116 protein-coding genes and 1 tRNA gene (1 of these 117 cut by a window edge) are annotated in these 109,060 nt (G+C 58.1%); 60 read left to right on the top strand and 57 right to left on the bottom strand.

The genetic code is table 11. The features are described 5' to 3' along the window. The 3 genes from betB to AC2FJF_RS16885 all read left to right on the top strand — a co-directional run. Positions 1 to 374 carry the 3' end of a betaine-aldehyde dehydrogenase gene (betB, locus tag AC2FJF_RS16895; protein WP_496726421.1) on the top strand. Its footprint begins 1,081 nt before the window's first position, so only the last 374 of its 1,455 coding nucleotides appear in the window; its start codon lies off the left edge, out of view; the stop codon is at positions 372 to 374. 129 nt (positions 375 to 503) lie between these two features. After that, positions 504 to 2,948, top strand: coding sequence for a GcvT family protein (locus tag AC2FJF_RS16890; RefSeq protein ID WP_496726420.1), 2,445 nt, complete (start codon positions 504 to 506; stop codon positions 2,946 to 2,948). Next, positions 2,945 to 4,288, top strand: coding sequence for an MmgE/PrpD family protein (locus AC2FJF_RS16885; protein ID WP_496726419.1), 1,344 nt, complete (start codon positions 2,945 to 2,947; stop codon positions 4,286 to 4,288). Before AC2FJF_RS16890 ends, AC2FJF_RS16885 begins: the two co-directional genes overlap by 4 nt. 87 nt (positions 4,289 to 4,375) lie before the next feature. Here AC2FJF_RS16885 and AC2FJF_RS16880 read toward each other — a convergent pair whose 3' ends face one another. Genes AC2FJF_RS16880 through AC2FJF_RS16860 form a run of 5 tightly spaced genes read right to left on the bottom strand, consistent with a single transcriptional unit; the run spans position 4,376 to position 8,967 of the window. Beyond that, positions 4,376 to 6,514 (bottom strand): hypothetical protein, encoded by a 2,139-nt coding sequence (locus AC2FJF_RS16880; protein ID WP_496726418.1) that lies wholly within the window; start codon positions 6,512 to 6,514, stop codon positions 4,376 to 4,378. Next, positions 6,511 to 7,380, bottom strand: a complete 870-nt coding sequence (gene motA / locus AC2FJF_RS16875; protein WP_496726417.1) for a flagellar motor stator protein MotA — start codon at positions 7,378 to 7,380, stop codon at positions 6,511 to 6,513. The genes AC2FJF_RS16880 and motA overlap by 4 nt, the downstream gene beginning before the upstream one ends. Before the next feature lie 46 nt (positions 7,381 to 7,426). Beyond that, on the bottom strand, positions 7,427 to 8,002 hold the full coding sequence (locus AC2FJF_RS16870; protein ID WP_496726415.1) for a MotE family protein: 576 nt from the start codon (positions 8,000 to 8,002) through the stop codon (positions 7,427 to 7,429). Continuing rightward, positions 7,999 to 8,460, bottom strand: a complete 462-nt coding sequence (locus AC2FJF_RS16865; RefSeq protein WP_496726414.1) for a hypothetical protein — start codon at positions 8,458 to 8,460, stop codon at positions 7,999 to 8,001. The genes AC2FJF_RS16870 and AC2FJF_RS16865 overlap by 4 nt, the downstream gene beginning before the upstream one ends. 9 nt (positions 8,461 to 8,469) lie before the next feature. Beyond that, a complete protein-coding gene (locus tag AC2FJF_RS16860) occupies positions 8,470 to 8,967 on the bottom strand; it encodes a flagellar basal body-associated FliL family protein (RefSeq protein ID WP_496726412.1) in 498 nt (165 codons plus the stop codon). A gap of 119 nt (positions 8,968 to 9,086) precedes the next feature. Here AC2FJF_RS16860 and fliF point away from each other — a divergent pair, with 119 nt between their 5' ends. From fliF to fliP, 4 genes are read left to right on the top strand one after another with little or no spacing between them, the layout of a single operon-like run. Continuing rightward, on the top strand, positions 9,087 to 10,676 hold the full coding sequence (gene fliF / locus AC2FJF_RS16855; protein ID WP_496726411.1) for a flagellar basal-body MS-ring/collar protein FliF: 1,590 nt from the start codon (positions 9,087 to 9,089) through the stop codon (positions 10,674 to 10,676). Next, complete coding sequence (locus AC2FJF_RS16850; protein ID WP_496726410.1) at positions 10,676 to 11,272, top strand: FliH/SctL family protein; 597 nt, start codon at positions 10,676 to 10,678, stop codon at positions 11,270 to 11,272. The genes fliF and AC2FJF_RS16850 overlap by 1 nt, the downstream gene beginning before the upstream one ends. Then, positions 11,265 to 11,552 (top strand): FliM/FliN family flagellar motor switch protein, encoded by a 288-nt coding sequence (locus AC2FJF_RS16845; RefSeq protein WP_282119613.1) that lies wholly within the window; start codon positions 11,265 to 11,267, stop codon positions 11,550 to 11,552. The genes AC2FJF_RS16850 and AC2FJF_RS16845 overlap by 8 nt, the downstream gene beginning before the upstream one ends. Next, on the top strand, positions 11,552 to 12,283 hold the full coding sequence (fliP, locus tag AC2FJF_RS16840; RefSeq protein WP_496726409.1) for a flagellar type III secretion system pore protein FliP: 732 nt from the start codon (positions 11,552 to 11,554) through the stop codon (positions 12,281 to 12,283). Before AC2FJF_RS16845 ends, fliP begins: the two co-directional genes overlap by 1 nt. A gap of 4 nt (positions 12,284 to 12,287) precedes the next feature. On the opposite strand, the gene AC2FJF_RS16835 is transcribed toward fliP, so the two are convergent. Both AC2FJF_RS16835 and AC2FJF_RS16830 read right to left on the bottom strand, forming a co-directional pair. Then, entirely contained in the window at positions 12,288 to 13,730 is a 1,443-nt protein-coding gene (locus AC2FJF_RS16835) for a sensor histidine kinase (RefSeq protein ID WP_496726408.1), read from the bottom strand. Further along, on the bottom strand, positions 13,727 to 14,458 hold the full coding sequence (locus tag AC2FJF_RS16830; RefSeq protein WP_058275016.1) for a response regulator transcription factor: 732 nt from the start codon (positions 14,456 to 14,458) through the stop codon (positions 13,727 to 13,729). The genes AC2FJF_RS16835 and AC2FJF_RS16830 overlap by 4 nt, the downstream gene beginning before the upstream one ends. Positions 14,459 to 14,675: 217 nt before the next feature. Between AC2FJF_RS16830 and AC2FJF_RS16825 the strand changes: the two genes are divergently transcribed. The 4 genes from AC2FJF_RS16825 to AC2FJF_RS16810 are packed head-to-tail and all read left to right on the top strand — an operon-like array spanning position 14,676 to position 18,842. Next, on the top strand, positions 14,676 to 15,920 hold the full coding sequence (locus AC2FJF_RS16825; RefSeq protein ID WP_496726407.1) for an ABC transporter substrate-binding protein: 1,245 nt from the start codon (positions 14,676 to 14,678) through the stop codon (positions 15,918 to 15,920). Positions 15,921 to 15,976: 56 nt separating this feature from the next. Further along, the gene (locus AC2FJF_RS16820; RefSeq protein WP_058275014.1) at positions 15,977 to 16,849 is read left to right on the top strand and encodes a carbohydrate ABC transporter permease; all 873 of its coding nucleotides are present in this window, start codon (positions 15,977 to 15,979) and stop codon (positions 16,847 to 16,849) included. Then, on the top strand, positions 16,842 to 17,741 hold the full coding sequence (locus AC2FJF_RS16815) for a carbohydrate ABC transporter permease (protein ID WP_496726406.1): 900 nt from the start codon (positions 16,842 to 16,844) through the stop codon (positions 17,739 to 17,741). Before AC2FJF_RS16820 ends, AC2FJF_RS16815 begins: the two co-directional genes overlap by 8 nt. A 3-nt stretch (positions 17,742 to 17,744) precedes the next feature. Then, positions 17,745 to 18,842 (top strand): ABC transporter ATP-binding protein, encoded by a 1,098-nt coding sequence (locus AC2FJF_RS16810; RefSeq protein WP_058275012.1) that lies wholly within the window; start codon positions 17,745 to 17,747, stop codon positions 18,840 to 18,842. Positions 18,843 to 18,913: 71 nt separating this feature from the next. On the opposite strand, the gene AC2FJF_RS16805 is transcribed toward AC2FJF_RS16810, so the two are convergent. Both AC2FJF_RS16805 and AC2FJF_RS16800 read right to left on the bottom strand, forming a co-directional pair. Then, positions 18,914 to 19,513, bottom strand: coding sequence for an MlaC/ttg2D family ABC transporter substrate-binding protein (locus tag AC2FJF_RS16805; RefSeq protein WP_496726405.1), 600 nt, complete (start codon positions 19,511 to 19,513; stop codon positions 18,914 to 18,916). Continuing rightward, complete coding sequence (locus tag AC2FJF_RS16800) at positions 19,503 to 20,330, bottom strand: MlaA family lipoprotein (RefSeq protein ID WP_282119606.1); 828 nt, start codon at positions 20,328 to 20,330, stop codon at positions 19,503 to 19,505. The genes AC2FJF_RS16805 and AC2FJF_RS16800 overlap by 11 nt, the downstream gene beginning before the upstream one ends. Before the next feature lie 291 nt (positions 20,331 to 20,621). Between AC2FJF_RS16800 and AC2FJF_RS16795 the strand changes: the two genes are divergently transcribed. From AC2FJF_RS16795 to AC2FJF_RS16780, 4 genes are read left to right on the top strand one after another with little or no spacing between them, the layout of a single operon-like run. After that, positions 20,622 to 21,077, top strand: coding sequence for a RidA family protein (locus tag AC2FJF_RS16795; protein ID WP_496721130.1), 456 nt, complete (start codon positions 20,622 to 20,624; stop codon positions 21,075 to 21,077). After that, complete coding sequence (locus AC2FJF_RS16790; RefSeq protein ID WP_496726404.1) at positions 21,074 to 21,841, top strand: glycerophosphodiester phosphodiesterase family protein; 768 nt, start codon at positions 21,074 to 21,076, stop codon at positions 21,839 to 21,841. The genes AC2FJF_RS16795 and AC2FJF_RS16790 overlap by 4 nt, the downstream gene beginning before the upstream one ends. Before the next feature lie 45 nt (positions 21,842 to 21,886). Next, the gene (locus AC2FJF_RS16785; RefSeq protein WP_496726403.1) at positions 21,887 to 23,074 is read left to right on the top strand and encodes a GNAT family N-acetyltransferase; all 1,188 of its coding nucleotides are present in this window, start codon (positions 21,887 to 21,889) and stop codon (positions 23,072 to 23,074) included. Continuing rightward, entirely contained in the window at positions 23,071 to 23,364 is a 294-nt protein-coding gene (locus AC2FJF_RS16780; protein WP_170411625.1) for a 4a-hydroxytetrahydrobiopterin dehydratase, read from the top strand. The genes AC2FJF_RS16785 and AC2FJF_RS16780 overlap by 4 nt, the downstream gene beginning before the upstream one ends. On the opposite strand, the gene AC2FJF_RS16775 is transcribed toward AC2FJF_RS16780, so the two are convergent. From AC2FJF_RS16775 to AC2FJF_RS16760, 4 genes are all read right to left on the bottom strand, one after another. Continuing rightward, positions 23,361 to 23,669: a hypothetical protein gene (locus AC2FJF_RS16775; protein ID WP_496726402.1), complete on the bottom strand. Its 309-nt coding sequence runs from the start codon at positions 23,667 to 23,669 to the stop codon at positions 23,361 to 23,363. The genes AC2FJF_RS16780 and AC2FJF_RS16775 overlap by 4 nt on opposite strands. 33 nt (positions 23,670 to 23,702) lie before the next feature. Next, positions 23,703 to 24,053 (bottom strand): EF-hand domain-containing protein, encoded by a 351-nt coding sequence (locus AC2FJF_RS16770; protein ID WP_496726401.1) that lies wholly within the window; start codon positions 24,051 to 24,053, stop codon positions 23,703 to 23,705. Positions 24,054 to 24,063: 10 nt separating this feature from the next. Continuing rightward, a complete protein-coding gene (locus AC2FJF_RS16765) occupies positions 24,064 to 24,309 on the bottom strand; it encodes a glycine zipper 2TM domain-containing protein (RefSeq protein WP_496726400.1) in 246 nt (81 codons plus the stop codon). Between the two features lie 104 nt (positions 24,310 to 24,413). Beyond that, entirely contained in the window at positions 24,414 to 24,899 is a 486-nt protein-coding gene (locus AC2FJF_RS16760; protein ID WP_496726399.1) for a peroxiredoxin, read from the bottom strand. A gap of 99 nt (positions 24,900 to 24,998) precedes the next feature. On the opposite strand from AC2FJF_RS16760, the gene AC2FJF_RS16755 reads away from it, so the two are divergent. From AC2FJF_RS16755 to AC2FJF_RS16740, 4 genes are read left to right on the top strand one after another with little or no spacing between them, the layout of a single operon-like run. Then, positions 24,999 to 26,210, top strand: a complete 1,212-nt coding sequence (locus AC2FJF_RS16755; RefSeq protein WP_496726398.1) for an NAD(P)/FAD-dependent oxidoreductase — start codon at positions 24,999 to 25,001, stop codon at positions 26,208 to 26,210. After that, positions 26,207 to 26,764, top strand: a complete 558-nt coding sequence (rsmD, locus tag AC2FJF_RS16750; RefSeq protein ID WP_496726397.1) for a 16S rRNA (guanine(966)-N(2))-methyltransferase RsmD — start codon at positions 26,207 to 26,209, stop codon at positions 26,762 to 26,764. The genes AC2FJF_RS16755 and rsmD overlap by 4 nt, the downstream gene beginning before the upstream one ends. A 1-nt stretch (position 26,765) precedes the next feature. Then, the gene (locus tag AC2FJF_RS16745) at positions 26,766 to 27,401 is read left to right on the top strand and encodes an HAD family hydrolase (RefSeq protein WP_496726396.1); all 636 of its coding nucleotides are present in this window, start codon (positions 26,766 to 26,768) and stop codon (positions 27,399 to 27,401) included. 23 nt (positions 27,402 to 27,424) lie between these two features. Continuing rightward, positions 27,425 to 27,604 carry a hypothetical protein gene (locus AC2FJF_RS16740; protein WP_496726395.1) on the top strand — a complete coding sequence of 60 codons (180 nt, stop codon included), beginning with the start codon at positions 27,425 to 27,427 and terminating at the stop codon, positions 27,602 to 27,604. On the opposite strand, the gene map is transcribed toward AC2FJF_RS16740, so the two are convergent. Continuing rightward, positions 27,592 to 28,404, bottom strand: a complete 813-nt coding sequence (gene map / locus AC2FJF_RS16735) for a type I methionyl aminopeptidase (RefSeq protein ID WP_496726394.1) — start codon at positions 28,402 to 28,404, stop codon at positions 27,592 to 27,594. The two genes, AC2FJF_RS16740 and map, sit on opposite strands and share 13 nt — an antisense overlap. 200 nt (positions 28,405 to 28,604) lie before the next feature. On the opposite strand from map, the gene AC2FJF_RS16730 reads away from it, so the two are divergent. Then, positions 28,605 to 29,420, top strand: a complete 816-nt coding sequence (locus AC2FJF_RS16730; RefSeq protein ID WP_496726393.1) for a class I SAM-dependent methyltransferase — start codon at positions 28,605 to 28,607, stop codon at positions 29,418 to 29,420. A 27-nt stretch (positions 29,421 to 29,447) separates the two neighbouring features. On the opposite strand, the gene sfsA is transcribed toward AC2FJF_RS16730, so the two are convergent. After that, complete coding sequence (sfsA, locus tag AC2FJF_RS16725; RefSeq protein WP_496726392.1) at positions 29,448 to 30,164, bottom strand: DNA/RNA nuclease SfsA; 717 nt, start codon at positions 30,162 to 30,164, stop codon at positions 29,448 to 29,450. Between the two features lie 39 nt (positions 30,165 to 30,203). After that, positions 30,204 to 30,959 carry an SDR family NAD(P)-dependent oxidoreductase gene (locus AC2FJF_RS16720; protein WP_496726391.1) on the bottom strand — a complete coding sequence of 252 codons (756 nt, stop codon included), beginning with the start codon at positions 30,957 to 30,959 and terminating at the stop codon, positions 30,204 to 30,206. Between the two features lie 99 nt (positions 30,960 to 31,058). Here AC2FJF_RS16720 and AC2FJF_RS16715 point away from each other — a divergent pair, with 99 nt between their 5' ends. The 5 genes from AC2FJF_RS16715 (at position 31,059) to AC2FJF_RS16695 (ending at position 34,608) form a co-directional block, all read left to right on the top strand. Next, positions 31,059 to 31,622, top strand: a complete 564-nt coding sequence (locus AC2FJF_RS16715; protein WP_496726390.1) for a TetR/AcrR family transcriptional regulator — start codon at positions 31,059 to 31,061, stop codon at positions 31,620 to 31,622. 70 nt (positions 31,623 to 31,692) lie between these two features. Beyond that, the gene (locus AC2FJF_RS16710; RefSeq protein WP_496726389.1) at positions 31,693 to 32,415 is read left to right on the top strand and encodes a competence/damage-inducible protein A; all 723 of its coding nucleotides are present in this window, start codon (positions 31,693 to 31,695) and stop codon (positions 32,413 to 32,415) included. Then, complete coding sequence (locus tag AC2FJF_RS16705) at positions 32,412 to 33,131, top strand: GNAT family N-acetyltransferase (RefSeq protein WP_496726388.1); 720 nt, start codon at positions 32,412 to 32,414, stop codon at positions 33,129 to 33,131. Before AC2FJF_RS16710 ends, AC2FJF_RS16705 begins: the two co-directional genes overlap by 4 nt. Positions 33,132 to 33,136: 5 nt before the next feature. Beyond that, entirely contained in the window at positions 33,137 to 33,709 is a 573-nt protein-coding gene (locus AC2FJF_RS16700; RefSeq protein WP_496726387.1) for a peroxidase-related enzyme, read from the top strand. Beyond that, positions 33,706 to 34,608: an OmpA family protein gene (locus AC2FJF_RS16695; RefSeq protein WP_496726386.1), complete on the top strand. Its 903-nt coding sequence runs from the start codon at positions 33,706 to 33,708 to the stop codon at positions 34,606 to 34,608. The genes AC2FJF_RS16700 and AC2FJF_RS16695 overlap by 4 nt, the downstream gene beginning before the upstream one ends. 84 nt (positions 34,609 to 34,692) lie before the next feature. Here the strand turns inward: AC2FJF_RS16695 and AC2FJF_RS16690 are convergent, their stop codons facing one another. Beyond that, positions 34,693 to 35,598: a LysR family transcriptional regulator gene (locus tag AC2FJF_RS16690; protein WP_496726385.1), complete on the bottom strand. Its 906-nt coding sequence runs from the start codon at positions 35,596 to 35,598 to the stop codon at positions 34,693 to 34,695. A gap of 228 nt (positions 35,599 to 35,826) precedes the next feature. Here AC2FJF_RS16690 and AC2FJF_RS16685 point away from each other — a divergent pair, with 228 nt between their 5' ends. Next, positions 35,827 to 36,267 carry a DUF4399 domain-containing protein gene (locus tag AC2FJF_RS16685; protein ID WP_496726384.1) on the top strand — a complete coding sequence of 147 codons (441 nt, stop codon included), beginning with the start codon at positions 35,827 to 35,829 and terminating at the stop codon, positions 36,265 to 36,267. 26 nt (positions 36,268 to 36,293) lie between these two features. Here AC2FJF_RS16685 and AC2FJF_RS16680 read toward each other — a convergent pair whose 3' ends face one another. From AC2FJF_RS16680 to AC2FJF_RS16670, 3 genes are all read right to left on the bottom strand, one after another. Continuing rightward, positions 36,294 to 36,671 (bottom strand): hypothetical protein, encoded by a 378-nt coding sequence (locus tag AC2FJF_RS16680; protein ID WP_496726383.1) that lies wholly within the window; start codon positions 36,669 to 36,671, stop codon positions 36,294 to 36,296. A gap of 2 nt (positions 36,672 to 36,673) precedes the next feature. Then, entirely contained in the window at positions 36,674 to 36,919 is a 246-nt protein-coding gene (locus tag AC2FJF_RS16675) for a hypothetical protein (RefSeq protein WP_496726382.1), read from the bottom strand. Between the two features lie 96 nt (positions 36,920 to 37,015). Then, entirely contained in the window at positions 37,016 to 39,043 is a 2,028-nt protein-coding gene (locus AC2FJF_RS16670; RefSeq protein ID WP_496726381.1) for a 2,4-dienoyl-CoA reductase FMN-binding domain-containing protein, read from the bottom strand. Between the two features lie 138 nt (positions 39,044 to 39,181). Here AC2FJF_RS16670 and AC2FJF_RS16665 point away from each other — a divergent pair, with 138 nt between their 5' ends. The 5 genes from AC2FJF_RS16665 (at position 39,182) to AC2FJF_RS16645 (ending at position 43,270) form a co-directional block, all read left to right on the top strand. Then, complete coding sequence (locus tag AC2FJF_RS16665) at positions 39,182 to 39,667, top strand: RNA pyrophosphohydrolase (RefSeq protein WP_496726380.1); 486 nt, start codon at positions 39,182 to 39,184, stop codon at positions 39,665 to 39,667. 6 nt (positions 39,668 to 39,673) lie between these two features. After that, positions 39,674 to 40,213: an RNA polymerase sigma factor SigZ gene (gene sigZ / locus AC2FJF_RS16660; RefSeq protein WP_496726379.1), complete on the top strand. Its 540-nt coding sequence runs from the start codon at positions 39,674 to 39,676 to the stop codon at positions 40,211 to 40,213. A 64-nt stretch (positions 40,214 to 40,277) separates the two neighbouring features. Beyond that, complete coding sequence (locus AC2FJF_RS16655) at positions 40,278 to 40,988, top strand: glutathione S-transferase family protein (RefSeq protein ID WP_496726378.1); 711 nt, start codon at positions 40,278 to 40,280, stop codon at positions 40,986 to 40,988. A 72-nt stretch (positions 40,989 to 41,060) separates the two neighbouring features. Next, positions 41,061 to 42,434, top strand: a complete 1,374-nt coding sequence (locus AC2FJF_RS16650) for a radical SAM protein (protein ID WP_496726377.1) — start codon at positions 41,061 to 41,063, stop codon at positions 42,432 to 42,434. Next, the gene (locus AC2FJF_RS16645) at positions 42,431 to 43,270 is read left to right on the top strand and encodes a DUF547 domain-containing protein (protein ID WP_496726376.1); all 840 of its coding nucleotides are present in this window, start codon (positions 42,431 to 42,433) and stop codon (positions 43,268 to 43,270) included. Before AC2FJF_RS16650 ends, AC2FJF_RS16645 begins: the two co-directional genes overlap by 4 nt. An 8-nt stretch (positions 43,271 to 43,278) precedes the next feature. Here the strand turns inward: AC2FJF_RS16645 and AC2FJF_RS16640 are convergent, their stop codons facing one another. Together AC2FJF_RS16640 and nth are read right to left on the bottom strand one after the other, a co-directional pair. Then, positions 43,279 to 44,268 carry an adenosine kinase gene (locus AC2FJF_RS16640; protein WP_496726375.1) on the bottom strand — a complete coding sequence of 330 codons (990 nt, stop codon included), beginning with the start codon at positions 44,266 to 44,268 and terminating at the stop codon, positions 43,279 to 43,281. After that, a complete protein-coding gene (gene nth, locus AC2FJF_RS16635) occupies positions 44,265 to 44,909 on the bottom strand; it encodes an endonuclease III (RefSeq protein WP_113790925.1) in 645 nt (214 codons plus the stop codon). Before nth ends, AC2FJF_RS16640 begins: the two co-directional genes overlap by 4 nt. 118 nt (positions 44,910 to 45,027) lie before the next feature. Between nth and AC2FJF_RS16630 the strand changes: the two genes are divergently transcribed. From AC2FJF_RS16630 to AC2FJF_RS16620, 3 genes are all read left to right on the top strand, one after another. Beyond that, positions 45,028 to 45,879 (top strand): methylated-DNA--[protein]-cysteine S-methyltransferase, encoded by an 852-nt coding sequence (locus tag AC2FJF_RS16630; protein ID WP_496726374.1) that lies wholly within the window; start codon positions 45,028 to 45,030, stop codon positions 45,877 to 45,879. A 51-nt stretch (positions 45,880 to 45,930) separates the two neighbouring features. Next, a complete protein-coding gene (locus AC2FJF_RS16625; protein WP_496726373.1) occupies positions 45,931 to 46,824 on the top strand; it encodes a cation diffusion facilitator family transporter in 894 nt (297 codons plus the stop codon). 178 nt (positions 46,825 to 47,002) lie between these two features. Continuing rightward, positions 47,003 to 47,437, top strand: a complete 435-nt coding sequence (locus tag AC2FJF_RS16620) for a glyoxalase superfamily protein (RefSeq protein ID WP_496726372.1) — start codon at positions 47,003 to 47,005, stop codon at positions 47,435 to 47,437. Between the two features lie 58 nt (positions 47,438 to 47,495). On the opposite strand, the gene AC2FJF_RS16615 is transcribed toward AC2FJF_RS16620, so the two are convergent. Further along, positions 47,496 to 48,935, bottom strand: a complete 1,440-nt coding sequence (locus AC2FJF_RS16615; RefSeq protein ID WP_496726371.1) for an aldehyde dehydrogenase family protein — start codon at positions 48,933 to 48,935, stop codon at positions 47,496 to 47,498. A gap of 206 nt (positions 48,936 to 49,141) precedes the next feature. Between AC2FJF_RS16615 and AC2FJF_RS16610 the strand changes: the two genes are divergently transcribed. Further along, positions 49,142 to 49,792, top strand: a complete 651-nt coding sequence (locus AC2FJF_RS16610; RefSeq protein WP_058274981.1) for a peroxiredoxin — start codon at positions 49,142 to 49,144, stop codon at positions 49,790 to 49,792. Positions 49,793 to 49,848: 56 nt separating this feature from the next. On the opposite strand, the gene AC2FJF_RS16605 is transcribed toward AC2FJF_RS16610, so the two are convergent. The 4 genes from AC2FJF_RS16605 to AC2FJF_RS16590 all read right to left on the bottom strand — a co-directional run bounded on the left by AC2FJF_RS16605 (position 49,849) and on the right by AC2FJF_RS16590 (position 52,299). Continuing rightward, complete coding sequence (locus AC2FJF_RS16605) at positions 49,849 to 50,571, bottom strand: glycosyltransferase family 25 protein (RefSeq protein ID WP_496726370.1); 723 nt, start codon at positions 50,569 to 50,571, stop codon at positions 49,849 to 49,851. 70 nt (positions 50,572 to 50,641) lie between these two features. Beyond that, positions 50,642 to 51,331 carry an outer membrane protein gene (locus tag AC2FJF_RS16600; RefSeq protein WP_496726369.1) on the bottom strand — a complete coding sequence of 230 codons (690 nt, stop codon included), beginning with the start codon at positions 51,329 to 51,331 and terminating at the stop codon, positions 50,642 to 50,644. Positions 51,332 to 51,481: 150 nt separating this feature from the next. Next, the gene (locus AC2FJF_RS16595; RefSeq protein WP_109313601.1) at positions 51,482 to 52,003 is read right to left on the bottom strand and encodes a helix-turn-helix transcriptional regulator; all 522 of its coding nucleotides are present in this window, start codon (positions 52,001 to 52,003) and stop codon (positions 51,482 to 51,484) included. 23 nt (positions 52,004 to 52,026) lie between these two features. Continuing rightward, complete coding sequence (locus tag AC2FJF_RS16590; RefSeq protein ID WP_496726368.1) at positions 52,027 to 52,299, bottom strand: PepSY domain-containing protein; 273 nt, start codon at positions 52,297 to 52,299, stop codon at positions 52,027 to 52,029. Positions 52,300 to 52,534: 235 nt separating this feature from the next. On the opposite strand from AC2FJF_RS16590, the gene AC2FJF_RS16585 reads away from it, so the two are divergent. Further along, positions 52,535 to 53,170: a DUF1326 domain-containing protein gene (locus AC2FJF_RS16585; RefSeq protein WP_496726367.1), complete on the top strand. Its 636-nt coding sequence runs from the start codon at positions 52,535 to 52,537 to the stop codon at positions 53,168 to 53,170. Positions 53,171 to 53,200: 30 nt separating this feature from the next. Here the strand turns inward: AC2FJF_RS16585 and AC2FJF_RS16580 are convergent, their stop codons facing one another. The 5 genes from AC2FJF_RS16580 to AC2FJF_RS16560 form a co-directional block, all read right to left on the bottom strand. After that, positions 53,201 to 53,686, bottom strand: coding sequence for a PACE efflux transporter (locus AC2FJF_RS16580; protein ID WP_496726366.1), 486 nt, complete (start codon positions 53,684 to 53,686; stop codon positions 53,201 to 53,203). Positions 53,687 to 53,944: 258 nt separating this feature from the next. Beyond that, the gene (pnp, locus tag AC2FJF_RS16575; protein WP_496726365.1) at positions 53,945 to 56,095 is read right to left on the bottom strand and encodes a polyribonucleotide nucleotidyltransferase; all 2,151 of its coding nucleotides are present in this window, start codon (positions 56,093 to 56,095) and stop codon (positions 53,945 to 53,947) included. Positions 56,096 to 56,326: 231 nt separating this feature from the next. Further along, entirely contained in the window at positions 56,327 to 56,695 is a 369-nt protein-coding gene (locus tag AC2FJF_RS16570; RefSeq protein ID WP_496726364.1) for a DUF1761 family protein, read from the bottom strand. Further along, entirely contained in the window at positions 56,692 to 57,114 is a 423-nt protein-coding gene (locus AC2FJF_RS16565) for an SRPBCC family protein (protein WP_496726363.1), read from the bottom strand. The genes AC2FJF_RS16570 and AC2FJF_RS16565 overlap by 4 nt, the downstream gene beginning before the upstream one ends. Beyond that, entirely contained in the window at positions 57,095 to 57,448 is a 354-nt protein-coding gene (locus AC2FJF_RS16560; RefSeq protein WP_496726362.1) for an ArsR/SmtB family transcription factor, read from the bottom strand. Before AC2FJF_RS16560 ends, AC2FJF_RS16565 begins: the two co-directional genes overlap by 20 nt. Before the next feature lie 292 nt (positions 57,449 to 57,740). Here AC2FJF_RS16560 and AC2FJF_RS16555 point away from each other — a divergent pair, with 292 nt between their 5' ends. Continuing rightward, a complete protein-coding gene (locus tag AC2FJF_RS16555) occupies positions 57,741 to 59,342 on the top strand; it encodes a BCCT family transporter (protein WP_058277077.1) in 1,602 nt (533 codons plus the stop codon). Positions 59,343 to 59,465: 123 nt separating this feature from the next. Here AC2FJF_RS16555 and AC2FJF_RS16550 read toward each other — a convergent pair whose 3' ends face one another. Genes AC2FJF_RS16550 through AC2FJF_RS16535 form a run of 4 tightly spaced genes read right to left on the bottom strand, consistent with a single transcriptional unit; the run spans position 59,466 to position 67,058 of the window. Further along, positions 59,466 to 60,791 carry an aspartate aminotransferase family protein gene (locus AC2FJF_RS16550; protein WP_496726361.1) on the bottom strand — a complete coding sequence of 442 codons (1,326 nt, stop codon included), beginning with the start codon at positions 60,789 to 60,791 and terminating at the stop codon, positions 59,466 to 59,468. Continuing rightward, positions 60,788 to 63,166 (bottom strand): GcvT family protein, encoded by a 2,379-nt coding sequence (locus AC2FJF_RS16545; RefSeq protein WP_496726360.1) that lies wholly within the window; start codon positions 63,164 to 63,166, stop codon positions 60,788 to 60,790. Before AC2FJF_RS16545 ends, AC2FJF_RS16550 begins: the two co-directional genes overlap by 4 nt. Next, positions 63,163 to 65,529 (bottom strand): GcvT family protein, encoded by a 2,367-nt coding sequence (locus AC2FJF_RS16540; protein ID WP_496726359.1) that lies wholly within the window; start codon positions 65,527 to 65,529, stop codon positions 63,163 to 63,165. Before AC2FJF_RS16540 ends, AC2FJF_RS16545 begins: the two co-directional genes overlap by 4 nt. Continuing rightward, complete coding sequence (locus AC2FJF_RS16535; protein ID WP_496726358.1) at positions 65,529 to 67,058, bottom strand: trimethylamine methyltransferase family protein; 1,530 nt, start codon at positions 67,056 to 67,058, stop codon at positions 65,529 to 65,531. Before AC2FJF_RS16535 ends, AC2FJF_RS16540 begins: the two co-directional genes overlap by 1 nt. Positions 67,059 to 67,138: 80 nt before the next feature. On the opposite strand from AC2FJF_RS16535, the gene AC2FJF_RS16530 reads away from it, so the two are divergent. Continuing rightward, entirely contained in the window at positions 67,139 to 68,107 is a 969-nt protein-coding gene (locus tag AC2FJF_RS16530; RefSeq protein ID WP_496726357.1) for a LysR family transcriptional regulator, read from the top strand. Positions 68,108 to 68,152: 45 nt separating this feature from the next. Here the strand turns inward: AC2FJF_RS16530 and AC2FJF_RS16525 are convergent, their stop codons facing one another. From AC2FJF_RS16525 to rbfA, 7 genes are all read right to left on the bottom strand, one after another. Beyond that, positions 68,153 to 68,743, bottom strand: a complete 591-nt coding sequence (locus tag AC2FJF_RS16525; protein WP_496726356.1) for a VOC family protein — start codon at positions 68,741 to 68,743, stop codon at positions 68,153 to 68,155. A 59-nt stretch (positions 68,744 to 68,802) separates the two neighbouring features. Next, on the bottom strand, positions 68,803 to 69,072 hold the full coding sequence (gene rpsO, locus AC2FJF_RS16520) for a 30S ribosomal protein S15 (protein ID WP_039543122.1): 270 nt from the start codon (positions 69,070 to 69,072) through the stop codon (positions 68,803 to 68,805). Between the two features lie 144 nt (positions 69,073 to 69,216). Then, positions 69,217 to 70,224, bottom strand: coding sequence for a calcium-binding protein (locus AC2FJF_RS16515; RefSeq protein WP_496726355.1), 1,008 nt, complete (start codon positions 70,222 to 70,224; stop codon positions 69,217 to 69,219). 95 nt (positions 70,225 to 70,319) lie between these two features. Beyond that, a complete protein-coding gene (locus AC2FJF_RS16510; protein WP_058277070.1) occupies positions 70,320 to 70,823 on the bottom strand; it encodes a DUF1643 domain-containing protein in 504 nt (167 codons plus the stop codon). Between the two features lie 21 nt (positions 70,824 to 70,844). After that, a complete protein-coding gene (truB, locus tag AC2FJF_RS16505; RefSeq protein WP_496726354.1) occupies positions 70,845 to 71,750 on the bottom strand; it encodes a tRNA pseudouridine(55) synthase TruB in 906 nt (301 codons plus the stop codon). Between the two features lie 60 nt (positions 71,751 to 71,810). Then, positions 71,811 to 72,548, bottom strand: a complete 738-nt coding sequence (locus AC2FJF_RS16500; RefSeq protein ID WP_496726353.1) for a phosphodiester glycosidase family protein — start codon at positions 72,546 to 72,548, stop codon at positions 71,811 to 71,813. Then, positions 72,545 to 72,940: a 30S ribosome-binding factor RbfA gene (gene rbfA, locus AC2FJF_RS16495; RefSeq protein ID WP_058274960.1), complete on the bottom strand. Its 396-nt coding sequence runs from the start codon at positions 72,938 to 72,940 to the stop codon at positions 72,545 to 72,547. Before rbfA ends, AC2FJF_RS16500 begins: the two co-directional genes overlap by 4 nt. Before the next feature lie 91 nt (positions 72,941 to 73,031). Between rbfA and dapB the strand changes: the two genes are divergently transcribed. Then, the gene (gene dapB, locus AC2FJF_RS16490) at positions 73,032 to 73,841 is read left to right on the top strand and encodes a 4-hydroxy-tetrahydrodipicolinate reductase (protein WP_496726352.1); all 810 of its coding nucleotides are present in this window, start codon (positions 73,032 to 73,034) and stop codon (positions 73,839 to 73,841) included. A gap of 6 nt (positions 73,842 to 73,847) precedes the next feature. On the opposite strand, the gene AC2FJF_RS16485 is transcribed toward dapB, so the two are convergent. From AC2FJF_RS16485 to tmpA, 4 genes are all read right to left on the bottom strand, one after another. Further along, on the bottom strand, positions 73,848 to 74,705 hold the full coding sequence (locus AC2FJF_RS16485) for a hypothetical protein (protein ID WP_496726351.1): 858 nt from the start codon (positions 74,703 to 74,705) through the stop codon (positions 73,848 to 73,850). A 107-nt stretch (positions 74,706 to 74,812) separates the two neighbouring features. Further along, positions 74,813 to 75,481, bottom strand: coding sequence for an ureidoglycolate lyase (locus AC2FJF_RS16480; protein ID WP_496726350.1), 669 nt, complete (start codon positions 75,479 to 75,481; stop codon positions 74,813 to 74,815). Next, positions 75,478 to 76,068, bottom strand: coding sequence for a (R)-1-hydroxy-2-trimethylaminoethylphosphonate oxygenase (gene tmpB / locus AC2FJF_RS16475; RefSeq protein WP_496726349.1), 591 nt, complete (start codon positions 76,066 to 76,068; stop codon positions 75,478 to 75,480). Before tmpB ends, AC2FJF_RS16480 begins: the two co-directional genes overlap by 4 nt. After that, a complete protein-coding gene (tmpA, locus tag AC2FJF_RS16470) occupies positions 76,065 to 77,201 on the bottom strand; it encodes a 2-trimethylaminoethylphosphonate dioxygenase (protein WP_496726348.1) in 1,137 nt (378 codons plus the stop codon). The genes tmpB and tmpA overlap by 4 nt, the downstream gene beginning before the upstream one ends. 99 nt (positions 77,202 to 77,300) lie before the next feature. Between tmpA and AC2FJF_RS16465 the strand changes: the two genes are divergently transcribed. Continuing rightward, the gene (locus AC2FJF_RS16465; RefSeq protein WP_496726346.1) at positions 77,301 to 78,155 is read left to right on the top strand and encodes a LysR family transcriptional regulator; all 855 of its coding nucleotides are present in this window, start codon (positions 77,301 to 77,303) and stop codon (positions 78,153 to 78,155) included. Between the two features lie 4 nt (positions 78,156 to 78,159). Here the strand turns inward: AC2FJF_RS16465 and AC2FJF_RS16460 are convergent, their stop codons facing one another. Further along, complete coding sequence (locus AC2FJF_RS16460) at positions 78,160 to 78,342, bottom strand: DUF1674 domain-containing protein (RefSeq protein ID WP_496726345.1); 183 nt, start codon at positions 78,340 to 78,342, stop codon at positions 78,160 to 78,162. A gap of 89 nt (positions 78,343 to 78,431) precedes the next feature. Here AC2FJF_RS16460 and AC2FJF_RS16455 point away from each other — a divergent pair, with 89 nt between their 5' ends. The 7 genes from AC2FJF_RS16455 to AC2FJF_RS16425 all read left to right on the top strand — a co-directional run bounded on the left by AC2FJF_RS16455 (position 78,432) and on the right by AC2FJF_RS16425 (position 86,892). Next, positions 78,432 to 79,688 carry an RsmB/NOP family class I SAM-dependent RNA methyltransferase gene (locus AC2FJF_RS16455; protein ID WP_496726344.1) on the top strand — a complete coding sequence of 419 codons (1,257 nt, stop codon included), beginning with the start codon at positions 78,432 to 78,434 and terminating at the stop codon, positions 79,686 to 79,688. Positions 79,689 to 79,778: 90 nt separating this feature from the next. Continuing rightward, a complete protein-coding gene (locus AC2FJF_RS16450) occupies positions 79,779 to 81,518 on the top strand; it encodes a heparinase II/III family protein (protein WP_496726343.1) in 1,740 nt (579 codons plus the stop codon). Positions 81,519 to 81,540: 22 nt separating this feature from the next. After that, positions 81,541 to 83,130, top strand: coding sequence for a bifunctional phosphoribosylaminoimidazolecarboxamide formyltransferase/IMP cyclohydrolase (gene purH, locus AC2FJF_RS16445; protein WP_496726342.1), 1,590 nt, complete (start codon positions 81,541 to 81,543; stop codon positions 83,128 to 83,130). Further along, positions 83,130 to 83,600: a signal peptidase II gene (gene lspA, locus AC2FJF_RS16440; RefSeq protein WP_496726341.1), complete on the top strand. Its 471-nt coding sequence runs from the start codon at positions 83,130 to 83,132 to the stop codon at positions 83,598 to 83,600. The genes purH and lspA overlap by 1 nt, the downstream gene beginning before the upstream one ends. 50 nt (positions 83,601 to 83,650) lie before the next feature. Continuing rightward, a complete protein-coding gene (locus AC2FJF_RS16435; protein WP_496705650.1) occupies positions 83,651 to 84,169 on the top strand; it encodes a DUF3035 domain-containing protein in 519 nt (172 codons plus the stop codon). Between the two features lie 81 nt (positions 84,170 to 84,250). Next, positions 84,251 to 85,591, top strand: a complete 1,341-nt coding sequence (locus tag AC2FJF_RS16430) for a M16 family metallopeptidase (protein WP_496726340.1) — start codon at positions 84,251 to 84,253, stop codon at positions 85,589 to 85,591. Continuing rightward, positions 85,588 to 86,892, top strand: coding sequence for a M16 family metallopeptidase (locus AC2FJF_RS16425; protein WP_496726339.1), 1,305 nt, complete (start codon positions 85,588 to 85,590; stop codon positions 86,890 to 86,892). Before AC2FJF_RS16430 ends, AC2FJF_RS16425 begins: the two co-directional genes overlap by 4 nt. Before the next feature lie 6 nt (positions 86,893 to 86,898). Here AC2FJF_RS16425 and AC2FJF_RS16420 read toward each other — a convergent pair whose 3' ends face one another. The 4 genes from AC2FJF_RS16420 to deoC form a co-directional block, all read right to left on the bottom strand. Continuing rightward, positions 86,899 to 87,630: a cyclic nucleotide-binding domain-containing protein gene (locus tag AC2FJF_RS16420; protein ID WP_496726338.1), complete on the bottom strand. Its 732-nt coding sequence runs from the start codon at positions 87,628 to 87,630 to the stop codon at positions 86,899 to 86,901. Positions 87,631 to 87,717: 87 nt separating this feature from the next. Further along, positions 87,718 to 88,533 (bottom strand): SDR family oxidoreductase, encoded by an 816-nt coding sequence (locus AC2FJF_RS16415; protein ID WP_496726337.1) that lies wholly within the window; start codon positions 88,531 to 88,533, stop codon positions 87,718 to 87,720. A gap of 24 nt (positions 88,534 to 88,557) precedes the next feature. Continuing rightward, entirely contained in the window at positions 88,558 to 90,891 is a 2,334-nt protein-coding gene (locus AC2FJF_RS16410; RefSeq protein WP_496726336.1) for an aldehyde dehydrogenase family protein, read from the bottom strand. Between the two features lie 11 nt (positions 90,892 to 90,902). Continuing rightward, positions 90,903 to 91,901, bottom strand: coding sequence for a deoxyribose-phosphate aldolase (gene deoC, locus AC2FJF_RS16405; protein WP_496726335.1), 999 nt, complete (start codon positions 91,899 to 91,901; stop codon positions 90,903 to 90,905). Positions 91,902 to 92,099: 198 nt separating this feature from the next. Between deoC and AC2FJF_RS16400 the strand changes: the two genes are divergently transcribed. The 6 genes from AC2FJF_RS16400 to AC2FJF_RS16375 all read left to right on the top strand — a co-directional run bounded on the left by AC2FJF_RS16400 (position 92,100) and on the right by AC2FJF_RS16375 (position 99,403). Further along, on the top strand, positions 92,100 to 93,053 hold the full coding sequence (locus AC2FJF_RS16400) for a metal ABC transporter solute-binding protein, Zn/Mn family (RefSeq protein WP_496726483.1): 954 nt from the start codon (positions 92,100 to 92,102) through the stop codon (positions 93,051 to 93,053). Positions 93,054 to 93,056: 3 nt separating this feature from the next. Next, positions 93,057 to 93,860 carry a metal ABC transporter ATP-binding protein gene (locus tag AC2FJF_RS16395; protein ID WP_496726334.1) on the top strand — a complete coding sequence of 268 codons (804 nt, stop codon included), beginning with the start codon at positions 93,057 to 93,059 and terminating at the stop codon, positions 93,858 to 93,860. 3 nt (positions 93,861 to 93,863) lie between these two features. Next, the gene (locus AC2FJF_RS16390) at positions 93,864 to 95,069 is read left to right on the top strand and encodes a metal ABC transporter permease (RefSeq protein ID WP_496726333.1); all 1,206 of its coding nucleotides are present in this window, start codon (positions 93,864 to 93,866) and stop codon (positions 95,067 to 95,069) included. Then, entirely contained in the window at positions 95,066 to 95,995 is a 930-nt protein-coding gene (locus AC2FJF_RS16385; protein WP_496726332.1) for a metal ABC transporter permease, read from the top strand. Before AC2FJF_RS16390 ends, AC2FJF_RS16385 begins: the two co-directional genes overlap by 4 nt. Positions 95,996 to 96,276: 281 nt before the next feature. After that, a complete protein-coding gene (gene mutL, locus AC2FJF_RS16380) occupies positions 96,277 to 98,121 on the top strand; it encodes a DNA mismatch repair endonuclease MutL (protein WP_496726331.1) in 1,845 nt (614 codons plus the stop codon). Between the two features lie 52 nt (positions 98,122 to 98,173). Then, positions 98,174 to 99,403, top strand: coding sequence for a DNA recombination protein RmuC (locus tag AC2FJF_RS16375; protein WP_282170229.1), 1,230 nt, complete (start codon positions 98,174 to 98,176; stop codon positions 99,401 to 99,403). 3 nt (positions 99,404 to 99,406) lie between these two features. Here the strand turns inward: AC2FJF_RS16375 and AC2FJF_RS16370 are convergent, their stop codons facing one another. From AC2FJF_RS16370 to AC2FJF_RS16360, 3 genes are read right to left on the bottom strand one after another with little or no spacing between them, the layout of a single operon-like run. Then, positions 99,407 to 99,811: a hypothetical protein gene (locus AC2FJF_RS16370; protein WP_496726330.1), complete on the bottom strand. Its 405-nt coding sequence runs from the start codon at positions 99,809 to 99,811 to the stop codon at positions 99,407 to 99,409. 58 nt (positions 99,812 to 99,869) lie between these two features. Continuing rightward, positions 99,870 to 100,520 (bottom strand): ChrR family anti-sigma-E factor, encoded by a 651-nt coding sequence (locus AC2FJF_RS16365; RefSeq protein ID WP_496726329.1) that lies wholly within the window; start codon positions 100,518 to 100,520, stop codon positions 99,870 to 99,872. A gap of 10 nt (positions 100,521 to 100,530) precedes the next feature. Then, positions 100,531 to 101,187, bottom strand: coding sequence for a sigma-70 family RNA polymerase sigma factor (locus tag AC2FJF_RS16360; protein WP_496726328.1), 657 nt, complete (start codon positions 101,185 to 101,187; stop codon positions 100,531 to 100,533). A gap of 147 nt (positions 101,188 to 101,334) precedes the next feature. Here AC2FJF_RS16360 and AC2FJF_RS16355 point away from each other — a divergent pair, with 147 nt between their 5' ends. From AC2FJF_RS16355 to AC2FJF_RS16340, 4 genes are all read left to right on the top strand, one after another. Then, entirely contained in the window at positions 101,335 to 102,108 is a 774-nt protein-coding gene (locus tag AC2FJF_RS16355) for a DUF1365 domain-containing protein (RefSeq protein WP_496726327.1), read from the top strand. A gap of 87 nt (positions 102,109 to 102,195) precedes the next feature. Beyond that, positions 102,196 to 102,513, top strand: a complete 318-nt coding sequence (locus AC2FJF_RS16350; RefSeq protein WP_108860111.1) for a DUF3775 domain-containing protein — start codon at positions 102,196 to 102,198, stop codon at positions 102,511 to 102,513. A gap of 134 nt (positions 102,514 to 102,647) precedes the next feature. Further along, positions 102,648 to 103,721, top strand: coding sequence for a hypothetical protein (locus tag AC2FJF_RS16345; protein ID WP_496726326.1), 1,074 nt, complete (start codon positions 102,648 to 102,650; stop codon positions 103,719 to 103,721). A gap of 171 nt (positions 103,722 to 103,892) precedes the next feature. Further along, positions 103,893 to 103,982 (top strand) — tRNA-Ser (locus AC2FJF_RS16340). Positions 103,983 to 104,083: 101 nt separating this feature from the next. On the opposite strand, the gene AC2FJF_RS16335 is transcribed toward AC2FJF_RS16340, so the two are convergent. Next, positions 104,084 to 105,184 carry a Hint domain-containing protein gene (locus AC2FJF_RS16335; RefSeq protein ID WP_496726325.1) on the bottom strand — a complete coding sequence of 367 codons (1,101 nt, stop codon included), beginning with the start codon at positions 105,182 to 105,184 and terminating at the stop codon, positions 104,084 to 104,086. A 286-nt stretch (positions 105,185 to 105,470) separates the two neighbouring features. Here AC2FJF_RS16335 and AC2FJF_RS16330 point away from each other — a divergent pair, with 286 nt between their 5' ends. The 3 genes from AC2FJF_RS16330 to AC2FJF_RS16320 all read left to right on the top strand — a co-directional run bounded on the left by AC2FJF_RS16330 (position 105,471) and on the right by AC2FJF_RS16320 (position 107,651). After that, positions 105,471 to 105,635, top strand: a complete 165-nt coding sequence (locus AC2FJF_RS16330) for a hypothetical protein (RefSeq protein WP_496726324.1) — start codon at positions 105,471 to 105,473, stop codon at positions 105,633 to 105,635. 27 nt (positions 105,636 to 105,662) lie between these two features. After that, on the top strand, positions 105,663 to 105,893 hold the full coding sequence (locus tag AC2FJF_RS16325) for a hypothetical protein (RefSeq protein WP_496726323.1): 231 nt from the start codon (positions 105,663 to 105,665) through the stop codon (positions 105,891 to 105,893). A gap of 120 nt (positions 105,894 to 106,013) precedes the next feature. Further along, on the top strand, positions 106,014 to 107,651 hold the full coding sequence (locus tag AC2FJF_RS16320) for an adenylate/guanylate cyclase domain-containing protein (protein ID WP_496726322.1): 1,638 nt from the start codon (positions 106,014 to 106,016) through the stop codon (positions 107,649 to 107,651). Positions 107,652 to 107,884: 233 nt separating this feature from the next. Here AC2FJF_RS16320 and AC2FJF_RS16315 read toward each other — a convergent pair whose 3' ends face one another. Beyond that, positions 107,885 to 108,880 (bottom strand): helix-turn-helix domain-containing protein, encoded by a 996-nt coding sequence (locus tag AC2FJF_RS16315; protein WP_496726321.1) that lies wholly within the window; start codon positions 108,878 to 108,880, stop codon positions 107,885 to 107,887. Positions 108,881 to 109,060: the final 180 nt, after the last annotated feature.

Raw genomic sequence — 109,060 nt, 5'->3', positions numbered from 1 at the left:
TCTACATGCAGCCCACCGTTTTTGCGGATGTAACCGACGATATGGCCATCGCGCGCGAGGAAATCTTTGGCCCGGTGATGTCCGTGCTGGACTTTGACACCGAAGAAGAGGTTATTGCCCGCGCCAACGACACCGAGTTTGGATTGGCCGCCGGTGTCTTCACCAACGACCTGACCCGCGCGCACCGCATTGTGGCCGGGTTCGAGGCGGGCACATGCTATATCAACACCTATAATCTGGCTCCGGTCGAGGCCCCATTTGGCGGATCTAAAATGTCAGGTGTCGGGCGCGAAAACTCGAAACTGGCGATCAATCACTTCAGTGAAATGAAGACGGTCTACGTTTCGATGAACGACGTCGAAGCGCCTTACTAATCAAAACCGGCCATTCAAGCTCTGTTCCCGACATTTCGCGTCGGGAACAGAGCATAAGCCACATAAGACATGTGGCTGACTTCCTCCAAAGGGTGCCGTTTTCGGCACCGTCGGCGGGAGGTCAATTTCATGAAAACGCACGCGCAGGCCGTAGTCATCGGCGGAGGATTGGCTGGCTGTTCAATCCTTTACCATTTGGCCAAACTCGGTTGGCGGGACGTTGTCCTGCTTGAGCGGGATGAACTGACCAGCGGATCAACCTGGCACGCGGCGGCCAACATTCACGGACTGCACGACAACAACAACATCACCCGCATCCAGCATTACACGATGAATCTGTATAAAGAGCTGGAGCAGGAAACCGGCCAGAGCTGCGGAGTGTTCCAGCCCGGTTCCCTCTATCTGGCCCAGACTGAAAACCGCGAACATCAGTTACGCCTGCAAGAAGCAAAAGCCCGGTTCTATGGCCTGAACTTCTACGAAGTCAGCCGCGAACAGGCGATGGAGCTTCACCCGCTGGCGCAGTTCGACGATATCCGCTGCATTATGTTTGAACCCGATGGTGGCAACGTGGATCCATCCGGTGTGCCGCACGCCTATGCCGCAGGTGCGCGGGCAATGGGTGCAACGATTGAGCGGTTTTGCCCCGTGTTAGGCACTGATCAGCAGCCAGATGGGTCATGGATTGTGCGCACGGAAAAGGGGGATATCCATACGCAATGGGTTGTGAATGCCGCAGGTCTTTGGGGCCGCGAAGTAGCGGCATTGGCGGGTTTGAACCTGCCGCTGCAACCGACCGAACACCAATATTTCGTAACCGATTCCATTGATGAGGTTGCCAAACTGGGTCGCCGTTTACCGTCGATCGCCGATCGGGACGGTGAGTACTACTTCCGACAGGAAGGCAACGGGCTGCTGATCGGGGCCTATGAAAAGGACATGAAGTTCTGGGCCGAAGAGGGCACGCCGTTGGACTTTGCCCATGATCTGTTCCCCGACGATCTGGACCGGATTATGGAGAACGTGATCCGCGCAACCGAACGTGTGCCCGCGGCGGCGACGGCTGGCGTGAAACGGGTTATCAACGGCCCAATGATCTGGTCCCCGGACAGTTCCGCCCTGTGGGGTCCGGTTCCCGAGCTGAAGAATTATTTCCTCTGCGGTGGTCTGATCCCGGGCTTTTCGCAGTCGGGTGGTTTGGGTTTGCTGGCGGCGCAATGGATGATCGAGGGCGAGCCGCAATACGACATGTTCGCCTGGGATCTCGCCCGGTTTGGCGACTGGGCGGACAAGAAATTCACCAAGGCGCGGGTTGAAGACCAGTATACTCACCGTTTCGCCATCCATTTCCCAAACGAGGAACGCAGCGCTGGCCGCCCGGCCCGCGTGCGCCCGGCGTATGAGATGCAAAAGGACATGGGCTGCGTCTTTGGTCTGAACTGCGGCTGGGAACACCCGCTCTGGTTCGCGGATCAGCCCGGCACCACCGAGACAAACGGGTTCACGCGCCAGAACTGGTGGGAATCGGTCGGGCGAGAGGTCAGAGTGCTGCGCGAGAATGTCGGTGTGATCGACATCTCGAACTTTGCCAACTACGTCATTAAGGGCTCGGGTGCCTATGAGTGGCTGGACCGTTTGGTCGCGAATAGGGTGCCGACCGAGATTGGGCGGTCGTGCCTGACACCGCTGATCTCAGTCCGGGGCGGCGTTGCCGGGGATTTCACCATCACCAAGGTGGCCGAGGACGAATACATGATGATCGGCTCGGGTATGGCCGAGCGCTATCATCAGCGGTTCTTCAACATGGTCGATCTGCCCGACGGCACAACACTCGAAGTGGCAACAGATCGCATCGCGGGTTTCAATGTAGCGGGTCCCAAGTCGCGTGACCTGTTGCAACGACTGACAAATGCCGACCTGTCGAACGAAGCGTTCCGTTTTATGCGCTCACAAACGATCGAGGTGGCGGGCGTCACCTGCCTTGCCATCCGCGTCAGCTTTACCGGCGATCTGGGGTGGGAGTTGCACTGCGCGGAAGTAGATCAAATCAGGCTCTATTCCGCACTTCTTGAGGCTGCGAAGGAGTGCGACGGTGGTCCAGTGGGCGGCCGCGCGTTGGGGTCACTGCGGATCGAGAAGGGCTATGGCTCGTGGGGCCGCGAGTATTCTCAGGAATACTGGCCGCAGGAAGTCGGACTGGCGGGTCTGATCAAGCTGGACAAGGACTTCCTGCACAAAGACGCCTATCTGCAGATCAAGGACAACGCCGCGCGCGAGGTTCTGTCGATTTTTGAGGTCGAGGCGACGGATGCCGACGCGTCCGGTGGCGAAACTATCTTTACACCAGATGGCGCACCGGTCGGACGTGTAACGTCAGGCGCCTATGGCTATTCAGTCGGCAAGTCCCTGGCCATCGGCTATGCGAATCCGGCGGTCGTACAGCCGGGGGACATGGTGGAAATCTTCATCCTCGGCAAACCGCATAAAGCCAGAGTTTTGGCCGAACCGCCCTTTGATCCATCGGGTCTCCGGCTGCGCGATGTCCCATCCAAGGTGATGGAGGCAGCCAAATGACCGGCACGCTTGATCGGGTCACGGATTTTGCACTGAACCTTTCAGCGCAGGAAATGCCTGACAGCGCGAAAGAGGCCGCCGCCCTGATGATGCTGGACACAATGGGCATCCTGATCGCCTCCGGCCCGATGGAGGCCGGCGTGATCGCCCGCGATACTGCCGCGTTGCTCTATGCCAGTAGTGATGCGGCATTCAGCGTTCCGATGATGTTTGATGGCCGCCCCGTCAGCATGGCAGGCGCTGCCTACGCGGCAGCCACGCAAACCGACAATCTGGATGGGCATGACGGCTACAACCCGACTAAGGGGCATATCGGTGTCGTCGTCCTGCCTGCGTTAGTTTCACTTGGTGCGCATTGCCCTGATTTGTCCGGCCCCGAAGCCCTGGCTGCCGTCGTCACAGGATATGAAATCGCGGGACGTGCGGGGCTGTCGCTGCACGCATCGGTCAGCGATTATCACACGTCCGGCGCGTGGAACGCACTGGGTGTGGTGGCCATGGCCGCGCGCATGCGCAGGCATATGCCCGACCAGTTTCGACAAGCATTGGGAATCGCGGAATACCACGGACCTCGAAGTCAGATGATGCGCGAGATTGCAAATCCGACGATGCTGCATGACGGATCGGGTTGGGGCGCGATGGTTGGTATATCATCTGCGATTCTGGCCGAACGTGGTTTCACGGGCGCCCCGGCCATCACAATCGAAGATGCCGATGTTGCGTCGTTTTGGAATGATTTGGGTCAGTTCTGGCAGGTCGAACACCAATACGTAAAACCCTATCCGATATGTCGCTGGGCCCATGCGGCCATTGATGGCGTTCGGACAGTGATGATGGAGAATAACCTGGCGCACGACCAGATCGGATCCATCCATATCAACAGTTTTCACGAAGCGGCCTGCCTGTATGGCGGGATGCCTGATACCACGTCTCAGGCCCAATACTCTCTGCCTTTTGCTGTGGCGGTTCAGGCGATCCATGGTCGGATCGGGGTCGAACATATCTCGGGTGCGGGTCTGTCTGATCCGGCAGTGGCAGAGTTGGTACCGCGTATTCACGTTCAGGAAGATGCGCGCCACAGTGCACGCTTCCCGCAGTGGCGGTGGGCCGATGTCACCTTGAAATCGACCGATGGGCGTGTGTTCGAATCCGGCGACACTCACGCGCGCGGAGGGCCGGAGGCCCCGCTCAGCAGAGGAGATGTGATCGCCAAGTACACCGAGTTTGCCGCGCCAATTGTCGGTTCAGACCGCGCGGACGCGATCCGCGCGGCCATATTGGGTTGGGTCGAACCTACATCCAGATTGTCGGACCTGATGCCGTTGGTCTTTGATCCGTAAAAGCGGCCGGTGCGGGCTGCGGGCCGACGCTCAGTGGGCACCTATTGAAAGACAAACCGTGGTTGCAGGTGGCGCCGACCTGATCCGCTATTGGTCCACCTCCGCAAGCAAATCCAGAATGTGCTGGCGTGTTTTTGCGCTGTCATCCAACAAGCCCTTTGCGTCAGCTAAAGGTTTATCCTGCATTCGTGTTGGCGGAACGGACAGGAGCTGCGTTGTTTGCTGAACTGCGAGGAACTTTGTGTCGCGTTCGGGCTCGACCGTTTCCGGATGATCGGCCAACCAAAAGAACCGATCGGCTTTTTCGTCTGCACCCACAGCCCGCAAAAGCTGACCAGCTGCCACGTAATCGTCCGTCATCTGCAATGCTTGCCCTCGCAAAAGCTGGGCCGCGTCTGATGGATCGTCGGCCAGCTCCAACATCGCTTGATGTGGTCGGCGTTGCAGTAAGGCAGCGCGCGCGCGTAACCGTGCCCTTTCTGCGCGTCGGACCTTGTCCTGTGGCCGGCTGGCCAACTCCATCGCCGCGTCCGCAAAACCAAGGGTGACCAAACGCTCGGCCATCGCCACGCTTGTATCTGTGACTAGCGCCAGTTTCTGCTCGGGTGTCAGGGTAACGACCAGTCTAAGGAATGTCGCGTCGTCGGCGCGTTCGGTCAGGATCTGGGCGACGCGGTTCAACGTTTCGATGGCATTGGCCTGTGTATCTTGGGCGCTCAGCAGATCCATCGCCATGTCGAACTCATGGCTTAAGCTTAACGCAACGATCTGTGTTTGCAGCATGCGCGGCCCGATTTCAGACCGGCGAAACTCCACGACGTAAGAGGCCGTAAGATCAAGTTCTTGCGGAGATATTGCCCCACGTTCCGACCATCGCTTGTCGACCAGTCGCGCAAGCGCAATCGGTGCCTCCAACTCTGCACTCGACGCGGCGATGATCTCGTTCAACAGAGCTTCTGACTTCGGGCCGTCGCCTTCGGCAGCCGCGACCTTGGCTTTGGCTTGGGACGTATCGGCGCTGTCCTCAGTCGCAACGCGGTCGACCGCGCGCAACACGCGCCTTGCTGGTTCAAGTTTCCCAGCTTCTGTCAGAATTTCCGCCAATGTCGGCCCAACATGACGGCGCAGATGGGCGGGCAAGCGCGCAAAAGACTGTTCGATCGATTGCAAATGGGCCTCTTCCTGCAGCACTCCTTCGATCAAAAGAGCCCAAAGCGCGGCGTCGCTTTCACACCGCTGAAGACTGGTAAACGGGTTCGGATGGGACGGCTGTGCGCCATCAAGGTACCGGGCTATGGCGGCAACCCGATCTGTGTCCGGCGCATGCCGCCCAAGCAATTCAAGCGTCCGAAGAGCCTCTGCGCCGAACCCGAAATAGGCGTATAGCTGCGCCAGCTTCAGCGTTTCATCTTCGTCGAGATGATCGAATTCTTTGAACAAAGCGGCGCGCAACGAAGCCACCTGTTCCGGAAAGGGAGTTGCCCCAGACCAACGGTCAAACCCAAGCTCAGCGCTTGAGATGCAGGGTGGGCGTTGTTCAAGCTGCGGCAGGGATGGCCCTAAAAGTTCATTCAAGCCGTCCAGAACGGATGTCACATGAATATTCGCATTAAGATCTGAGGGGCTAAAGGGATCGTTCTTGGGGACCGACAGCCTTGGTCCAACCGGAGCAAGCCTCAAATCAACGACTTCCCGGTCAGAACCGCGCAGTAGCAGGGTAGAGAGCTGTTCTTCAAATCGTTTTGTGTTCAGGCTTAGCAGTGGCAATTCGAGACTCTGCAGATTTTGCGCGACCAACGGGTCTTTCTCTTTGGACGCTTTGGGCAAAACAGGCGACGGTACATCAGTGCTGATTGTGGGTGGCGCCGAGCCTGGTGCAATATCCACCACGATCATCGTGCCCTTAAACAGAAAGGCATTGGCAACACAGTCGCAGCCAAATTGCATATCAAGTGCCGCGCCCGGTTCGAACTGAGAGATCGCGGCCAAGCGGTTTTGCGTCAAACGCTGGAAAACGGCTGCTGTGTCAAAGTTAACCTTTTCCAGTTGGACACTCAGACGCGCACCATTTTTCTTGTGCGACAGCACCCATTTAGTGCCCGGCGGAACCTGTGCGACCAGTCGCGTATACCCATCATGTTCGCCCGAGCTTACCTGCACATTTTGTGCTTGAACCTGCGCTGCCGCGGCGGTTAGCGCCAAAGCAAGAAAAACTGTCCGGATCATGCCGCTGCCTGTTTGAGTTCCTTCAACGCATCTTCCAGCTCAGAAAATCCGGGTCGGTTATGTGTCGGCGTGTTCTGGCGGCCAACTTCAATACACATGGCTGCGTTATGGTTGTGCAGGTTGGCGACCAGAACCTCTTTGATCAGCTGATAAAAATGGTTGTCCTCTTCGACCACCGCTTTCAGCTTGCCAGCGAACGGGCCAACCAGGCCATAGGCGAGAAACACGCCCAGGAACGTCCCGACCAAAGCGCCGCCGATCAATTTGCCCAGTACTTCGGGCGGCTGGTCGATGGACCCCATCGTTTTGATTACGCCTAAAACGGCGGCCACGATACCAAGTGCGGGCAAACCATCGGCGACGGTTTGCAGTGCGTGGCTGGAATGCATGGCGTGGTGAAAATTGGTCTCCATCCGCTTTTCCAGCACTTCTTCAACTTGATGTGGATCGTCGTAATTCATCGACGCGGATCGCATCGTGTCGCAGATCAGATCGACGGCTTCCTTGTCCTTCTGAATCTTCGGATAGGCCGAGAATAGGGTCGAATTCTCGGGGTCTTCGATATGCTGTTCCACCTCGACCGGGTTGGCCTTGGCAATGCGGATCAGAGAAAACAAAAGGCACAGCAGATCGCGGTAGTCTTCGGGTTTCCATTTCGGGCCTTTAAAAACTTTACCCATGTCCTTGATCGTATGTTTGACCGCGCTCAAGTCGTTGCTGATCATGAATGCGCCAACGGCCGCGCCGCCGATCATCATCATCTCGAAAGGGAGCGATTTCATAATGATCGTCATCTTGCCCCCGGCGGCAAGATAACCGCCAAACACCATGGCGAAAATGACGACGATTCCGATGATTCCGATCATGAGCGGTCTCCTGCAATGTCAGATGCGGGCGTAAAGTACATGTGCGCTACTCCTGCGGAGCCGCAGCATTGCGACCGGCGATGATCACACTGATCGTATAGGCGGCTTCGGGGCTGAGACCGGCCAGAACACCTGCTGCTGCGTCAGGTGGCATCCGCGACAGAAAGCCAGCCGCAAAGCCGGGGTCCATGGTTTCGAACAGGGCGGCTGCGTCCTTGGGCTTCATGCTCTGATACACATCCGTCAGGCGCGTCAGATCGGTCTCGGCGGCTTTTTCGGCGAAGGCCAGTGTCTGTCGCAGCGACTCTTCGGCCTCCTGCAAGGCAGCCAGGCGCGTTTCAATCGCCTGATCCGCGATATCGAGCGCCTTTTCCTTGTCTTCCAAAGCGGCCTCTCGTTTTTTGAGTGCGTCTTCGCGGCGTAGCAATTCGGTCAACAATTCTTGCGCACCGGGCTGTTCGGGTTGGCTGCCCCTCGCCAGCGATGGGGCGGGATCGGATCCTTTAGCCAGCGCGGGGCCGGCCTCGAATCCTATTCTGATCGCGGCGGAACCGATCATAAGCATCGCGATCACCGCAAGAACGCCGCCTTTGGGGCGATTTTCCGCCCGCTTCCGCCTCATGTCGCGGCCTCGCTGCGGTTGTGACGCAGGAACATCAACCCACCTAGACGTTTGACCTGAGTCTCGGCTGGCGCGTCTTCTTCAATAACGGGCACTGAGGTGGTTTGGGATTGTTCTTCGGAAACAAATGGCACAGGCTCTGGTATAGGGGACTCGGTCGTCTCTTCATCGTCCGGCACTACGTCATGCATCGAGGCCATCATCAGCTCAAGCCGCTGCGCCACTGTTTCGGCGCGCTCGGTTAAATCCTTCAGCGCAACGCCAGATTGATCCGAGGCGTCGCGCGCTGAATCCAGTGACCGTTTCAACTCTTCCGCTTGCGATGACAGCACGCTCACGGCACCACCGACGCCTCTTTCAAGGTCGGTAAAGCGTTTCAACCGCCTGGACAGGACGAAACAATAAAGACCCGCACCCAAGGCACCTGCCACCAGCAAAATATCTGCAATCAGCTCCAACTTCGCCTCCTAGTTCAGTACGAATTCCATGACGAGAACATCACGCACACGGCCTTCACCGACGACGATTTCGATACGCCGTAACAGATGTCCTCGGATGCGCATAAGCGCGAGCGAATCCTCAAGATCCGTTACCTCAATCGCGCGCAGATATGCGTTCAGCACGTCCATGATTCGCGGTTGCATCTTTTCCACATCCGCCATGTACGGCGCGTTCACCTCGAGCTGGGCATGAAACTTCAGATGTCGCGAATCGCTGGTGTTTACCGAAACGACGACTGGGGCAAGGTCAACGAATCCGACCTTTGGCAGAGCCTTGGCAGGCTTGCTTTTCTCTGTTTCCTCGGCGTTTTGTACAACGGGTTTTCCACCTATTGGCAACAGGCCGGTGGTGGTCAGGAAATACCCGCCCGCAGCACCGGCTATCGCCAGAATCGCGCCTATTATCATTCCCTTTTTCCCATATTTTACTGGGACTTCTGCCTGTTCTGCAGTCGCGTCGGTCATGACGTCCTCATTCCTACAATCTGCAATCGTCATAACCCGGCAGGGACTAACCGATTGTTAAGGGCAATCGTCCAAACAAGGGATGCGTCGCACAGAATGTCGGCGAGTCGGAGGTGATCGTGCAGCAGATCGGAACTGTCTGGGCAAGTTTGGACAGGCGTAAACAATTCATTGTCGCGGGTGCAGTCGTGCTGGTGTTTTTGGGGGTCCTTGCGATGTCGCGCCTAGTGACAACGCCGTCGATGACCCTGCTTTACGCCGGATTAGAAAGCGGCGCTGCGGGGGATATCGTCCGTTCATTGGATCAGCGCGGGGTGCAGTATGAGATTCGCGGTGGCTCAATTTATGTGCCGGGATCACAACGGGATGAATTGCGCCTGACGCTGGCCAGCGAAGGCCTGCCTGCAACGGGAAACCGGGGCTACGAGCTGCTGGATTCGCTCAGCGGGTTTGGCACAACATCGCAGATGTTTGACGCCGCATATTGGCGCGCCAAGGAAGGTGAATTGGCCCGAACCATTGTAGGCAGCCCCCATATCAGTCAGGCGCGCGTGCATATTGCCAATGGATCAGCCAATCCGTTTCAGCGCAGTGTTGCACCAACCGCATCGGTCTATCTGGTCGCATCGGGCACGGACATCACGTCGGATCAGGCAAAGGCGATCCGGTTCCTGGTGTCGTCCGCAGTCAGCGGACTGGCGCCCGAGAACGTCACCGTCATCGATTCGAATGGCGCAGTGATCGGGGCACAGGACAACCCGGTGTCCGCAGATACCGCTGACGATAAATCGCGCCAGCTGCGCGAGCGGGTTCTGCGTCTGGTCGAAGCCCGGGTCGGAGCTGGAAATGCTGTCGTCGAGGTGAGTGTCGATACGGTGACCAAGACAGAATCAATCCGCGAACGGCGTTTTGATCCCAATGGCCGTGTGGCCATCAGCACCGATGTCGAAGAGCGTTCGGACAGTGCTCGCAACCAATCCGGGGATGTGACGGTTGCGTCAAACCTGCCCGATGGCGATGGCGCGGGCGGGGACGAATCCAATTCGAACGCAACCCAGACCCGAGAACGGGTCAACTACGAGGTTTCCGAAACCGAGCTTGAGGTTCACAACGGTCCCGGCGCGATCAAGCGACTGACGGTGGCTGTTCTGGTAAACGGAACGCGATCCGTGGACGCAAACGGCAGTGAAACATTCACGCCGATGCCGCAGGCCGAGATGGATGCACTGCAAGAGCTTGTGGCCTCGGCAGTGGGCTACGATGCCGAGCGGGGCGACGTTATTACGCTGAAATCGCTGGATCTTCCGGTGGTGGAGCCGCAGGGCAGTTTGGCAACCGCCTCGCTGTGGCAGAAATTTCATATTGACGCGATGTCGCTAATTCAAATGGCAGTGCTGGCGCTGGTTTCGTTGGTGCTTGGTATGTTTGTCATCCGCCCCATTTTGACGCAGCCGGCGACCGTTCCGGCGCTGTTGTCCGCAGGTTCGGCTCAGGAACCTGACGCATACCTGACCGGCGAAATTGCGACGGAAGAGGGCGGGCAATTCACCACCTTGCCAGGGCAGGCGCCCACAGGGAACGTTCCGGCGCTTGCGACCGATGCCGGGGCGGACCCGGTGGATCGGCTCAGGGCAATGATCGGCGACAAACAGGAAGAAACGGTCGAAATCCTGCGCAGTTGGCTGGAAGAAGGTGAGGAGCGTGTGTGATGTCGATTGCCCATCTTCTTGAGGATTTCACTTTACAGGCCGGCGGTGGACAGCTGCACGTACTGGATGAGGACGCGTTAGAGGAACAAAGGCTGGCCTCGTTCGAGCAAGGCTATAGCGCCGGCTGGGAAGACGCGGTCCAGGCGCAAGAGCAGAGCCGGGGGCAGGTTTCGGCCGAATTGGCCAAATCGCTCGAAGATATGTCTTTTACCTACCATGAAGCGGTTAACCGGATGGCCCTGTCGCTGGTACCGATGTTTCAGAGCCTGACACAGCTGGTTTTGCCGGAAATGCTGGACCGAGGGTTTGCCGTTCGGCTTGTCGAGCAGCTCACCGATATGGCGCGCGGGCAGATCGGACAGCCCATGCAAATCTTCGTACCCTCAGGTCGTGTGAACGAGGTGGAAGACCTGATCCCCGCTGAGCTGTCATCACCTGTACAGGTGATTGAAGACCCGTCGCTTGAAGCGGGGCAAGCGCGGCTCAAGGTCGGGGTTTCCCAGCGCGAGGTGGATTGCAGCGGTTTGCTTGCTGCAATCGATCAAGCCTTTCAGGCGTATGTTTTTCAGGCAAAAGAGGCAGTGACCAATGAGTGATCCGCAAACCCCGAAATCCGAGAAGCCCAACCCGTTTGAGGCCGTTCCGATTGAAGTCACCGTATCGGTTGGCCGGGCGCGCCCTTTGATCCGCGATTTGCTGAACATGGGAGAAAACGCCGTGCTGATGCTGGACAAACGCATCGAGGATCCGGTTGACCTTTATGTCGGCGACCAGCTTGTCGCACGTGGTCTGCTAGAGGAGATGGAGGGCGAGCAGGCCGGTCAGCTGGCCGTGCGACTGACTGAAATCGCGGATCTGCAAAACGGGATCGGCTGATGCGCCGATTTCTAATTCTGGCGGTCGCGTTTGCGGTTTTGACCCCGTCTTTGACCACGGCGCAGGAGTTGTCTGTCTCGCTGGGCGAGGGCGGTTCGATATCTGCGCGAACGATTCAGTTGATCCTGTTGATCACCGTGCTCAGCCTGGCTCCGGGATTGGCGATCATGATCACCTGTTTTCCGTTTCTGATCACTGTTTTGGCGATCCTGCGCCAGGGTATCGGGTTGCAGCAATCTCCTCCCAATATGCTGATTGTCAGTCTGGCGCTGTTTCTGACTTATTTCATCATGGAGCCGGTCTTTTCCGAAGCCTGGACAACAGGAATTCGGCCGTTGGTCGATGAAACGATGGAGGTCGAGCCTGCATTAGAGCGTGCATTACAGCCGTTTCGCGGTTTCATGGCTGCGCGATTGGACCCCGATACGTTTCACGCCATGGCCGCCCTGCGCCCCGGTGGTGATGCCACAACGCTGTCGCCCGACGCGCCGCTGTCCATCCTGATGCCATCCTTCATGCTGTCCGAAATTGCGCGCGCTTTTCAGATCGGGTTTTTGGTCTTTCTGCCATTTCTGATCATCGACCTTGTGGTTGCGGCGGTGCTGATGTCGATGGGGATGATGATGGTGCCGCCAGCCACAGTGTCCTTGCCGTTTAAACTGGCGTTTTTTGTCATCGCCGACGGGTGGTCCCTGATCGCCAGCGCGCTTGTGCGCAGTTATGCGACCTAGGTTTTTATTGCCGGGCGATTTGCAGACAGGCGCGCAGGCCGCAGTCGCCGGCCTCAAAGCGCATTTCTCCGCCATGCTGTTCGGCCACGGTGGCGGCAATTGTCAGGCCCAAACCATAGCCGTCGGACGATCCGGTGTTGGACCCACGACGAAATGGAGCCATCAGGTTTTCGATGTCCTCCACCGACAGATCGGTGCCCTTATCTTCGACCGTGATCGTCGCGGTGGTCGCATCGGTCGCCAACTGCACTTCGGCGTGTCGACCATATTTCAACGCGTTGTCGATCAAATTGGTCAGCGCACGCCTAAGCGATATGGGCCGTGCCATGACCAGAACGCGGCGTGTTTCGGTCAGCTGCCCATGTCCGCGCCGGGACATGAACACCGATGTAACCCCATCGACCGCGACGGGGTCGGTCTTTTTTAGTGTCACGGGCAGGTCCATATCCTGATAATCGGCGACCAGAGCCTCGACCAAAGAGGTCAGAGAAATCTGGCGCGGTTCCTCAACATCCAGTTCGGATCGCGTATAGGTCAGGACACTTTCGATCATGCCCGTCATCTGATCCACGTCCGCCTCGAGCTTTTCGCGTAGTTCATCGTCGGGGATCAGAGCGGCACGCAGGCGAACGCGGGTCGCAGGGGTACCCAGATCGTGGCTGACACCGGACAAGACCGTCGCCCGCTTTTCAAGCTGCGCGCGCTCGGCCTCAAGATGGGCGTTCACTGCCGAGACGATATCGCGCAGTTCATCCGGGCCATCCGCCTCATAGCTTTCCGGCCCACCAAGACGCTGCCGTTCGCGCAACGCGCGGGCAAACCGGGTGAAGGTATCTGAGACGTTACTGACTGCGGATAAGATGACCGCCATTGCGACGATCCCCATAAGAATTGCGGGCAGACGTAAATCCATTGGGGCCGCCTGACAGCCCCAGATCGGGGTCCCGTCGACCTGATGCCAGGCCTCGCGTCCAAATTTCGCAATCAGGATCGGCTCACTGCAATATGTCGCCAGCAACCGGGTCAGGTTTCCCATCTTTTCAGGCCCGGTTTGATCACTGCCTGACACAATGTCCGAAACCGGATAAACCAACCGGTCGGACAGGATCGCTACGCTTAATTCACGCCCGCTGAGCGGCGAGGAACTGTCGGTCAGGATCGAAAGGTTGGTGACGAAACGGCGGTTTGAAAACCCGGGCAACCGCTGAAATTCACCATTTTCGGCAAGGGCCGTATCCTGGGGCGGCAAGGGCGTTATCGACAACCCCTCGGAGGGGGCCATGCCTGTTCGCAACTCTTCGTAGACGGCGAACCCCGCCACAAAAGATTGCAGCAGGTATTCGTTCCAGGCGCGCGCCGAAGCGAACCATAACCCTGCAGACAGCAAACCGGCGGCAAAGGCCGAAAGGGTCCAAAGCCACCCCAGATTGCGCAGGCGCAGTGTCATTCTTCGACCGAAATGTCGGCGGCAAAGATATACCCGACCCCGCGTTCCGTGCGCAGCATTTGCGGATCTTTCGGGTTGGTCTCGATCTTGGATCGCAGGCGACCGACCAACATGTCGATGGCGCGGCCTTGCGCTTCGGACTTGTCGCTGTCCCCCGTGACATCCAGTGCCGTGACGATTTCATCGCGCGTCAGCGGAATATGTGGATTGGCCAGCAAGACCTTGAGCAGGGCGGTTTCCCGCTGTGACAACGCGACCAAATAGCCTTCTGGCGAATGCAAATCATCACGCTTTCCGTCAAAGACCCAGCCATCAAAACGGAAGGTGCGGGTTCTGCGGCGATACGCCAGCGAAGACGACCGCCGAGCGCGCTGCATTACTGCCCTGACACGGGCCAGCATCAATTGGGGGTTGAAGGGTTTGGCAATGTAGTCGTCTGCCCCAACTTCGTACCCTGCCATGCGCTGATGGTCGGCGGACAGGGCAGAGACCAGAATGATCGGGACGTCCTGTTCGCGCCGCAACCGGGCGCAGATATCAATCCCGTTCTCGTCCCCCAGCATGACGTCCAACAAAATCAGATCGATCCGGCCATTGGATAGGTGCGCCCGGATTTCCCGCTCGGAACTGGCGGGTAGGGCGATGAAGCTGTTTTGCTGCAATAGCTGCGTCATCATCGACCGCATCTCAGGGTCGTCATCCACCACCAGAAGCCGCGGAATGCTCACTCTGTCTTTCCTCCCGATCTTTTCCCTCTGTCGTCGTCCATTGTAACGAATGGAAACAGATTCAATGCCAACGTAACACGCTGTAACAGAAGTGGTGAAAATTTGGGCTGTTTCTGTGCTTTAGCGTGAATTCTGCTTTGCCAGACGGCAATCTGACCACAGTAATAGCGCCATCGCTGCTTTGGCAGTCACTGAGTTCTCAGGGAGGAGACAAAAAATGAAGCGTTTTGCATTTGCCACCGTTTCGACTTTGGCCGTTGTGGCCGGATCGTCCGTTGTGGCCGAGCCGCAGGCAGAAGTTCTGCACTGGTGGACCTCGGGTGGTGAGGCCAAATCGGTTGCCGTTCTGCAGGAAGAGTTCGCCTCGAACGGCGGTACCTGGACTGACATGCCCGTTGCGGGTGGTGGCGGTGATGCAGCCATGACCGCGCTGCGGGCCCGTGTTCTGGCCGGTAACGCACCGACTGCCGTTCAGCTGAAAGGCCCTGCTATTCAGGAATGGTACGAAGAAGGCGTTCTGGCCGATATCTCGTCTGTCGCCGAAGCCGAAGGCTGGGCCGAGGTGCTGCCTGCGTCCATCGCGGGTCATATGCAGTGCGAGGGCACGTGGTGCGCCGCACCGGTGAACGTGCACCGCGTGGACTGGATCTGGGCCAACGCCGACGTTCTGGCGGCAAATGGCATCGAAATGCCGACCACCTGGGACGAATTCAACGCTGCCGCTGACAAGCTGCAGGCCGCTGGTGTAATCCCGCTGGCCCATGGTGGTCAGGCGTGGCAGGACGCGACCGTGTTTGAAACGGTGGTCCTGGGCATCGGCGGACCCGAGTTCTTCCAGAAAGCACTGGTTGATCTGGATCCCGAAGCGCTGACCTCGGATACGATGGTGCAGGTCTTTGACCAGATGCGCACACTGCGTGGTTATGTGGACGAGAACTTCTCGGGCCGCGACTGGAACCTGGCGACTGCAATGGTCATGAACGGCGAAGCGGCGTTCCAGATCATGGGTGACTGGGCCAAGGGTGAATTCCTGGCAGCTGGCAAGAAGCCTGGCGAAGACTTCCTGTGCGCCTCGACCCCCGGCGACGGATATCTTTATAACGTAGACAGCTTCGCCATGTTTGACGTGGAAGGAGACGACAAGAAAGCCGGTCAGGACCTGCTGGCCAAGCTGATCGTCGCGCCGAACTTCCAGAAAGTGTTCAACCTGAACAAAGGCTCGATCCCTGCACGGACCGATGTTGGACTGGAAGACTTCGACATCTGCGCCAACCTGTCGGCAGAAGACATGGGTACGACCTCGGCAGGTGGTTCCCTGCTGCCGTCTTACGCCCATGGCATGGCGCTGCGCGGGTCGCAGTCCGGTGCGATCACCGACGTTGTGACCGCGCACTTCAACTCGGATATGTCCTCGGCTGACGCGGTTCAGCAACTGGCGGACGCGGTGGCCAACAGCTACTGATCCAAAACGCTCTGCCCCTATGCTGAGGGGCAGAGCACTTTTCCCCGGAGGAAAAAATGTCCGAATGGCTGGAAAACCACCTGCCCAAGGTGGTGCTGGCACCGTCGTTCATCGCCGTATTGATTTTTGTCTACGGATTTATCGGATGGACCGCATGGGTGTCGCTGACCCGATCGAAACTACTGCCGAAATACGAGATCCATGGCTTCATTCAGTATGAACGCCTGTTCGATTCCCCCCGCTGGGATACGGCAATCAACAACCTGTATATCTTTGGCGCGCTGTTCATCGTGATCGCGATGGTGCTGGGGCTGTTGCTGGCCATCCTGCTGGATCAGAAGATCCGCGTCGAAGGGGTCATTCGCACCATCTACCTGTACCCGATGGCACTGTCGATGATCGTGACCGGCACCGCATGGAAGTGGATCCTGAACCCAGGTCTGGGCATTGAATCCATGGTGCAGGGCTGGGGCTTTCCGAATTTCGAATTCGATTGGCTGGTGAACCCCGATTACGCCATCTACACGATCGTGATTGCCGCGATCTGGCAGAGCTCGGGCTTTGTCATGGCGCTGTTTTTGGCCGGGCTTCGTTCGGTGGATGGTGAAATCATCAAGGCCGCACAAGTCGATGGTATCCCCACATGGCGCATCTATACGGCGATCATCATACCGTCGATGGCACCGATCTTCCTGTCTGCCTTCATCGTGCTGGCCCACCTTGCGATCAAAAGCTTTGACCTTGTCATCGCGCTGACAGGTGGTGGTCCGGGATACGCGACTGATCTGCCAGCCACATATATGTATGCCATGGCGTTTTCGCGCGGTGATATTGGTCAGGCGGCGTCTTCCGCAATGATCATGATGCTGGTCGTCTTTGCCATCGTGGTTCCATATCTTTATTCAGAGCTGAGGGCGAAAAATGACTGATCTGTCGATGCCCCAAACCCAAACCCGCTCGCAGAGCGCCACCGGCAAGGTTGCCCTGCGTTGGCTGCTTTACGTCCTGCTGGGCCTGTTCGCGCTGTACTACCTGATGCCGCTGTTCGTGATGTTGACGACATCGCTGAAAAGCCTTGAGGAAATCCGCACCGGGTCCCTGATCTCTCTGCCGCGCGAAGTCAGCTTCGACGCCTGGAAAACCGCATGGTCCGGCGCTTGTACCGGTATCCAGTGCGAAGGTCTGCGGCCTTACTTCTGGAACTCGGTCCTGATCGCGGTGCCTGCAGTGTTTTTGTCCACCCTGATAGGTGCGCTGAACGGTTATGTCGTGGCGCAGTGGCGGTTCAAAGGGGCGAACATCATCTTCTCTCTGATGCTGTTCGGTTGCTTTATCCCGTTCCAGGTTGTCCTGCTGCCAATGGCGCGTCTGCTGGGCATGATGGGGATCGCCGGAACCATTCCGGGCCTGATCTTTGTCCACGTGATCTATGGCCTTGGCTTCACTACGCTGTTCTTCCGCAACTACTATGTCACCATTCCGGCCGAGCTGACCAAAGCCGCCCGGGTCGATGGGGCAGGCTTTCTGCGGATTTTCTGGTCGATCTTCCTGCCGCTGTCACTGCCCATCATCGTTGTGACCGTAATCTGGCAGTTCACGCAGATCTGGAACGACTTCCTGTTCGGTGTGTCGTTCAGCCAGGCGGGCACGCAGCCCGTGACTGTGGCGCTCAACAACATCGTAAACTCCACCACCGGCGTCAAAGAGTACAACGTCGACATGGCCGCCGCGATCATCGCGGGGCTGCCGACGCTGCTCGTCTATGTCGTTGCCGGTAAGTATTTCATCCGCGGCCTGACCGCTGGCTCTGTGAAGGGATAACCCATGGCTCCCATCCTTGATATCAACAAACTCTACAAGAATTACGGTGCAACCGAGATTCTGAAGGACATCAACATCTCGATCGAACCGGGTGATTTCCTGGTGCTGGTCGGCCCCTCGGGCTGCGGTAAATCCACCTTGCTGAACTGTATTGCGGGGTTGGAGGAAATCACCGACGGGACACTGGCGATTGGCGGCAAAGACATGACCCATGTCAGCCCCAAGGACCGCGACATCGCGATGGTGTTCCAATCCTACGCTTTGTATCCGACGATGAGTGTGGCCAAGAACATCACCTTCGGCATGAAGGTGCGCGGGGTCGATCAGGCAACGCAGGAGGCCAAGCTGAACGATGTGGCCTCACTGTTGCAGATCGAGCCGCTGCTGAACCGTCGTCCCAGCCAGCTATCCGGTGGTCAGCGTCAGCGTGTGGCGATGGGCCGAGCGCTGGTGCGTGACCCCAAGCTGTTCCTGTTTGATGAGCCGCTGTCGAACCTCGATGCCAAGCTTCGGGTTGAGATGCGGACCGAGATCAAGAAGCTGCACCAAACCTTGGACGCTTCTATCGTCTACGTGACCCACGATCAGATTGAGGCGATGACGCTGGCCACCAAAATCGTGGTCCTGAAGGGCGGTATCGTACAGCAGATCGGCAGCCCGGCCGAGATCTACAACAATCCGGCCAATCTGTTTGTCGCCGATTTCATGGGCTCGCCGGCAATGAATCTGATCCCTGCGCAGGTCACAAAAAACGGATCGGGTACACAAATCGTCATCTCGCGCGACGCCGGCGAAACGCTGGTTCTGAACGATGCGCGCGATCTGGCGTTGCCCGAGGATGTGATCCTGGGTTTGCGCCCCGAGGATATTGCCGAGGCCGGTTTCCGTGCCGGTGATGGCGTGCAGGAAGCGGCGTGCATGGTCGATATGGTCGAACCCGCAGGGGCCGATACCTACGTCGTCTCAGAACTGGGCGGCAAGCAGGTGACCGCAAGGCTGCACGCGGAAACCAGTGCTCAGGCGGGCAAGATGCTGAACCTGGCCTTCGATATGAGCAAAGTATCTTACTTCGCCAAAGAAACCGGCGAGCGCCTGAATTGAACTAAAAAACGCCGCGCGAACCCTATCGCGCGGCGTTTTTCTTATACTTAACCGGGTTGGCTGACCTTGGTTTAGCCCATGTCCTTGATCAAACGGTTCAGGTCGCCGCCACGGGCGTCCAGCATAGCGCCAACCTCGGTTCGTTCGGTCAGCAGCATATTCACCCCTTCGATGAACATGTTGAAGAACTTGTCGCGGCCTGATTTGTCCGAAACCAGGAATGTCACCTCGAACGGGGACGAGCCCTGCAGCTTAACCGAGGTGCGTACCTCGTAACCGGCCTTGATTTTCCGGGCTTTCCGGACGGTGACTTGCCCACCAATGAATTCGCGGAAACGTCGGCCATACTTGTTCGAGATATAGCCCTGAAACGCTTTGGTGAACTGCTTCAATTGCGACGGGCTGGCCGAACGGGCGTCCGCCCCCAGCACATAACGTGCCATGATCGGCACATCGGCATATTGCACAAAGACCTTTTCGAAATCGCGGATCATCGCCTTTTCGGATTTGCCCGAGGCGATAATGCGGTTGATGTCATCCACGACACTGACGACCAGAGCCTTGGCGCTGGCTTCAGTCTGGGCAAAGGCGGAAAAAGGCAGGGCGGTCAGTGCCAGACCGGCAAGGCCAGTGGCGACAAAACCGCGTCGGTTCATATGGTTACTCGGCATAGGGGTCCTCATAGGGGTCCTCGTATGGGTCTAGATAGGGATCTCTGACAGGGTCGGTCCCATTGTCTGCATAAGGGTCGTCGTAAAGACCCAGATAGGTTTCTTCGTCGTCTCTCGCCAGTTCGAAGCGGCGATTTTGTAGGTAAATGGTCCGCGCCTGCGCATAACTGTCGGCGCTTTCATACAGGATCGAGTCGACCGTGTCCGAAAAACGCCCCCGATCGCCCATCCGGCGCACGACCTCGGCATAGACACCGATATTGTCGACCGGACGGACCGGAGAGAAGTTGATCGGGTTCGAGAACAGGTTGACGATAACGCCAATCGAGTCCCGCTGCGTTGACGGGCCATAGAGCGGCAGCTCGACATAAGCGCCCTCGCCAAAACCCCAGACGTGCAGCGTTTCACCGAAATCGGTATCCACAGGCGGAAGGTTCAGTTCGTCGGCAGGGGCTGACAACCCCAGACCACCAACGGTCGTGTTGATCACAAACTGCAACAATGCGTTGCCCGACTGCTTGAGGTTGCCTTGCAGCAAGTAGTCCACGGCTTGGCCCGGCATCGTCAGGTTTTCGGCAAAATGGTTGAAGCTGGTCACCATCGGGTCGGGCACGATCTTTACGTACCCTTTCGAGGCCGGACGAAACAGAAACCGGTCAACGCCAAGGTTGAATTTGTGGATACCCCGGTTGTTGCGTTCGTACGGATCAAATGCTTCACCCTGCTGAACACCCTCCGGAGGGCGTGTGGTGCAGGCGCTGAGAACTGCCAATACGGACACAACGATCAGGGGTTTTAGGTTGATTCTGCTCAACACGGTCTTTGCCACTCCAAAACGTTCGGACAGTCCGTGCCCGAACACTTAATCAATACTCTCTTTGGCCGTTGTGCCCGGCCTACCCAAAGTCACATAGGCGTTTCGCCACCAATATGAAACAGATAGCGTTTAACCTGCCGAACAGGTCAACGTAAAGTGACACAGGTTCAACAGTTCAGAATAAGAAAAGTTACGCCCACAACCGGTGCAGGTCACATCACCGTTTTCGCACTTTTCGATCCTTGCCTTCCCGGTTAGCTTCGCCCCGACTCAAATTTGGGAGGAGACCTCATGAGCATCGCGGCGAAACTGGAAAGCCTGGGTGTCAACCTACCGGACGCGCCTGCGCCGGCGGCCAACTACGTGCCCTTCGTGCGCGTGGGCAATATCGTCTATGTCTCGGGGCAGATCTCGAAGGCGGATGATCTGATCACTGGCAAGCTGGGCGACGACATGGAAGTCGAAGCAGGCGCTGCTGCGGCCAAGGTTTGTGCGATCAACCTTCTGGCGCAGGTCAAGGCGGCCTGCGGTGGCGATATCGAAAAGTTGGTGCGCGTCATCAAGCTGACCGGGTTTGTGAACTCGACGGCAGATTTTACTGCGCAGCCGCAGGTGATCAACGGCGCGTCGGACTTTTTGGTCGAAGCGCTGGGCGATGCAGGTCGCCATTCGCGTTCGGCCGTCAGTGCGGCGGCACTGCCTTTGGGTGTCGCGGTTGAGATCGAAGGTATCTTCGAAGTTCAATGACGCCCGCGCTACCTGACGTATTCCTTCAAGTCCCGCTGGCGCATCGCGCGCTGCACGACAAACAGGACAACCGCCCGGAAAACAGCCGGGCGGCCATCCGGGCTGCGGTCGACGCCGGTTATGGGATCGAGATTGATCTGCAACGGACCTCGGACAACCGCGCCATGGTGTTTCATGACTATGACATGACCCGCCTGACCGGACAGCCCGGCCCGATCCAACTGATCACGTCGGTTCAGGCATCAGGCACCACGCTGTTGCACGCGGACGATGGTATCCCGACGCTGGATGAGGTGCTGCAAATCGTGTCAGGCAAAGTACCGCTGCTGATCGAATTCAAGGATCAGGACGGCGCGATGGGCACATCCGTGGGCCCGTTGGAACAAGACGCGGTGCGTGCATTGTCAGGTTACGATGGGCCGGTGGCGTTGATGTCGTTCAACCCCAACTCGGTCGCTGAACTGGCGCGGCTGGCACCGCATCTGCCGCGTGGCATCGTGACGGGATCGTACCAGCCCAAGGTCGAACTTTTACCTCAGAGCGTTTGTGACCACCTGCGCGACATTCCGGATTTCGACCGTGTCGGGGCCAGTTTTATCAGCCATGAGGTCGAAGATCTTGACCGCCCCCGCGTGGCCGAACTGAAGGCACGCGGTGTACCGATCCTGTGCTGGACTGTGCGGTCGCCTGAACAAGAGGCAGAGGCCCGCGAAGTTGCGGACAATGTGACCTTCGAAGGGTATCTAGCTGTACAACCGGGTTGAACCAGCCCTGCGACGTCACAGATAAAGATCAGAGGCGGAGGGCAAATGGATCAGGCACAGATCGAGGTTCGGGTGCTGGGCTCGCTGTCGCAGATATCTGCGGCGGAATGGGACAGCTGCGCCTGTCCCGAGGTTGCCGATGGCGGCCGTCCGCTTGATCCGTTCACCACCCACCGGTTTCTGCTTGCGCTTGAACACAGCGGCTCGGTCGGGCGCGGAACGGGCTGGCAACCGCAATACCTGACGGCCTATCTGGAAGGGATGCTGATCGCGGCGGCGCCGATGTATGCCAAATCCCACAGTCAGGGCGAATACATCTTCGACCACAACTGGGCGCATGCCTATGAAGGTGCCGGGGGTCGTTATTATCCCAAGCTGCAGATCGCCGTGCCGTTCACACCCGCAACAGGTCGGCGTTTTCTGGTGCGCCCCGGCTATGAATCGGTTGGCATGTCTGCGCTGGTGCAGGGGGCGGTGCAATTGGCTGCAGACAATCAGGTGTCTTCAGTCCACGCGACGTTCTGCACCGATGCCGAGGCGCTGGCGGGCGAACAGATGGGGCTTATGCTGCGTCAGTCGCAGCAGTTTCACTGGCTGAATGACGAATACCAAGATTTCGACGGATTTCTTGCGGCATTATCGTCGCGCAAGCGCAAGAACATTCGCAAAGAACGCGCGCAGGCCATCGATTTTGGCGGCGAAATCCGCACTCTGACCGGGGATGACCTGCGCCCCGAACACTGGGATGCCTTCTGGCAGTTTTATCAGGACACTGGGTCCCGTAAATGGGGCGTGCCTTATCTGACCCGCCAATTCTTTGATATCGCACATGAAACTATGGCGGACGACATGGCCTTGGTGCTGGCTGAACGGGACGGATACCCCATCGCCGGGGCTTTGAATTTCATCGGCCGCGAAACGCTTTTTGGGCGGTATTGGGGCTGCACTGAACATCACGCCTGCCTGCATTTCGAACTGTGCTATTATAGGGCGATCGACTTTGCCATTGCGGAAGGTCTGGCGCGGGTCGAAGCAGGCGCGCAGGGTGAACATAAGCTGGCGCGCGGTTACTTGCCCACGCGCACGCATAGCTTGCATTGGGTCAACGACCCGGGCTTTGCCGATGCGATCAAGAAATATCTGGACGCCGAGGCCCCCGCAGTGGGAGAAGAGATCGAGATTCTGACGGATTATGGTCCGTTCAGAAAATCGAATCCGGAGGAACAGCAATGACGGAACTATTGTCGACCGAAACTCGCGGCCCTCTTCTTGATCCGCTGTTCGACAACGGCTGGACCATGGTCACCGACCGGGATGCTATCACCAAGACCTTCATTTTCGAGGATTTTGTCCACGCCTTTGGCTGGATGACCCAAGTGGCGATCTTTGCCGAGAAGTGGAACCACCACCCTGAATGGTCAAACGTGTACCGCACGGTCGAAGTGGTCCTGTCCACACATGATGTCGGTGGGTTATCGTCGCTGGACGCCAAATTGGCGCGAAAAATGGACAGCCTCGTTTAACGGTCTCCTCTGGATCCCATGCCGCCGGCCAGAGAAGCTATTTCACCCAGACGACGGAAATCGGCGGGTGTGACCGTGCCGTTGCTGACGTCGATGTCTCGTGGAATACCGGTTGTCCGATTCCCAACCGAACGAACGCTGCGCGCCGCCGGATTGATGTCCAAACATCGCGTATCATAGCACGTCAGGCCCGAAGTACTGATCTGGATCTGGGGCTGTCCGTTCGGTCCGGTCACCACGGGGGCCTGCGGCGTATCACAGGCGGCAAGAAGCCCCAAAATGCCGAAGGCCATCCACTTTTTCATACCACACTCCTATCATTCAGCCCGGTCGTGCGATCAATCCAACTGGCCGTTTCCGTCCTGATCGGCAGCCAGGAAATCATCGCCCATCTGCTGGTCATACTCTGATCGTGAGATAAAGCTGTCGTTGTTGCGGTCAACGTTTTGAAACTGCTTTATGTCCAGAAACGGCTTGGCCTCTTCCAGACCCAGCGTTCCGTTCTTGTCTTCGTCCATGGCCTGAAAGGCATAATCCGAAAAGGCGTTAAACTCGTCCTTGGACAGGAAGCCATCGTTGTTGGAATCAATGGCATTCAGTTCCTTTTCGTGCAGTTCTGCCACTGTTTCCGCCAAGGTTGCACTGGCCAACAGAATGACCGCTGTCGTCAAAATAGCTGTTTTTATCATCATTCTCTCCTCAGCACGCGTAACGCTGGCCCGAGACACCGCCCGCGACGGCCCCCGCTGCGGTCAGGATGTCCTTGCCGGACCCACCGCCGAATTGATTGCCAATGGCCCCGCCGATCAGTGCGCCGCCTAGTGTGCCGCCGAGGCACGCAATCTCATGCTGTCGTGCCTGCTGTTGCTGAGGTGTCGGGGCTGGGCCGCAGGCGGCCAGTGCACCTGCCGAACCCAGAATGACTGTGATGATTTTGAGCTTCATCAAAAAAACTCCCTGAATGAATGGGGCAAGTATCGACCCATCAGGAAGTTGCATCAAGTGAAATAGGGTTAACGTGGCCCCGGTTGTACCGGGGCCCGAGTGACCTAGATGGACTCAAGCAGACCTTCGCCCGCGGAAATCTCGCAGGCACCTGGGTTTTCTTCAAGATTCAATGCAACGACTTTGCCATCTTCGACCAACATCGCATAGCGCTTTGAGCGCGCAAGCAGGCCGACGGGCGGGGCGTCGAAATCCATGCCAATGGCCTTGGTGAATTCGGATGCGGCGTCGGCCAGCATGGTCAGGCCTGCGCCTGTCGCGCCAGTGGCTTCGCCCCACGCGCTCATTACAAAGGGGTCGTTGACCGAGACGCAGATGATCTCGTCCACGCCCTTGGCGTCGAACTGTTCCTTGGTTCGCATAAAGCTGGGCACGTGGGCCGAGTGGCAGGTCGGCGTGAATGCGCCGGGCACAGCAAAGATCACAACTTTGCGGCCTTTGGTCTTGTCTGAAATCCGAACCTCTTCGGGCCCTTCTGCCCCCATTTGAGTCAACGTTGCGTCGGGAAGCGTATCACCGGTTGAAATCATCTTGTTCCTCCTGTCGATTGGATTTGCAGAGTCGGCCTCAGCCGCAATATAGGTGAGCCAGAGAATGAAACCACGGGAATTTGACAGGGCAGGACGAAGATGAGCCATATTGTTGTGATCGGAGCCGGGCAGGCGGGATCATCTCTTGTTGCAAGGCTGCGCAAGGACGGGTTTGAAGGCGATATCACGCTGATCGGTGCCGAGCAGCATCTGCCTTATCAGCGCCCCCCACTGTCCAAAGCTTATCTGCTGGGTGAGATGGAGCTTGAACGCCTGTTCCTGCGCCCCGAAAGTTTCTACGCCGAAAACAACATCACCCTGCGTCTGGGTCAGCGCGTGACCGCGATCGACCCCAAGGCCAAGACTGTTACCCTGAGTGACGAGGTGATTTCATATGACGAACTGGCCCTGACCACCGGTTCTGACCCGCGTTACCTGCCTGCGGCCATTGGAGGTGACCTTGAAGGCGTCCATGTCGTGCGCGACCTGACCCATATCGACGAAATGGAGCCCCGCGTGACGGAAGGTGCGCGCGCTTTGATTGTGGGTGGTGGTTATATCGGGCTTGAAGCGGCTGCCGTTTGCGCCAAACGCGGGGTCAAGGTCACTCTGGTCGAGATGGCGGATCGGATTTTGCAACGTGTCGCGGCACCGGAAACCAGTGATTACTTCCGTGATCTGCATTCCGAATACGGTGCTGACATCCGTGAAGGCGTCGGGCTGGATCGTCTGGTCGGCGAAGACGGCAAGGTCACCGGGGCCGTCCTGACCGATGGCACCAAGCTTGAGGTTGATTTTGTCGTGGTAGGCGTGGGCATCGCACCCTCGACCGAATTGGCCGAGATGGCCGGGTTGGAATTGGACAACGGCATCAAAACGGATGCCCATGGCCGCACCTCTGATCCGGCTATCTGGGCGGCGGGCGATTGCGCGTCGTTCCCACATGATGGCGGCCGTATCCGGCTGGAAAGTGTACCGAATGCCATCGATCAGGCCGAGATTGTTGCTCAGAACATGCTGGGTGCCGCCAAAGACTATGTGGCGACGCCGTGGTTCTGGTCGGACCAGTATGACGTCAAACTACAGATCGCAGGTCTGAACACCGGCTATGACCGCGTGGTGACCCGTAAGGGTGACGGGCAGACGGTGTCCTTCTGGTACTATAAAGGCGATCAGTTGATCGCGGTCGACGCGATGAATGACCCGCGTGCCTATATGGTGGGCAAACGCCTGATCGATGCAGGCAAAACGGCCGACCCGGCGGTCGTGGCCGACCCAGACGCGGACCTGAAGCCGCTGCTCAAAGCGTGAGGATCATCGCCGGAGAGTTCCGGGGCCGCGCCTTGGCCTCGGTCGGCAAAGGCGATGCCGGGGCGCATCTGCGTCCCACCACGGATCGCGTGCGTGAAAGCCTGTTCAATGTACTGAGCCATCAGATCGACTTTGACGGGCTGCGTGTTCTGGACCTGTTTGCCGGCACCGGCGCATTGGGGCTTGAGGCGCTATCGCGAGGCGCGGCGCATGTGACTTTCGTGGATGACGGGCGCGTGGCGCAGGGGCTGATCCGTAAGAACGTTGATCTGACCCACAGCAAGGACCATACCGATCTGATCCGTCGCGACGCGACGCGATTGGGTGACAATCCGGGCACGCCTTGTGATCTTATTTTTCTCGACCCGCCTTACGGCAAAAGCCTGGGACAAAAGGCGCTTGCAACGGTCACTCAAGGGGGATGGCTGGCAAAAGACGCCTTGATCGTCTGGGAAGAAAACGCCCCCATGGAGGCGCCAGAAGGGTTTGACCTGCACAATACGCGAAAATATGGCGACACGCATATTTCGCTGATGTGGCGGACAGAGGTCTGACATGCACGATCTGGTCATTTTCGATTGCGATGGTGTTTTGGTCGACAGTGAGCCCCTGTCCAATCAGGTGATGGTCGCGAACTTTGCCCGACATGGACTGTCCTTGACGGCGGAGGAGTGCCACAGGATTTTCACCGGCAGGACCATGCCGGAAGTGCAAGATATCGCGCGCGATTTGGGGGCCGACCTGCCCGAGAACTGGATTATGGAATTCGATGCCGAAACCGACGCCCGACTGCGTCAGGGTGTTCCTTTGGTTCCGGGTGTAGCGGAATTGCTGACGCTCTTGGATGCACGCGGAATTCCTTTCTGCGTGGCGTCCAATGGCGGGCCTGACAAAATGCGAGTCACGCTGGGGCAGAATGGTCTTTGGGATCGCTTCAAGGATGTGATGTTTTCAGCCTACACTTTGGGAGTCGGTAAGCCTGACCCCACCATGTTCCTTACAGCAGCCCGTCAATTTGAGGCCACCGCGCCAGTTGTAATTGAAGACAGTGCCAGCGGCGTCACCGCAGCAATCCGTGCCAATATGCGCTGCCTGGGCTATGTGCCTGACGGAAATGGTGCATTTCTGGCGGACCTCGGAGCAGAGGTTTTCACCGACATGGCCGAGGTTCCGACCCTTTTGGGAATCTGATCTGACCATGGTAAGCTCGGCCCATGGACCGCGCTTTGACCTCACCTCTCTGGACACCTTCGAAGGACGCCGAAGCCCGCACCGGCCCCGAGCCTAAGCCAATGCGCGCGCCTGTGTTCATCCACGACGCGATTACGCCGTGGGGCAAGGAAACATTGCTGCTGAAACTCCTGCGCGAACAGGCGTCAGATCAGAACGAATAGGTCGGGTGGAACTTGTCGCCCGGTGACAGGGTAAAGATATCGACACCATCAGCCGTCACACCCACCGAGTGTTCGAACTGCGCTGACAGTGACTTGTCGCGGGTCACAGCGGTCCAGTCGTCGGCCAGTGTTTTCGTCTCAGGACGGCCAAGGTTCACCATCGGTTCGATGGTGAAGAACATACCCTCTTCCAGAACCGCGCCAGTGCCCGGACGGCCATAGTGTAGAACGTTTGGCGGCGCGTGGAACACCCGGCCCAGACCGTGGCCACAGAAATCGCGCACGACGCTCATCCGATGCGCCTCGACATATGCCTGAATCGCGTGGCCGATATCGCCGAACGTATTGCCCGGCTTGACCGCTTCGATGCCCTTGAACAGCGCATCATGTGTGACTTGGATCAGACGTTCAGCCTTGCGGGGTAGTTTCCCCGCGACATACATGCGCGAAGTATCGCCGAACCAGCCGTCCACAATGACCGTGACGTCGATGTTCAGAATGTCGCCATCCTTCAGCTTCTTGTCACCGGGAATGCCGTGGCAAACCACGTGATTCACGCTGATACAGCTGGCATGCTGATAGCCCTTGTAGCCAATTGTCGCCGATGTCGCGCCCGCATCCTCGACCATCTGCGTGATGAGCCCGTCAATCACACCAGTTGTCTGGCCTGGAAACACATGTTCTGCAATATCGTCGAGTATCCGCGCGGCCAAAGCCCCTGCCGCATGCATGCCGGCAAAGTCGCCCTGTTCATAAATGCGGATGCCGTCCTTGGTCAGACGGCCACGATGTTCTTTCATCGACGCTAAGCTCCAAATGTTGCGCGCAGCCTGCCTTTTACGCTGCTTGTGCAGAAAGTTCCAGAGGGTGTGCGTTTGCGGGTGTTAGATGACGCTGAATGCCCCCGGATCAAGGCTGCAAAGTCTATCAAATTCGCTCAAAATCATAATTTCAGATAGAATGTTGTTTTTTCCCAGTGAGATCGTTTTGGAGGATCGAAATGTCCAGCAATTCTGCCAGTTTTATCGGTGAAATTCCACACCACTACGATCAGGGTCTGGGACCGAACATTTTTGTAGACTATGCCGACAGGTTAACCGGGCTGTGTGGCGGCCTTGAAACGGGTCGCGTTCTGGAGCTTGCCGCAGGAACGGGAATTGTCAGCCGTAAGCTGCGCGACGCATTAAACCCGTCTGTTTCGCTGACGGTTACGGACCTTAATCCGCCCATGTTGGAGATTGCAAAAGCCAAGTTCTCCGGCAGTGAGAATGTCGAGTTTGTCCAAGCGAACGCAATGGAACTGCCATTCGAAGACAACAGTTTTGACCTGATCGTTTGCCAGTTTGGCGTGATGTTCTTTCCGGACAAAACCGCGTCATATCGCGAAGCTGCCCGTGTTCTGAAGCCAGGTGGCCGGTACGTGTTCAATGTATGGAGCGATATGTCCGAAAACCCGTTTTCCGAGACAGCCCACAAAGCGGCGATGACGTTCTTTCCCGAAAACCCACCCGGATTCTACAAAGTCCCGTTCCACTATGGCGACCCCGACATCGTACACACGGACCTTGCGGCCGCAGGTTGGCGGACCGTTACGCACGAAACCATCAGGCTGAACAAACCAATCGCCGACCTTGAGAAATTTGCGACAGCCCTGGTGTATGGAAATCCGTTGATTGACGAAATCAGAGCGCGCGGAGGCGTCGATCCGGATGCGGTTGTGGCCGAAATGCTGTCGGCGCTGCGGTCCAGATTTGAGGCCAGTGATATGGTGATGCCCCTTTCAGCAACCCAGTTCGAATGCCGAAACAAGGGGTGAACCGGACCTGACGGGGGGCGAGAGACATTATCCGGGCAGGTTAAAATCCCCGAATCGTGTGGTATCCACCCAAACACCGTCGGGCGAAATTTGCGTACCATACACCAATCGTTCGACACCCTTCGCCTGTGCCGTCTCAAATGCCGCCGCATAGGCCGGGTCTATATCCGCCGCCAGCGAGAACCGGTCGCAATCGCTGCGTTGCACCAGATACAACATGATCGCGCGATGTCCTTGGGTCACCATGGCCGTCAGCTCTCCCAGATGTTTGGTACCGCGTGCGGTGACGCTGTCGGGGAATTCTGCCAGATCCGGTTCTCGGGACAGGGTCACGCTTTTGACCTCGACATAGGCGTCCGGCAGGCCAGGTTGCGTCAGCAGAAAATCAATACGGCTGTTTTCGCCGTACTTCACCTCGGGACGGACGTTTTTATAGGCTGCAAGCTCAGGTATTTCACCGGCCTGAAGGGCCGCGCGCAGGGCTTTGTTGGGTACTGAGGTGTCAACACCGGTAAAATGCCCGTTCTCATGATCGACCAGACGCCAGCCGTATTTCAGTTTTTTCTTCGGGTCATCGTTGGGTTCCAACCAGATCTTCTCGCCGGGTTCCGCCAGACCCATCATTGACCCCGGATTGGCGCAATGGGCGGTTACTTCACGCCCGTCCTCTAACTGGCAATCGGCCAGAAAGCGTTTGTAGCGGCGGATAAGGCGGGCGGGGATCAATGGGGTGGCAAACTTCATGCCACCCGGCTTACCGCGCCCCCGCCCGCATGGGAAGTGTCAGACGAGGCCCGCCATTACGCCACCATCAACATCCCAGACTGCCCCAGTGACCCAACCCGCATCATCGGACAGAAGATGGGTGACGGTACGCGCCACATCCTCGGGCCGACCGACGCGGCCGATCGGGTGGAAAGCGTCGAAAGCATCAGTCAAGGTGGCCTCGATCTGTTCCGGGTCGATGAAGGCACCATAGATGGGGGTCACCACCACAGCTGGAGAAACCGCATTCACTCGGATGTTATGTTCTGCCAGCTCCATTGCCAGATGCTGCGTCAGGGAATGAAGTCCGGCTTTGGCCATCGAATAGGCCGAGGACGGTGTGGCGCGAACTGCCTGTTTTGCCCACATAGAGCCTATGTTAACGATATTGCCGCCTCCGTTGGCTTTCATGTTTTCGGCCACGGCCTGCGTGATGAAAAAGGTTGCACGGTTCAGATCCAAATAGCTGTCATAATCTTCGGCAGTGTGTTCCAGGAACGGTTTTGGCGCAAATGTACCGGCTGCATTCACCAACCCCTGAATGTGACGCGTGTCCGATTTGATCTGTTTGATCAACCTTTCGACGTCTGCCGGGTCACGCAGGTTCGCGCGGTATATGTCCGCTTTGTCGCCAAGTTCCGCTTTCGCCGCGTCCAACTTGCCAGCGGATGACCCGACAAGGGTCACGTGCCCGCCGCTTGCTATGATTTGGCGTGCTGTGGCCAGACCCATTCCGCTGGATCCGCCGACGATAAGTGTTGTTGTCTGTGTCATGATCAGATTCCCTATCTACTGATAGGTAGATATATTGAGTTTGAAATTTGAAATACAACCCCCTATCTAGTGGTAGGTAAATTTTAGATTGATGAGCAGATGCCCAAAACGGAAAAACCCCTGTCAGAAACTGCCAGCCGTATTTTGGATGTGGCCGAGCGTATGGCGCGGCAAGGCGGGTATTATGCCTTCAGTTTTCGCGACATCGCGTCTGAAATCGGCATCAAATCGGCCAGCATTCACTACCATTTTCCCACCAAGGAAGCTTTGGGTGAAGCGCTGGTGACCCGGTACACTGATCGGTTTCTGGGGGCGTTGGGACGGTTGGACGAAGCCACGCCATTGGAATCTCTTGAACAATATGTCGCGGCATATAGACAAGCATTGATCGAACAGGACCTGATGTGCCTTTGCGGTATGTTCGGTGCTGAAATCGCAAGGTTGCCAGACCCGGTCGCCGGACGGACTCGCGAATTTTTTGAGCGCAATCTCGTATGGCTGGAAACGGTTTTCCGGGCTGCTGGTGCCGCAAATCCCGAAGCCCGAGCAGGGGAAACGATTGCCCGTCTGGAAGGGGCAATGATCCTGGCGCGGTCGATGAATGATATGGACCTGTTCCAAAGCGTCACTGCGGATTTGCCTGCCCAAGCGCTGCGGGACTGACAAACGGGCCTTGCGAGGTTCAGCAGGAACGATATCTTGCGGCCTGTGCCATATCAGGAAAGGACAGGTCATGCCGAACCCAACCGCAGCAATGCTTGTGATCGGGGATGAAATCCTGTCGGGACGCACGCGGGATGCGAACATGCATTATCTAGCGCAGGAACTGACAAAGCAGGGCATTGACCTTAAAGAGGTCCGGATGGTCAGCGATGACGCCACTGCTATCGAACAAGCCGTTCGAGCGCTGTCTGAGCAGGTCGATCATGTGTTCACCAGCGGCGGAATAGGCCCGACGCATGACGACATCACGGCCGAATGTATTGCCCGAGCCTTTGGGGCGACGATCGACGTGCGGGATGATGCCCGCGCGTTGCTGGAACGGCACTATGAGAATTCAGGGCTGGAACTGAACGCCGCGCGCCTGCGTATGGCGCGTATTCCGGATGGGGCGACATTGATCGATAATCCCGTTTCGACCGCACCAGGGTTCACGCTTGGGAATGTGCATGTGATGGCGGGTATCCCCACAATCTTTCAGGCCATGGTCGCCAGCGTTCTGCCAAAGCTGACCGGTGGCGATCCCCTGTTGTCGCAAACGCTGCGGATCAATCGGGGTGAAGGTGATATCGCCTCAATCCTCTCGGCTTTGGCTGAGGATTACCCTGATCTCGCCATCGGCAGCTATCCGTTTCAGGTAAATGGTGTATTCGGCTCTAACGTGGTGGTTCGGGGCACGAACGGGTCACAGGTCGATGCGGCCACGACCCGGTTGGCAAAAGAGCTGGAGCTTTGAGCCCGAACTGGGCCGACGTTGTCGACGGCACATGGCCGGCGGCTCGGTCCGAAACAATTGGCCCAATTCGACTGCGACAAGGGTTGGGTGGCGGTTCGCGGGTGTCTGCGGCCAGCGCTGTGGCACTAGCAACCGGCGCTGACATCAAAGCTGCAGAAGAGGCGATGCGCGCGATGGGTCAGCGACCGATTTTCTGCCTGCGACCGGGCGACGAAGGGTTGGATCAGCAGCTTGCGGATCAGGGCTATGACATTCTTGATCCCGTCAACATCTACCAATGCCCGGTCGAGGACCTGACCGATACGCCCATCCCTCGGGTCACCGCCTTTACCATCTGGAGTCCGCTGGCGATCATGAACGAGATCTGGGCGCAGGGCGGGATCGGACCAGAACGGCTGGCCATCATGGACCGCGCCGAGGGGCCGAAAACGGGGATATTCCTACGTCATTCCGATCACCCGGCGGGGACCGGATTTGTCGCCATTCACGACGACGTCGCCATGGTTCATGCGCTGGAAATCTTACCGGCCTATCGCCGTCAGGGCTTGGGAAAGTGGGCCATGCGCGCGGCTGCAATCTGGGCGCAGAAGAACGGCGCAAAAACGCTAAGTGTGATCTGCACCAAAGCTAATAACGGGGCAAATGGTCTCTACCATGCGCTCGGGATGGAGATCACCGGCGAATACCATTACCGTCAGCTTGTCCAAGGAGAGTGACCAACGTGACCGATCAAACCCTGCCCACCGCACTGGACCTGCCGATGGTGGACCCGCTGCCGCCTGAGACGCAGAAGTACTTTGAAATATGTGTCGAAAAACTGGGCTTTGTGCCCAATGTTCTGAAAGCTTATGCGTTCGACATCGACAAGCTGAACGCGTTCACGGCGAACTACAACGATCTGATGCTGGGCGACAGCGGATTGTCAAAACTGGAACGCGAAATGATTGCGGTGGTCGTGTCCGCGATCAACAAGTGCTTTTACTGTTTGGTGGCCCACGGCGCGGCCGTCCGACAATTGTCGGGCAATCCGCAACTGGGCGAGATGCTGGTTATGAACTACCGCGTGGCCCCACTGGACAACCGCCAACGCGCCATGCTGGATTTTGCCGCCAAGATGACGACCGCCAGTACCGAGATCGAAGAACCTGATCGCCAACGTCTGCGCGATGTTGGTTTCAGCGATCGGGACATTTGGGACATTGCCAATGTGACCGGCTTTTTCAACATGTCTAACCGGGTGGCCAGCGCAACAGCGATGGCCCCGAACGACGAATACCATACGCAGGCCCGATGATACGAACCGCAGCCCTTTTTCTGATGATGATGGCCAGTCAGGGTCTTGCACAGAACCTGACGTTGCCCTCTGGCGCACGGCTGGTCAGCGAACGGACGAGTGAATTGGACAGCTATGAGCTGCCAATCGGTCCTTTTGCTGACGGTGCAGTGCCCGCAAGAGAGGTTGAAGGAAAGGTCGAGCGGTTAACCTGGCGGTTGCAATCGGGCTCTAGCACCACGCTGCAATTACTGGCCCCGCTAAGGGACCAGATCGCCGCGCAGGGGTACGAGATCCTGCTTGAGTGTCAGGCCAAAACGTGTGGCGGGTTCGATTTTCGATTTGGCACCGAAGTCGTGCCCACACCGGATATGTATGTGGCCATTCAGGACTATCGCTTTTTGTCCGCCATTCGGGGGGGCAATGTGGTCAGCCTGCTGGTCAGCCGCAATCCGCCTGACGGGTATGTGCAGATGATCCGGGTCACACCGGTGGGTGCAGAGGTTCCACCCCCGCTTGTGATTGACGAGCCGGTCACGTCGCCCAGCGACCTGTTGGCCGAATTGGAACAAAACGGTCACGCAATATTGGAAGATCTTCATTTCCGCACCGGAGAGATGACGTTGGGCGAGGGGCCCTTTGCGTCGCTGAAATTGGTTGCGGAGTTTCTGGACAAAAACCCAAACATCCGGCTGGCACTTGTGGGTCACACGGATGACACGGGCGCGCTGGATGCCAATATCTCGGTCAGTACCGGCCGGGCACAGGCCGTGCGCGACCGGTTGATCCAGGCACATGGGATCGCGGCAGACCGGGTCGAAGCGCGCGGGATCGGCTATCTGGCCCCGCTCACCTCGAATGCCACGCCGGAAGGCCGCGACCTGAATCGCCGGGTCGAGGCGGTCTTGCTGGTCAACTGACGCCAGCGGTGCCGATCAAATCTTGATCTGCAAAAAAAAGGCCCACGCAGTTGGCGCAGGCCGTACAGTTTCACCGAGGTTAATTTACCAGTCCATCGGGCCTTTTTCGTGAAAGGCATCGACGAGAAAATCTATGAATGCCCGAACCTTGGGCTGAGTAAAGCGTCCGGGCGGGTAAACGGCGTAGACGCCCTGAACCTCGTCCGGAAGCGACGGCATAGCGTCCAGTACAGCACCGGATTTCAGCGCATCTGCGTACAGATAGCTGGGCAAATATGCGATCCCCAGACCAGAGATGGCGGCGTTCAACAGGGATTGCCCATCGTTCACGCTCAGCCACCCTGCGGTGCGAACCTGTCTTTTTTCACCCGAAGGCGCGGTCAGCTTCCATACATTGCCAGAGGACTGGCTGGAGTAATGCAGTAGCTTGTGTTCATTCAGTTCGTCAATTTTCTGCGGCCGGCCGAATTTCTCGACATAGCTGGGTGCTGCGACCATCCGCTTGACGGTTTCAGTCAGTTTGCGTGCGCGCAGGGTGCTATCTTCCAGCTCACCGATCCGGACGGCTACATCGAACCCTTCAGAAATCAGCTCGACGTAGCGGTTGTTCAGCACCATGTTCACAGTGATATCAGGATAGGCCGCCAGAAAATCCGACAGAACCGGAGACAGGTGATTGACGCCGAAATCTGTTGCAACGCTGATCCGAAGCAGACCCGAGGGGGCGGATTGCATCGAAGTCACAAGCGCATCAGCTTCGCCCGCATCATTTAGAACGCGCCGTGCGCGATCGTAATATGCCAGGCCAATTTCCGTCGGCGACACGCGCCGGGTCGTGCGGTTCAGCAGCCGTGCGCCCAGACGGGCCTCAAGACTTGAAACATGCTTTGACACGGCCGATTTGGAGATGCCCATTTTCTTGGCCGCATCGGTAAAGCCACCCTGGTCCACCACATTGGCAAAGGCTTCCATTTCGGTCAGTCGGTCCATTCTCATTCCCCAGGTCTTAGTTCTTTTTTCCAACCTGACGTCCAATCTAGGCGGAAACAGGGCGGACATGGGATAATATCAGGGTTTCAATTCGGATCGTTTGCGATTGGGAAACGCGGAAACGATGGTTTCCTAGATTGCCACAAAGCCTGTAAGCCAAGGGTTTTGGGTGATTTCGGCCGGATATGCTAGGATGACAATGGCAAATTTGTGACCACGGAGGAGATCATGAAAGCCATTTATACCATCGCAGCCATATGTCTGTCCGCGACCTTCGCATGGGCTGGTGGCGAGACGCCGTCGAACCCGGACGCTCGGGTCTATTTTGTAAACCTGTCGGACGGCGACACGGTTTCATCGCCGGTGACCGTGGTCTTTGGGTTAAGCGGGATGGGCGTGGCCCCCGCTGGAACCGAGGCGGAAAACACCGGACATCACCATTTGCTGATCGACCGCCCGCCCATTGGTGAAGGCGAGGACGGTGTGGATGAGCTGGCTTATGGTTTGCCTGCGGACGACAACCATCTACATTTTGGTGGGGGGCAGACCGAGGTGACTACGGAATTGGCCCCAGGAGCGCACACGCTGCAATTGGTGCTGGGCGACGCCGGGCATGTGCCACATTCCCCGCCTATTGTGTCCCAGGTAATTACGATTACGGTCGAGTAACCGACGTGCCTTTACGGCTCAGGCAACTATGCCACGTCGGGCAATAGGAAAATGCGGCGCGCCAGCGCCGAATTCAGCCGTTCTTGTGGATACCATTGGCTGAGGGCTGTCTTGGCCATCAAATCGGGGTTTTCCGCAATGAATGCCTCGAAAGCGCTGGTTTGCGAACTGGCAAGACGCTCTGCGATCAGGCTCATGAACGCGTAGGTGATTGTCAGGTTGAACTTATCCGGGGCGCCGGCCTTAGCAGCAAGTGTTCGGATCCTTTTGGCGTAGATCGCTGCAGCATCTATGAAATCATACTTGCGCAGCAGATCGTATGCGACCTGTACATGTTCGGCATGTCCGAATGTCGTGTTGTCGATGGCGTGTGCTTCAAACGCGTTGGTGATATCGGCGCTCATTCTCAGTCCTCCTTAAAGCGGTGGCTGTCATTGGCTGTCCAGTCGAGGTCGTAGACACTTTTGAGCTGTTTGATCTTCTCCAGCGTTTCCTCGGAAAACGCTGGCTTGTTCTCAAAGCTATGCAGGGCAATCCCCTCGATCAGATCGCCAAGGGTCATGTCCAGCGACTCTGCCAGCCCCTTGAGGACTTTCAGCAGGCGTTTTTCGATACGAATTCCCGTCTGGGTGCGTTCTTTTTTCTGGCTCATTTCATACATATGTATATTGATACCAAGATAGTCAAGCGGCACAAAAAAAGCCGCCTCTTTCGAGACGGCTTCCTTCAGTTTAATTGAGGTGTTGCTTTAGAACGTTGCCGCCAGTCGCGTGCCTTGATTGATCGCCCGTTTGGCGTCCAGCTCTGCCGCCACATCTGCCCCGCCGATTACGTGGGGGGTGATACCCTGTTCGATCAACGCATCCGCCAGGCTGCGCTCGGACACCTGACCGGAACACAGAACGATTGTGTCTGCCGCAATCACGGTCGGATCAGCACGTTCCTCGCCAAAACTGACATGCAGGCCGTCTTCGTCAATGCGCTCGTAATTCACGCCGCCCACAAAGTTGACGTCCTTCATCTTCAACGTTGCGCGGTGAATCCAGCCGGTTGTTTTTCCCAGACCTTTCCCATGCGCCTGTTTCTTGCGCTGCAACAGAGTGACATCACGTGCAGGTGCCGCAGGTTGCGGACCCTCAGGTGCCAGGCCCGAGCGGTGTTCGGCAGGGTCCGTGACGCCCCATTCCTTCATCCATGCGGGCAAGTCGGTGGTAACGCTGTGGCCGTCTTCCAGCAGGAATTCAGACACATCAAACCCGATGCCGCCAGCACCGATCACGGCGACAGACTTACCCACGTCTGCCTTTTCGCGCAGCACGTCGATATAATTGATGACGTTGTCCCGATCCTGACCCGGGATTTGCGGATCGCGCGGAATGACACCAGTAGCGATAACCACCTCGTCAAAGCCGGTCAGGTCGTCAGCGCTGACTTCGCGGTTCAGCTCTACCTTCACACCCAGATCGGTCATCATGGTGCGGTACCAATCGACCAGTCCCCAGAACTCTTCTTTGCCCGGAACCTGCTTGGCCATGTTCAATTGGCCGCCAATCTCGGAGGCGCGATCGAACAGGGTTACGTCGTGTCCGCGCTGCGCTGCAGTCATCGCGGTGGATAATCCCGCGGGGCCGGCGCCGACAATGGCAATCGTCTTTGGCGCTTCAGCTGTGGTGATTTCCAATTCGGTTTCATGGCAGGCGCGTGGGTTCACAAGGCACGAGGTCAACTTGCCGCTAAAGGTGTGGTCCAGACACGCCTGGTTGCAGGCGATGCACGGCGCAATCTGTGCCGCGTTACCTGCAATTGCCTTGTTGACGAAATCCGCATCGGCGAGCATCGGACGGGCCAGAGACACCATGTCAGCGCAACCCATCGACAGGACCTCTTCGGCGACCTCGGGTGTGTTGATCCGGTTGGATGTGATGACCGGAATCGACACCTTACCCATCAGCTTTTTTGTCACCCAGGCAAAGGCCGCACGAGGAACGCTGGTGGCAATGGTCGGAATCCGGGCTTCGTGCCAGCCGATGCCGGTGTTGATGATCGTGGCACCGGCTTTCTCGATACGCTGGGCCAGTTCAACGACCTCTTCATGGGTCGAGCCATTGGGGATGAGGTCAATCATCGACAGGCGGTAGATGATAATGAAATCGGTGCCCACGGCCTCGCGCGTGCGGCGCACGACCTCGATCGGCAGACGCATGCGGTTCTCATATGATCCGCCCCAGCGGTCGGTGCGCTTGTTGGTGTGGGTCACCAGGAACTGGTTGAGGAAATACCCCTCGGAGCCCATGATCTCGACCCCATCGTAACCCGCTTTTTGGGCCAGAACAGCGGCGTTCACGATGTCGGCAATCTGTTTTTCAATACCCTCTTCATCCAGCTCATTCGGCGGGAAGGGCGAGATCGGAGACTTTACCGGGCTGGGGGCCACACATTTCGGACCGTATGCATAGCGCCCTGCGTGAAGGATCTGCATCGCGATCTTGCCGCCGGCCTCATGGACACGCTGGGTAACGATGGAGTGGTTCGCGACCTCTTTGTCATTAGTCATCATCGAAGCACCCGGCAGGACCGAGCCTTCAAAGTTCGGACCAATCCCACCTGTCACCATCAAAGCGACGCCTCCGCGCGCGCGGTCGGCATAGAACTCGGCCACGCGGTTCCAGTCGCCGGTTTCTTCAAGGCCCGTATGCATCGATCCCATCAGGACGCGGTTCTTCAAAGTGGTAAAGCCCAGATCCAGCGGGGCCAGCATGTTTGGGTACGCAGTCATGGCGAACTCTCCCTCCCGATTTGTCGACGCTAGATTGACCTTCGCGTCAACGTTGTCACGCGAAACCTAACGTCACACCCTTTGCTGGCGCCTTGGGGCTTGATACAGACGTCTCAAAGCACATTCACGAGGCTGCACATGACCCCCGAAGAGATCGCCAAACTGCCCTATCGCCCTTGCGTGGGGCTTATGCTGATGAATGCCGAGGGCAGGATTTTCGTCGGCCAGCGCAATGACCGCCACAAGGAGGCATGGCAAATGCCCCAGGGCGGCGTGGACAAGGGCGAAGACCCTCGGGACGCAGCCCTACGTGAGTTATGGGAGGAAACCGGCGTGACCTCGGACCTGGTCGAGATCGTGGCTGAGACGGACAGCTGGCTGCCTTATGATCTGCCCCACGATATCGTGCCCAAAATCTGGAAAGGCCGCTATCGCGGGCAAGAGCAGAAATGGTACCTTCTGCGATTTACCGGCCAGGACGACCAGATCGACATCCAGACCAAGCATCCGGAATTCACCCGATGGAAATGGCAGGAGCCAGGCAAGCTGATCGACGAGATCGTGCCGTTCAAACGTGAGGTTTACCAGCAGGTGGTTGCCGCCTTTGCGGATCACCTGTCATAAAACAGCATGCGCATTGAAGACATCTGGCCCAAGTACCGCGCGCGCCTGAAGGCGTTTCTGCATTCGCGTGTGTCCAACACCGCGGATGTGGAAGACCTGTTGCAAGAGATCTCGGTCAAGGTTTTCACTGGTCTGCCGAACTTGAAAGACTCGGCAAAACTGCAGCCCTGGTTGTTTCAAACGGCCGACCGCACAATCATCGACCATTACCGAAAATTCGGCCGTGCCGAGGCGCACCCGGATGATCTTTGGTATCACCGGGATGATCCGGAAACGCGTCAGGACCTGGAGGGCTGTGTAGAACCGTTCATTCGCGGTTTGCCGAGGGAAACCGCGGACATGCTGATGGCAATCGACATCAATGGCGTGTCCCAACAGGATTACGCACAGGCGCAAGGACTGGCGTATTCAACGCTCAAATCCCGGGTTCAAAAAGGCCGGGCAGAGCTGCGAAAAGCGTTCGAGGATTGCTGCAATATCTCGATGGATGTGCGGGGTAATATCTCGGACGTTCAGGAAAAACAGAAAACCTGCAAAAAATGTTGATCCGATCGTCGTCTTTTTGATGCGGGCTTCGTCTGACAGATGAAACCAGCAAAAGGAAAGACAAATGATCCGTATCATCAGTTTCAAAATCTGCCCCTTCGTTCAGTGCGTCACTGCGCTGTTGGAAGCCAAGCAGGTGCCCTATCAGATCGACTATATCAGCCTCAGCGACAAGCCGGACTGGTTTCTGGACCTGTCGCCGACAGGTCAGGTTCCGATTCTGGTGACCGAAGGCGGCACGGCACTGTTTGAGTCGGACGCGATTGCCGAATACCTCGACGAAGTGACCGCGCCGCTGCAGCCCGACCTGACACCGGAACAGCGCGCCCTGAGCCGCGCGTGGAGCTATCAGGCCAGCAAGCATTATCTGGTTCAGTGCAGCGCAATGCAAAGCGCGGATCAGGCAATCTTTGCGGATCGGACGACCAAGCTGAACGCCTCGTTCGCAAAGGCGGAAAAGCAGCTTGGGGACGGCCCGTTCTTTACGGGTGAGGCGCTGGGCAATGTCGATATGGCGTGGTTGCCGTTGCTCCATCGCGCTGCAATTGTGGCTGATCACAGCGGGCACGATATGTTGGCTGACTATCCCAAGGTGAAAGCATGGCAACAAGCTCTGCCGGCAACTGGTATCCCTGAGAAAACCGTGTCCGAGGATTTTGCCACCAAGTTTGCGGACTTCTATCTAGCAGAGCGGACGTGGTTGGGGCGGGGTGCGAACCTGAACGAAGCGCCTGCAACCGCTCAGGTGAAACAATCCGGCGGGTGCTGCGGCTAGTTCAATCACCATCCCGCACGTTGGCGTGAGGGGGCGTGGCCGCATCTGATCGACCTGTCTAGCTTGACGGGTATGAAGGACACGGCCCCAACTCTCTCTTCTGTAAAACCTGCCGGACGCAAGTTTACTGGCACCGACCGTCGCGCGCCTTTGCGCGGCGGTCTGCAAGGGTGCGGGGAATATGGCGCAGGGCAGACGGCAGGCCGGTTCTACCCCATCGCCTGCGTCGCGCTTGAGGTCACGCAACGCTGCAATCTGGATTGCACACTGTGTTACCTCTCGGACCGGGCCGAGATGACCTATGACCCACCGCTGTCGGTTCTGTTTGCGCGTCTTGCCACGATCCACAGCCATTATGGTCCCGGTGTCTCGGTCCAGCTGACGGGGGGTGATCCGACCCTGCGCAAGGTGGAAGACCTTGAGGCACTGTGCCGCGAAATTCGCCGTCTGGGCATGCGGTCGTGCCTGATGACCAACGGCATTCGCGCCAGCCGGGCGTTTCTGACGCGGCTTGCGGCGGCGGGGTTGGATGACGTGGCTTTTCACGTCGACATGACGCAGGAACGCAAGGGGTTCAACAGCGAGACTGAGCTGAACGTTGTACGTCGAGCCTATATCCGGCACACGCGTGGGCTGGGCCTGCGGTTGTTGTTCAACACAACCGTTTTCGGCGGCAACTTCGATGAATTGCCTGCGCTGGCGCGGTTCATGCGAGACTGCCCCGAGGTCTCCTTTGTCTCGTTCCAGATGCAGGCCGATACCGGGCGCGGAGTGCTGCGCGAACGGCCCGACGCGATCACGCAGGAAAGCGTGATGGCCGCGGTTGAGGCCGGATATGGAACGCCTCTGCATTTCGACACGGCCGCCGTGGGCCATGCAAAATGCAATCGCTATGCAAGTGTTGTCACCGCTGGCGGGCGCGCGGTTTCGCTTTTGTCCGCCAAGCGCCTGACGCACAAAGTGATCGCAGCGCTCAGCCGCGTCGATCAGTCGGCAGACGGCCATATCGACACCCGCGACAGCGTCTGGCGCATGGTGAGGCGCAACCCGCTGTTGGCGCTGCGGGCCGGGCTACATCTGTTGGGTTGCGTGCTGCGGTTGGGTCGAGGGTTGTTGCAGGGTCCCGTCCGTCGGCAGTCAGTGTTTATCCACAATTTTATGGCCGCCGATGCGCTCGAAGAAGACCGCTGTGCGTCTTGCGTCTTCATGGTCGCCACTGCGAACGGGCCGCTGTCCATGTGCGTTCACAACGCGCAGCGTGACATGCATCTGGCCGCGCCAGACCGGGTTGACGGGCCGTCTGGACCAAGCTGGTGGAATGCCGCCGTTCCCCGCCTGTCGGGTGGACCCGATCTGCCGGATCTGAGCGATCCCGGGCTGGCCCCGCTCAAACGGCTCAAGGGGCAGTTGCGGGCCACGCGCCGGAACCAAAAGGACGTATCATGAGAAAACCTCTAATCCTGCTGTTGCTTCCGGTTTTGACCGCATGCGCAAGTGTCGAGCGTTTGGCCTTGCCCGCCCCCGAGGCATTGCCGGGGCAGACCCTGACCAGATTTGCGTCCCCACCGGGCGAAAAGGTCGATCACCGCGATTGGACAGCTTTCCTGCACCGCTATGTAGTGACCGACGGGCAGGGCGTGAACCGGGTAACTTATGGGCAGGTGACACAGGCAGACAGGGCGCGCCTGGACGAATATCTGGTCGATCTGCAAGCCGTTGACCCTGCGCGACTGACACGTGATCAGCAACTGGCGTATTGGATCAACCTGTACAATGCGTTGACGGTGGATGTGGTTCTTGAAAACTATCCCGTTGCTTCGATCCGCGACATCAAGAACGGACGATTTTCGATTGGGCCGTGGAATCAACCTCTGACGCAGGTGGCCGGGCAGGAGTTGACCCTCAATGACATCGAACACCGCATTATCCGGCCCACATTTGGCGAACCGCGCATCCACTATGCGCTGAACTGTGCCGCTGTAGGTTGCCCCAATCTGATGGACCGCGCTTGGCAGGCCGAGACGTTAGAGCACGATTTTGCCGCCGCCGAGCACGCCTATATCAACGACCCGCGTGGCGTGCAGTTCGACCAACGCGGCGGATTGATCCTGTCAAAGATCTTTATCTGGTTCCGTGAGGATTTCGGACCAAACGAAAAATCCGTGCTGGCCTATATCGCGACAGCAGCGAAACCCGAGCTGCGCGCCCTTCTTCAGCAGACGCCGCGCGTCAAAGCGTATCAGTATGACTGGGCTTTAAACGACGCGGCGGCTGGGTCTTAGTCAGCGGATTACAGCAACCCTTCGGCGCGCAGCAGTTCCTGCATGTTCGCCTCGGGGCGCGGGCCGATATGGCTGATGACCTCGCGGGCGCAGATATTGCCAATCTTGGCGCAGGTTTCGTGATCGCGGCCTGTGGCCATGCCAAACAGGAAGCCGGCGGCAAACTGATCGCCCGCACCGGTTGCGTCCACGGGCACGACTTTCGCGACCGGTACGTCGACGCGTTGCCCGTCGCTTAGAACAGTCACGCCGTCGCCGGAGCGGGTGCATACAACAAGCGGGCAGATCGCGGCGGTTTTGGCCAGCGCCTCTTCCAGATCGTCGGTTTCGAACAGGGATTTGATCTCGGCCTCGTTGCCGATGACGAAATCAAGTTCGTTTTCGATCAGCAGCAAGAAATCAACACGGTGGCGTTCCACACAGAAGGGGTCGGAAATGGCGATACCCGCCTTGCCGCCACCTTTGTGGCACGCGCGCGCGGCCTCAAGAAACGCGGCCTTTCCCTTTTCCTTGTCGAACAGATAGCCCTCAAGGAACATGATCTGGCTGTTTCCGGCGACGGCATCTGACACGTCTTGCGACGACAGCTCTGAGGAAATCCCCAGATAGGTGTTCATCGACCGCTCACCGTCGGGCGAGACAAAGATCATCGAGCGCGACGTTGGCAGTTCGCCGCCCGGTACCGGAGGGTTCACGAAATCAACGCCGTCCTCGTTCATCGCATCTGCATAGAACCGGCCCAGGGCGTCGTCATGCACGCGTCCGATAAACGCTGAATCCAGCCCCAGCGCACCTGCGCCAGCGATCGTGTTGGCAACCGAACCACCCGGCGTCTGAACCCGGCCTTCCATCGAGGCATAGAGGACTTCGCCACGCTCCTGCTCGATCAGTTGCATGATGCCTTTTTCGATGCCCATCAGCTCCAGGAAACTGTCGTCGGCTTGGGAAATCACGTCCACAACAGCGTTTCCGATGCCGGTCAGTTGGTAGGTTTTCATAAGTTCTTGTCCTCAAATTCGCAGAGATCGCGGATGATGCAGGTGCCGCACATGGGTTTGCGCGCCTTGCAGTGATAGCGGCCATGCAGGATCAGCCAGTGATGCGCATGCAGCTGAAAGTCGGTTGGGATATTGTCTTCGATGGCGCGTTCGACGGCGTCCACATTCTTGCCGGGGCAAATGCCGGTGCGATTGCCTACACGGAAGATATGCGTGTCCACAGCCTGCGCCGGATACCGCCACCACATGTTCAACACCACATTGGCCGTCTTGCGGCCTACACCCGGCAGCGATTGCAGGGCTGCGCGGGAATTGGGAACCTCGCCGCCATAATCGTCGACCAGAATACGGCTGAGTTTAATGACGTTCTTCGCCTTTTGCCGAAACAGGCCAATGGTCTTGATGTGTTCAATCAGACCTTCTTCGCCCAGATCCAGCATCTTTTGCGGTGTGTCGGCGATCTTGAACAAGGCGCGTGTCGCCTTGTTCACACCGACATCGGTGGCCTGAGCAGACAGGGCCACGGCGACCACCAGAGTATAGACGTTGACATGCTCAAGCTCGCCCTTGGGTTCGGGGTCGGCTTCCTGAAAGCGCGTAAAGATCTCGCGGATCCGGTGATATCCGAGTTGTTTTGCCATCCGCGTCTTAATGCCGTTCGGGGCGCGTCGATACAAGTCCAAAGCCAATGCGCAAGTTCCGGGTCGCGAGGGCGTAACCTGCGCGCTATGGTCTGGTCAAGACAATGAGGTAATAGCCATGAACGTCCAGACACCAGAAAGCGGATACCACTACAACGTCATGCGCCGCGCGATCGACCTGATTGATCAGGGCGGTGAGGGCCTGAGCCTGGAAGAGCTAGCCCGTCAGATGGATATGAGCCCGGCGCATTTCCAGCGCCTGTTCTCGCGTTGGACCGGGGTATCGCCGAAACGCTACCAGCAATATCTGACGCTGGGCCATGCCAAGGCATTGTTGCGGGAACGGTTCACCACGTTGGAAACCGCGCATAACGTCGGCCTGTCCGGCAGTGGCCGTCTGCACGATTTGTTCCTGAAATGGGAATCTATGAGCCCCGGCGAATACGCGCGCAGGGGCATCGGGCTAACCATCTATTGGGGCTGGTTCGAATGCCCATTTGGCCCGGCACTGGTGATGGGAACCGACAAGGGCATTTGCGGCATGGCTTTTGGTGCTGAAACCGGTGAAGAGGCCGCGATGGAGGATATGATCTCGCGTTGGCCAAAAGCGGATTTCATTGAGGATCCGATGCGTCTGCGTCCCTGGGTGCTGAGTGCCTTTGGTGCGGCAAGCGACCGGTTGGAACCTACGCCGCTGTACCTTATTGGTTCGCCCCTGCAAATCAAGGTTTGGGAGGCGCTGATGCACATTCCGTCAGGCCAGGTCACTACCTATTCCGAAATCGCGCAGCGTGTGGGATCGCCACAAGCCGTCCGCGCCGTGGGTACTGCGGTTGGCCGCAACCCGGTCAGCTGGCTGATCCCGTGCCACCGGGCGCTACGCAAATCCGGTGGGCTGGGTGGCTATCACTGGGGCTTGCCGGTCAAACGCGCAATGCTGGCATTCGAGGCCGCTCAGGCCGACGCATAGTCACGTCAAAAACAAACTTTGCGCTGCTGCATCCTGTGATAGTGAGATTCTATGAAGCAGGACAGCAGGCAGATCACACAGACATTCGCGGCGTGGGCCATTCCGGTTTCAGTGGCGGTTTTGCTGCTGAAACTGCTGGCCTGGTGGGTGACGGGCTCGGTCGCCCTGCTCTCGGACGCCTTGGAATCAGTGGTGAATGTGGCGGCCGCTCTGCTTGCATTTTTTGCGGTGCGGATATCTGGCATGCCGCCAGACAAGAAACACCCGTTCGGGCATAAGAAAGCCGAGTACCTGTCGGCCGTGGCCGAAGGGACGCTGATTGTTCTGGCCGCACTGCTGATCATTCGTGAAGCTGTTTTCGCATTACCTGATCCGCATCTGGCCGGGGAACCGTTCCTGGGCATTGCCATAAATGTGGGCGCGACGTGCCTGAATGGTATCTGGGCGTTTCTGCTGTTGCGGGTTGGGCGACGAGAATCCTCACCGGCGTTGGAGGCGAGCGGAAAGCACATATTAACCGACATTATGACCTCGGTCGGTGTTGTTGTCGGGTTGCTGATTGCGATGGCGACAGGTTGGTTGATCCTTGATCCCATTATCGCGATTCTGGTGGCCGTTAACATTTTGTGGGAAGGTTGGAAGGTCATCCGTAGCTCGGTCGACGGGTTGATGGATGCTTCGCTGATCGACGGAGAATTGACGTCTGTCCGCGAAACAATCGAAGCCAATTTAGGCCCGGCGCTTGAGTATCATGATCTGCGCGGTCGCAGGTCAGCCAACATGATTTTCGTTGAGTTTCACCTTGTCGTCGACGGTGCCATGTCGGTCGCGGCCGCGCATGACATCTGCGACGATATCGAGGCGGCCCTGAACAGGAAGTTTCCGGGGTCAGTCTTTGTCATCCATCTGGAACCGGACAGCGAGTTGAAAAGTGCCAGCGCCTGATTGACAGATACACTTGCCGGTGCCAAAGGTTTCCTTCAGGTTTGGGTCCCCTGCCGTTCGCTGCCATTTGGCATTGGTGAAACCCGGTTGATGAACATCTGTTGCCCTTTTCTGGCGCGCGGATGGTAATGCGAACTCCGTCCTGACTTGGCGCCCGTTTAAGGAAACGAGGCAAGAAATGACACGTTCAAACAGTATTGCTCCACTTGAGGAGCTAAAAGCGCAGGCAAAACGACTGCGCGACAGGCTGCGCGGAGCGGGGGTCACGCTCTCGCATTGTGAATCGCTGGAATTGCTGGCGCATCAACATGGGGTGCGCGATTGGAATACGTTGCACGCAATGGCCGGAAATCGCATGCATTTGCGTGTTGGTGATCGGGTTGAAGGGTTCTATCTGGGGCAGCCGTTCAGGGCGGAAATCCGTGGTATGACCCTGTTGGGTGACGGGTCGCATCGGCGCGTTACCTTACACTTTGACACCCCCGTGGATGTCGTTCAATTCGACAGCTTCTCGGCCTATCGTCAGCGCGTAACCGGTGAGATTGGCTGGGATGGCCGATCCACACGGCATACCTCGGACGGCCAACCGCAACTGATCGTGCGACCCACGTAAAGAAAAGGGCGCGGCGGGTAACCACCGCCGCGCCCTTTTGTTAAGTTCTGGTCTGGCGTCACTCTGCCGCCCAGCCACCGACGGCTTTGACCTCAAGGAAGTCTTCCAACCCCCACAAGCCGCCTTCGCGCCCGTTGCCGGACTGTTTCATGCCGCCAAACGGTGATCCTGCACTGCGCGACTGGCCATTCATTTCGACCATGCCGGACCGCAGTACCCGCGCCATTCGATTTGCTCGCGCGCCGTCTTGTGTCTGAACGTAATTGGTCAGGCCGTATGGCGTGTCGTTGGCAATCTCGACCGCCTCTTCTTCGGTGTCGAAGGGGATCATGGTCAGGACGGGGCCAAAGATCTCTTCGCGCGCGATGTTCATCTGGTTATTGGCGTCGGCAAAGACGGTTGGACGTACATAATAGCCCTTGTTCAGCCCCTCGGGCCGACCGGTGCCGCCTGCTACCAGCCGGGCGCCTTCATCGATGCCCTTCTGGATCAGGTCCTGGATTTTGTTCCACTGCACCTCGTTCACGACGGGGCCGATATGGCGGCCTTCTTCCTGCGCGCTGCCCACGGAAACCATGCTGGCCACTTCAGCCGCCGTTTCCACGGCCTGATCGTAGATCGGGCGCTGCACCAGCATGCGGCTGGGCGCATTACAGCTTTGGCCGGTGTTGTTCATCATGTGCAGAACACCACGTTTGACGGCCTTTTCATCGGCATCGGCAAAGACCACGTTTGCACCCTTGCCGCCCAGCTCCAGATGTACCTTCTTCAAGGTGTCTGCAGCACTTTTTGAGATCGCTGTGCCTGCGCGGGTCGAGCCGGTAAAGCTGACCATATCCACATCCGGATGCGCCGAAAGCTGGGAACCGACGCCCACGCCATCGCCGTTGACCAGATTGAATACACCGGCGGGGAAGCCGGCCTCATCCATCATCTCGGCAAAAATCATTGCGTTCAGCGGGCTTTGTTCGGAGGGTTTCAGAACCATGGTGCAGCCTGCAATCGCCGCCGCGCCAACCTTGAGAGTGACTTGGTTCATCGGCCAGTTCCATGGCGTGATCAGGGCGGCAACACCGACGGCCTCATAGATGATCCTGTCATTGGGCGCGTGATCGCCCAGCGGGCGGTCGAATTGGAACGCTTTGGCTGCGCGCACAAAGTTAGCAAGGTGATACATGCCCGCACCGGATTGCTGGGTGCGTGCCATGTCGATCGGCGCGCCCATCTCAAGCGACATCGCCTGTGCCAAATCCTCGGACCGGGATTGGTAAATCTCGATCAGTTTCTCGACCAGCGCGATGCGATCTTCGACCGGTGTGGCCATCCAGCCGGGCAGGGCGGCCTTTGCGGCAGCAACTGCGGCGTCGGTATCAGCTTGCGCGCCCAGTGAGATCACCGTGCAGGGTTCCTCGGTCGAGGGGTTGATCACCTCGAAATCATTCGCTGCAGATGGGGCGACCCATGTTCCGTCAATGTAGAAATTGCGTTTCTCGATCATCACGTATCCTCCTGATCCCGTGGCCCGGATGGCGGGAATTTGCGCCACTCTGGCACCGGCATATTGGTGTGGCAAGGCGCAATTTGATCAAATTAATTTCCTCAAAAATGAATACCCTTTCAAGCAGCTAATGGTTTAACAATGGCGCAGAGTTATTAGGTTTCCAGCAACCGACTCGGTTTGTTTCACAAAAAAGGAGATGCCCCATGGGTTTGCGCATCAATGACACCGTTCCGAATTTCACTGCAGAGACGGATCAGGGCACTGTTCAGTTCCATGACTGGATCGGTGACAGCTGGGCGATCCTGTTCTCACACCCCAAGGATTTCACGCCGGTCTGTACCACTGAGTTTTCGGCCGTTGCACAGCTGAACGACGAATGGGCAGCCCGCAATACCAAGGTGATGGGCGTCTCAGTCGATGGTGTCGAGGACCACAAGAAGTGGAAGAAGGACATCGAGGCGTATGGCAACGCCAACCCCGGCTTTCCGATCATCGCCGACGACGGCCTGGCCGTGTCCAAGGCATTCGACATGCTGCCAGCCGAGGCGTACCTGCCCGATGGCCGCACCCCTGCCGACAGTGCAACCGTGCGTTCGGTCTTTATTATCGGCCCTGACAAACAGTTGAAACTGTCGATGACCTACCCGATGACCGTGGGCCGAAATTTTGCCGAAATCCTGCGCGCGCTGGATGGTCTGCAGATGAGTGCCAAGGGCGTGGCCACCCCCGCGAACTGGGTGCCGGGCGAAGACGTGATCATCCCGCCGGCCGTGTCGAATGATGAGGCAAAAGAAAAGTTCGGTGAGTTTGAAACCATCTTTCCGTATCTGCGTAAAACCAAAGCGCCCAGCTAAAGTAGCTCGGGCAGGGCGATAAGTTCTGCCCGATTCCAATCCGCCTTCAAGGGTGACTAAGCTGCGTATCGTTGAGGGTGCTGATACAGTTTCCGACGGTAGGCAGCGCGTTTGAACTCACGCGTTAGCTTGTCGGCCAGCGGCGGGCTTGCCTGTATGGTCGAACCGCCGATTTCTTGTGCGACTTCCTGATTGCCGCTTCCTTGCAAGGAAAGGATCGGCTGCCCAGTCACCCAGTGCATTTGCAGGAACGTGTCGACCGGTCGGTCAATCTGGTCGGTTACGGCAAGCAACCGCTCAGCCGCACGGCGCCCGACCACCTGGCAGACGCATTGCAAGCCAATGACTTTTGGCAGGATCAGGCGCAATCCATTTTGCTTTATAAGCGTTCGTGCCGCATCCTCGCGTTGTTTCACGGGAATTCGGATATAGTGATCCGGGGTTGCAAGCGGATCCAGCATCTCTAACGCATAGGCCATACGACACGGATCTATGCGCAAATCATCCTCGGTAATGATAGCGCGGTCGATCTTTTCATCAACGAGCTTGCGCCAGATTCGCCGATGGCTCGCGAAAATTCCGATCTCCGCAGGGCGTAGCGGAAAAGGGTATCTGGGGCGATACAAATCGCCCGGAAACAATTGTACATCCGCGATTTGAGCGGGGTCCTTCCCATTGACGGCCTCGAACAGTTCCGCATCGGGCAGACTGGCACACAGCCTTTCGGCATTGGGTCGCCGCGCTGTGCTTGCTGTCATATGGATGACAAAAGTCCTCATGCCACAGTGCATAGAACACGATAACGAAAGGGGGAAGAGAAACCCGAAAGAAACACTTCCCCGTGATCCATCAGAAACCGTAACGCAGTCCGACATTGACGCTGAAGGCGTCGATATCATCCTCGACCGTACCCGTAGACGCACCGTTTGGTGCCAAACGTGCCGAGGATACGTCGAATGCGCGGGCATATCGGGTGTCCAGGGTCAGAGATGTATTTGGGCTGATCTCATAGGCTACACCGGCAATAATTTGCGCAGCAAAGGTGGTGTCGGTGTCGTTAAGTTCAACGCCCGGCCCGTAGACAAAGTCCAGATCAGAATAGGTGGCACCCAGACCCAGACCGACATAGGGCGTGAAGGCCCCTGCCTGTTTGAAATCGACCAGCACATTGGCGAACAGCGATGTCTGCGACACGTCACCCGAAATGTTGCCTTCTGCGCCGGGTCCGTTGCCTGAAAAATTGACGCCATCCACGTCGTTGTCGCGGTAGGACAGCTCCAGCTCGATCCGGGCGCCAAACTGATCGTTCGACCACTGCGGGATCTCTTTGCCGACCGCGATGCCCAGCCCATAGCCGCCATCGAAATCGGTATCCACCGACTGCGACGATCCATTGATTGTGCCGCTAAAGTCGCTGTCCTGCAGCTGGCTGTACCCGGCAAAGCCCTGAAGATAGAGATCATCCGACAGGCTCTGCGCGGCCAGCGCGGACGCGCTGATCGTCAAAGCTGTCGAGGCGAGAAGAAGACGCGTAACCATGACCATGTCCTTTGTTCCACATTTGTTATGGCGCACATGTGGGCAGTAGAGGCAGGAATGAAAGGCAACAGCCCTTCACTTCAATTCACAGGATATTGGGCAGATGTGAGTGAATAAGATCAGCACCGAGCTAACACTTTGGTTCACGGTCTATGTGGTCGAATTCGACCTTTCGGAACTGTTTGTCAGCAAAGGTTCGGAAAGCAGCTCATCGATGAAGTAGCTCAGCAATTGCACGCGTCCCGTAACTCCTGCCTTGCGATACACCGCTGCGCATTGCGCTTTGACCGTGCCTTCTTTGGTTTGCCGCAATGTCGCGATGTCCGCAATTGACAGACCCTTGATAGACAACAGGGCAACGTCGCGCTCAGCATCACTCAGGTTCCACTCAGTGAATTGAGAGGCAATGAGTTGAGCAAACGCGCCCTGCGCGACACTCAGCTGTCGCTGCATGTCGCGCACACGCCTGTTCTGGGACCTGATCAGTGCAATCGTTGCGGCAAGTCCGCCGATCAATGCCAGCGCCAGAACCAGTTCGAAACTATGCAGGTGGCGAAAGCCCGCGCTTTCCCCACCGGTCCAGTCCAACATCGCGTCGGTCACGAAAAAGGCGGCGCAGACGGCCTGCACCACCAGAAGGAGCCAAAGCAATGACGTTTGTGAAAGCTTCATGAGGCTCCTGAGGGTTCGTCGGGTCAGTCATCGTCCTGTTCGAGTTCGATGGCAGTTACCACGCCGTCGGTCTCGGACACGACAAGTTCAGTTTCTACACCATCTTTGATGAGTTCAACCTCGATCTCACCGTCTTCGAATTCGATCTCTTCAATCTGGTATCCCTGCGCCTCTAGGGTCGTGCGGATATCGGCCTCACTGGTGCCCAATTTGTCGCCCAGTCCGACATTGGCCAGTGCAAGAACCGGCGCTGTTGCAATCAATCCGGTCAGTGTCAGCAGTTTCAAGGTTTCCATTTTACATCTCCTTTTTGTGTCTCGGTGACGGGATGGAACTGGGGGCAAGCCGAGTGCGCTGCGATTGGCTTTTGGTTGAAACGCAGGGAATTGGACCAAGGTTTATCCCGGAAAATGCGGATTCAGGTCGCCTGGTTCTGCATTTGCCCGAATTGTGCTAGGGTTATGCGGGGGAAATCTACAGGCATTTAAACACGGCGTCGGGCGTTCAGACTGTGTAAAACAGGAGAAGACGATGGAATTCACAGATTGGTACGTTGAAGGCGAAGCATTCGGGAACTGCAATTGCGGCTATGCCTGCCCTTGCCAGTTCGAAGAATTACCAACCCATGGAAATTGCCGCGGCTTTGAGGTGCTTGAGGTTTCCAAAGGGCATTTTGGCGACACCGACCTTGCTGGCACAAAAGCTGCGCTGATCTACGCCTGGCCCGGCCCGATCTTTGAGGGCGGCGGCCAGATGCAGGTGATCATCGACCCAAGCGCCTCGGAAGCGCAACGGGTCGCATTGGAAAAAGTCTTTCACGGTGAAGAGACCGAGGAAATGGCAACCCACTGGCATGTATTCCGCACGATGTGCGACACCGTTCACGAGACCCTGTATGTGCCGATTGATTTTGAGATGGACATGGATGGGCGCACCGCCAAAGTCTCAATCGGTGAGGTGCTGAGCTCAACCGGCCGTCCCATCGAGGCCCCACATGGTGGTGGCCCGCATCGTGTACGGATCGACATTCCCGGTGGTATAGAATTCACCCTGGCCGAGATTGGCAGTGCATCGACCAAGGCAGATGCGGCGATCAAACTGGATTTGAACGACAGTTATGGGCAGTGGCATGTGATGAAACACGGGCCGTCTGGCGTGGCGCACTGACGTTCTGGGTATTTGACTTGTCAGCAAGGATCAGGCTGCAGCGGCTTCACCAGTCAGATGTTCGCTTTGGCCAGCTTCGTTCTTTTCCAAGCTTGGCTTAATCGGCCGCACGCGATCATAGATGATGTGGAACAGGTAGGTGTAAACCGTATAAGTCAGTGTCAGACCGACATTGAGCGCAAGCGCTGATCCCAGAGAATGCCCACCAACCATCATCAAAAGTGGGCAGGTGATCATGACTGCCGTAACCTCATGCAATGTGGCATGAAGAACGCGCACCGATTGGGGGCGTTTGCAGGCCAACCGAGCCGTTTTGCCCCGCTCAATCAGATCGAATATAGTATTGAAGATCGGGCACCAGATCATGATCACAATCGATAGCATGGCGATCATAGCGAACCCGTGCACCATCGATGCGCCGGTCAAATAAGCGTATACGGGTGAGACAAAAGCGATCCCGATCAGCTCGAAGCTGCCGGTCTGGATGACGCGTTCCTTGAAGGTCCTCAGGGTCATGTCACGCCTTTCAAAACACAGGATCACCGTTCGGCCGAGCGGATTGCCCGGCTGCTGAAATACGGGTGGTCTTAAGGGATGGATTGCTTCCCTAGCGTAACCTTTCATGAAGAAATACATCTGACTGTGAACTCGCACACATTCAGATATTTATGGCAATAATTGACCGATCCGTCCTTGGCTGGGCGGTCATAGCTCGAAACGAAAAAAGGCCCCGGCGTTTCCACCGGGGCCTTGATCAATTGAAAGAAGAACAGATTACTCTGCGCTTTCCTCTTTCTTTTCTTTCTTCTCGGGCACGATCTCTTCGCCGGTTTCCTGATCGACGACTTTCATCGACAGGCGGACCTTGCCGCGGTCGTCAAAGCCCAGCAGCTTGACCTTTACTTCCTGACCTTCCTTCAGAACATCCGACGGATGGTTCAGGCGGCGGTTTTCGATCTGAGACACGTGGACCAGACCGTCGCGCTTGCCAAAGAAGTTCACGAAGGCGCCGAAGTCGACGATCTTGACCACTTTACCGGTGTAGATCTGACCTTCTTCCGGCTCGGCGACGATCGAGTGGATCATCTCATAGGCCTTCTTGATCGATTCACCATCGGGCGAGGCGATCTTGATGACGCCGTCGTCGTTGATGTCGACCTTGGCACCCGAAACCTCAACGATCTCGCGGATGACCTTACCGCCCGAGCCGATCACTTCGCGGATCTTGTCGGTCGGAATATTCATGGTTTCGATGCGCGGGGCGTGGACCGAGAAATCGTTGGTCTCGGACAAGGCTTTGCCCATCTCACCCAGAATGTGCATCCGGCCGTCCTTGGCTTGCGCCAGGGCTTTCTCCATGATCTCGGGCGTGATGCCTGCAACCTTAATATCCATCTGCAGCGAGGTGATGCCGTTTTCGGTACCTGCAACTTTGAAATCCATGTCGCCCAGGTGGTCTTCGTCACCCAGAATGTCCGACAGGATGGCATATTTGCCGTCATCTTCCAGGATCAGGCCCATGGCCACACCGGCAACGGCTGATTTCAGCGGAACACCCGCATCCATCATCGACAGCGAACCGCCGCAGACAGACGCCATCGAGCTGGAGCCGTTGGATTCAGTGATCTCCGAAACGATACGGATCGTGTAGGGGAAGTCGGTCGCCGCAGGCAGAACCGCCTGTAAGGCGCGCCATGCCAGCTTGCCGTGGCCGATCTCGCGACGGCCAGGGCCCATGACCCGGCCAACTTCACCAACCGAATACGGAGGGAAGTTATAGTGCAGCAGGAAGTTAGATTTGAAGTTGCCATGCAGCGCGTCGATGAACTGCTCATCGTCGCCGGTGCCCAGCGTGGTCACGGCCAGCGCCTGCGTTTCACCGCGGGTGAACAGGGCGGAACCGTGAGTTCGGGGCAGCATCGAGGTTTCTGCAACAATCGAACGGATGTCGGTGGTCGAACGACCGTCGATCCGCTTGCCGCCTTTGACAACGTCACCGCGCAGGATACCTGCTTCCAGCTTCTTCATCGCAGAGCTAAGATTGCCGTCTTCCAGTTGCTCTTCGGTCAGCGCTTCTTTGATCGCGGCACGCGCTTCGGCAACAGCGGCAGTGCGCTCTTGCTTGTCGGTGATTGCGAAGGCGGCGCGCATCTGCTCTTCACCGGCTGCTTTGACAGCGGCGGACAGCTCCGAATAGTCAGGCGCTTGGAAGTCAAACGGCTCTTTCGCGGCGTCTTCGGCCAGTGCGATGATCAGGTCGATCACAGGCTGAATCTGCTCATGCGCGAATTTGACCGCACCCAGCATTTCGGCCTCAGAGAGCTCGTAGGCTTCCGATTCAACCATCATCACGGCGTCTTTGGTGCCGGCAACAACCAGGTCCAGGCGCTGTTCAGGGTTCAGGCGCAGGTCCTGCATGTCATCGACGGTCGGGTTCAGAATGTATTCACCGTCCTCAAAACCAACGCGGGCACCGGCGATCGGACCCATGAACGGCGCGCCGGAAATAGTCAGCGCAGCCGAGGCAGCGATCATCGCAACCATGTCGGGGTCGTTGACCAGATCGTGGGACAGCACGGTGCACATCACCAGAACTTCGTTTTTGAAGCCGTCAACGAACAGCGGGCGGATCGGACGGTCGATCAGACGCGCAGTCAGCGTCTCTTTTTCGGTCGGGCGTGCCTCGCGCTTGAAGAAGCCACCCGGAACCTTACCGGCGGCATAGTATTTTTCCTGATAGTGGACGGTCAGAGGGAAAAAGTCCTGACCCGGTTTTTGCTGCCGTGCAAAGGTCACGTTCGCCATGACGCTGGTTTCGCCCAGTGTCGCGATCACGCTGCCGTCGGCCTGACGGGCAACCTTGCCGGTTTCCAGTGTGAGCGTCTCTTCGCCCCACTGCATAGATTTTTTCGTTACATCAAACATATGCGTATCCTAGATGGGAGCACTCCCGCCCCTGCGGGTCTCCCGTTTGCATGGCGGCCCCATTGCCGCCGATCCCATTTTAGCTTTCGTCTGAGTGCCGGGATCAGGGCACAACGTCTCAGATACCGCGCGCATACATGAGATTGGTGTAGAAGGAAAGGGGAACCGCGCAGGGCCGGTGAAGGACTGCGCAGCCTACGCCCGATCCATTTTGGACCGGGCCAGAGCCGTTCAAAAGAGTGCGTGCGCGAGGATCATCACCACGCCGCATCCCAGAGCATAGCCAGTGTCGACCATGATCGCGAACACGCTTTTTTGCGCCCAGGCCCCGACCGAGGCCGTCTGCGCCGCCACTGCAAGGATGGCCAGAAGGGCGACGCCCAGGCTGTTGGTGGTTTCGGTGAGCGCGATCACGGTGGCCAGCAAGATCAGGAACACGATCTGAGCGGCCATCTGAGGCAATGGCGGCGATTCCGGCGGTGTCGGATCGATCCGCGTTCCTTCGGCCCAGCGTTTCTGGAATCCGACCGGTCCATAGACCAGCCATCCCAGCAGAAAGGCCGCGATCACCCCCGCTGCAAGGGCCAGCCAGTTGATCATAGCGCTGTCTCCAGCGCTGCAAGGATCGCAGTCCATCCGCCCTCATGATTGTCGCGGCTTTCCTGTGATGGGAATCGGACGTGATGCAGTCGCAATTCGGTCCCTGCATCGGTTGGCGTGAAATTCAGCGTCACGGTGGAATCATCCTGACTGTACGGAGAGTTCCAAGTAAATTGAAGCCGGTTCGGGCGGTCGATGACCTTGTATTCGCCCTCATGTGGCAGGTCACCCGCTTCGGGTGCACGCATGATGATCTTGAACCGTCCACCGACCTTTGCATCGGAATGCGCCTCTGGCACCGTCATACCCGGCCCCGGCAGCATGAATTTGGCCAGCATATCCGGGTTCAGCCAGGCGTCGAACACCTTTTCGGGTGGGTGCGGGATTGCGCGTGTAATTTCAAGTGACAGATCCGTCATCTTCTGGGTCCTCCAAAGCAGTTTCCAAAGCGTCGAGCCGAAGCGCCCAGATCGAACGCAAACCGGCAAACCATTCATCCACGGCTGACAAGGGATCCATTTGAACCTCGATCAAATGCTCGCGCCATTCCGTCCGGCGCCGCACCAATTCGGCGTTTTCCAACACCTTGATGTGCTTGGATACCGAATTGAGGCTCATATCGAATTGCCGCGCGATGTCCGTCACCCGCAAGGGTCCCTGCTGCGCAAGCATCGTCAGGATCGCACGGCGGGTTGGGTCGGACGCGGCCTTCAATATCGCGCTCAAATCAGAGCGGCTCTCTCGTTCAACCATATGGATGAATTACACCCTTCTTCTGCTTCAGTCAACCATTTGGGTGAATAACACGGATAAAGCCCCTTGGCCAGAAGTTGGGACCAATGATCCCGGTGCCGTCCAAAGTCGTTTATCAAGTTAGATAAATTCACTAACGGGAATGCGTTTGGTGAAATTATGTCGTCAGTGTAAGCTGTTATCACGAAGCCCGCGGTCGAATTGACGGAGAAGCGCCAAGGGACAAAATCTCGTTTCCGTCCGCTGGTCGAATACCTTGGCGTTTGCACTTAGCGAACAGAAGGGCAGACGAATGGCACAAACCAAGAAAATGCTGGATCCGGACCCCCGGATTTACGACTTCGAGACCGAATACGAGCTTGGGCAAGACAACGTCCGGCCATTCGGTCTGGACATCCACAACCCGGTCTTTTTGATCTCGAGCATCCTGATCTTTGCGTTCGTTCTGATCGCTTTGGCCAACCAAGAGGGTACCGCGGCACTGTTTGGCTGGCTAAGACCATGGCTCACCAGCACGTTTGACTGGTTCCTGGTCCTGTCGGTCGACGCAATCACATTGTTCTGTCTTGTTCTGATCGTGCTGCCGGTTGGCAAGGTGCGGATCGGTGGCAAGGACGCAAAGCCCGACTATTCCTATGCCGGGTGGATTGCGATGATGTTCGCGGCTGGTATCGGCATCGGGCTGTTGTTCTTTGGAGTGATGGAGCCCGTCTATTACAATTTTGCCGAAGACGGCAACGCGGTGCCACTGGGCATCGACATCGCCGTTCCGGGCAATGAATATGCTGGAGTCGTCGGTACAATCCATCACTGGGGGCTGGAAGGCTGGGCGGTCTACGCCGCTGTTGGTCTAAGCCTGGCCATCTTTGCCTATAACCTTGATCTGCCCTTAACCCTGCGGTCGGCCTTCTACCCGATCCTGGGCGAACGCGTCTGGGGTTGGTGGGGCCACATCATCGATACCTTGGCTGTGTTTGCGACGCTCTTTGGCCTGACCACCTCGTTGGGTCTTGGTGCGCAGCAGGTTGCGGCGGGCCTGAATGAGGTGTTCGGCATCGAACCCAGCCCAACCGTCACAGTCCTGCTGATCATCGGTATCACGTTGATTGCGTTGGGTTCGGTCCTGATGGGGATGGATGCTGGCGTCAAACGGTTGAGTGAAATCAACATGATCATGGCCGTCGGCCTGTTTATCTTCGTGATTGTTGTTACTGGCGTCGGCACGGCCATCGCACGGTATTTCAACGTGATGGTGGATTATGTGTACCACCTGCCGGCGCTGTCGAACCCGTTCGGACGCGAAGACACCAGTTACTTCCACGGCTGGACGACCTTCTATTGGGCCTGGTGGATCGCATGGTCGCCTTTTGTGGGCATGTTCATCGCCCGCATCTCAAAAGGTCGCACAGTGCGCGAGTTCATCCTTTGCGCCCTGCTCGCACCAACGGCTGTTTGTGCCTTGTGGATGTCGACCTTTGGCGGTGCCGCCATCGACATGTTGAACGCAGGTGGAGCCGAAGGTGTGCGTGCCACAGTGATCGACAGCTACGCCCCTGAAGGTGCCCTGTTCGGATTCCTCAAGGAGCTGCCGCTTTACAGTATTGTTGCGCCAATCGCCCTGGTCCTGATCGTGGTGTTCTTTGTCACCTCGTCGGATTCCGGTTCGCTGGTGATCGACACGATTACTGCGGGTGGCAAGATGGACGCACCGGTGGTTCAGCGGGTGTTCTGGTGCACTTTGGAAGGTCTGGTCGCCATTGCGCTGTTGCTTGGCGGGGGCCTCTCTGCACTGCAAGGTGCTGCGGTTTCGACAGGTATCCCGTTCACCTTGGTGGTTCTGATCATGTGCTACTGCTTGTGGCTGGCGCTGAAATCAGAAAAAGCTAAGATGTAGGGCCTTGATCCGATACATTCTGGACGCCCGCCTTTTGGCGGGCGTTCTTTTGCCGCCGGACAACCGAAAACGCCCGGAAACTTCGCGGAGAAAAAGCAAGGCACAGGCTAGAGGCCCTGAAGCTTAAACTTCTGCGACACTCACAGCAGTTTCGAGCGCTTGATCAAGACTGTTCGCCACCTGATCCACGTCGTCCAACGACAAACACAGCGGTGGCACCATCCGTAGGCATTGTTGAAACGGGCCGGACTTTGACAGGATAATTCCTTGTGCGCGGCAGGCTTCGAAAACTTCTGTGGTCATGTCCTTGTCCGGCGTTTTGCTATCCCGGTCTTTCACGAATTCCAGCGCAAGCATAAGGCCTTTCCCGCGAACATCGCCGATGACCTGATACTTGTCTTTCAAGCCATGCAGCCTTTCCAGCAAGGCGGCCCCTACAACGCGGGCGTTTTCCTGCAACCCTTCGTCCCGCATGACAGCAAGAACCGCACGGGCTGCGGCAGCCGAGGTCGGGTTGGCCCCATAGGTGTGGAACATGAACCTTTCCGCCATCGGTTCCGCAATATGTTTCTTGGCCACAACCGCCCCGATCGGGAAGCCATTTCCAAGACCTTTTGCCATGACGACGATGTCGGGTACGACGCCGTCCGCTTCGAACCCCCAGAAGTTTTCGCCAGTGCGGCCAAAGCCCGACTGCACCTCGTCCGCGATATAAAGACCTCCTTCCGCGCGCACGCGTTTGGCTGCGCCGGACATATAACCGGGCGGCATTTCGATGATGCCACCATAGCCCTGCACGCTTTCGACAAAGATGCCCGCCACATTGCCGGATGTGGCTGTGGCGATGGTGCGATCGATCTCATCCAGATAGGGCTGCGTGCCCGGCCCAAAGATGCCGCGGTATTGATTGGGTTCCGGCACAAAGGCCACGTTGCCGGGCATGCCCGGGTGACGCCAGCCCGAGATACCGGTAATCGACTGCGCCGCAGCCGTTGGCCCGTGATATGCGGTGCGCAGCGCAAGTAAATCCAGATTGCCTGTGTAAGTGCGCGCCATGGTCATCGCCAGATCAACCGCTTCGGATCCGGAGTTGGTCAGATGCACCACCCAGTCATGTCCTTTGGGCATCGTCGCGGCCAGTTCTTCGGCCAGATGTGCTGGTGTCGGGTGGTAGAACATTGTCGTGCAGTGGGTCAGTTCCTGCGCCTGTGCTGCTGCCGCCGCCACCACGCGCGGGTGCGAGTGCCCGACCGAGATACAGACATTCATGCCCAGCAGATCGGTGTATTTCCGACCATCCGTATCCCAAAGGTATTGTCCCTGACCTTTCTTGAAAACGATAGGTTCGCGAAACGGTGTGAACCGCGTTAGTGAGGCAGCATAGTACTGGTCCCGTCGCGCGGCGGTGTTCGAAAAGTCCCAGTCGGTGTGAAGGGCGTGGTCGGTCATTCGGAACCTCCGGTTTTCAAGCGTGAGTTTTCGGGGTCAAAGGGAGCCTTTGGCAGGATGGTTGCCGCACGATGCTGGCCCAGTATTGAGATGGTCAGCCCGTCTCGCGCGGTCTGGTCGCGCAGATAGGCCAGGGCCAGAACTTTTCCGGTCCGGTGGCCATAGGCACCCGAGGTGGCGATCCCAACGGGCAGATCGTCTTTCCAGATCGTGTGGGAGTAGAACGGGTCAATCTCACCGGCCTCGACCTCAAGCAGCACCATATCCCACGTGTTGTCTCGGCCCAGTCCGTGGCGCAGGTCCTTGCGGACAAACGGGGTCAGACCGGCCTCAAGCGGGCTGCGTTCGGTCGTCAGGTCACTGCCCCAACCGCGATACCCTTTTTCAAGGCGCATGGAGTTTGCTGCATAGGCCCCATAGAACCCAAGACCAAGCGGTTTGGCGACCTCTTCCAGCGTCGTGAAAAGCTGCACGGCATTTTCTTTGGCCACATGCAATTCCCAGCCACATTCGCCCAGATAAGACACCCGCAGAGCGCGCAGGGAAATCCCGCCTACATGGGTCTCTTGCGCGGTGAGCCAGGGCATATGGTTCAACTCGGGCAACACATCGGCGGATTTGGGTCCCATGACGCCGATAACTGCCAGATCCTCAGACACGTTTCGAACGGTGACGTCAAAGCCTTTGGCAACCTGTGTCAGAAGATCCTGGTCGATCTGCTCGGCCGCGGCGGCGCTGGTCAGATAGGCGTGATCCTCGGCCAAGCGTGTGACGGTGAACTCTGACAATACGCCGCCTTTGGGTGTCAGCGCATGGGTCAGGCCGATCCGGCCCGGCTGGATGGCGCGGTTTGCGCCCAATGCTTGTAGGAAGGCCGCGATATCGGGGCCGGTGACGTCGAATTTCGAAAACACCGACAGGTCGCCCATGGCGACGCGGTTGTGCGCGGCCTCGACCTCTTGCGCCACGGGTTCGAACCAATTGGCGCGACGGAAGGTTTCGTCGGCGACTGCTCCGGGTGTGTCCGAGAACCAGTTTGGACGTTCCCACCCATAGGCCGCACCCATCACCGCGCCGCGTTCGACCATTAGGTCATGCAGTGGAGACAGGCGCAGACCGCGCCCGGCGGGGCGTTCTTCGTGCGGATAGTGCACGCCGAATTGCAGGCCGAAGCACTCGACGGCCTTGGCCACGCGATAATCACGATCAGCCCAGGACCCAAAGCGGCGCGAGTCCACGGCCAGCGCATCCATCGGCGGCGCGCCGTGGGTCATCCAATGCGCAAGGAACCAGCCCGCGCCGCCGCCTTCCATGACGCCCATCGACGAGCCGGTCAAAAGCCACGCGTTTTGAAGCCCATGCGCAGGCCCGATCAGCGGATTGGCGTCGGGCGTGAACGTGATCGGGCCGTTAATCACCGATTTTACACCACCGGTTTCCAGCGCCGGAATCCGATCCATCGCGGCCATGATGATATGTTCCACACTGTCCAGATCCGGCGGCATCAGATCCGCGCCAAACTCCGGTGGCACACCATCGACCGACCAGACCTTGGCGTCTTTTTCATACGGCCCAAGGATCAGCCCATCGCGTTCCTGCCGCACATACCAGCTTTCTTCGGGGTCGCGGATGATCGGCAGCTCTGGCAATCCCTCTTTGATCCGAGATGACACGGCCTCCACCGTGTCCGTCACCAGATATTGGTGCAGCACCGGAACAGACGGGATGTTGAGGCCCATCATATGCCCGATTTCCCAACCCCAGGTGCCTGCAGCGTTGACTACGTGGGTGGTTTCGATGATCTCTTTCGCGGTCTCGATCCGCCAATGGTCCTGCTGACGCTCAATCGCGGTGACCGCGCAGTTGCGCATGATCCGCGCCCCGCCCCGCCGGGCAACCTCGGCCATCGCGTGGGTTGCCAGCGTAGGGTCTACATGGCCGTCATCGGGTTCATAGATCCCCCCGATCAGCCCATCCAGTTTGGCCAGAGGGAACAGCTCGGCGATGCGCTCGGGCGTCAGCACCTCCAGCGGGTAACCGGTGAATTCGGACAGACCGGCCACATGGCGGAACTCGTCCATTCGGTCGGGGTTGCGTGTGATCCGCATCGCACCCGAGCGGTGAAAGCCGCAATCGCGTCCTGTTTCCTGCGGAAGTATATCGCGGTAAAGCCGAACAGAGGCAGCACGCAATTCCTGAATGGTGGGATTATGCGCGAAATGAGTACACAGTCCCGCCGCATGCCAGGTCGATCCGTGGGTCAGGTCGTTTTTCTCGACCAGCAGAACATCGGACCAGCCAGCCTTGACCAGATGATACATCAGCGACACGCCCATGGCCCCGCCGCCGATGATAGTAACCTGCGCCTTGATCATGCGCGCATCCTTTCGCCTGAGGGATCAAAGGGTGGGCGTCGCAAGGGCTGCGCGGGATAGTCCTGCCCGGCGACCCGAACCGTGAATTTTCGATCGCATGTCTGGGCCAACGTCTCGCCCGGTTGGACCGCGACCATGGCAAAACACAGGTTCAGCCCCGTACGCGGCCCGCGCCCGCCCGAGGTTGTCAGCCCCACATGGGTGCCATGCTCGAACACCGGTTCGTCATGCAGCATCAGGGCATTGCCGTGAACCTGCAGAAGGATCAGGCGCTGTTGCAAGCCGTTGGACTTTTGCTGTTCCAGCGCCGCTTTGCCCTGAAACTCCTTGTCCCAGTCGATGGTGAACCCCAGGCCGGCTTCCAGCGGAGTGATCTTGGGGCCAAGTTCATGCCCCCAGTGTTTGAAACCCTTCTCCAACCGGCAGGCATCCACCGCATAGTGACCCAGCGGGCGCGCGTCTGCCTTGTGGAGGGTGTCGAACAGCTGAGGGGCCTGCGCGTTGGGTACGGTTAGTTCCCAGCCCAATTCTCCGACAAAACTAACGCGCGTGCCGCGGCAAGTAATGCCTGCCATTTCGGCGGTGGCGGTATAGCCAAATGCCATTTCTGGTAGGCTGCCAAGACCCTGTAGCAGCGTCCGGCTGCCACCTCCCATTACACCGATTGTGCAGAATGCTTCGGTCACATCCCTGACAGACACATCGCCCTTCAAATGCCTGCGCAGGAACATCAGATCGCGCATCCGCGTGGCAGCGCCTGAAGTCAGATGAAACGCATCCCGACCCAACCGCGTGATGGTCACATCCATTTCGATCCCACCGCGCGCGTTGAGTATCTGCGTATAGACAGCCCGACCAATGGGCACGTCCATCTGCGCGGTCGTCAGGCGGTTCAATGAACCCAGAGCATCCGGTCCGGTGATGTCGAGCTTGGTAAAAGGGCTCAGATCAATCAACACGGTGCCCTCATCCATGACCGCCGCTTCGGCTCTGGCCAGCGGCCACCACCGCTGATCCGCCACCGAATAGTCCTGCGCCGGACCATAGTATATTCCGCGTTCCCAACCGGCAGTCAGGCCGAAATGCGCCCCGGCCTTAGCCCAGCAATCGTGCAGCGCGGTGGTGCGCAGACCTCTGCCTGATTTGGGCTGTTTATATGGCCAGTGAAGGGCAAAAAGATCAGCAACCGCCTCTTCCATTCGGTCGGCCATGTGTTCGGTGCTGGCTGTGGCGGGGTCGGCCCGGGCGACATCGACCTCCCACATATCCATCGAGGGGTGGCCGTCGACCATCCAATCTGCCAGCGCCCGTCCAATCCCCGCCGAGGACATGACCCCGACCGAGTTCATTCCCGCAGCGACAAACAGACCATTGACCGATGTTTCGCCTACAAGGGGTCTCGTGTCGGCCGTGAAACTCTCGGGGCCGTTCATGAAATGCTGGATGCCGACCCTTTCAAGGCTGGGGCAAAGCTCTAACGCCGCCTCCATGAAAGGGGCGAACTGGTGCCAGTCTTCAGCCAGTTCAAGGAAAGGTCGGTCTCCTTCGGGGCCGTAGGCATCCCAACATTTCGCATTGGGTTCAAAGCCACCAATGACCAGTTTGCCCGCGTCGCCCTTGATGTAGATGCCTCGATCCAGATCCCGGATCACTGGAAATGGGTTCGGCAGGTCGGGGATGGGTTCGGTGACCACATACATGTGCTCGACCGCCTGCAAGGGCAGCGCTACGCCAACATTTGCAGCCAGTTCGCGGGACCAGGCACCGGTGGCCAGAACGACCTGATCGGCGTCCAATTCGGTTCCATCAGCAAGAGTAACGCCGGTGATGCGCCCACCCTTTTTACGCAGTGACTGAACACTGGTGTTCTCGCGTATCGTCACCCTGCGATCCCGTGCGCCCTTGGCATAGGCCATGCACAGATCGACCGGGTTCACATTGGCATCTTCGGGCACATAAAGCGCGCCCACATGGTTGTTCAGATCGAGCTGTGGCAGAGGCACGTCCGAGGCGGCGATCACTCGCGGCGTCAGACCCTGAGTCTGGCCCAGATCAGAAATCCTGCGAAGCTCATCCAGGCGGGCGGGGTCGCGTGCCAGCCAATAACCGGACGTGCGGCGATATCCTGTGGACATGCCGGTCTCGGCCTCAAGGGCGGGGAAAACCTTAAGTGCCGCCATGGCCAATTGGGTCATATTTGGCGTCGCGCGTAGTGGGCCGACAATTCCAGCCGCATGCCAGGACGTGCCCGAGGTCAGCTGATTGCGTTCCAGAACCGTGACGTCACTCGAACCGCGCTTGGCCAGATGGTAGGCTAGGCTAAGGCCGATGGCGCCACCACCGATGATCAAAATGCGGCTCATCAAAAGTAATCCTGATCAGGTTTCTCGGCCTTGCGCTGCGCGATGTAGTCCTGCAGCGCGGCGTCGATGTCGGGATCGAGACCGGGGTCTTCGTAAGCGTCCAGCCGTTCCTTCCAGATTGCATTGGCGCGTGTCGCGGCGTCCAACTCTCCAGCCGCGTGCCATTGCTCGAATGAATTGTCGTCCGGGGTCCAGGGACGAAACAGCGCAGACATGAAATTGGCCTGCGTATGCTCGGAACCGAGGAAATGCTGTCCCGGACCGGTCGACGCAATAGCTTCCATTGCCTGGGCATTCTCGCTCATGTCGATGCCATCGAAGAACCGACCGATCTTGCCGCACAGATCATGATCCAGGATTGTCTTTTCGAACGAAGTCACCAAGCCGCCTTCAAGCCATCCAGTGGCGTGGTTGATCAGATTGGCGCCCGCGAACATCGACATCATCAACCCCCATGCGGCCTCTTGCTGGCTTTGGCCGTCCGGAACTTTTGAGGCGCTGAGCGTGCCAACCGTGTGCAGCGGCACCCCCAGCCTGCGGGCAAGCTGACCGGCAGCTAATACCATCAACCCGGCCTCGGGCGTGCCAAAGGTCGGTGCCCCGGATTTCATCGACATGGTTGAGGCAAAACTGCCCATCATGCAGGGTGCCCCGGGGTTTATCAGTTGGGTCAACGTCATCGCTGCCATGGTCTCGGCCAACACCTGAGCCAACGTCCCGGCAACGGTAGACGGCGACATGGCCCCGGTCAGAACCCAAGGGGTGCAAGCGACCGGTTGCCCGGCCCGGGCATAGGTTTTCAGCGCGCCCGACATGTGACTGTCCATCACCAACGGCGCGTTTGTATTCGAGACACAATACAGGGCGGCGTTTTCCGCCACGAAATCATCACCGAACACAATCCGTGCCATGTCGATTGCGTGGCCCGCGCGTTCGGCCCCGATAAAGGCCCCCATAAAGGCGCGGTCAGAATGGCGAATATGACCATAAAGCATGTCGAGATGGCGTTTATTGGCCGGTAAATCCACCGGCTCGCAAACCACGCCGCCCGAATGATGCAACCAGGGCAGGCTGTGATGCAGCTTGACCAGATCAACGAAATCCTGATGCGAGGCATAGCGCCGCCCGCGGTCCAGATCGTGCACAAAGGGCGGACCCCAAGCCGGACATAGCACGCTGGCATCGCCGCCCAGCTGAACGTTGTTGGCCGGGTTTCGGGCATGTTGAACGAACTGAGCCGGCGCTGTTGCCATGATCGTTTTGCGGCAGAACCCCGGCGTGAACCGCACACGCGAGCCATCTACGTCACAGCCTGCATCGGCAAAAATGCCTAGAATCTCTGGGTCGTCCTGAAACTCCATCCCGGTTTCGGCAAGGATGGTATCCGCATTGGCCTCGATCTGTTCCAACCCTGCCTCGCTGAGGACATTGAAGGTCGAAAGCTTGCGCAGAATAAACGGCGCGCGCGCCTCGGGAAGAGTGCGAGGTCCAGCGGCCCTGCGGCGTCGAGATGAGCGCGAACGTGTCATGGCCAAAGCGTTGACCGAGTGCTTGACGTAAACCAAGAAAATTCCAACAGTATAAAAATTATTTATACTAAGGATGAGCAATGCTGGATCATCGTAAACTCTCACCAAGTCTGATGCGTTCACTTGAGGTCTTCGTCGCCGTTGCGGAAACGGGTCAGATGCGGGCGGGCGCAAAACTTCTGAATCTGTCGCAGCCAGCAGCGTCCCAGCACGTCACAGCGCTGGAAAAGGCATTCGGCACTGTGCTTTTGGACCGCAGTACGCGTCCGGCGCGGCTGACCTATGCGGGTGCGCGTTTGCATGGAAGAGCGCAGAAAATTCTAGATGCACTTTCCGACATGGAAACGGAACTGCGCCACGTTGGCCAGAAATCCCTGACGCTGCTGCGGGTCGGCATTCAAGCCTCGATCGCCACGACGCTGACGCCCTCTTTGGTCGATTTCGCGCAGCGTGAGTTCAATGTCGAAGATATTACCCTGCATGCTGGCCAAAGCGGCAACCATGAACACCTGCTGCGGACGAAACAAGCGGACCTCGCGATCACATCAAATCCGTTTCTGGATATGGATGGCTTGGAGCGTCATCACGTTCTGACCGAAAGATACCTTCTGGTTCTTCCCGATGCATATGACGGCCCGACAGACAGCCTAGAGGCGATCCAAACGCGGCTTCCTCTGGTGCGGTTCGGAGATACAACCAACGCGGGCCGCCAGATTGCGCAGCATCTGCGCCGATTGCGGTTTGAGCCCGACAAGGTCATCCAGGCGGACCGCTCCAGCATGGTTACGTCCTGTGTTTCTGCAGGTCAGGGGTTCAGCCTTTTGACGCCAACACTGCTGATCGATGGTCTGGTTGAGAATATGAGCCTGCAGTTGAAAGATCTTCCGGTCTCGGGCCTTTCGCGCACTTTGACAATTGTCGCCAGAAAGGAAGAGCTTCAGAGCTTTCCGGAGGCGCTTGCAGATATGTCCAGGCAGAAATTGGTGCAGCGCATCACCGGCCACATGGGCGACATCGGAGCAAAAAGCGTAGAGTACGATATGGTCTAGCGCGCCGTCACAAGCTGAACAGCGCGGGGAACTTCGGGCTCAGGTTCAGCCCAAAGTCGCTACCTGTTGGTGAACTTCGACAACATTGCCTTCGGGGTCGCGAAAGAACACTTGGTGCCACTCTTTCGAAAAGGCTGTGCCATAGTCCGAATAAGGAACCGCGTTTTCATCAAGTATCCTCAGGACCGCGGCAAGGTCATCCGTTCGGAACGCGATGTGTCCGCGGCTCACTGGATTGATGACCTGATCATTTTTAAAAGCGACGTCAAAGTCCCGTTCTGCCAGATGCATCTGCATGTTGCCGTCCGTTGCAAAGCGGATCTGGCCGTCATAACCGGCGTCTTCGGTTGCTTCAGAGCGCGGGAAATTCTGCTGCGGAATATCACCCAAACCCAAGACGTTTGTATAAAAGTCGTGTAGGCGGTCAACGTCGTCTGCCACCAGGTTAATATGATGAAATTCCAGCTTCATTTGGTTCCATTTTACTTGTCGTAACACACTGGATGTGTGCTTGGGGGACTGATGTATTGCGCAGCTGTTGATCAGGTCCCGGGATAGTGCCGACAGAGTTAGTGAACTGCAAGCCGGATTGAGCCCCACCATACCGCTACTTTGAGCGCGCGTTCCCTGATCCAACAAAAAACGCCCGCCAATTAGGGCGGGCGTCTAAAATCCAAAAGCGGCAGAAACCGGTATTAGCGGCGGATGCCCAGCTTTTTGATCAGATCCTGATAGCGCGCTTCTTCTTTGCCCTTCAGGTAGTCCAGCAGCTTACGGCGCTGGGCGACCATTTTCAGCAGACCGCGACGACCGTGGTTGTCTTTTTTGTGGGTCTTGAAGTGCTCGGTCAGGGTGGTGATGCGCGAGGTCAGGATGGCAACCTGGACTTCTGGCGAACCGGTGTCGCCGTCCTTGGTGCCGAATTCTTTCATGACGCGTGCTTTTTCAGCGGCAGTAATCGACATCGGGGTCTCCTTTAAAAGGTTAGAGTTGATGGCGCAGGCCGGGATGTCGTCCAGCACAGGCCCATGGAGAAAACCGCACTGATTCCGATGCGGATGGGCGCGTATAAGCGGATTTCAAGCAAATGGCAAAGGGATTCTATTGCTTCAACTCAGCGCATTGAGCTGCGATAGTTCCTGACCGTTGATCAGTTGGATATCGTCCAGGGTCAACCCTTTGGCACCCAGCAGTTGGGCGACGTCTTGTCCGTCGACCATGATACGGGTCAGGTTTTCGTTTTCAGCGTCTGTTTCAATGTTGATCTCCGGATATTCCTCGCCTTCCCACGAGATCAACAGCTTGTCCTGCCCGGGTTCAAAATCCATGACCTTGACGGCATCGTCATCCTCCTCGGGGTTCAGGTGGATGCTGTCAGCGCCTTCGCCTCCGGTCACGATGTCACCGCTATGGGCAGCTATAATGTCGTCGCCGGCACCGCCATTCAGAAAATCCACGGAGTCTTCGTTTTCGCCGTCCTCACCGGTCAGCACGTCGTCACCGTCGCCGCCAAACAAGACGTCTTCACCTGCGCCACCAGCAAGCTCATCGTCGCCATAGCCCCCATGCAGCGCATCCTCGCCCGCGCCTCCTGTCAGCGTGTCGTTGTCCTGACCGCCGTACAAATCGTCATCCCCATCGCCGCCGTCCAGCCTGTCGTCGCCGAAATGACCAAAAATCTTGTCGTCGCCATCATCACCGGACAGGACGTCATCGTTACTTTCGCCATGCAAAACATCATCGCCTTCGCCGCCCTGGATTGTATCAACGCCAACGCCGCCATGCAGAGTGTCATCGCCCATGCCCCCCAGCACAGTGTCGTCGCCACCGTAGCCGTTGATCTGGTCGTCGCCATCTTGCCCGGTCAGAATGTTTGTGTCGTCGTCCCCGGCCACAACCAAATCGCCTTCGAATTCTGAGACTATGGTCCCAGTCGAGGCCTCTTCGACTTTGTCGATGGTTTCATCAATCTCGAGATAACTGCCGTCAGAGATCTCTTGCGGTTCATCTTCGATGATCTCGTCTTCTTCGGTGTCGTCGTCAGCCTCGATAATACCGCCCATCGCATAGGCTGCTCCGCCCATTGCGGCCAGGCTCAGCAATCCGAACAGAAACATGGCAACCCTCCGAGAACGCACTGCTCCGAGGGTGAAATATCCCATATGATCAGTCAGTTGGTCAAAGCCAAGCTGAACTTGTGGTTAACCGTTGATCACCAAGGTTCGGGCTGTTGGGTATAGGCGATGTAAAGCGGGTGTTTGGGATGCCCGCCCTTGGTCAGCCCCAGATGAAACAGCGGCTGCCTGGTGTCGCGCAGAAGGGTTTCAACTGCAGGGCCACGGTCCAGATGCGCGCCATGGGTGCCCCAGGCGGCGATGACTTGATCGGCCCATTGCACGCCGTCCAGAATAGCCGCGTCGTTCTCGGGTCCTACCGGGTCGGCAGCAGCGCGCATCTTGCGCGGGTCCGTGTCGCGCCATGCGAAGATGTTGGTTACCTGAAACGCTCCGAACCCCAGCGCCCGCGCTCGGCGCTCGCAGCGTTCCACCGTCGGGTCGTTCTGAACTTCGGTCGCGGTTGACGGGTTCAGCATCACGAACAGAGCTTTGCGCCCCGCAGGATCCCAGATACGGGTCAGGCTATAGCGATATTTCTCGCAGTCGGAATAGATGGCGGTCGAGGGCGCGTCGCCCTTGGTGTGCGTTCGGGTAATCATGCCCTTCGCCTAGCACGTGGCTTAGGTAACGAACACCCGGCTGGGGTGCAATTCGCCCGATTTGTAGATCCCTACCGCCACGGCCTTGCCGTCCAGCGAAGCCCAGGCTTCATCGCCGTATTCCACGTCCGAGGCCAGAACCATGCCCGGGTTTCCGTTGCGCAGGCGGGTTGCGCCTTCGGGTGTGCATTTCAATTCAGGCAGATCGGCGAGGCCGGTTTCCAGCGGGTGCAGGTAGTCGTCCAGCGCAGTGGTCTTTGCCATCTCGTCGATCTTTTCGATGCTCAACCCGTCTTCGACATCGAATGGGCCGGACCAGATGCGGCGCAGTTCCCGAACGTGTCCGTGGCATCCCAGCGCCGCGCCCAGATCGCGGGCGATTGAGCGGACATAGCCGCCCTTGCCGCAGGTCATTTCCAGCGTCACGTGGTCTTCGTCGGGGCGGTCGACCAAAATCAACTCCTCAACCCATAGCGGACGTGCGGCCAATTCCACATCTTCGCCATCGCGGGCCAGCTTGTAGGCGCGCTGGCCGTCGATTTTCACGGCCGAGAACTTGGGTGGGACCTGCATGATATCACCCAGAAACGGGGCCAGTGCTTGTTTGATATCGTCATCCGATGGGCGCGCATCGCTGCTCGCAATCACTTCGCCTTCGGCATCATCGGTATTGGTGGCCTGACCCAAACGCACGGTGAATGTGTAGGCTTTCAACGCATCGGTGATGTAGGGAACGGTCTTGGTCGCCTCACCTAGTGCCACGGCCAGTACGCCAGTCGCTTCGGGGTCCAGTGTGCCCGCATGGCCCGCCTTCTTGGCATCCATCGCCCAGCGTACCTTGTTGACTACTGCAGTCGAGGTCATGCCCGCGGGCTTATCCACCACCAGCCAACCGGAAATGTCGCGACCCTTGCGTTTGCGTCCCATTCTACACCCTGAATCTTGCCGAGGCGCGCGACCTAACGGATCGTTCTGCCACTGTCAATTTCAGGGCGTATCTTCGACCACACCTACAATAGGGCCTAGCGAAAACCCGACATCCGACCGATTGCCCGCGCGTTCATACATCCGAGAGATATTGCCGTCGAAGAACAGGGCATTCGGGGTATCCAGTACATCGCGGAACAAGCTGCCGAACTCGTGAAAGGTGACATAGTCATCCGAGATCGCGAATACCGCCCGTGTCCCATCCGCGTTGGTACCAACGCCGTTGCGCACATAGCGCGAGGTCGAATCGGGCAAGAAGCGCGGGTGCAGTTCACCGTCTATGACCAGCATCGGGCCGGATTGCGTGGCGAAACGGCATTGCGGAGCCTGATCAACATATTCCAAGGTTTCGAAGACGTCGGCACGGCCCTCGCGGATGCAAAACACCCCGTTCGGCAGCAAGCCGAAATTGCCTGGACCGGCATTCGGGATCACGCGCATCTGTTCCTGACCGCCTTCGACATAATGCCCAACGGGCGAGCGGTCGTCATGATACATACCCGCGTTCATGGCAAATGCCAGTCGCTTTCCCTGTGGGGCCAGTGCCTCGTTCACAGATGAGAAATGGCCCAGCACGTCGCCTTCTTCATCATTGAGAAATAAACGCAGCTCTTCGCCTGCGGCATCCACCTCACATACGGTGTACCGCTTGTCCTCATGGGTCACCTTTTCGCACGTAACCGCAGAGGCTTGCGCGGCCCAGAAGACCGCGCCCAAAATGACAAATGCGCGGATCACTCGTCCAGATCGCGGCGCACCGCGTCCTGATCGAACATGCGGCGGGTGTCATCCATTCGGTCAAACGTGTCATCCAGCCGGAACCGCAGATCGGGTGAGAATTTCAGACCGACCTTCTTGCCGACCGCCCGCCGCAATTCACCCTTGTTGCGGGCCAGCAGCGCGATCACATCCTCCTGCCCCTTGCCGCCCAAGGGCAACACATAGGCGGTGGCGATCTTCAGATCGGGCGAGGTGCGCACCTCACCCACGGTGATTGACATGCGGTTCAGGTCGGGGTCGTGGACATCTCCGCGCGCCAGAACCTCGGACAGGGTGCGGCGGATCAGTTCGCCGACACGGAGTTGTCGTTGGGACGGGCCGGGGCCATCGTGGAATTTGTTCTTTGCCATATCCCCGATCTAAGCCCAAAGCAGGGCTTTGCCAAGCGGGCGCGAACCGGGTAGGAGGCTTTGAGCCGAATTCAACAAAAGGACCAGCGCAATGACCCATATTCCGGGGATCGTCATCACAGGGGCTTCGGGCCGTATGGGGCAGATGCTGATCAAAACCGTGACGGACAGCGATCAGGCGCGTTTGGTCGGTGTGGTTGAGCGGACTGGCCATGACTGGATCGGTCAGGATGTGGGCGAGGCGATGGGCGGTCAGGCGCTGGGCGTCACCGTCACAGACGACCCGCTAGAGGCGTTTTCGCAGGCGCAGGCGGTGATTGACTTTACTGCGCCCGAGGCGACATTGGAGTTTGCCGCACTGGCCGCGCAGGCACGTTGTGTGCATGTGATCGGCACCACTGGCATGTCGGATGAACAGATCGCCGCGCTGGAACCAGCCTCACGCCATGCAGTCATCGTGCGCGCGGGGAACATGAGTCTTGGCGTCAATCTGCTGGTGCAACTGACCAAGAAAGTCGCGGCTGCACTGGATGAGGATTTCGACATCGAAGTGATCGAAGGGCACCATCACCACAAGGTCGACGCCCCGTCGGGCACAGCATTGATGCTGGGCGAGGCCGCTGCCGAAGGGCGCGGCGTGAAGCTGGAAGATGTGTCTGACCGGGGCCGCGACGGCATCACCGGCGCGCGCAAGCGGGGCGACATCGGCTTCCACGCCATTCGCGGCGGCGACATTGTGGGCGAGCACGACGTCCTGTTCGCCGCCCCCGGAGAGCGCATCGTCCTGCGCCATTTGGCCACCGACCGCGCCATCTTTGCCCGTGGCGCTTTGAAGGCGGCACTGTGGGGGCAGGGCAAAGCGCCTGGTCAGTATGACATGGTGGATGTGCTGGGACTTTAAGCGCCCCTAGCGGAACGCCGCAAGACCGGGCGGTTCGGCGCCCTCGTCCTCGATCCTGGAAAACAGTGCGCCTAGTCGCTGATCCCAGGTCGGGTATTGGCCTGTACGCGCATAAGTCAGGCGTTCGGCCCCTATGGATATGCCAAGGGGTGCTGCCTGCCCGCCAATCACAACCTCACCGATTTCGGTCCAGTTGTCCGACGGCGGGTAAGCGGTGGGGGCCGTTTCATCCGTGCCGCCCAGCCGATAGTAGACGCCCATTGTCACAAGGTACTCATCACCAAACGGGTCGGGGAAGAAAAAGCCCGAGGCATCGCGTGAAGCCAATGCCTCGGCCTCATCGCGCAACAGAACCTTTTCGGTGAATGGTAAGCCTAACGCGTCCAGCACTGGGCGCATGTCATCGGCTTGCGGCACACTGACAAAAGCGATGCGGGACGGGTCGAGGTCAAAGCTTTGAGTCAGAATTTGCATCATCAGCCGGGTCATGGCTTGCCCATCAGCATCAGCGGGATGACAGCCGACCTCGTGAAACATCGGCAACACGTCTGCGCGTGATTTTTCATCAACGTCCGCGACGCGCGCCAGCGGCTGAATCACATAAGCACCCGAAGGGAGAACGGACTGATCGAAATCATGCCGCAATCCGCCGTTATAGTCGTCGACCCCCGAGGCCAGCGACAGGGACTCAGCCTCATTAAAACCAAGCTCGGAGAACGCGGTTCTCAGTTGATTGAGCGTGTTTGCGAACTCCTGTTCGAACGTGTCATTCTGGTCAGTGGCAGCAGCCCCGACGCCCGGAAACAGCGTTCCGACCGTTGCTGCGGTTCCAAGCTGAACCACTCGACGCCTATTCAATCCCATCAGAGCCCTCCCCTTTTGAGTTGGACACTGTCGAGCGTATCACAGATGTGGCCGCCAACGGTTAAGGGATTGTGAAAATGCGCGATACTGGCGTTTTGCCCTGTACTTCATAGGTCCTTGATTTTGTCGACCCGGAGCGGGCAGGCAAGGTAAACTCCGAACTCCTTGCCGATATCGGCGCTGACACGGGCGTGAACCTTGCCTTGCCGGTCGAGGAAACGCTGGTTGTCTTCGACGGGGAATATCCCTTCGTGCCAGATGCCGGGATGAATATAGAGGCCACGCGTACCATCACACCAGAAAGCCACCACCTTATCTGGCGTCAGGTTGTCGCCGGGCAGCGCGACAGGCACGATGAAGGGCTTGTTGTCCAGCGGCCAGAACATCTGCCCGCCATCGGGGTGGTAGTTCATGTGCCACAGTAGAACCTGATCGCGCGGTGCCGTCTGCAGGTCGGTCTGCGCCTGTTGTGGATCAGCGGACCAACCCAGAACATAGTGGCCTTTGACGGCCTCGTTCTCACCATAAAGCACGTCACCCTGCCAATCGCATTTGAACGTGCCTTCGACCCAGCCGCCCTCGTCGCCGGTTCCTTCGTCAATCTGGCGCCAGCCTTGTTGGGGCCAGCGAGCGATTTCAATCTCGAAGGTATCGGGGTCATCAACCAGACAGCCATAGCTTTTGACCGACGTGTCCGTGGCCCGGATCAGCGGAACCTCGTGCCACGGCAGTGACGGTTTCGAGCTGGCCTCGAAGATGTATTCCGGTGCACTCATGACGCCCCCAGATGCCTGTCGACCATGCGCTGCACCATCGGTGCGAAATGGGCGAAATCGGGGGTTTCCATGTCAGCCCGTTTGCCCGCCTCGTCCAAATAGCGCACCTGAATGATCTCTTTCAGGTTTGGGTTGCTCTCGAATTCAGCGACCTCTTCAGCGCTCATCGGCCCGCCCTGCAATTCCAGCGTATGGACCGAGGCGGCGGAGAGACGGTTGAAATACTCAGGCTTGGTCGCGCAGAGATACCGTTTGGCCGCCACGTGATAGCGGCAGCAATCGGTAATGACCGAGGGGAAGAACTGTTCCAGCACTTCGGCACCCGCATCCTCATGGTGGCGGTCTTCGGTATCGTCCGGGTGGTAGGTGCCGAACTCGGACGTGAAATGTCCGATATCGTGCAGCAATGCACCGACGATGATTTCCTCGGGCTGGCCGTTCTGCTCGGCGATCGTTGCACCTTGCAACATGTGTTCAGCCATGGTGACGGGCTCACCCAGATATTCCTCACCGCCGCGGCGATCGAAGATATCGCCGATGAAAGCCACGATATTGTCCCGGCTCAGGGTTGAGAAATCGGGCTTCATTCTGCGGCCTCCGGCTGGGCCATCTCCATCGCGGCCAGCGTGGACAGCAGCCCGTCCTTGTCGGCGTAGCAACCTTGCAGCCAGCGTGAGCCCGCACCGGAATAGCCCAGACGCGCGTGCAGCACGCGGGTGTTGTCGACGATGAAGCTCTCACCCGGTTCCAGCTTGAACGACACGCCCATGGCTGGATCGTCGATGATCTCGCCCAATTGACGATAGGCGGCGTAGTAGGCCTCCATCTGGTCAAAGGGCACGTCGACGAACGGCGCGGATGAGCGATTGTTGAACCGGATACCGACCAATTCACCATCGGGCGATAGCTCGATCATCGGGCGGCGTGAGCGCAGGCAGATACCGTCCGAGCCCTTGTATTCGAACCGGGCGGGATAGCCTGCCAGCAAGGCAAAACCTTCCGGGTTCTGTTCGTGCAGTTTTTCAGCGGCGCGGAAGCCGTCAACCACGATGGAATCACCACCCTCGGCACTGTTTTCCAGGCAATACAGAATTTGCAGCGTCGGAACCGGATCACGATAGGGGTTGTCGGTATGCGCCTGCAGACCAAGGCCGGTATAGGCGAGGTTGGTCGGGTTCACCTCGGTCCGGACCTCAAAATAGGGGCCGTAGTTGGTTTGGCGGACATAGCCGAACAGATCAGCGACTTTCAGCAGGGATTCCGGCTCGGTCGGTCCGCCGGTCAACTTGGCAAAGCCGTATTCGGCCACCGCAGCCAGCCAGCCACGCTTGGCGACGGGATTGGCGTGGACCTCGTCCCAATCTGCGCTGGGCGCGTCGATGCCGCGTCCCCAGGTGGTGATGCCGGGAGCCGTCCGACCCATGGGGCGGTTTTGATCGCGGTCATAGCTGTGCTCGGCCAGCCAGTCGGCGGGAAAGGTGACAATCTTGCCTTCTGGCTGAAAGGTGACTGTCAGATCACCATTGCTGATTTCGGCGGCGCTGACCGAAATGTCTGAGGGGATATCGCCGATGGTGATCAGACGTTGGCCATTGCCGGGCGCGCGGGTTTCGGGGTCCAGCGCGTTGTCGCGTAGCCAGATGGCGTGAAAGCGAGCCTTTGTGCCGGTGTCGAATTCTACGGTCACAACCGAGGCGTCATGGGTGGCAAAGCGCAGCATGGGGGGTCTCCTGTTCAGCGCGGGCTTTGGTTGAGGAGATACGCCCCTTGTGGCATTACGACAATTAATCCTTCTTTCTGCTGAGGCTTGGAAAAACTTATGGCTAAGAAAAAGATCGGGTTGCCACCCTTGGACTGGCTGCGCGTTTTTGAGGCGGCGGGGCGTCTGGGCGGGTTTTCCGCAGCGGCGAGGGAATTTGGTCTGACACAAGCGGCCGTAAGCCAGCGGATCGGCAACCTTGAAGCCTGGCTGGGTCGAACATTGTTTGTGCGTGAGGCGCGTGGCGTGTCACTGACTGTCGAAGGCGAAAGCTACCTACCACTGGTGCAAGACAGTTTGCAGGCGCTTGAACGCAATACCGAGGATCTGTTTGGAAAATCCCCGCGCGAATTGCGGGTGGCCGGTTTGTCATCGCACATCCATGCGCTTGTGGTGCCAAGTCTTGCCCGGTTTCAGGAGATGCAGCCGAAGGTGCGTGTTCTGACCGATTCCGTGGCGCGGCGGTCGTCGCTGGATGAAGAGCGGACATGGCTACAGATCCGTTATGGTCGGGGCGCTTGGCCGGGGCGGGATTCCGAATTGATTGCAGCTGAAGTGCTGGTGCCTATGGCGGCACCGGGCGTGGAATGGGGCGCGCCTTTGATTGATCTGCGCGGAGAACGACCGGGGTGGCGAGATTGGGCGCGAAAGGCAGATCAGGGCGATGTGACTACGTCGAACATCAGCTTCGATTCAATGGAACACGCGTTGTCTGCGGCACGTCAGGGCATGGGCGTAGCGTTGGGGTCGGTGCCCTTGGCCAAGGCGGATCTGCAGGACGGACGGTTGCGCCGGTTACGCCTACCAGAGCTGAAAACGAAGGATGGGTATTGGCTGACCTGGCCCGAGGAACGGGCGAAATCCAAGAAACAGCGCGCTCTGATCGCGGATTTTCTGGAAGCTTTGCGGGGATAGGCGATCAGAAATCGATCGCTATGCCCTTCTTCTCCCAATCACCGTACCGGGCCGGATCGGGGCCGTCGCGACCGCCCAGTTCCTTGGGCATATCTTTTGCCTCAGCCTCGGCTTTGCGGCGCCGCTCTTCAGCTTCGGCAAGGGCGCGCTGGGCAGCAGGCGGCAGGTCTTTGCGGTCGTTACTCATGACATCGGGTTCCTTTCCGTGCATGGGCTTGATATACGCCCGCGTCCGCTATTGGCAATGCGGGCGAGGATTAATTCAAAGGCGATTCCATGTCCGACAACGCAACAGCGGCCCGACGCAGCGCGATCTATCTGCTGGATCAGATACTGGGCGAAGGGCGCCTGCTGTCCGAATGTCTGGCCGCAGGCGCGCTGGACCGGTTGGCCCCTGAAGATCGCGCGCGGGCGCAACGCCTGACGCTGGAAACCCTGCGCGGATTGGAGCGTGCGGATCGTCTGCTGGAAAACCACCTGAACCGCACGCCGGCTTTGACCGTGCATAACGCCCTGCGCCTTGGCGCGGTCGAGCTGTGCCACGGTGAAGCGGCACATGGTGTTGTGAATTCAATGGTCGACATCGTAGGGCGTTCACGCAAGCACGGGCGGCTGAAAGGCCTAGTGAATGCCGTGTTGCGCAAAGTGGCCGCCGAAGGCCCCGATGCATGGCCCAAAATGCGCGTGCCGCGTTTGCCCGAATGGCTGCGTGATCCGCTGATCATGGCATGGGGTGAGGATGCAATCGTGGGAATGGAAAAGGCGCAATTTGCTGGCGCACCGCTTGACCTGTCTGTGAAGCCGGGCGCCAGCGGACCGGGTGAGGCCCTGCCTACCGGTTCGATGCGGCTGCACGATGCCGGTCAGGTCACCGCCCTTCCGGGCTATGGCAAAGGTGATTGGTGGGTGCAGGACGCGGCGGCCGCTATTCCAGTGCGCATACTTGCTCCGAAATCGGGCGAAAAAATCCTCGACCTTTGTGCCGCTCCGGGTGGAAAAACACTGCAACTGGCGGCGGCTGGGGCCGATGTTACGGCGCTCGACGTCTCTGAATCGCGATTGGCGCGGGTGCATGAGAACCTCAAACGCACCGGACTGACTGCCACTGTCGTCGCGGGCGACGCGCTTGAACATCAGGGCCAGTATGACGCCATCCTTTTGGACGCGCCGTGTTCTGCCACGGGAACGATCCGCAGGCACCCTGACTTGCCTTTTGCCAAAGACGGATCGGAATTCGGTGAGCTGATCGAGCTGCAGGCCCGGATGCTGGCCCACGCCTGGAGCTTGCTGAAACCCGGCGGGCGGCTGGTCTATTGCACTTGCTCTCTCCTGCCGGATGAGGGCGAGGTGCAGGTCGAAGAAGCGCTGGACCAACACCCCGATATGTCGGTGGATCGGGCGGCTTTGAACATTGCCGGAATCGAGTCCGAATGGATCACCGAGGAAGGCGGCCTGCGTCTGCGGCCCGATTACTGGGCTGATCTTGGTGGAATGGATGGGTTCTACATCGCGCGCCTGAACAAATCGGCGTAGTTGCATGCTTTTCGATGACTTGACGATCGCCCCGGTCTATCGTTGGGTCTCAGGCGCCAGCAGAGCGCAAGGGGCAGAGTAACGAGCGTCATGTCGAAGACAGATACCATGACCAATCAGTGGACACGGTTTCAGAACCGTCTCTACGCGCGGCTCAGTCAGCGACGCAAAGCGGTCTCGGGGTTTGTTGGCGATCCGGAGCCGCGCACGGTGGGCTCATTTGCGCGTGGGCGTCAGTTGGTCGCCGGAAATCTGCTATTTGCGGGCTATCTGGTCGAAGCTCAGGAAACCGAGCTATGGGACGTGGCCGCGCCCAGTACCGGGTTCGACAATGAACGCCACGGCTTTGCCTGGCTCGACGATCTGGCAGCTGTCGGCGACATGCGCGCGCGTGAAAAGGCCCAGCGGTGGGTCTGGGGCTGGATCAATGCACATGGTCGCGGTCAGGGCCCGGGTTGGGCACCAGATCTGACCGGGCGGCGCGTCATACGCTGGATCAACCATGCGATTTTCCTGTTGCGCGGCGCAGATGAACACCAAAGCAGGATGTTTTTTCGTTCGTTGGCCCAACAGACATGGTTTCTGTCCAAGCGCTGGAAGGCAGCGACTCCCGGTCTTCCCCGGTTTGAGGCGCTTGCCGGGCTGGTGCAGGCTGGTCTGGCGCTGGAGGGTTTGGAGCAAATGGCCGATCCTGCCCTTCGTGCTTTGGCGCGCGAGTGTGACAGTCAGGTCGACGAACAGGGCGGTATCCCAACCCGCAACCCCGAAGAGCTGCTTGAGGTCTTTATGCTGCTTTCATGGACCTCGGCCGCGCTCAGCGCGTTGGGCCGGGGCACGCCCGGGGCGCAGGCAAGTGCCATCAAACGCATGGCCCCCACCTTGCGCAGCCTGCGCCATGCGGACGGGGCTTTGGCCCGGTTTCACGGCGGTGGGCGCGGTGTCGAAGGGCGTTTGGATCAGGCACTGGCGCAAAGCGGTGTCAGGCCACATCACACCACGGGGCTGTCCATGGGATTTGCCCGACTTTATGCGGCCAGAACCAGCGTGATTGTGGATGCCGCCACTCCACCCAAGGGGGCGGCGTCATACAACGCCCATGCTTCGACCCTCGCTTTCGAACTGACGTCGGGCCGCAGACCACTGGTGGTCAATTGCGGATCGGGCGAAAGCTTTGGGACGGAATGGCGGCGTGCGGGTCGGGCGACGCCGTCGCATTCGACACTGTGCCTTGATGGGTATTCAAGCGCTCGGCTGGCGCCACCGACGCAGGGAGCCGAACGCGAGGCACTGGTGGATGCGCCGCATGAGGTTCCCATTGATTTCGAGGATGCCTTTGAAGGCACGCGATTCATGGCCGGGCATGACGGGTATACCAAGGTCTTCGGATTGACACATGCGCGTACCTTTGAGCTGCGCTTTGATGGGCGTGAGCTGGCTTGCGAGGATATTCTGCTGACGGCCACCGACAAGGCGAAGCGCCAATTTGACAAGGCGATGGACGCCTCGGGTCTGAAGGGCATCGCCTTTGAAATCCGGTTTCACCTGCATCCGGACGTGGATGCGGCACTGGATCTGGGGGGCGCTGCGGTGTCGATGGCGCTGAAAAGTGGTGAGATCTGGGTTTTCCGCCATGACGGCGTCGGAAAATTGTCTGTAGAACCAAGCGTTTATTTGGAAAACGGGCGTTTAAAACCACGCGCGACAAAACAGATCGTTCTATCTGGCCGCGCAATGGAGTATGCGACGCGCATCCGGTGGACGCTGAGCAAGGCCCAGGACACAGCCTATGCCGTGCGGGATATACACCGGGACGAGCCCGAGTTTGACTGACGCCAAAAGGACCTTTGACCCCATGACCGATCTTCACCCCGTGCGCCGCGCGTTGCTTTCCGTTTCCGACAAGACCGGGCTGATCGAGCTGGGAAAGGCACTGGCCGAGCGTGGGGTCGAGTTGCTGTCGACCGGCGGTACAGCCAAGGCGCTGCGCGATGCAGAGCTTGCGGTGAAGGATGTCAGCGAGATTACCGGCTTCCCCGAGATGATGGATGGCCGCGTGAAAACGCTGCATCCGATGGTGCATGGCGGGCTGTTGGCCCTGCGCGACAATGACAGCCACGTGGCGGCGATGGACGAACATGGCATCGGCGCGATCGACCTGCTGGTGGTGAACCTCTATCCGTTCGAGGCCACCGTGGCCAAAGGTGCGGGTTACGACGAATGCATAGAGAATATCGATATCGGTGGCCCGGCGATGATCCGCGCGGCCTCGAAAAACCACGCTTTTGTGAATGTGGTTGTGGATGTTCAGGATTACGACGCGCTGCTGGCTGAGCTGGCGGCTAACGATGGGCAGACTTCCTATGCTTTCCGTCAGAACCTGGCGCAGACGGCCTATGCTCGTACCGCCGCTTATGACGCGGCCGTGTCGAATTGGATGGCCGATGCGCTGGCCGCCGAGGCCCCGCGCCGTCGCGCCTTTGCCGGAGAATTGAAGCAGACCTTGCGTTATGGCGAAAACAGCCACCAACAGGCGGTCTTCTACACCGATGGCACCAACCGCCCCGGTGTCGCGACAGCAGTGCAGCATCAGGGCAAGGAACTGAGCTACAACAACATCAACGACACAGACGCGGCATTCGAGCTGGTGGCCGAGTTCGATCCGGCGCAAGGCGCAGCCTGCGCGATCATCAAGCATGCCAACCCCTGCGGTGTTGCCAAGGGCGCGACATTGATCGAGGCCTATAAGGCCGCGTTTGATTGTGACCGCACATCGGCCTTTGGCGGGATCATTGCGCTGAACCAGCCGCTGGATGCCGAAACCGCGCAGGAAATCACCGGAATTTTCACCGAAGTTGTGATCGCTCCGGGTGCGTCGGATGAGGCCAAGGCAATCTTTGCCGCCAAAAAGAACCTGCGTCTGCTGACAACCGATGGCCTGCCAGACGTGACCACAGGTGGCAAAACCGTCCGTCAGGTAGCCGGTGGCCTTCTGGTGCAGGATAAGGACAACGGATTTGTTGGCCTGGATGACCTGAAGGTCGTCACTAAGAAATCCCCGACCGAGGAACAGATGCGCGATCTTCTGTTTGCGTGGAAAGTGGCGAAACACGTCAAATCCAATGCCATCGTCTATGTCAAAGACGGAGCAACCGTGGGTGTGGGTGCCGGGCAGATGAGCCGCCTGGACTCGGCGATGATTGCAGCGAAGAAAGCCGAGCGCATGGCCGATGCTCTGGGCTTGGCCCAACCACTGACAATCGGGTCCGCCGTGGCGTCGGATGCGTTTTTCCCGTTCCCGGACGGTCTAATGGAAGCGGCCGAGGCCGGCGCGAACTGTGTTATCCAGCCCGGTGGCTCGATGCGCGATGACGAGGTGATCGCGGCCGCGGATGAGGCCGGTCTGGCCATGGTCTTTACCGGCATGCGCCACTTCCGCCACTGATGCGCTATCTTCTGCTTCTCTGGGCCGCACTGGCTGCGTTACTGATCGACCAGATCAGCAAGTATCTGGTCGTTCACGTGATGCGCGTAGCCGAAGGAAACATTGATGTCCTACCGCCGCTGCTGGTGTTCAAATACGGTGAGAATCGGGGCATCAATTTCGGCCTGTTTCAAGGCAATACCGATGCTGCCCGATGGGCGTTGATCGGTGTTTCCATGCTCATCGCTATCGGTGTGTTGATCTGGCTTATGCGCACAGCTCCGTCGAAACTGATGCTGGTTTGCGGCGGGTTGCTGATTGGCGGGGCGCTGGGCAACGTCGTGGATCGCCTGCTTTATGGTTATGTTCTGGACTTCCTGAACATGTCCTGTTGCGGCATCAACAACCCTTTCGTGTTCAACCTTGCTGATGTGTTCATTTTTGCAGGAGCGATTGGTCTGGTGCTGTTCGAAGGCAAAAAGGCCTCGTGACGTGCCATTTGAAATGCGATAAAAGCGCCTGAAACAGGCTGGAGACTCTGATGCGGCTGCCGCGTTCCATATTTGCTTTGACATTGGCCTTTGCGGCTGCGGGCTGTTCCGATATCGGATTGCGCCACTTGGAAGCGCCCGGGCAGGGGCCGGACGAATTCTCGGTCCTGCCTGTCAAACCACTGACTCAGCCCAAGGATTACAAGTTCCTGCCTGCGCCTACGCTGGGGGGGAATAACCTGACCGATCCGAACCCTAAGGCGGAAGCTGTCGTTGCCCTTGGCGGGAACGAATCTTCGCTGAACGCAAATACGGCCATCCCGTCCACGGACGCGGCCCTTGTGACGGCCTCCAGCCGGTATGGAGTTCCGGCGAATGCCCGGCAGGTGGTTGATGCCGAGGATGCAGAGTTCCGCAGAAAGCAGAGCCGCCTGACGCGCTTGCGCTTGTTCAACGTGGATCGTTATTCGCAAGTTTATCGCCGCGAAACGTTGAACCCCGACCGTCAGAATGAGGCTGCACGCCAAGCCGGGATCGAAACACCATCGGCGCCACCGGTAGATGAATAATCTTTAACTTTTCGTCATTAGCCTTGAACCCGCGCGGCGCAACCGTAGTTTGAACAGCATAAATCAAACGGAGGACGCCCTATGGTTCGGGCCCTGGCACTGTTGGCTGCCCTGATCGCCGCAACACCTCTTGCCGCAAGCGAGGGGCACGAGGCCGTGACTACATTTACGCTGGACAACGGCATGGATGTTGTCGTGATTGAAGACCACCGCGCGCCTGTTGTGCAGCATATGGTGTGGTATCGCGCCGGGTCGGCGGATGAACCCGTGGGATCATCGGGTGTGGCGCATTTCCTTGAGCATCTGCTGTTCAAAGGCACTGACACTTTGGCCCCGGGCGAATTTTCCGCCACCGTTGCGGCCAATGGCGGCACCGACAACGCCTTCACATCATATGACTACACCGCTTATTTCCAACGCGTCGCTGCTGACCGGCTGGAATTGATGATGCGGATGGAGGCGGACCGGATGCGCAATATCCGCCTGAGCGAAAATGATATTGTCACTGAACGCGACGTGATCCTTGAGGAACGCAACCAGCGCACCGACAACAGCCCGCGTGCGCTGTTCAGTGAACAGATGAGCGCGTCGCAGTACCTCAACCACCGCTACGGTGTTCCGATCATCGGCTGGCGGCACGAGATGGAGACGCTGGACATGGAGGACGCGCTGTCCTTCTACCAAACCCATTACGCGCCCAATAACGCCATTCTGGTCGTCACCGGTGATGTCGAACCAGACGAGGTCAAATCGCTGGCCGAGCAATATTACGGTGTGATCCCCGCCAACCCTGACCTGCCCGAACGGGTCCGGTCGCAGGAACCGCCGCAAACGGCAGAACGCCGTCTAACATACAAGGATGCGCGCGTGTCGCAGCCTTATGTTCAGCGTAGTTATCTGGCCCCCGAACGTGACCCAAGCGAACAGGAGAAGGCAGCTGCTCTGTTTCTGTTGGCAGAACTGTTGGGTGGAAGCACGACATCCTACCTGAACGAAAAGCTGCAGTTCGAGCAGCAGAAAGTTGTCTACACCGGGGCGTTCTACCGGGGTGTCTCGCTGGATGATACGACCTTTGACCTTCTGGTTGTTCCAGCCGCCGGCGTATCTTTGCAAGAGGCCGAGGATGCAATGGATCAGGCGGTTGCCGACTTCATCGCTGAGGGTGTGAATGAAGAAGACCTTGACCGGATCAAGATGCAGCTGCGGGCTTCGCAGACCTATGCGCGCGACAATGTGGATGGGATTGGCAACCGCTATGGTCGCGCTCTGACCAGTGGTCTGACGGTCGAAGATGTGCAGGCCTGGCCCGATATTCTGCAGGCTGTCACCGGGGAAGAGATTATCGCCGCCGCGCGCGAGGTGATACAGCCGAAAACATCGGTCACCGGCTGGTTGATGCGCGATGATGAGGTGACGCAATGAAACGGATTTTCGCAACTCTGATCGCGTTCGTTTTCGCTTTGCCCGCGTGGGCCGATATCGAGATCGAAGAGGTTACTTCTCCTGGTGGTATCACCGCATGGCTGGTCGAGGATCACTCAATCCCCTTCACCGCGCTGGAGCTGCGTTTTCGCGGCGGCACATCGCTGGATGACGCGGGCAAACGCGGTGCGGTCTACCTGATGAGCGGCCTGATTGAGGAAGGCGCAGGCGACATGGATGCCCGCACCTATGCGCGTGAGCTGGAATCGCTGGCGGCCTCGTTCCGGTACAATGCAACTGATGACACAGTGTCGATCACCGCGCAGTTCCTGACTGAAAACCGGGACGACGTGATCGACCTTCTGCGCACCACAATTCACGAACCCCGCTTTGATCAGGATGCAGTGGACCGGGTAAAGGCGCAGGTGCTGTCCGGCCTCAAATCCGACCAAACCGACCCGAATGACATTGCAGGTCGCAACTTTGCGCGCATGGCCTATGGCGACCACCCTTACGGCACCGAAGGCAAAGGCACGATCGAAAGCGTGACAGCCCTGACGCGCGAAGACGTGGTCACAGCGTATCAGGATGTCTTTGCCAAAGACCGAATGTATGTCGGTGCGGTGGGTGACATCACCCCCGAAGAATTGGGCGCGTTGCTGGATAAACTACTGGCCGACCTGCCGGAAACGGGCAAGCCGATCCCTGAACGTGCCGATGTGTCCATCCCTGGTGGCGTGAGCGTGGTCGAGTTCGACACGCCGCAATCTGTGGCCCTGTTCGGACATGCGGGCATTGACCGCGATGATCCCGATTTCTTTGCAGCTTTCATCCTGAACCACATCCTTGGCGGGGGCGGGTTTGAAAGCCGCCTAATGCAGGAAGTCAGAGAGAAGCGTGGTTTAACCTATGGCGTCGGCACTTACCTGGTGCCCAAGGATCTGGCCTCGGTCTATCTGGGATCCGTGTCATCCAGCAATGATCGCATTGCCGAAGCGGTCGAAGTGATCCGTGACGAGTGGGCACGGGCCGCATCCGAAGGTGTGACCCAGAAAGAACTGGACGATGCCAAAACCTACCTGACGGGCGCTTACCCGCTGAGGTTTGACGGCAATGGCCAGATTGCGGGGATCATGGTCGGGATGCAGATGGAAGACCTGCCCATCGACTATATCGCCACCCGCAACGACAAGGTGAATGCGATCACGCTGGAAGAGATCAACCGGGTCGCCAGCGAATTGCTGGACCCTGACGGGCTTCATTTCACCATTGTCGGCAAGCCCGAGGGTCTGGACGGCTAAACCCGTTCAGGCCGCGACGGGCCGTTTCTGTGCCCGAAGCGTATGCTTGTTGCTGCTCAGAAGCTTTTGCCGCGCGTGCCTGAAATGTGCGGCTTTAAGCGCGTCGTCGATATGCCGGTTGCGGCGTAGCAGGCGGGACAGACGGAAATTGTCGAACACCAAGCAAGTTGTCGGCTCTGAGGCGATGACGGTGGCCGTTGCGGGCAGGCCAAGGCCGAATGTCAGCTCTCCCAGTGTCTCGTCCGAGCCGCAAATATTGATGACCTGACCATTTTGCAGGATGGTTGTTCGCCCGCTCAGGACATAGCCAAGGAAATCTGTTGTTCTGGCTTCTTCGATCAGAATGTCGCCCTTGGCGAACTCCTGAACCGACGCAGTGTTCAATAGCTTTCGGGTAAGATGCGGTTTCAGTGACCCAAGATGATTCGAGATGAACTGGCGCTCGGCTGCGGAAAAGCGAATGAGATGCCGCGACAGGTATCCGCGCAGCAATCCGATTACCGAAATCGCGATATAGGCCACCTGTATGATCGAACCGGCCAGATTGAATTCTTCAACCATGCTGATCAGAACGCAGCTTGCAGCAACGATAACGAGAACCGGGTAGAGCACGCCATTGCCTCGGACTATGCCGATTTGCAGTAAAAAGTAGTTCAGAATGTAAAGGCCAGCCCCGGCGACGCCGACCATCGTGGACAGTTCGACAAACTCGGTAATTTCAAATGGACTATTCAGCATGTAAGGACCCACCCTCGCAATGAATGGGTCTTACGCTGTGCCAATTACGTGAAGCCGTAAATGAACAACCTCACAGGTTAACGGGTCTTATGAGCGTGCTTTCGCCTGCGCGCGCAACATTTGCCCCATCATCTGGCCGAACTTGCCCGAACCACGCTGGTACAGCGCGCCGTCTACGGCCAATATTGTGCCGCTGATATAGCTGGCCAGATCAGAGCTGAGGAACATACAGGCGTTCGCCACGTCCTGCGGCTGACCCCAACGGCCCAAGGGGACGTCCTTGCGCAACGCTTCTCCAGCATCTGGCGTGGGGGCCAGACGCTTGGCCCCTTCAGTGCCCTCGATAAAACCCGGCACGACTGAGTTCACGCGGATGCCTTCGACGCCCCATTCCATCGACAGGGTGCGGGTGATCTGATCCACGCCTGCCTTGGCGGCACAGACATGGGCCTGGCCTTCGTAAGGCAGGTAGGATTGAGGGGCCGAGATGTTGATGATGCTGGCACCCGGACGCTTGAGGAAAGGATAGGCCCCCTTCATCACGTGAATCGTGCCCATCAGGTCGATATCGATCACGGTCTTGAACGCATTGACCGACATCTCTGCCGCGAGCGCCGGGAAATTACCCGCCGCGCCCGATACCAGCACGTCGAAGTCACCGAGCGCGTCGTGGAACTGTTTCAGCCCGTCTGCCACGGCCTCTGGGTCGCGTACGTCAAAGGCCGCGCCGATGGCGTCTTGTGCCCCTGCAGCTTTCAGCGCAGCAACGGTGTCATCGACCTTTTCCTGCGATCTGCTGGCGACCGCCAGCTTGGCACCCGAGGCCGCAAAAGCCTCGGCAATGCCGCGATTGATACCGCTGGTTCCGCCGATGACGACGACGGTTTTTCCTGAAAAGTCCATGTAGGCCTCCCTTGGCGGGGAGCCCTACTCGCCGTAGGGCACCCAGATGTTTTTGACTTCGGTCGCAGCCTGCAGGAAGCGGCGGGAATGGTCCACGCCCCAATCGATTGCCGTCGCGTTATTCACCCAGGTCCGTTTCAGATTCCCGGCCGAGACGACCTCGATCTCTTTCGACAGGTCAGTTGACGAGAACGACCAGACAGCATCGACGTTCAGGTGCGATGCTAGTGGTTTCGCCAGTTCCGCGTGGCTGCCGGTCAGGATGTTGACCACGCCAGCGGGAACGTCAGACGTCTCAAGGATCTGGTAGAAATCAGTCGCTGCCAGAGGGTAGGGCTCTGAGGCCACCAGAACTGTCCGGTTCCCCATCGCAATCGCCGGGGCCATGGCCGAGACCAGACCCAACAGAGGCGTCTCATCCGCACAAAGCGCGCCGATGACACCCACGGATTCCTTCATGGCAATCGCCACGCCACGGATCGGAACGCCGTGCACCTGACCGTCATATTTGTCGGCCCAGGCGGCGGCGGTGAACAGGCGCTGGATTGAAGCTTCGACCTCTTTCGCGCCGTCCTTCTTTCCGGTCATGGCGTCGATACGCGCGGCGAATTCATCGGCACGGGCTGAAAGGTTTTCACCAATGTAATAAAGGATCTGCGCGCGCAGGTGGCCGGTGGTCTTGGACCAACCTTTGGCACCTGCCGCGGCCTCAACCGCGTTGCGCACATCCTTGCGATTACCAAGACCCACTTGGCCCAATAGACCTGACTTGCCCCAGACAGGTTTCGAATAGCCGCTGTCAGGCCGCGCCTGCTTGCCGCCAATATACATCTTCGCGGTGCGGTCGATTGGGTCAACTGGGGCACCTTCGCCGGTGGTCGCATCGACCTTTGCCAATGGCTTAGCTTTGCCCTTGAGCCTGGTATAGGCCGTCAGCCCTTCCCAACCGCCTTCGCGACCAAAGCCGCTCTCGCGCACACCGCCAAAGCCAGCGGCCGCATCAAACAGATTGGTGGCGTTCACCCAGACCACGCCCGCAACCAGCTTGGGCGCGATATCCAGTGCAAGGTTTACATTCTCGGTCCACACGGTCGCAGCCAACCCGTAACGGGTGTTGTTGGCCAGCTCGACCGCCTCTTCCGGCGTGCGGAAGGTCGAGGACACCAGCACCGGGCCAAAGATTTCTTCCTGCATCAGCGGGTCGGAAGTTTCGAGGCCCGAGATCAGCGTGGGTGGGTAATAACATCCGTTCGCAGGCAGATCGCACGCGGCTTGGTGCACGTGACCAGCGGTGTTGCTCTCGACCATGCTTTTGATGGTTTGCAGTTGGACCGGGTCTACAACCGCGCCCACATCAATGCATTTATCTAGCGGATCGCCGATGCGCAGCTTGTCCATCCGTGCGCGCAGCTTGTCGTGAAAGCGATCAGCGATGCCTTCCTGTACCAACAGGCGCGAGCCCGCACAGCAAACCTGCCCCTGATTGAACCAGATCGCGTCGACCAGACCTTCGATAGCACTGTCGATATCGGCATCATCAAAGACGACGTAGGCCGACTTGCCGCCCAGCTCCAATGTCAGTTCCTTGCCCGACCCTGCAGTCGCTTCACGGATACGGCGGCCCACAACTGTCGAGCCGGTAAAGGCGATCTTGTCCACGTCCGAGTTCACGATCATCTCGCCCACGGCGCCGTCACCAGTGACGATGTTGACTACGCCTTTGGGCAGCCCGGCCTGTGTGCAAATGTCAGCAAACAGAAGTGCGGTCAGCGAGGTGTACTCGGCAGGTTTCAAAACCACCGTGTTGCCCATGGCCAGGGCCGGGGCAATCTTCCACGACAGCATCAGCAGCGGGAAGTTCCACGGAATGATCTGCCCGCAGACGCCTAGCGCCTCAGAATCCGGCAATTCGCTTTCCATCAACTGCGCCATGCCCGCGTGATAGTAAAAATGCCGCTGCGCCAGCGGGATGTCGATATCACGTGACTCCCGGATCGGTTTGCCGTTGTCGAGGCTTTCCAACACGGCAAACAGACGCGAATGCTTCTGCAACAGGCGCGCGATGGCATAGAGGTACCTAGCGCGGCCTGCGCCGCCCAGCTTCTCCCATTTCGGCTGCGCCTTGCGTGCGGCAGCCACGGCGGCATCCACATCGGCTTGTTTCGCCTGTGTCAGCTTGGCCAGAACCTCTCCGGTCGCTGGGTTGCGGCTCTCAAACCCCTTACCCGGCTTGGTAAAGGCACCGTCGATGTAGTGACCGAACTTGTCGCCCTGATCGACCAGCCAGGCCAGCGCTTCAGCCGCGCTTTCGGGGGCGGGGCCATAGTCCATGGTTTCGAAAATCTCTTTGACTGTCATTGTTCTTGTCCTCAGCCCATAGAGTGACGGTAACCGGCGGAATATGCGCCCGTTACATAATGTTCCAATTGCCGTTCGATATCGCCCAGCAGCGATGACGCGCCAAAGCGGAACAAGTCAGGTTCCAGCCAACGATCACCCAACTCGTCTTTGATTAGCGACAGGTACACCAATGCGTCCTTGGCTTTGGAGATCCCACCTGCTGGTTTGTAACCAACACGATACCCGGTCCGGTCATAGTAGTCGCGGATCGCGCGGATCATCACCAGCGAAACGGGTAGGGTCGCGTTGACGCTTTCCTTACCGGTCGAAGTCTTGATGAAATCAGCACCCGCCATCATGCAAACCAGTGAAGCACGCGCGACGTTGCGCAGGCTGCCCAGCTCTCCGGTGGCGAGGATGGCTTTGACATGCGCATCGCCGCAAGCCACACGGAAGGCCTTCATCTCGTCATACAAAGCTTGCCAGTCGCCAGACAGGACGTGACGGCGTGAAATCACGATGTCGATTTCCTCGGCACCGGCCTTCACGCTTTCTTCGATCTCGGCCACGCGCAGATGGAATGGCGACAAACCTGCCGGGAAGCCGGTGGAAACCGCAGCAACAGGGATGCCAGTGCCATGCAGAGCGTCCACGGCGGTTTCGATCATGTCGTGATAGACGCAAACGGCCCCGGTTGTGATCGGCGGCATATCCAGCGCTTTCAGAACCGAAGGTGCAACGGGTTGCCGTGCCTTGGCACACAGACGGCGCACACGTCCGACCGTATCGTCACCCGACAGGGTGGTCAGGTCGATCATCGTGACCGCCTTCAACAGCCACGCGGCCTGATACTCTTTTTTGACAGACCGACGACCGGGCAGGGTCGCGGCGCGGCGTTCAATGGCCGAAGTATTGACCTGCACGGCGCGTACCCAGTCCAGATCCAATTCCATTCCAGGGTTTCTAGGCTCGGTCACTTGCGGCAGATGCGCGGTGCGCACGGGGCTTTCTGAGCTCTGCGTTTCCATCTTCACATCCTTTGGGAGGTTTGCGCCAAAATCGCACGGCTTGGCGCTAATTGGAAGGCATAGCGGCCTTGCGCGTGCAATTTTTTTGACCAAATGGACAAATTTAATGTTTTCTTGCGAATAATTCGCAATGACGTTGACTTAGTTGCGAATGGTTCGCATATTCATTCTCAAGAGGATACCTAAATGGGGTCAGAAATGATTCGTCGTAGTTTTCTTGCGGCTTTGGCTTTTGCCGCCGCTTTGCCGGTCACAGCCTGGGCCGAGGCACCGCTGAAAGTGGTTGCAACCACAGGCATGATCGCTGATGCGGCGCGTCAGATTGGTGGGGAACAGGTTGAGGTCAAAGGCCTGATGGGCCCGGGCGTCGACCCGCATGCTTATCGTCAGACCCGCAGCGATATCGTGGCTATGACCCGGGCGGATTTGATCCTGTGGCACGGTCTTTACCTTGAAGCGCAGATGGAAAACTTTTTCCATGATCTTGGGCGCAAACGCCCGGTCGTGGCTGTTGCCGAGGGTGTCGATAAGTCCAAGCTGCGCGCACATGACGATTATGCCGACAAGTATGACCCGCATGTATGGATGAGCCCGGCCGTCTGGCGCGATGTGGTGGTCGAAGTTCAAAAAGCCCTGACAGACGCGCGCCCTGAAGCTGCTGATTTTTTCGCCGCGAACGCGCAGACACATCTGGCCGAGATTGATCAGTTGGAAGCCTACGGCAAACAAGTGCTGGCCGACGTGCCGGAAAACAACCGTGTGCTTGTAACGGCGCATGACGCCTTTGGCTATTTCGGTGAGGCATACGGCTATGAGGTGCTTGGCATTCAAGGCATCTCGACCCAGTCCGAGGCCGGTTTGAACAGGATCGGCGAACTGGTCGATACCTTGGTAGATCAGCAGCTGACGGCGGTGTTCGTCGAAAGCTCGGTTTCTGATCGGTCCATGCGCGCGCTGATCGAAGGGGCCGCGGCCAAAGGCCATGATGTTGGCATCGGCGGAGAGCTGTATTCCGACGCGATGGGTGAACCGGGCACGTACGAGGGTACGTATATCGGGATGCTGGACCACAACATCTCTGTGATTGCCGGGGCGTTGGGCGCAGACGTGCCCGAGCATGGCATGAACGGCAAATTGTCGGCGGGGTCCTGAACGATGCTGTCGCTGGCTGCGCATCAGGGTGCTTCGGTTGCTGAGAAAACTACAAAGGACTGCCCTCTGGTCATTCGCGGTCTGACTGTTTCTTACGGTCAGAAACCCGCCGTGTTTTCGGTGGATATGACCGTGCAGCCCGGCGCGATGACGGCGATCATCGGACCAAACGGGGCGGGGAAGTCTACGCTTCTGAAGGCGGCGCTGGGTATTGTCTCACCCCTGTCCGGGCAGGTTTCGGTTTTTGGTGAACCGCTTGAGAAACAGCGCGCCAAGATCGCGTATGTACCACAACGCGCCAGCGTCGATTGGGATTTCCCGACGCGTGTGATTGACGTTGTGTTGATGGGCCTGTCCCGCGAGCTGGGGTTGTTGGGCCGCGTCCGTGCTCGTCATATGTCCCGGGCCATGGACTGCCTTAACCGGGTCGGGATGCGCGATTTTGCCGACCGCCAGATTGGTCAACTTTCAGGCGGCCAGCAGCAGCGCGTTTTCCTTGCCCGTGCTCTGGCGCAGGATGCCGATCTTTATCTGCTGGATGAGCCCTTTGCCGGTGTCGATGCCGCGACGGAAAAAGCAATAATCGCAGTGTTGAAGTCGCTGAAAGAGGCTGGCAAGACCGTTGTCGTCGTACATCACGATCTGGCTACGGTGACTGATTATTTCGACCATGTATTCCTGATCAATACCCGCAAAGTGGCTGAGGGAACTGTGGCCGAGGCCTTTACCGCCGAAACCCTGCAATCGGCGTATGGCGGCCGTTTGGCCACAGCCCAGATCGACCAGATTTCGCGCGCATTGGGGTAAATCATGCTTTGGGATGCTCTGACCCTGCAGCTGGGCTATAACGCCACGCTGGTCGCGATTGGTGCGACCTTATTGGGTATATCCGCTGGTGTGACCGGGACGTTCCTGTTCTTGCGCAAACGCGCGCTGGTCAGCGACGCCATCAGCCACGCGACTTTGCCCGGCGTCTGCCTTGGGTTCATGGTTTTGGTCGCCCTTGGCGGCGATGGGCGCAACCTGATCGGTTTGCTGGCCGGATCGGCCGTGTCGGCCTGGGTCGGTTTGCTTTGCATGAATTGGCTGACACGCCACACACGACTGGCCGAGGATGCCGCCATTGGTGCCATCCTGTCGGTGTTTTTCGGTCTCGGCATCGTTCTGCTGACCGTGATCCAGACCATGGGCGTCGGTCGTCAGGCCGGGCTGGAAGGGTTCCTGCTGGGCTCAACCGCAGGGATGTTGTGGGCGGATGCGCTGGTCATCGCAATCGGTGGGGCAGCGACGCTGTTGCTGGTCATGATCATTCGCCGACCTATGACCATGGTCGCCTTCGACCCTGAATACGCTGCTGCCCGGGGCCTGCCGGTGCACCGGATTGATCTGGCGATGATGGGGCTGGTCATGGCAGTTACTGTGGTGGGCCTGAAAATTGTCGGGCTGATCCTGATTGTGGCGCTGCTGATTATCCCACCTGTCACGGCGCGTTTCTGGACGGACCGTTCGGACCGCGTGGTGCTGCTGGCTGGACTGGCCGGAGGGTTGGCGGGCTATCTGGGTGCGGTGATGTCAGCCTCGGCCCCCAATCTGCCCACCGGCCCGATCATTGTACTGGTCAGCTTTGGCTTTTTCGCACTGTCCCTGTTACTTGCGCCTGTCCGAGGAGTTCTGGCAGCGGTTCTGCGGCACCTGCGGTTCCAGCGCCGGGTTCATATTCGGCAGGGTCTGCTGGCACTGGCGCAAGGGCAAAAGATCTATGAGCCACTGACCTTGCGTCTCTTGCGGCGTGCCGGTTTGGCGCGGGCGGATGGCGTGGCCACCGAAACAGGCAAGGCGCGCGCGGCCAAGGCGTTGCGCGATGAAAGGCGCTGGGAAATCGTCAGGGCTGATCAGATGCATGAGGCAACGGCTGCGCTCTATGACGGGTTGCGGGACATCGAAACCGTCCTGACCCAAGATCAGATCGCCGAGATCGACCGCCAGATCGGCGGCCCGCAGGAGGTTCCGGCATGAGCGGTGAAGAATTTGTACCCCTGTCTTTGACACCCTTGCTGATCGGCACGTTTGCCGCCATCGCTTGCGCTTTGCCCGGGAACTTCCTGGTCTTGCGCAAACAGGCCTTGATCGGGGATGCGATCAGCCATGTGGTGCTGCCGGGTATTGTCGTGGCCTTTCTGCTGACCGGAACGATTTCGACCTGGCCAATGATGCTGGGCGCCGCGGGCGCGGCAGTGGTGGCTGTGGTTCTGATCGAAGCTGTCAGGCGGCTGGGGCAGATCGAGGCGGGTGCCGCGATGGGGGTGGTTTTCACCACGATGTTTGCAGCCGGTGTGCTGCTGCTCGAACAAACCGATACTTCGACCGTACACTTGGATGTTGAACATGCGCTTTATGGCAATCTGGAAAGCCTGATCTGGTTGGACGCGGTGGGCTGGTCTTCGGTGTTGGATCCCGTGGCGCTGGCGGGGTTGCCGCCGGAATTGCCTCGGATTGCGCTGACTTTGCTGGGGGTATCTGTCTTTGTATGGCTGTTCTGGCGGCCGCTGAAGATTTCCACCTTCGACGAAGGGTTCGCGCGCACCATTGGTGTCCGGACCGGAGTTCTTGGCATGGCCCTTGTGATCACGGCAGCTATTGCCGCCGTGGCGGCATTTGACGCCGTGGGTTCGATCATTGTGATTGCCATGTTCATTTGCCCACCCGCAGCGGCGCGCATGATGACCAACCGGCTGGAAACCCAGATCGCATGGAGCATCATCTTTGCCATCCTGTCGGCAGTCTCCGGGTACGTGCTGGCTGGGTATGGCCCGCTCTGGCTGGGGGCGGCAGACGCGGTCAGTGCAGCGGGCATGATCGCAACAATGTCCGGTTTGATCCTTGCGTTTACGGCTTTGTGGGGGCCGTGCCGGACACGGGCGGGTGCACCCGGAACCGCTTGACCCGGCATTTTCCCGCCGTCAGGCTCTGCACCGCATCGGCCAAACTTCGCCACCTGAATTGGGGCCCAGAGAGTCTTCGCATCGTGAAACTTTATTCGTGGTATGAGTTGGCCCATTGATTATTGGATGACCACCACTCACTCCGGATCGTTCGAGCAATCGCGCCCAGACTGGCCGCAAGTCTAGGCTGGCACTGTGCGATTGTTCGAACGCCCCCTCCTCACATTAAATCAAGCCAAAGCTGTGGCAGAATCGCGCGCGAATGTGCTAGGTCTGGTGGTATGGCGCAGGCACACCCCAATATCAGCGATAATCGACCGGTCATCCGGCAACTTGACGACGCAGCAATCAACCGTATTGCGGCAGGCGAGGTTGTTGAACGTCCGGCTTCCGCGGTCAAGGAATTGGTGGAAAATGCCATCGACGCAGGCGCAACCCGCGTCGCGATCGACATTGCCGATGGGGGAAAGACGCTGATTCGCGTCACCGATGATGGCTGTGGGATTGCTGCTGAGGATCTGCCATTGGCCTTGTCGCGCCACGCGACGTCAAAAATCGACGGGTCCGATCTGTTGAATATCCACACCTTCGGGTTCCGGGGTGAGGCCCTGCCTTCGCTGGGCGCGGTCGGCCGCCTGACCATCACCAGCCGGGTGTCGGGAGGCGAGGCGGCCTCGATCCACGTGGCAGGTGGTCGGATGGACAGGGTGAAACCTGCGGCCTTGCGTGCTGGCACAGTGGTTGAACTGTGCGATCTCTTTTTTGCAACGCCTGCGCGATTGAAATTCATGCGCACCGACCGGGCCGAGGCGCAGGCGATCAACGACACCGTCAAACGGCTGGCCATGGCTGAGCCTGCGGTGACCTTCACCTTGCGCGATATTTCCGGCGGAGGCGAGGGGCGCGTGACGTTTCGGGCCGACCGCGAAAATGGGGATCTGTTCGACGCGCTTCACGCCCGTTTGGCCCGCGTGATCGGGCGCGAATTTGCGGAAAACGCGCTGCAGATTGATGCGAGCCGCGAGGGGATCCGGTTGTACGGTTACGCCGCCCTGCCGACCTATTCGCGCGGAGCGGCAGTGGCGCAGTATCTGTTCGTCAATGGTCGTCCTGTGCGCGACAAGATGCTGACGGGCGCGCTGCGGGCGGCCTATTTCGATTTCCTCAGCCGTGATCGCCATCCCGCTGCAGCCCTGTTCATTGATTGTGATCCGACGCTGGTTGACGTGAATGTGCACCCGGCAAAATCCGAGGTCCGGTTTCGCGATCCGGGCGTCGCGCGCGGGTTGATCGTCTCGGCCCTGAGGCACGCGCTGGCCGAGGCCGGACACAGGGCCTCCTCCACGGTGGCGAATGCGACTTTGGGCGCTATGCGTCCGGAACCGGTACTGCCTGCACCGGCGCGCGTTTATCAGATGGACCGCCCGTCACCAGCTACACGGAATGTGGCGTATCAGGCGCAGGCACCGGGATTTGCCGAATTGTCTCAGGACTACAGCGGCAGCATTGTCGAACCGGCTTCGGTCCCAGAAACACCGGTCGAAGACCTGCCTTTGGGGGCGGCACGTGGGCAGGTACATGAGAACTACATCATCGCCCAAACCGCAGACGGCATGGTGATCGTTGATCAACATGCGGCACATGAGCGGCTGGTTTATGAAAAGCTCAAAAAACAGACGGCAGAGAATGGCGTCGCTGCGCAGGCACTGCTGATCCCGGAAATTGTTGAATTGTCCGACAGCGATTGCGCGCGATTGATGCAGGTTGCGGACGACCTGGCAAAGCTGGGACTGACAATTGAACCCTTTGGCGGCGGTGCGGTTGCCGTGCGCGAAACGCCGGCTATTCTAGGCGAGGTGGACGCGCGGGCGATGATCCTGGATATCCTCGACGAACTGGCCGATCAGGGCGAAAGCCAGATGGTGCAAGCGCGGATCGAGGCGATCCTCAGCCGGGTGGCCTGTCATGGGTCGGTCCGGTCGGGTCGTCGCATGCGGGCTGAAGAAATGAACGCCTTACTACGGGAAATGGAGGCCACGCCCCATTCCGGTCAGTGCAACCACGGGCGGCCAACTTACGTGGAATTGAAGCTGAGCGATATCGAGCGATTGTTCGGCCGCAGTTGATCCATTGGCTTGGTTGGGCTATGGAGAATAAAACAAGAACATCCGAGGCGACATGATCGAGATTGCAGGAACCCAATATGCGCTGAACGACCCCGTGATCCTAACCGTGGGTGGGGTTGTTACGCTGATCCTGCTGTTGCTGTTTTTGTCGCTGCGCGCAGCCAACCGGTCGGCCCGTATGGCAGAACCTTTGTCCCGCCAAATGGCGCATCTTGGCCAGCATGTGCAGCAGCTGGGGCAAGGGCAGGAACAATTGCGCGGTGGCTTGCAGCATGTCTCGGACACGCAGGCCAATGCGCAGGTGCAGGTGATCCAGACGGTTGAATCCCGGCTGTCCTCGGTCCAGCAGCAGATGAATGACCGACTGGCGGACAACGCGATGAAATCGGCGCGTGCTTTGGCCGAGATGCAGGAGCGGATGAAGGAATCGCTGCATGGATCATCCAAACAAACCGCTACATCGCTGACGCAGTTGCAGGAGCGTCTGGCCGCCATCGACAAGGCGCAGGACAATATTACCAAACTGTCGGGCGATGTATTGTCTCTGCAGGATATCCTGTCGAACAAACAGACCCGCGGTGCGTTTGGAGAGATCCAGTTGAACGATATCGTCTCTAAGGCGCTGCCTTCGGATAGTTTCCAGCTGCAGGCAACCCTGTCGAACGGGCGCCGGGCGGATTGTCTGATCAACCTGCCTAACCCTCCGGGACCGATTGTCATCGACAGCAAGTTCCCGTTGGAAGCCTATGAGGCGTTGATTGGTTCGACCAATGACATGGAGTTGAAGGCGGCGGTTCAGATGTTCCGCAGCACGGTGCGTAAGCACATTACAGATATTTCCGAGAAGTACATTCTGGACGGTGAAACGGCAGATGGAGCACTGATGTTCCTACCGTCCGAGGCGGTCTATGCCGAACTTCATGCCAAATTTCCTGAACTGGTGCAGGAGAGTTTCACCAAACGCGTGTGGATCGTCTCGCCCACCACCTGCATGGCGACACTGAACACGATGCGTGCGATCCTCAAAGACGCGCGGATGCGGGAACAAGCTGGGGCGATCCGCAAAGAACTGGGTTTGCTGCACAAGGATGTTGAGCGTTTGGGTGATCGGGTCGGCAATCTGGACCGCCATTTTGGGCAAGCGGCCAAGGATATCTCGGAAATCAAGATCAGCGCGGAAAAGGCTGGCCGCCGGGCACAGCGGTTGGATAACTTCGATTTCGAGGAACTGGCGCCTGACGATCAGACCAACGTTGTGCCTCTGGGCCAGTCCGAAGGCTAGGCATTACTGGATTGACAGATCCAGATTGTAGCCGACCGTCTTGTCCGAATCGCGGTCATTGCCCATCAGGTAGACCCGGATTGTGTAGTCTCCATCCTCAGGCAATTCGATGCGCGCGGTATTCCCGTCGGTCGAGCCGTTGTAGATCGCGAAACCATCACTGTCCGGCGGCAGGATGTTGAAGTAGATCACGCCATAGCCATTTGTGTCGCTTACCTTCAGGTCGGCAAACATCTCTTGTCCGGCTTTTGCACCCAACTTGTAGTCGAAGTACTCGTTTCCAGTGACGGTACCATTGACCATTGTCCCGAAATTGCCCGGTTCGAACTTCACGTCAGCGACCAACTGGGCAGAAGCGACAGATGAGAAACCCATAAGGGCAAGAACGAAGAACATAGTCCGGATCATTTCAAATGCCTCCAACAATCAGCTTGCAGGGCAGGGTACCACATGAGCGCTGATTGCGTCAGATCTTCAGGAACGGTTGGAACAGACGCGGCATCAGCTTGTTGAATTTCAGCGGCGCGTCAGTGACAGCCAGGCAGATGCAATCCTCGGTAATGTCGGCTGTCGGCGTATGGTGCAGGTCTTCATCTGCAATCTCCACATCGCCACGGGCAAAACGGTCGACCTCATCAGAAAACGCGCCCTGCAGAACCATTGTCAGCTCCACGCCATTATGGCTGTGGTCGGGAACTGCGGTGCCCGCCGGAATGAAGAGCAACCGGGCGGTCGCTTCGCCGCTCGTCGGCAGGATCGCCTGCTTGACCCCCATGCCGATTGGTCGCCAGCGGATGTCGTTCACATCGCCGCCAACGTAATCCTGCAACGGGCTTGGCAAAACCGAGCAGCCGGGTCGCCTGGGTTTGGCAATCGGCGCACCGTTTGCGATCAAAGCCATCGTTTCCGCAAGTGCCTTGTCGTTCATCGCAACGGTCTCGTCCTGTTCTTCCAGGACATAACCGCCAACGGCGTCAAAGCTTTCGGCCTGCGCACGACATTGATTGCACAGGGAAAGATGTGTCGCGACCATCAGGTCGAAAGCCTCGGGCAGAGTGCCTGCGGCGTAAGCCATCAGCAGGTCGTCTGTCAGGTGATGTTTGATCTTATTGCTCATATCCGTCATCTCAATTCATCGCATGGCGCAAGCGGTCCAGCGCCAGCCGTATCCGTGATTTGATCGTTCCCAGTGGCAATCCAGTCTGAGAAGCGATTTCTCGATGGCTCAGATCGCCAAAATAGGCTTTCTCGATCAGTTGCCGTTGCGCCTCTGGCAGCGCGGTCATCGCGTTGCGCAACTGCGCGGTTTCCTGTTGCAGCACGAGTATGTCGTCCTGCTCCGGTTCAGCCTCGGGTCCCCATCCCAGTTCTTCGGGCTCGGGGCGGCGTTGTTTGCGCAGGACGTCGATGCGCTTGTTCCGCGCGATCGTGAACACCCATGTGGCCACGGTTGCCCGCGTGGGGTCGAACAAATGTGACTTGTGCCACAGCGTGACCATCACCTCTTGAGCGCACTCTTCGGCCATGGCCGCATCTGAGCCCGACTTGATCAGGAACGCCTTGATCCGCGGCGCGAAGTGCTGAAACAACTCAGCAAACGCTGCCTGATCCTGTGCGTCCCTTATGCGTCTGACGTGGTCAACCCACTCAACTCGTTTGTCACAACTGTCTTGCGCTCGGTTCACCGGTCTTCCCCTGATGCGTTTTTTTGCGCGCCACGGTTTCTGTGAAGGCCTGCTGGCCACCGGTTCATCCAAGGTCGCGGTATCGATCTCGGTAAACATAACAACATTACGCGGTAAGCCCCAAGCTGGATCACATTGTGATGCGAATTTAATCCAATCCGGACCATGTTTCGTATGATAAACATGTACATGAAAAAAAACAGCGCCACTTGAACAGCTTACAGGAAAACTGGAACGCAGACGAGAATGAACAGGATCGACCATATTTCAGGCCACACTTACCACGGTCGAAAAGGCGGGATCGAGAATGCGTTTCGGTATTCCATTGATTACATCCTGTTGGACCCCGAAGCCCGGCCTGACACACCGCTTTTGTTTTCGATAAACCGAGCCAATGCGATGTACTGGCGAGACCGTGACCACGGCGGTGAACCCGGCAAAGGGCAGGGTGCGGCGTGGTTGCGAGCTAAATTCGACGAAATGGGTGTTACGCAACCGGCAAGAATTGAGTTGCTGACGCAGCCACGGGTGCTGGGGCATGTCTTCAATCCGGTAAGCTTCTGGTTCTGTTTCGATGCCGATGAACAACTATATGCGGTGGTAGCAGAGGTTACGAACACTTACGGCACGCGCCACAGCTATCTGTGCAACAATCCCGGGTTTGCGCCGATCCAGCCGACGGATCGCATCGTTGCGGACAAGCTGATGCATGTCTCACCGTTTCAAAAGATCGAAGGGACGTATGAGTTCCGGTTCGACCATCGCCCCGAGCGTATCGGCGTCTGGATTGACTATGGTCGAAAAGCGGGTGGATTGATTGCCACCCTGACCGGGCCGCGCGCGCCGCTGACCAACCGGGCGATCCTGTGGTCGCTGCTGCGGCGCCCCTTCGGTGCGCGGCGTGCGTTTTTCCTTATTGTGTGGCAGGCGATCAAACTTAAGATCAAGAAGGCCCGGTTTGTCCCGTTCCGAACCGCCCCTGTGCCCGATCAGCCGATATCCCGCAGTCGCAAGCCTTAGCCCTTAGGTCTTTGCTTAAGATCAAAGACTCAGCCCCTTCCTCATGGTTGTGGTACTATTGAAACCGCGAATACGAGGAGTTGGGTCATGATGGAAATTTCGCCAAGGAAAATTGCTCAGGTTGCAATGATGGGGCGCGAATTGGGTCGTGCCGAGGGCGAATTGCGCGCCTTCATTGACCGGATGAGCGAGGACGAACAGGCCGAACTGGTGGCTGTCATGTGGGTCGGGCGTGAAAGCTTTTTCGCCGAAGATCTGCCTGAGGCTATCGCAACCGCCAAGTCCGAGGCTTCAACCCCTTGCGCAGACTACCTGATCGGTACGCCGCATATGTCGGATCACCTTGAAAATGGATTGGATGCACTGGGCATCTCAGCAGAGGATGTGGAAAACGACCTGATGTAAGTCCACCGGCTATGTGCACCCGGTGCCGCCTGCAAATTGCAAACCATTCGCTGAAAACCCGGTTTTCGGATACATGGTCAGGAAACCCGAAAGCCCGCATTCAGGCTGGGGTGCTATTAGACGGAGCGTGATCCATGTGGCGCGTCTTGCAATTGTTTGCGGTGTTCGCGCTTTGCGTGGGCTTCCATTCCCGCCCTGCCCAAGCATGCGGCGTCTGCGTTGAGCTTCCGGAATATTCTCTGGCGGACCGGATTCTTTCGGCGCGTGTGATCGTGCTGGCGGCACCATCGCCAGACAACCCTTTCAAGTTCTCCCCCGTTACGGTTTTGAAAGGCACACCGGAACAGGTTGGGGGATTGCCCGAGATACCTTTCCTGGTCGACAGCGTTACGCGATCCGCCTTTCGTGCGAGTCCGAGCAGAACGGTTTTGATGATCTACGGGGCGGGGTATCAGGACAAGGCCGGTCGCAGCCTGCCCAGTGGTTGGACCAAAGGGTTCCTGATGACACCGGACAGGGCCCACTTCCTTAAAACACTGCGTGCCGAGGGGCAGGGCTGGGCCAGTGGCGCGCCGGATCGCGCGGCGCAGGTTGCCTTTTTCAGTGCCTATCTCACACATGAAGATCGCCTGTTGCGCAACACGGCGCTGATCGAAATCCACCGCGCGCCCTATTGGCTTTTGACCCACCTGACCGATGCTGTGACAACCGCACAATTATTGCAGGATCTTCGCAATCCCAATCGTTTAGCCTACGCACCGGCACTTATCCGATTGTTGGGTCTTCAGTCGGATCCAAAGGCTAAAGAACGCGTAAGGCTTGGCTATCAAAGCGCGCTTCGCAGCGGAAACCTCAACCTATACGACTGGGGGCTGGCGGGAATCACAGTTGATGGGGATCGGGCAATCCTTGAAATCGAAAAGTCGCTGCAGCGGCTTGAACGCTCCGCCGCCGAAAAGCGCATCCTAATCCGCAGTCTGGCCGATGGCGGAACGACCTATCCCGAGTTGCGGTCCCGGATCCTGGATGTGTTTAGGCATCAGTTGGACAATGACAGCACTGTTGCGATCTGGATTGCCCTGGCTGTACGACCTTGGGGCACCAACGCATTGAACCCCAACTTTGAGGCTATCATGGCCCAAAGCGAACTAGATCCGGCGACTCTGTTCCTCATGCGGGCCGCAATTGAAGCTGAGGAACCGGGTTAACGTTGTAGTGACGCTCTTCATAGTTTCAAATCGCACTAGGAAACAGATGGGGCAGCACTTTCGTCAAGCAAATGCATCTCAGCAGCCCCGGCGCATTCGATTTCAGAAAAATATCGCGCTTGATCAAAATCGTCTTGTATCTGGTCGACATGCAAGGATATACCGGCCAGCGGAGACGTGGCCGAGTGGTCGAAGGCGCTCCCCTGCTAAGGGAGTAGGCCCGGAAGGGTCTCGAGGGTTCGAATCCCTTCGTCTCCGCCACCTGCCATTTCCGTTCAATTGGACAAGATGCTTTTCAGCCCCTTATGGGGTTGTTTTGCGTAACACAATTAAGTTCGCTGTTGCTCTTCAATTATTCTCGATTACTCGATCAATGATCGGTTGTTCTTGATGTGGCGTTGCACCATATGCCGAACCTGCCTGCCTTTGGCCGGGATCGGACGCGCTGATGGCGGTACGAAATCCTCTGTGGCCAAGGCGGGAAACAGTTCCAGCATTTCTGCCCGTGCCGCAGCCGGCACAGTCCTGAGGGCCTCGGCACCAGCAAACAGACTTTCCGATGGGGCGCTTTCGGCAAAGACGATCTCATGCTGTTCGAACAGCATGTGATAATACTCGACGGTTTGAGCGTTTTCCTCGACCGAGATACCGGAAATTCCAACCAGCGCGTGCGCGGCCACGAGAATTTCGCTGGTTTCGAACATTCGGATTGCAATGGCGGACCGCACCAGCATCCGGTGTTGCGGGGAAACAAGTAAGTCGCGCTGAGGCAGTCCGCTGCCTAATGCACCGGCGGCGATGCGGATCGGGCGCAGTTTGGGCTTTTCCGACAGCTCTTGACTGGTCAGCGTACGCGCACCGATCCAGCGGATACGCTGCGGACCCCGGTCCATCGTCTCAACCAAATCGCCTACACTCAGACGTTCGATCGCAATATCTCCACCCGGTGTCCGGATCAGTGTGCCAGCCGTAAAGCAGGGCACGTCAACGATGGATGTGGGGTCGGTTGTATCAGGCGCATTGCCTGGCGTGACGTTGACAATCGTCATCGAATAGGCAGTGCCGGGTTCCAAAGGCTCTGACGTAATATAGCCTGCCAGGTCACCCTCGACCTCGACCCGGTAGACGGTGATGGTGCCACCGTCCGGATCGGTCAGAATATAGGATTCTTCAAGGTAAATATCACCACTGAAAAATGTTGTGGACCCGTCCAGATTGGTGACCGTACCGGTCTGTGTTAAGTCATCGCCGCTTTCGTTGCTGTTGAAGTCGCCGTTAAAGACAGTGCCGGTATCGGGCAGAGTTGGATTCCCGGGGCGTGACAGAATGTCACCGCCTGCTGCATCCTCGACATTGAAAACGTGCCGGTCAGTGGCCGGGTCAAAATCGGTGTCCAAAATGACCTGGCCCGACCCCACCGTGATGACGTCGGGATCATATCCAATGTAGGAATAGTTTGCCATTTACAACTCACCACCTTTTTTGCGCGCGCCGTTCATTTCAGTCAGAACTTTTGGCACATAAACCACCATTCAATAGGTATTTTCAGCAACAGTCGCCAATCAATCCCCTTATTTCAAGGCAATACCACGGCATTTTTTTGAATTCATGAATGTGGCTGGCCTTTTTACCATAACGCTACTCTGCCATGGGCCTGACTTTCGTTAAGGCAGTGCGGTGGGCCGCGCTGGGTACCGATCTCACTAGCTAAACTGTGCAACGGTGATCGCGTTGCGAAATGTCATGACGATGAGCATGGCGCTAACACGGGTAGAAGCCATATTGGCCTGTGTAGTGATGCACCTTCCCAACCCGGTTTTTTTGTCCCTGATGTGCGAAGACCCTGAGATTCGCGTATCGATCCTGACTTCGACCTTTACCCATCTGCATTCGCTGGTCGCACAGCTTGAATAACTCAAGGCCCAGACTGGCGCTCAGCAGGTGGCCAAATTTTTGATGAACCTGTCCGACATGGTGGCCGACGGCTGTGAGGTTGAGCCGCCTTATGACAAGATGCTGATTGTAGGACGCTTGGGCATGAAGCCCGAAAGCCTGAGCCGTGCGTTTTCGCAGCTCAAGCCGGAGGGCGTGAAAATCAACCGTAATCACTCGGTTGCCGCGGATACCCAATGCCTGCGCGATTACGCCGAAAACAACCCGTCCAAAAAGTAGCGCAAACTCTGCTAGAGCAGTGCAATTTGCACAGACATTTTGATCTATTTGCTAGCGTTTTTTTGCATATTTATGTACAATGACGCTAGTTCTGCCGCGTATTTCGGCGGGGGGTGCAGCATGACACACGACCGCAACGGTGGCCCTGACAGGCCGCCCTTGGTTGCGCTCAGCGTCGCCAAGGTCGCTCTTTCGGTTCGGGCCAAGCTGCTGGTGGCTTTTCTAGGAATAACCGGTCTGCTGGTCTGTTTGGTGTTGTTTGGTCTATATGCTTTGCATCAGGCCAATCTGCGGTCCGAGACGATGATGCGCGATCAGGAGCGTATTGCGTTTTTTAATGACACCCACACGACGATCTCGAACCTGAACACACATCTACTGTCCTTGTTCGTTCCGCAAAACCTGAAAGACTTTCCTCGTCAGAACGGATTTCTGGGAGCTTCTACGCGTTCGATACTTCACGTTTCGGCAGCACTAGAGCGTAACCTTGCCCTTGGTTTTCGCAGTTTCGGGCAGCCCGGAATGCCGGATGCGCAGGCGATTGCGAACCTTCGATCTGACCTTCAGGACATTTTACCGGCAATCACTGAACTGCGCCGTCTGAACCGCGAAGGCAATCTGTTAGCCGCAGCGCAACACGGTATCGACCACATGTTCGAGCCGCTCCAAGCCATGCAGCGCGAGGCGTATACCGTGGCGCAGAATGTCGAACAGGAAGTGCGCGAACTGGCGCGGACTACAGAACAAGCATATTTGACTTCACGCCTAAGCATCACGGCTGCGGCGATCGCGGCGATTGGGATTGCCCTTTTGTTGGGATATTCGATTTCGTCGTCCCTGTTGTGGCCGATCGAACGTATCCATGCGGTGCTCAGCAAGCTGTCCCGGGGTGGGTTCGACAACCGGATTACGGTTCCCAATCGGGACGAACTGGGCGAGCTGGCAAACCACGTGAACCAGACCAGCGAAAAACTGGGTGCGCTTTACGGGCAAGTCGAAGTGCAAAAAGCCCAACTGGCCGATTTGAATGCAGCGCTGGAAACTCGGGTCGCCAACCAGATAGAAGAGATCGAGCGCACCAATCGTCTGAAACGCTTCCTGCCGTCTCAGGTGGCGGCGATGATTGTCGGCGCGACGGATGAGGCGGATGTCTTGAGGACCCGTAAGGCCGAGATCACAGTTCTTTTTGCCGATCTGCGCGGGTTCACGGCCTTCGCCACCGTTGCCAATGCGGATCAAGTCGTCGCGGCGCTCAACGCATTTCATGGCACTTGTGGACCGCTTGTCGAAGCCTGCGGGGGAACGTTGGAACGGTTTCTCGGCGACGGTTTGATGGTTTTGTTCGGCGCGCCAGTGCCGCTGGATGATGCTGCGCAGAGAGCCGTTGATTTGGCCCAGAAAATGCAAGTGAATGTCCGAAAGGCGATGGTGCCGTACAGGGCCGGTATCGCTCAGCACGGTCTTGGTCTCGGCATTGGGATCGCAACGGGGGCAGCAACTTTGGGTCGGATTGGTTTTGAGGGTCGTTTGGATTACTCGGCAATTGGGCCTGCACCCAATCTGGCGGCACGCCTGTGTGAAATCGCTAAGGACGGTCAGGTGCTTGTCTCAGAAGCGACAGCGCGTCAGGTCCGGATAGATATGACCCCGGCGGGACCGTTCGATCTGAAAGGCATAGGAACCCGCGTTTCGGCCTATGAACTGGCGCGTCTGGTCGAAAGCCGGACGGCGCCTCACGTTTGTGCCCCCTATCCCTGACAAATGCAGGGAGTTGCGCCTGTCGTAACTTCAAAAGGTGGGGTCGGGCGGTCATTTGCCAGCGATGAGCGCGCCTGCAATCTACAAGACTGAGCCAACCAAAACAGCTTCAGTGCGCACGCTAATGACGGCCCGATGGGACGGCAACTCACCCGATGCGTGGGTCAGCGAGTGTGTTTGACTTGATGCGGGGGGACGAACCGACTGTTTACCAGGGCGCGGTCCTTTCCGTCCTACCTGGCAGATAACTGTCCCGCAAAGCGTTGATTTCGGATGTCGTCCGGGGATGTCTTGTAGTGGGCGCGAAAGGCGCGACCCAAAGCGACGGCAGACGAAAACCCGGTGGCTGCCGAAATCTCTCGCTGCGACAGATCCGTTGTTCGAAGCAACGTGTCAGCCCGTTCCAGACGCAGCTCTCTGTACGTTGTCAAAAGCTTTGTGCCGGTTCTGTTCAGGAACCGACGCTGCAACTGTCGGGTAGACGTACCCAGCAATTGCGCCAGATCCGAGATCCGCAATGGGTCCTCAAGATTATCACTCATCGTTTCGATGGCTCGGCGCACTTGTGGATCGGCCTCGGACCGTTGGAAAAGCCGGATTGCAATATGGCTCTTGGCGGTCCTTTTAGGCTCGGACAGTCCGATGTATCCGCGCAGAGTGTCTGCGAGGTGCTCTCCGTGATCGATCGAAACGAAATTGGACAACAACCGTAATGCGCTCAACCGGGTCGATGCGCTGTGCAAACGGTTATCATTGGCCATGTGGATACCCGATCCATCTTCGATCAGTCCGATTTCCTGCGCTGCGGCCGTGAAGTTGGGGTGCACCGCGGCGACTGTTTTTTCTGCCCGCCCGATCTGAGCAAGCAGCAAAACGGCGCTGCCGACAAATATTGTGCGCGACGACAGGTTCACAACCTGTGAGGTCCAGGATTTCTCAGAGTCATCCAACCGCCAGTTTTCGTGGATATCCCCCCAAAACAGTGCCGTTCGCCCAGACCAGTACAGCGGCCCTTCGACCGGATCTTTAGCCAACCTGCGAATGTTGATGATGTAAGAATGATGTTCGACCAGCCTGTTCAAGGCATCAAAGAAATCCAGGACGATCTGTGCAGATGCTTCGGTGTCCTCGCCAGAGAGGACAACATCGACGTGATGTTTTCTGTTGGGTGTTTGCCTGGCAACGCAGGCTTGCCGTGAACGGGCATTTTTGAGGACATAGTGTTTCATTGTTCCTCCACCTGATGGTCTTTGGCTTTGCCCTTCGGGGCACCGCCCATTTCTTATGGCCGACCCCCATAATTTCGGGGGTCGGTCGTGAATTTCAGCCCGCTTACTCAGCGGCTTCTTCGTAAGCGTCCATTGGGGGGCATGTGCAGATTAGGTTTCTGTCGCCATATGCGTTGTCGA

The sequence above is a fragment of the Ruegeria sp. CDSB013 genome (assembly GCF_059611165.1).
The sequence above is the reverse complement of the archived record's forward strand: the minus strand, read 5'-3'. Positions and strand labels throughout refer to the sequence as shown.

Excerpts from the sequence above, each read along its gene's own strand:
- AC2FJF_RS16890 (WP_496726420.1), top strand. The coding sequence starts at position 504 with ATGAAAACGCACGCGCAGGCCGTAGTCATCGGCGGAGGATTGGCTGGC.
- AC2FJF_RS16885 (WP_496726419.1), top strand. The coding sequence starts at position 2,945 with ATGACCGGCACGCTTGATCGGGTCACGGATTTTGCACTGAACCTTTCA.
- AC2FJF_RS16880 (WP_496726418.1), bottom strand. The coding sequence starts at position 6,514 with ATGATCCGGACAGTTTTTCTTGCTTTGGCGCTAACCGCCGCGGCAGCG.
- motA (WP_496726417.1), bottom strand. The coding sequence starts at position 7,380 with ATGATCGGAATCATCGGAATCGTCGTCATTTTCGCCATGGTGTTTGGC.
- AC2FJF_RS16870 (WP_496726415.1), bottom strand. The coding sequence starts at position 8,002 with ATGAGGCGGAAGCGGGCGGAAAATCGCCCCAAAGGCGGCGTTCTTGCG.
- AC2FJF_RS16860 (WP_496726412.1), bottom strand. The coding sequence starts at position 8,967 with ATGACCGACGCGACTGCAGAACAGGCAGAAGTCCCAGTAAAATATGGG.
- AC2FJF_RS16850 (WP_496726410.1), top strand. The coding sequence starts at position 10,676 with ATGTCGATTGCCCATCTTCTTGAGGATTTCACTTTACAGGCCGGCGGT.
- AC2FJF_RS16845 (WP_282119613.1), top strand. The coding sequence starts at position 11,265 with ATGAGTGATCCGCAAACCCCGAAATCCGAGAAGCCCAACCCGTTTGAG.
- fliP (WP_496726409.1), top strand. The coding sequence starts at position 11,552 with ATGCGCCGATTTCTAATTCTGGCGGTCGCGTTTGCGGTTTTGACCCCG.
- AC2FJF_RS16835 (WP_496726408.1), bottom strand. The coding sequence starts at position 13,730 with ATGACACTGCGCCTGCGCAATCTGGGGTGGCTTTGGACCCTTTCGGCC.
- AC2FJF_RS16825 (WP_496726407.1), top strand. The coding sequence starts at position 14,676 with ATGAAGCGTTTTGCATTTGCCACCGTTTCGACTTTGGCCGTTGTGGCC.
- AC2FJF_RS16820 (WP_058275014.1), top strand. The coding sequence starts at position 15,977 with ATGTCCGAATGGCTGGAAAACCACCTGCCCAAGGTGGTGCTGGCACCG.
- AC2FJF_RS16815 (WP_496726406.1), top strand. The coding sequence starts at position 16,842 with ATGACTGATCTGTCGATGCCCCAAACCCAAACCCGCTCGCAGAGCGCC.
- AC2FJF_RS16810 (WP_058275012.1), top strand. The coding sequence starts at position 17,745 with ATGGCTCCCATCCTTGATATCAACAAACTCTACAAGAATTACGGTGCA.
- AC2FJF_RS16805 (WP_496726405.1), bottom strand. The coding sequence starts at position 19,513 with ATGCCGAGTAACCATATGAACCGACGCGGTTTTGTCGCCACTGGCCTT.
- AC2FJF_RS16795 (WP_496721130.1), top strand. The coding sequence starts at position 20,622 with ATGAGCATCGCGGCGAAACTGGAAAGCCTGGGTGTCAACCTACCGGAC.
- AC2FJF_RS16790 (WP_496726404.1), top strand. The coding sequence starts at position 21,074 with ATGACGCCCGCGCTACCTGACGTATTCCTTCAAGTCCCGCTGGCGCAT.
- AC2FJF_RS16785 (WP_496726403.1), top strand. The coding sequence starts at position 21,887 with ATGGATCAGGCACAGATCGAGGTTCGGGTGCTGGGCTCGCTGTCGCAG.
- AC2FJF_RS16780 (WP_170411625.1), top strand. The coding sequence starts at position 23,071 with ATGACGGAACTATTGTCGACCGAAACTCGCGGCCCTCTTCTTGATCCG.
- AC2FJF_RS16775 (WP_496726402.1), bottom strand. The coding sequence starts at position 23,669 with ATGAAAAAGTGGATGGCCTTCGGCATTTTGGGGCTTCTTGCCGCCTGT.
- AC2FJF_RS16770 (WP_496726401.1), bottom strand. The coding sequence starts at position 24,053 with ATGATAAAAACAGCTATTTTGACGACAGCGGTCATTCTGTTGGCCAGT.
- AC2FJF_RS16765 (WP_496726400.1), bottom strand. The coding sequence starts at position 24,309 with ATGAAGCTCAAAATCATCACAGTCATTCTGGGTTCGGCAGGTGCACTG.
- AC2FJF_RS16760 (WP_496726399.1), bottom strand. The coding sequence starts at position 24,899 with ATGATTTCAACCGGTGATACGCTTCCCGACGCAACGTTGACTCAAATG.
- AC2FJF_RS16755 (WP_496726398.1), top strand. The coding sequence starts at position 24,999 with ATGAGCCATATTGTTGTGATCGGAGCCGGGCAGGCGGGATCATCTCTT.
- AC2FJF_RS16745 (WP_496726396.1), top strand. The coding sequence starts at position 26,766 with ATGCACGATCTGGTCATTTTCGATTGCGATGGTGTTTTGGTCGACAGT.
- AC2FJF_RS16740 (WP_496726395.1), top strand. The coding sequence starts at position 27,425 with ATGGACCGCGCTTTGACCTCACCTCTCTGGACACCTTCGAAGGACGCC.
- map (WP_496726394.1), bottom strand. The coding sequence starts at position 28,404 with ATGAAAGAACATCGTGGCCGTCTGACCAAGGACGGCATCCGCATTTAT.
- AC2FJF_RS16730 (WP_496726393.1), top strand. The coding sequence starts at position 28,605 with ATGTCCAGCAATTCTGCCAGTTTTATCGGTGAAATTCCACACCACTAC.
- sfsA (WP_496726392.1), bottom strand. The coding sequence starts at position 30,164 with ATGAAGTTTGCCACCCCATTGATCCCCGCCCGCCTTATCCGCCGCTAC.
- AC2FJF_RS16720 (WP_496726391.1), bottom strand. The coding sequence starts at position 30,959 with ATGACACAGACAACAACACTTATCGTCGGCGGATCCAGCGGAATGGGT.
- AC2FJF_RS16715 (WP_496726390.1), top strand. The coding sequence starts at position 31,059 with ATGCCCAAAACGGAAAAACCCCTGTCAGAAACTGCCAGCCGTATTTTG.
- AC2FJF_RS16710 (WP_496726389.1), top strand. The coding sequence starts at position 31,693 with ATGCCGAACCCAACCGCAGCAATGCTTGTGATCGGGGATGAAATCCTG.
- AC2FJF_RS16695 (WP_496726386.1), top strand. The coding sequence starts at position 33,706 with ATGATACGAACCGCAGCCCTTTTTCTGATGATGATGGCCAGTCAGGGT.
- AC2FJF_RS16690 (WP_496726385.1), bottom strand. The coding sequence starts at position 35,598 with ATGGACCGACTGACCGAAATGGAAGCCTTTGCCAATGTGGTGGACCAG.
- AC2FJF_RS16685 (WP_496726384.1), top strand. The coding sequence starts at position 35,827 with ATGAAAGCCATTTATACCATCGCAGCCATATGTCTGTCCGCGACCTTC.
- AC2FJF_RS16680 (WP_496726383.1), bottom strand. The coding sequence starts at position 36,671 with ATGAGCGCCGATATCACCAACGCGTTTGAAGCACACGCCATCGACAAC.
- AC2FJF_RS16675 (WP_496726382.1), bottom strand. The coding sequence starts at position 36,919 with ATGAGCCAGAAAAAAGAACGCACCCAGACGGGAATTCGTATCGAAAAA.
- AC2FJF_RS16670 (WP_496726381.1), bottom strand. The coding sequence starts at position 39,043 with ATGACTGCGTACCCAAACATGCTGGCCCCGCTGGATCTGGGCTTTACC.
- AC2FJF_RS16665 (WP_496726380.1), top strand. The coding sequence starts at position 39,182 with ATGACCCCCGAAGAGATCGCCAAACTGCCCTATCGCCCTTGCGTGGGG.
- sigZ (WP_496726379.1), top strand. The coding sequence starts at position 39,674 with ATGCGCATTGAAGACATCTGGCCCAAGTACCGCGCGCGCCTGAAGGCG.
- AC2FJF_RS16655 (WP_496726378.1), top strand. The coding sequence starts at position 40,278 with ATGATCCGTATCATCAGTTTCAAAATCTGCCCCTTCGTTCAGTGCGTC.
- AC2FJF_RS16650 (WP_496726377.1), top strand. The coding sequence starts at position 41,061 with ATGAAGGACACGGCCCCAACTCTCTCTTCTGTAAAACCTGCCGGACGC.
- AC2FJF_RS16645 (WP_496726376.1), top strand. The coding sequence starts at position 42,431 with ATGAGAAAACCTCTAATCCTGCTGTTGCTTCCGGTTTTGACCGCATGC.
- AC2FJF_RS16640 (WP_496726375.1), bottom strand. The coding sequence starts at position 44,268 with ATGAAAACCTACCAACTGACCGGCATCGGAAACGCTGTTGTGGACGTG.
- nth (WP_113790925.1), bottom strand. The coding sequence starts at position 44,909 with ATGGCAAAACAACTCGGATATCACCGGATCCGCGAGATCTTTACGCGC.
- AC2FJF_RS16630 (WP_496726374.1), top strand. The coding sequence starts at position 45,028 with ATGAACGTCCAGACACCAGAAAGCGGATACCACTACAACGTCATGCGC.
- AC2FJF_RS16625 (WP_496726373.1), top strand. The coding sequence starts at position 45,931 with ATGAAGCAGGACAGCAGGCAGATCACACAGACATTCGCGGCGTGGGCC.
- AC2FJF_RS16620 (WP_496726372.1), top strand. The coding sequence starts at position 47,003 with ATGACACGTTCAAACAGTATTGCTCCACTTGAGGAGCTAAAAGCGCAG.
- AC2FJF_RS16615 (WP_496726371.1), bottom strand. The coding sequence starts at position 48,935 with ATGATCGAGAAACGCAATTTCTACATTGACGGAACATGGGTCGCCCCA.
- AC2FJF_RS16610 (WP_058274981.1), top strand. The coding sequence starts at position 49,142 with ATGGGTTTGCGCATCAATGACACCGTTCCGAATTTCACTGCAGAGACG.
- AC2FJF_RS16605 (WP_496726370.1), bottom strand. The coding sequence starts at position 50,571 with ATGAGGACTTTTGTCATCCATATGACAGCAAGCACAGCGCGGCGACCC.
- AC2FJF_RS16600 (WP_496726369.1), bottom strand. The coding sequence starts at position 51,331 with ATGGTTACGCGTCTTCTTCTCGCCTCGACAGCTTTGACGATCAGCGCG.
- AC2FJF_RS16595 (WP_109313601.1), bottom strand. The coding sequence starts at position 52,003 with ATGAAGCTTTCACAAACGTCATTGCTTTGGCTCCTTCTGGTGGTGCAG.
- AC2FJF_RS16590 (WP_496726368.1), bottom strand. The coding sequence starts at position 52,299 with ATGGAAACCTTGAAACTGCTGACACTGACCGGATTGATTGCAACAGCG.
- AC2FJF_RS16585 (WP_496726367.1), top strand. The coding sequence starts at position 52,535 with ATGGAATTCACAGATTGGTACGTTGAAGGCGAAGCATTCGGGAACTGC.
- AC2FJF_RS16580 (WP_496726366.1), bottom strand. The coding sequence starts at position 53,686 with ATGACCCTGAGGACCTTCAAGGAACGCGTCATCCAGACCGGCAGCTTC.
- pnp (WP_496726365.1), bottom strand. The coding sequence starts at position 56,095 with ATGTTTGATGTAACGAAAAAATCTATGCAGTGGGGCGAAGAGACGCTC.
- AC2FJF_RS16570 (WP_496726364.1), bottom strand. The coding sequence starts at position 56,695 with ATGATCAACTGGCTGGCCCTTGCAGCGGGGGTGATCGCGGCCTTTCTG.
- AC2FJF_RS16565 (WP_496726363.1), bottom strand. The coding sequence starts at position 57,114 with ATGACGGATCTGTCACTTGAAATTACACGCGCAATCCCGCACCCACCC.
- AC2FJF_RS16560 (WP_496726362.1), bottom strand. The coding sequence starts at position 57,448 with ATGGTTGAACGAGAGAGCCGCTCTGATTTGAGCGCGATATTGAAGGCC.
- AC2FJF_RS16555 (WP_058277077.1), top strand. The coding sequence starts at position 57,741 with ATGGCACAAACCAAGAAAATGCTGGATCCGGACCCCCGGATTTACGAC.
- AC2FJF_RS16550 (WP_496726361.1), bottom strand. The coding sequence starts at position 60,791 with ATGACCGACCACGCCCTTCACACCGACTGGGACTTTTCGAACACCGCC.
- AC2FJF_RS16545 (WP_496726360.1), bottom strand. The coding sequence starts at position 63,166 with ATGATCAAGGCGCAGGTTACTATCATCGGCGGCGGGGCCATGGGCGTG.
- AC2FJF_RS16540 (WP_496726359.1), bottom strand. The coding sequence starts at position 65,529 with ATGAGCCGCATTTTGATCATCGGTGGTGGCGCCATCGGCCTTAGCCTA.
- AC2FJF_RS16535 (WP_496726358.1), bottom strand. The coding sequence starts at position 67,058 with ATGACACGTTCGCGCTCATCTCGACGCCGCAGGGCCGCTGGACCTCGC.
- AC2FJF_RS16530 (WP_496726357.1), top strand. The coding sequence starts at position 67,139 with ATGCTGGATCATCGTAAACTCTCACCAAGTCTGATGCGTTCACTTGAG.
- rpsO (WP_039543122.1), bottom strand. The coding sequence starts at position 69,072 with ATGTCGATTACTGCCGCTGAAAAAGCACGCGTCATGAAAGAATTCGGC.
- AC2FJF_RS16515 (WP_496726355.1), bottom strand. The coding sequence starts at position 70,224 with ATGTTTCTGTTCGGATTGCTGAGCCTGGCCGCAATGGGCGGAGCAGCC.
- AC2FJF_RS16510 (WP_058277070.1), bottom strand. The coding sequence starts at position 70,823 with ATGATTACCCGAACGCACACCAAGGGCGACGCGCCCTCGACCGCCATC.
- truB (WP_496726354.1), bottom strand. The coding sequence starts at position 71,750 with ATGGGACGCAAACGCAAGGGTCGCGACATTTCCGGTTGGCTGGTGGTG.
- rbfA (WP_058274960.1), bottom strand. The coding sequence starts at position 72,940 with ATGGCAAAGAACAAATTCCACGATGGCCCCGGCCCGTCCCAACGACAA.
- dapB (WP_496726352.1), top strand. The coding sequence starts at position 73,032 with ATGACCCATATTCCGGGGATCGTCATCACAGGGGCTTCGGGCCGTATG.
- AC2FJF_RS16485 (WP_496726351.1), bottom strand. The coding sequence starts at position 74,705 with ATGGGATTGAATAGGCGTCGAGTGGTTCAGCTTGGAACCGCAGCAACG.
- AC2FJF_RS16480 (WP_496726350.1), bottom strand. The coding sequence starts at position 75,481 with ATGAGTGCACCGGAATACATCTTCGAGGCCAGCTCGAAACCGTCACTG.
- tmpB (WP_496726349.1), bottom strand. The coding sequence starts at position 76,068 with ATGAAGCCCGATTTCTCAACCCTGAGCCGGGACAATATCGTGGCTTTC.
- tmpA (WP_496726348.1), bottom strand. The coding sequence starts at position 77,201 with ATGCTGCGCTTTGCCACCCATGACGCCTCGGTTGTGACCGTAGAATTC.
- AC2FJF_RS16465 (WP_496726346.1), top strand. The coding sequence starts at position 77,301 with ATGGCTAAGAAAAAGATCGGGTTGCCACCCTTGGACTGGCTGCGCGTT.
- AC2FJF_RS16460 (WP_496726345.1), bottom strand. The coding sequence starts at position 78,342 with ATGAGTAACGACCGCAAAGACCTGCCGCCTGCTGCCCAGCGCGCCCTT.
- AC2FJF_RS16455 (WP_496726344.1), top strand. The coding sequence starts at position 78,432 with ATGTCCGACAACGCAACAGCGGCCCGACGCAGCGCGATCTATCTGCTG.
- AC2FJF_RS16450 (WP_496726343.1), top strand. The coding sequence starts at position 79,779 with ATGTCGAAGACAGATACCATGACCAATCAGTGGACACGGTTTCAGAAC.
- purH (WP_496726342.1), top strand. The coding sequence starts at position 81,541 with ATGACCGATCTTCACCCCGTGCGCCGCGCGTTGCTTTCCGTTTCCGAC.
- lspA (WP_496726341.1), top strand. The coding sequence starts at position 83,130 with ATGCGCTATCTTCTGCTTCTCTGGGCCGCACTGGCTGCGTTACTGATC.
- AC2FJF_RS16435 (WP_496705650.1), top strand. The coding sequence starts at position 83,651 with ATGCGGCTGCCGCGTTCCATATTTGCTTTGACATTGGCCTTTGCGGCT.
- AC2FJF_RS16430 (WP_496726340.1), top strand. The coding sequence starts at position 84,251 with ATGGTTCGGGCCCTGGCACTGTTGGCTGCCCTGATCGCCGCAACACCT.
- AC2FJF_RS16425 (WP_496726339.1), top strand. The coding sequence starts at position 85,588 with ATGAAACGGATTTTCGCAACTCTGATCGCGTTCGTTTTCGCTTTGCCC.
- AC2FJF_RS16420 (WP_496726338.1), bottom strand. The coding sequence starts at position 87,630 with ATGCTGAATAGTCCATTTGAAATTACCGAGTTTGTCGAACTGTCCACG.
- AC2FJF_RS16415 (WP_496726337.1), bottom strand. The coding sequence starts at position 88,533 with ATGGACTTTTCAGGAAAAACCGTCGTCGTCATCGGCGGAACCAGCGGT.
- AC2FJF_RS16410 (WP_496726336.1), bottom strand. The coding sequence starts at position 90,891 with ATGACAGTCAAAGAGATTTTCGAAACCATGGACTATGGCCCCGCCCCC.
- deoC (WP_496726335.1), bottom strand. The coding sequence starts at position 91,901 with ATGGAAACGCAGAGCTCAGAAAGCCCCGTGCGCACCGCGCATCTGCCG.
- AC2FJF_RS16400 (WP_496726483.1), top strand. The coding sequence starts at position 92,100 with ATGATTCGTCGTAGTTTTCTTGCGGCTTTGGCTTTTGCCGCCGCTTTG.
- AC2FJF_RS16395 (WP_496726334.1), top strand. The coding sequence starts at position 93,057 with ATGCTGTCGCTGGCTGCGCATCAGGGTGCTTCGGTTGCTGAGAAAACT.
- AC2FJF_RS16390 (WP_496726333.1), top strand. The coding sequence starts at position 93,864 with ATGCTTTGGGATGCTCTGACCCTGCAGCTGGGCTATAACGCCACGCTG.
- AC2FJF_RS16385 (WP_496726332.1), top strand. The coding sequence starts at position 95,066 with ATGAGCGGTGAAGAATTTGTACCCCTGTCTTTGACACCCTTGCTGATC.
- mutL (WP_496726331.1), top strand. The coding sequence starts at position 96,277 with ATGGCGCAGGCACACCCCAATATCAGCGATAATCGACCGGTCATCCGG.
- AC2FJF_RS16375 (WP_282170229.1), top strand. The coding sequence starts at position 98,174 with ATGATCGAGATTGCAGGAACCCAATATGCGCTGAACGACCCCGTGATC.
- AC2FJF_RS16370 (WP_496726330.1), bottom strand. The coding sequence starts at position 99,811 with ATGATCCGGACTATGTTCTTCGTTCTTGCCCTTATGGGTTTCTCATCT.
- AC2FJF_RS16365 (WP_496726329.1), bottom strand. The coding sequence starts at position 100,520 with ATGAGCAATAAGATCAAACATCACCTGACAGACGACCTGCTGATGGCT.
- AC2FJF_RS16360 (WP_496726328.1), bottom strand. The coding sequence starts at position 101,187 with ATGTTTACCGAGATCGATACCGCGACCTTGGATGAACCGGTGGCCAGC.
- AC2FJF_RS16355 (WP_496726327.1), top strand. The coding sequence starts at position 101,335 with ATGAACAGGATCGACCATATTTCAGGCCACACTTACCACGGTCGAAAA.
- AC2FJF_RS16350 (WP_108860111.1), top strand. The coding sequence starts at position 102,196 with ATGATGGAAATTTCGCCAAGGAAAATTGCTCAGGTTGCAATGATGGGG.
- AC2FJF_RS16345 (WP_496726326.1), top strand. The coding sequence starts at position 102,648 with ATGTGGCGCGTCTTGCAATTGTTTGCGGTGTTCGCGCTTTGCGTGGGC.
- AC2FJF_RS16335 (WP_496726325.1), bottom strand. The coding sequence starts at position 105,184 with ATGGCAAACTATTCCTACATTGGATATGATCCCGACGTCATCACGGTG.
- AC2FJF_RS16330 (WP_496726324.1), top strand. The coding sequence starts at position 105,471 with ATGAGCATGGCGCTAACACGGGTAGAAGCCATATTGGCCTGTGTAGTG.
- AC2FJF_RS16320 (WP_496726322.1), top strand. The coding sequence starts at position 106,014 with ATGACACACGACCGCAACGGTGGCCCTGACAGGCCGCCCTTGGTTGCG.
- AC2FJF_RS16315 (WP_496726321.1), bottom strand. The coding sequence starts at position 108,880 with ATGAAACACTATGTCCTCAAAAATGCCCGTTCACGGCAAGCCTGCGTT.